Consider the following 112,979-nt stretch of genomic DNA (forward strand, 5'->3'; position numbering starts at 1 on the left):
GCACCGCCCGGACGTCGCCGTGGTCGACGTCCGCATGCCCCCGACGCACACCGACGAGGGGCTGCGCGCCGCCGTCGCGGCCCGCCAGGAGGTGCCGGGGACGGCGGTGCTCGTGCTGTCGCAGTACGTGGAGGTCGCCTACGCCGACGAACTGCTCGCCGACGGCGCCGGCGGGGTCGGCTACCTGCTCAAGGACCGGGTGGCCGACGTCGACACGTTCCTCGAGGCCCTCCAGGACGTCGTCGCCGGCGGCACGGTGCTCGACCCGCAGGTCGTGGCCCAGCTGTTCGCCCGCCGCCGCGCCGACGACCCGGTGCGCCGCCTCACGCCCCGCGAGCGGGAGGTGCTGGGCTTGATCGCGGAGGGGCACTCCAACACCGCGATCGCCCGCATCCTGGTGGTCACCCCGGGCGCGGTGGAGAAGCACACTCAGCACATCTTCGCCAAGCTCGACCTCGCCCCCGACGAGGACCAGCACCGCCGGGTGCTGGCGACCCTGGCCTACCTACGCGGCTGATCCGGGCCGTCGCGGCCGAGCGCCCGCTCGATGTTGGCCACCATCCGGCTGAGCACGAGGATCGTCCGCTCGTACTCGTTGCGCGACAGCCCGTCGGCCGCGTGCCGGCGCACCCGCTCCACGGCGCGGGCGACGCGGTCGTGCGCGACGGCGCCGTCGGGGGCCAGCCCCACCCGGCCCGTGCCGAGCCGGACGACCCACCCGCGGCCGACGAGGTCGGAGACGACGACGTCGACGTCGCCGGGGAAATCGGCGAGCGCCGCCGCGACGTCGGCCTCGTGCCCGGTGCCGGTCGCCAGGGAGTGCAGCACCTGCCAGTGCCGGCGCGTCAGGCCCTCCGTCTCGACGACCGAGTCGACGGCTTCCTCCAGCAGCGAGTCGAGCCGCCTGACCCACCAGCCGATGGGGCGCTCCTCCGCCATGCGGGGCATCCTGACAGCGCATCGGCCTGCGGGAAGTCGTTGGCGTCGCGCATCACCCGACCGGTAGACACATCTCGTGTCCGATGTCGCTGAACAGCTCCGCCCCGTCACCGCCGAGGAGTGGCCCCGTTTCTCGCGGGCCATGAGCGCCGTGTTCGGCGACGAACCCACCGGGCCGTTCTTCGACCGGGTCCCGCCGGTCGCCGAGCTGGACCGCTCGCTGGGGTTGTTCGAGGGCGACCGGGTCGCCGCGACCTCGGGCATCTACAGCCTCGACATGACCGTCCCCGGCGGTGCCGCGGTGCCGACGGCGGGCATCACGTGGATCACCGTGTCCCCCACGCACCGCCGCCGCGGCGTGCTGACGGCGATCATGCGGCGGCAGCTCGACGAGGTGCAGGCCGCCGGCCGCGAGCCGCTGGCCGCGCTGTGGGCCGCGGAGTCGTCCATCTACGGCCGCTTCGGCTACGCGCCGGCGTCGTGGCGCGGCGGGTGGTCCGGCAGGACCGAGCGGCTGCGGCTGCGGCGCGACGTCGACACCGGGTCGGGACGCGTGCGGCTGGTCGAGCTCGACGAGTTCCGCGCGGCCGCCCTCGACGTCTTCCGGCAGGTCCACCGGTCGGTGCCGGGCAACATGGGCCGCGACGACCGCTGGTGGGACCGCCTCCTGCGCGACGACCCCGACCAGCGGCACGGCTACACCGCGCGCCGGCACGTGCTGCACGAGGAGCCCGACGGCACCGTGACCGGGTACGCCTTCTACCGGCTCAAGGCGTCGTGGACCGAGGGGAGCGAGCCCGACGGCACGCTGCGGGTCGGCGAGGTGCGGTCGACGACGCCGGCCGCCCACGCCGCGCTCTGGCAGTACCTGCTCTCGCACGACCTGGTCCGCAAGGTCCAGGCGCCCATGGCGTCGTCGGACGAGGCCCTCCGCCATCTGCTGGCCGACCCCCGCGCGCTGCACGCCCAGCCGGTCGACGCGCTGTGGGTGCGGGTGGTCGACGTCGGCACGGCGCTCTCGGCCCGCCGGTACCCGGCCCCGATCGACCTGGTGCTCGAGGTGCGCGACGAGTTCTGCCCGTGGAACGCCGGACGGTGGCGGCTGTCGGGCCACCCGGCGGGCGCGCACTGCGGCCCGACCGATCGCGACCCCGACATCGTGCTGGGCATCGAGGAGCTCTCGTCGGTCTACCTGGGCGGGGGCTCGCTGGCCGGCCTGCAGGCAGCCGGCCGGGTGCGCGAGGTCAGCCCCGGTGCGGTGACGCTCGCCTCGACGGCGTTCGGCTGGCCGGTCGCCCCGTGGTGCCCCGACGAGTTCTGATCAGCGCCCGCCGGCCGGGTGGTGCCGGTCGCGCTCGTAGTCGCTGACCAGGCCGATCCGGCGGGCGTGCCGCTCGTCGCCGCTGAACGGCGTCTTCAGGAACTCGAGCACGAGCGCGGAGGCCTCCTCGTCGGAGTGCTGGCGCGCCCCGATCGACACCACGTTCGCGTCGTTGTGCTGCCGCGCGAGCTGCGCCGTGCTCGTGTTCCAGACCAGCGCCGCGCGGACACCTGGCACCTTGTTGGCCGCGATCTGCTCGCCGTTGCCCGAGCCGCCGATGACGACGCCGAGGCTGCCGGGCTCGGCGACGGTCCGCTCCCCCACCTCGAAGCAGAACGGCGGGTAGTCGTCCTGCGCGTCGTACTCGAACGCCCCGCAGTCGACCGGCTCGTAGCCCGCCTCGGCGAGCACCGCCTTCAGGTGCTCCTTGAAGTCGAGGCCGGCGTGATCGGTCCCGATGAAAACGCGCATGGCGGCGAGTCTGTCAGGCTGCCGCGGTGGCGGTGCTCGGGGTCGACGGCTGGCGCGGGGCCTGGGTGGGGGCGCTGCTGGACGGCCGTGCGGTCAGGGTCTTGGCGCTGGCCGACGTCGCCGCCGTCCTCGCCGTCGAGCACGTCGAGGTGATCGCGATCGACATGCCGATCGGGCTCTCCGACGACGGCGCGCGGGCGTGCGACGTCGGGGCGCGCCGCCTGCTGGGCTCCGCCGGCAGCTCCGTCTTCCCGACGCCGGTCCGCGCGGTGCTCGCCACCGACGACTACGCCGAGGCCCGGGCCCTGTCCCGTGCCGCGACCGACCCGCCGCGGGCGCCGTCGGCCCAGGCCTTCCAGCTGGTGAAGGCGATCCGGGCGCTCGACGACGCCCTCGGCGACCCGCCGCTGGACCACGTCGTCGAGGTCCACCCCGAGCTCGCGTTCCGTGCCCTCGATCCCGCCGTCCGCGACCGCAAGGGCACCGCCCGCGGCACCGTCCAGCGGCTGCGCGCGCTCCGTGCGGTCATGGACGTCGAGGAGGCGCTGGCCGACGCGCCAATCGGCGTCCCGGTGATCGACGCGCTGGACGCCTGCGCCGCCGCATGGTCGGCCGCGCGGATCGCCGCGGGGTCGGGTGAGTGCGTCGGCGACGGGCGCACCGACTCCCGCGGCCGGCCGATGCGGATCTGCTGGTGAGCGCGCCCGACCGCTCTTGCGCGGTTGCGTCCGCTTTCCTGGCAGTGCACCGGCGCGAGAGCAGCAGCAACCGCGCAAGAGCCACGACGTCCCCGGCGGCCGACCGGTGACCGGCTGGGTGGAGGTCGGCGACGGCGTGCTCGTCCGCCGTCACCAGGCCCTCGACCTCAACTGCGGGCTGATCCTCGGCGACGACGCCTGCCTGGTGGTCGACACCCGCTCGCACCTCGTCGAGGCGGCCGACCTGATCGAGGCGGTCCGCGCGGTGACCCCGCACCCGTGGACCGTCGTCAACACCCACGCCCACTACGACCACTGCTTCGGCAACGCGGCGTTCCGCCCGGCGCCGATCTGGGGCTCCCGCGGCTGCGCGGCCGATCTGCGCGCCACCGGGGAGCAGCAACGCTCCGCCGTCGTCGCCGGGCTGCGGGCGGCGGGGCGGCCGGAGGAGGCGGACCTGGTCCAGGCCGCCCCGGTCGACCCGCCCGACCACCTGGTCGACGACGTCGCGGTGCTCGACGTCGGCGGTCGCGAGGTGGTGCTGCGCTTCCTCGGCCGCGGTCACACCGACCACGACCTCGTCGTCGAGGTGGAGGACGGCGACGGGACGGTCGTCTTCGCCGGCGACCTCGTCGAGGAGGGTGCTCCCCCGGCGTTCGACGACGCGTTCCCGGCCGACTGGCCGGCGACGCTCGGCCGGGTGCACGCCCTGGCCCGCGGGCCGGTCGTGCCCGGGCACGGCGCCGTCGTCGACGCGGCCTACGTCGGCGCGCAGCGGGAGGAGCTGCTCGCCGTCCTCACCGCACTGCGGGCCGGCCGACCGCAGGACGGTCCCTACGACGCCGAGACGATGGCGACCGCCGCCGCCCGCCCCCTCTGACGCGGACTTTCTGTACAGAAAGTCCGCGGCCCCGCAGGGACTTTCTGTACAGAAAGTCCGTCAGGTGGCGCGGCGGATGGCGCGCAGCGGGAGGACCTTCAGCAGCTTCGCGATCGGCCGCCAGGGCCACTCGGGGACGTAGCCGCGCGCCGGCTCGCGCTCGATGACGTCGACCAGCGAGCGCACGCCCTTGTCCAGCTCGACGGTGAACGGGCCGCGGCGGCCGACGTTGATGTCGGTGGCGATGAAGCCCGGCAGGATCGTGGAGACGACGATCTGCGAGCCGTAGACGTCCGAGCGGATGCCCTCGGCCAGCGAGTTCAGCGCGGCCTTGCTCGCGCCGTACGCCGTCCGGGTCTGCCGCATGCCGCGGATGCCGGCGACCGACGAGATGACCACGAGGTGCCCGGCGCCCTGGGCGCGGAACAGCTCCATCGCCGCCTCGCAGGTGGCATGGGTTCCGAGCACGTTGGTGAGCAGGACGGCGCGGTTGACCTTCGCCTTGCCGGTGCCGACCGAGGCGCCCTTGCCGATCCCGGCGTTGGCGATGACCCGGTCGACGCCGCCCAGCCGGTCGGCCAGCTCGGGCACCACGCGGGCGACGTCGTCGGGGTCGTCGACGTCGAGCGCCGAGGTCACCACCCGGATGCCGGGGTGCGCGGCGAGCAGCTCCTCCCGGAGGGCGTCGAGCCGCTCGGTGCGGCGGGCGGCGAGGGCGAGGTCGCGGCCCATGGCGGCGAACCGGCGGGCCATGCCCTCGCCGAGCCCGGAGCTCGCGCCGGTGATCAGAATGCGCTGGCGAACGGGGTGCGGCACCGGGCCAGCATGCCAAAGCGCGCCGATGAGTCGCCGCCGGTTCCGGAGTCCACCGTGTGGGACGAAACCGACACGAGGAGGACCGGGATGACGCAGGACTCAGCGGGTTCGGGCGAGGTGGCGGTCACGCGGGACGTCGACGCACCACCGGACGTCGCGTGGCGGGCGTGGTCCGACCCCGACCGGATCCGGCAGTGGTGGGGACCCGCCGGCTTCAGCTGCCCCCGTGCCGACGTCGACTTCCGCGTCGGCGGGACGACGTTGGTCGCGATGCAGGCGCCGACCGAGTACGGCGGGTTCCTGATGCACAACCGCTGGACCTACGGCGCCCTCAGCGTGCCGACCCGGATCGAGTTCGTCAGCGAGTTCGCCGACGCCGACGGGCGGGCGATCGAGCCCGCCGCGGCCGGGATCCCGCCCGGCGTCCCCGCACGGGTGCCGCACGTGGTCGTCCTGGAGCCGCTGCCCGACGGCCGCACCCGCGTGACGGTGACCGAGACCGGCTACACCAGCGAGCAGGCGCGGCTGCAGTCCCAGCTGGGCCAGGAGCAGTGCATGGACAAGATGCAGGCGATGCTCGCCCGACGGTGATCCGACCGCTCGGCCTCGCTGCAGGGACCAGCGAGGTCCTCCGTCAGCGGCGGCCGGTGATCTCGAGGGTCGAGGCGGGGACGGAGTCCATGTCGGGGCCGGCGGTGCGGGTGCGCTTGAGCTCCCAGAAGTCGGGCAGGTTGGCCAGCAGGACGGCGCCGTCGAACGCCTTGCCGGCGTCCTCACCGGTCGGCACCTTGCTGATCACCGGGCCGAAGAACGCCACGCCGTCGATGTGCATGACCGGGGTGCCGACGTCCTCACCGACCGGGTCCATGCCCTCGTGGTGGCTCTTCTCCAGGGCGTCGTCGTACTCGGTGGAGGTCGTGGCCTCGGCGAGCGACGCCGGCAGCCCGACCATCTGCAGGGCAGGGACGACGAGCTCGTCGAGCTCACGACCGTCGTGGTGCCGCAGCGTGCCCATCGCGGTGTAGAGGTCGCCGAGCACCTCGTCGCCGTGCTGCTGGGCGGCGGCGATCGCCACCCGCACCGGGCCGATCGCCTGCTCCATCATCGCCTGGTAGTCCTCGGGCAGGTCGCGGCCGCGGTTGAGCACGGTCAGCGACATCACGTGCCAGTGCAGGTCGATCTCGCGCACCTTCGCGGCCTCCAGCACCCACCGGCTGGTGAGCCAGGCCCAGGGGCACAGCGGGTCGAACCAGAAGTCCACGCGGGCGCGGGTGGGGGCGCTCTGGACGGCCTCGGTCATGCGGGCTCCTCACGAGGTACGGGGCCGCGCGTGCGCGCCGGCCCTCCTGTCCCTGCCAATCCGGATCGGGGTCGGCTTTGTTCCCCCGGGGCGGAGCCGCGGAAAACGGGGTGCGTCCCCATGGGAAACTGGACCGTGTGGCCGCCCCCAATCTGACTCGCACCGACGCCGCCGCACGCGCCGACCTTCTCGCCGTGCAGGGCTACGACCTCTCCCTCGACGTCACCGACGGCGCCGGACACGCGGGTGACCGCACGTTCCGCTCGACGACCACCGTCGAGTTCACCTGCCGGCAGCCCGGCGCCGCGACGTTCATCGACCTGGTCGCCGAGACGGTGCACTCGGCGACGCTGAACGGCACCGAGCTGGACGTGAGCGGCTACACCGAGGACGGCGGACTGCCGGTGCCCGGCCTCGCCGAGCAGAACACCCTCGTGGTGACGGCGGACTGCCGGTACTCGAACACCGGAGAGGGCCTGCACCGCTTCGAGGACCCCGAGGACGGGCAGGTCTACCTCTACACCCAGTTCGAGCCGGCCGACGCCAAGCGGATGTTCGCCTGCTTCGACCAACCCGACCTCAAGGCGACGTTCACGATGCACGTGACCGCGCCCTTCGACTGGCAGGTCGTCTCCAACACCGGCGGCCGCACCATCGAGGCCGGCGACGGCGGGTCGCAGCTGGTGCACTTCGAGCCGACCAAGCGGATCTCCACCTACCTGGTCGCGCTGATCGCCGGCCCCTATGCCAAGGTCACCGACTCCCACGAGGGCATCCCGCTGGGCCTCTACTGCCGGGCGTCGCTGGCCCAGCACCTCGACCCCGACGAGCTGTTCCGGGTGACCAAGCAGGGCTTCGACTTCTTCCACCGGGTGTTCGACTACCCCTACCCGTTCGACAAGTACGACCAGCTGTTCGTGCCCGAGTTCAACGCCGGGGCGATGGAGAACGCCGGGGCGGTCACCTTCCTGGAGGACTACGTCTTCCGGTCGAAGGTCAGCCGCGCCCGCTACGAGCGTCGCGCGGAGACCGTGCTGCACGAGCTCGCCCACATGTGGTTCGGCGACCTGGTGACCATGCGCTGGTGGGACGACCTGTGGCTCAACGAGTCCTTCGCGACCTACATCAGCACGCTGTGCCAGGCCGAGGCCACCGAGTACGAGACCGCCTGGACGACGTTCGCCAACACCGAGAAGGCCTGGGCCTACGCCCAGGACCAGTTGCCCTCGACCCACCCGATCGCCGCCGACATCCCCGACGTCGCCGCGGTCGAGGTCAACTTCGACGGCATCACCTACGCCAAGGGCGCCTCGGTGCTCAAGCAGCTGGTCGCCTACGTCGGGCGCGAGGAGTTCCTCGCCGGGGTCCGCCGCTACTTCCGCAAGCACGAGTACGGCAACACGACGCTGGCCGACCTGCTAGCCCCGCTGTCGGAGAGCTCGGGCCGCGACCTGTCCGAGTGGGTCGAGCAGTGGCTGAAGAGCAGCCAGGTGAACACCCTGCGCCCGGTGTTCGAGCTCACCGACGACGGCCGCTACGCGAGCTTCACCATCGAGCAGACGGCCGTCGCCGAGCACCCGGTGCTGCGCAACCACCGGCTGGCCGTCGGGCTCTACAGCGAGGGCCCCGAGGGGCTGACCCGCACCCACCGCGTCGAGCTCGACGTCGCCGGGGCCGCCACCGAGGTCACCGAGCTCGTCGGCCACCCGGCCGCCGACCTCGTGCTGGTCAACGACGACGACCTCACCTACGCGAAGCTGCGGCTCGACGAGCGGTCGCTGGCCACGCTGCGCACCCGGATCGGCAACATGCCCGACCCGCTGGCCCGCGCCCTGTGCTGGTCGGCGGCCTGGGACATGACCCGCGACGCCGAGCTGCCCGCCCGCGAGTGGGTGCAGCTGGTGCTGTCCGGGGTCGACTCGGAGAGCGAGATCAGCGTCGTCCAGTCGCTGCTGGCCCGGGTGCAGAGCGCGCTGAACTCCTACGCCGACCCCACGTGGGCCCCCGAGGGCTGGACGCAGCTCGCCGACCACGCGCTGGCCGCGCTCGAGGCCGCGCCCGCGGGCAGCGACATGCAGCTGCAGTGGTCGCGCACCTTCGCCAGCGCCGCCCGCACCGAGGAACACGCCGACGTCCTGCGCGCGCTGCTCGACGGCTCGCGCACCGTCGAGGGCCTGGCCGTCGACGCCGACGCCCGGTGGGCGCTGCTCATGGGGCTGGTCGCCATCGGCGCCGCCGGCCCCGAGCAGATCGACGCCGAGGCCGAGCGGGACGCCACCGCGACCGGTGCCCGGCGCGCCGCCACCGCGCGGGCGCTGCTGCCGACGAAGGAGTCGAAGGCGGAGACCTGGCGGCTGGCGTTCCACGACGACGACGTCCCGAATGCCGTGCACGAGGCGCTGCTGCTGGGCTTCTGGCACCCGGCCCAGCGGGAGCTCACCGCGGACTACGTCGACCGCTACTTCGAGGACATCCGGCCGCTCTGGGACCGGCGTCCCGGCGAGATCGCGAAGAACGCCGTCCAGTACCTGTTCCCGCCGGTCGTCGAGCCGCGCACCATCGCGGCCGCGGACACCTGGCTCGCCGACGCCGAGCAGCCCTCGCCGCTGCGCCGGCTGGTGTTCGAGGGCCGGGACGGGATCGCCCGAGCGCTGCGCGCCCGCGAGTGCGACGCCGAGGCCGGGCTGGACCGCTGACCCCGAAGGGCGCCTCACCAGCCGGTGAGGCGCCCTTCGGGGTACTCGTGCGCGCCTGATCCCACCGCGTCCATGCGCACGAACGCGGTTATCCGCGCGCCAGAACCGCAACGATGCGCATGAGCGCGAATCCTCGCGGCCAGCGCGACCGCGAGAGGTCGGAGCAGGGGGTCCGCCGGCTCAGTGGGTGCGCAGCCCCGCGGGGTGGCCGGCCTGGTCGGAGAGCTGACGGAGGCCGCCGACGATGCCGCCGACGAGGTCACCGTTGGCGAACGTCGTCGTCATCGACAGGACGGCGAGGGCGCAGGCGCGGTCGGGCAGCCGCCGGGCCGCGGACGCGCCGGTGACGACCTCGACGACCTTCTGGCCGGGCGAGACGGCGATCAGCACCGACTCGGTCGGGCGGGCGCCGGACAGCGAGTGCAGCTCCTCGGCGCGCAGCCGGGTCTTGGGCCCGAGGTCGCCGATGTAGAGCGTGAACCGCAGCCCCGTCTCGCGGGAGCTCATGGTCAGCGCCTCGTCGAGGCGGGCCAGCTCCTGGTAGCTGAAGATCTGGTCGTGATCGACCTCGGTCCGCGGCGGCGGCGCGGGGTCGTGCATGTCCGTGCCGTGGGACTCGGCTTCGAGCGCGCGGGTCATCGCGGGTCTCCGGTGGGGTCGGTCGTGGATGCGGTGCGGGTGGTCACGGGGTCACCAGGTCCCGCGGGCGCCGCCGAGCGGGCCGCCGGAGACGGGACGCGGCGCGGCGGCGATGGCCTCGCGGCCGTGCCCGTCGCCGTGGCCGACCGCCGGCGTGTGCTCGGGGTGCGGCTCGTACCAGAGAGGCGTGTGCTCCCATGGCTGGCCGGGCTTGTAGCGCAGGCGCTTCTGGCCCTTGGCAGGCCGCAGCGTCAGGGCCGCGAGGACGGCGATGACGGCCAGCGGGGCTCCCGCGAAGACGAGGATGGTCTCGGCGACACTCACGCGCGACAACTTACCGGGAAGGACCCGGCCCTCACCCGTCGTCCCTCCCACGGAGTGGCGCGACCTCCGCGTCGTGCCACCCCGCGGGGTGACGGTGCGCCCACGGGCGGGCCTGCTCGAGCTCGGCGGACAGCGCGATCAGCGTCGCCTCGTCGGTCGGGCGCCCCACGAGCATGGTGCCGACGGGCAGCCCCTCGGGGGTCCAGTGCAGCGGCACGCTGACCGCCGGCTGGCCGGTGACGTTGTAGAGGGCCGTGAACGCGGCGTAGCGCTTCTGCCGCTCGAAGTCCTCGGCGCCGTCGGCGTCGAACCAGTCCAGCGGGCGAGCGGTCATCGTCGTCACGGGTGTCAGCAGGACGTCGTAACCCGCCGTCGCCTGGACGAACCGGCGGGCGAAGACCCGCAGCGCGAACAGCGACTCCATCGCCGTCTGCGCCGACATGGCCAGGCCGCGGGCGCGCAGCTCCCGGGTGAGCGGCCGCAGGTCGCCGACCCGCTCCGGCGGCACGGGCAGCGTCGTGCCGGACAGCGACCAGACGCGCTCGAAGTTGGCTAGCACGTCGGGCCCGAGCATCGTCCCGGGCACGTCCTCGACCGTGTGGCCGAGGCTCTCCAGCAGCGCCGCGGCGTCGTCCAGCGCCGCGGCGATCTCCGGGGCGAGCGAGACGCCGGGCATGGCCGACTCCAGGTAGCGACCGATCCGGAGCCGGGCCGCGGGCCGGTCGGCCGCGCCGAGGAAGGTCTCGCCCTCGGGCAGCGGCGGCGCCCACGCCGGGTCGCCCGTGACGGGGCCGGCCATCGCGTCGAGCATCGCCGCCGCGTCGCGCACGGTGCGGGCGAGCGGACCGTTGGTGCCCAGGCCGGTCACGTCGCCCCCGAACGGCGCGTTGCTGACCCGGCCCCGGCTGGGCTTGATCCCGAACAGGCCGTTGACGCTCGCCGGGATGCGGATCGAACCCCCGCCGTCGCTGCCCTGCGCGAACGGCAGCATGCCCGCCGCGACCGCGACCGCCGCGCCGCCGCTGGACCCGCCCGCCAGCCGCGAGGTGTCCCAGGGGCAGCGCGCGGGGCCGGCCAGCTCGTTGTCGGTGTAGCAGGGGAACCCGAACTCGGGGGTGTTGGTCTTGCCGAGGCTGATGGTTCCGGCCGCGGCCAGCTTCTCGACGACGGCGTCGTCGACGGTCGGCACGAAGTCGGCCATGACCACCGAGCCGAACGTCGTCCGGACGCCGGCGGTGTTGTTCAGGTCCTTGATCGCGGTCGGGACGCCCAGCAGCGGCGGCAGGTCGCCGCCCCGGCGCAGCCGCCGCTCGGCCGCGGCCGCCGCGCGCAGCGCCCGCTCGGGCGTGAGGGTCAGGAACGCGCCGAGGGCGGCGCGCCCCTCGATCCGGGCCAGGTAGTGCTCGACCAGCTCGACCGGGCGCACCTCCCCCGTCCGGACGGCGGCGGCCTGTTCGAGCGCGGTGAGGTCGTGCAGCTGCGTCACGGATGCGGACGCTAGCCCGGCCGTGCGACACCTCCCGGGGCCGGTGACGTAGACAGACGCCGTGGACCTGACCCGTGCCGCCGCCGAGGCGCTCGACGCCGCCGATCCCCTGGCCGGATTCCGGAGCCGGGTGACCGGCACCGACGAGGACTCCCCGGGCCGCCTCCTCTACCTCGACGGCAACTCGCTGGGCCGGCTCCCGCGGGACACCCCGGCCGCCATCGCCCGCGTGGTGGAGGAGCAGTGGGGGCAGGGGTTGGTCGGGTCGTGGTCGTCGTGGATCGGCGAGGCGACCCGCGTCGGCGACGTGCTGGCCGAGGGCGTCCTCGGCGCGCGGCCCGGCGAGGTGCTGGTCGGCGACTCGACGACGGTGAACCTCTACAAGCTGCTGGTGGCGGGGGCCGCCGCCCGGCCGGGGCGCGACGTGCTGGTGTGCACCGCCGACGACTTCCCCACCGACCGCTACGTCGTGGCCGGCGTGGCCGAGGCCCGCGGCATGACCGTGCGCGAGCTGCCCGCCGACATCGACGAGGGGCTCGATCCGGCGGTGCTCGCCGACGCCCTGGACGACCGCGTGGCCGTCGTCGTCCTCTCCCACGTCGCCTACCGGTCGGGCGCGCTGGCCGACCTGGCCGCCGTCACCCGGCAGGTGCACGACGCCGGCGCGCTCGTGCTGTGGGACCTGTCCCACGCGGCGGGCGCCGTGCCGGCCGGGCTCTCGGCGGCCGGCGCCGACCTCGCCGTCGGCTGCACGTACAAGTACCTCAACGCCGGGCCCGGGGCGCCCGCGTTCCTCTACGTCCGCCGCGACCTGCAGGAGCGTCTGCGCTCGCCGATCCAGGGCTGGTTCGGCCAGCGCGACCAGTTCGCGATGGGTCCTGCCTACGACCCGGTCCCGGGTATCGAGCGATTCGGGGCCGGCACACCGCCGGTGCTCGCGACGGCCGCGGTCGAGGTGGGGGCGCGGCTGGTCGCCGAGGCGGGGATCGACCGGCTGGCCGCCAAGGGTCGGGCGCTCACCGACCTGGCGATCGGCCTGGCCGACGAGTGGCTCGCCCCGCACGGGGTCGCGCTCGCCTCGCCGCGCGACGCCGGGCGCCGGGGGTCGCACGTGACCTTCGCCCACCCGCAGGCGTGGCAGCTCACCCAGGCGCTGATCGACCGCGCCGTCGTCCCTGACTACCGCGAGCCCGACCGGGTGCGGCTCGGGCCGGCGCCGCTTTACACCCGCTTCGTCGACGTGTGGGACGCGATGGACCGCTTCCGCAGGGTGCTGGACGACGGCGCCCACGAGAACTACCCCGCCGACCGCGCCCGGGTGACCTGAGGGCGTCCCCTGATGATCGCGGGGGTCAGGACTGCGCGAAGACCACGAAGTTCTCGGTCGTCGCCCGGCCGTCGGCGCGCTGGAAGCAGGTGATCAGCACGAGTCGGCCGGGGTGGGCCTCCCAGACCTCGGCCGCGCTCGCCAGCTGGTTCTTGCCGTACCGCTGCGTGCGTTCGACGGTGTAGGTGACCGTGCCGTGCGGAGTCTCGACCTCGATGACGTCGCCGGCACCGACGGCGCCGCGGCTGTGGTCGGGGCTCAGCAGCGGGTCGAAGCCGTGCTCGCCGCTGCCGTCGGAGTGCGCGGCGATGAAGAGGGTGTTGTCCGCCTGGTCGGCCGAGGCGACCGGATCGCCGTAGGGCTCGATCCAGTAGGCAGCGGTGAGGGTCGGCGGGTCGATGACGTCGCGCCGCGGGGTGAGCGGCAGCAACGGCAGGTCGATGCCCACCGCGCCGATCCGGATGTGCTTGTCCGACGACGGCGTGCGCAGCGGCGTGGGGGTGGGGGACGTCGCCGCCGGCGCGCCGGGCGAGGCACTGGTGTGGCCCGCCGACGTCGTGGACGCCGTGGCCCCGGGGGCCGGCTCGGCCCGGACGTCGTCCCCGGCGCCGAGCCCGACGCCCAGGACGAGCACGCCGCTGACACCGAGCGCGGCGGCCCCCGAGAGGGCCGCCGCGCGTCGGGTCGGACGGGTCAGGCGCACGTCAGTCCAGCGCGGCGGTCCGGCGGCGGAGCAGCAGCGCGGTGCCGACGCCGGCCACCAGGATCATCCCGGCGCCGATCGGGACGAGCGGCGACGTGCCGGCCGACGCCGTCTCCTCGTTCTCGCCCCACCCGGTGTTCGACCGGAGACCGGCGTTGCCGACCTGCAGATCGATCCGGACGACGGCGGCCCGGTACTGCGGGAAGAGGCCGCCGTCGACCTGACCGAGGTCGACGACCGTGAGGCGGTAGGCACCCGGACGCACGCCCGCGCCCAGGATGACCCGGGCGAGGTCGCCGCTGACCCCGTCCACCTGGAAGTCGGGAGCGGCGACCGGTGCCCCGGTCGGAGCCCCGTTCGCGTCGAGCGCCTGCAGGGAGTACGACGAGGAGTCCATGCCCCCGAGGCTCAGGGTGCGCAGCCGCGACGACGGCGAGACGGTCAGCGAGAACGAGCTGCCCGCGGCGACCGAGCACCGGCCCCCCGCGCTGGCGGCGCACAGGTTGTCGACGACGCCGATCAGCTCAGGGGTGTGGTACTGGATGATGCTGCCGCTGCCCGTGAACAGGAGCTGGTAGGCGAGCGGGTCGACATACGTGAACCCGGCACCGGCGGTCGACGCCAGACCCGCGAAGACGAGCCGTCCGTAGGTGCCGTTCGACACGTCGAACGCCGGCATCACGACCTCGTACACCCCGCCGCCGAGATCGTTCACCGTGAGCTGATCGGCGGGCACGGCGCTGTCGCTCGCGTACGTGCGGGTGGGCGCGGCGCCGTCGGTCAGCGAGAGCTCGAGGGAGACGACCATCGCGGCGGCGGAGATCTCGGTCGGCAGCACCAGGCGTGAGGTGGCGCCCCACTCGTGGTGCATCCGCGTGACGGCGGGGTCGGCGGGCGGCGGGTTCTCCAGCGTCGTCCGGCCGATGTTCTCGTGCGGCCGGAGGGTGAGCGCCACCGCGGCCGGGTCCATCGGGATCGTGACACCGGGGGCGGCCTGGGCCGCCGGGGCCCAGACGGCCAGCGCCGTCAGGGCGGCGAGCGAGACCGCGGCGGTGCGCGCCAGGACCTGCCGACCGGGAGCTGTGACGTTCATGCGCAGGGGAGCGCCTTCCGCGAGGGGCGCCACAACGCGCCGATGCGCGGGAACGTAAGGGTTTCGGAACGGGCGTCCATGCCCGGCACGCCGCATTCCCTCCCCGGAGTGATGTCGGCCGGCATCACCCGCCCCTGACGGCCGCGAGCACGGCGTTGCGCGGCACAACACCTGCCGAGCCGCCCGCTCGCTCCCTGTCACCTCTGGTCGCGCCGACCGCGCTCAGCTGGGGTCGGGGGCGCCGATCGGGTTGTTCTCGGGCCAGTGCCCCGCCCCGACGACGGCGCGGCGCAGGGGCGTGAGCAGGGCGGCCAGCCGGTCGCAGCCCGCGTCGCCCAGCGCCCGCCACGGGCCCAGCGCCAGGCGGTCGGTGTCGGCCTCGATGACCGCGGCCATCGCCGTCCCCTCGACCGTCAGCTCCCCGCCGGCGAGCCACCCGCGCTCGGTCAGCCGGTGCGCGGCCGCCTCCCAGTCCTCGTGCTCCCAGCCCCGGGCCCGCATCAGCCACTCCCGGGTGCTGCGACCGGCCGCGGCCGCCACGACGTGGGCCCCGACCCCGTCGACCTCCCGCTCCAGCAGTGCCGCGTTGTGGCCGTCGCCACGGTGCTCCCGCAGCGTCGTCACCGCCTGCCAGAGCGCCAGGTGCGGCTGCTCGGGGACCGGCAGGCCGGCGTTGGCGGCGGCCATGGCCCGGCCCGCGGGGCGCACCGCGGCGGCGGCCCGCACGGCGAGGTCGGCGGCCTCGGCGGCGTCGGGCGAGGCGATCCACTCCTCCCCCAGCACCCGCCGCACGGCGGCGTCGACCCCGGCCAGCCGGGCCTCCAGCGCCGCCGCGGGCGGCACGGCGGCCCACACGGCCGGCACCCGGCGGGCGACGAACGCCGGCGAGAAGTTGTAGAAGAGCGCCGTCACCACCTCCGGCCCGACCGGGCCCAGGGGTGCCGCGCGCAACGCGAAGTAGCTCTGCCAGAAGCCGCGGCAGCCCGCGGCCTCGGCGGCGGCCGTGCACTCCGCGGCGAAGTAGGTCAGCGCGTGGAAGGGCTCGGCCAGCGCCCACAGCAGCCGCGCCATGCCGGGAGACGTCATGCCGGGTCGGTCTTCACGCGCTCACGCTCTCGGGCATGCCGAGCCACTCCCGCCACCGCGGGTCGACCGACCGCGTGCCCAGCAGCCGCCAGGCGGCGCCGCTGGGCGTGCGTGGTGGGTGCGGCAGCGCCCAGCCCAGCTCCGCCAGCGACCGGTCGGCCTTCGTGTGGTTGCACCGGCGGCAGGCGGCGACGACGTTGTCCCAGGTGTGGGTGCCCCCGCGGCTGCGGGGCACGACGTGGTCGATGCTCGTGGCCGAACCGCCGCAGTAGACGCAGGTCTGCCCGTCGCGGGTGAACACCGCGCGGCGAGACAGCGGCACCGAGGCCGGGTAGGGCACCCGGACGAACCGGGTCAGCCGGACGACGACGGGCACCGCCAGGCTGACGGTCTCGGCGTGCACGACCTCCGGGGCGGAGTCGACCGACTCCGCCTTCTCGGCCAGGACCAGGACGATCGCCCGACGACTGGAGACCACGCACAGCGGCTCGTAGGTGGCGTTGAGCAGCAGGGTGGCCCCCGTGGTGCCCGCCGAGGGCACGGGCAGGAGCGACGGGACGGGGTCGCGGCGCGGACCTGGGTGGCCCGCGGACGACGACCCGGGCGCGGAACGCGGCACGGATCACCTCCGGTCGCCCCGGACCGCCGGGTGCTGCACGACCCGCGGGCTGCCCCATTCTGACCTGCGAATCGCGGAAAGGTCCTGCCGGGGGCTCCGGCGGTGCCGGTGGCGGCATCTACCGTGGCCCGATGCGCTACCCCGAGGCCCCCCGGCTCGACCTCGTCGAGGACCTGCACGGCCACTCCGTCCCCGACCCCTATCGCTGGCTCGAGGACCCGACCGACCCGCGCACCGCCACCTGGACCGAGCAGCAGGACGCGCTCACCGCCGAGGTCCTGGGCGCGCTGCCGCTGCGCGAGCGGTTCGCGCGCCGGCTGGAGCAGTTGGTGCACGCCGGCGCCGTCGGCGTGCCGGTGTGGCGCGGGGAGCGGGCCTTCTCCACCCGCCGCGACCCCGGGCAGGAGCACGCCGTCCTGCGGGTCCGGGAGGCCGACGGGACCCAGCGGGTGCTGGTCGACCCCATGGCGCTCGACCCGGCGGGGACGACGACGCTCGACGCCTGGTCCCCCTCGTGGGAGGGCGACCGGCTGACCTACCAGGTCTCCACGGGTGGCGACGAGGAGTCGCGCCTGTTCGTCCTCGACGTCGCGACCGGCGAGGTGGTCGACGGCCCGATCGACCGGTGCCGCTACTCCCCCGTCGCGTGGCTGCCCGGCGGCGAGGAGCTGTTCTACGTCCGGCGGCTCGCGCCCGACCGGGTGCCGACCGGCGAGGAGCAGTTCCACCGCCGGGTCTGGCGTCACCGGGTCGGCGCCTCGCCCGACGGTGACGTGCTCGTCCACGGCGAGGGCAGCGACCCGACGACGTACTTCGGCGTGCACACCAGCCGCGACGGGCGCTGGCTGGTCGTCTCCGGCTCGGCGGGCACCGCGCCGCGCGACGACGTCTGGATCGCCGACCTCGGTGGTGACGGCGCGCTGCGCGACTTCCAGGTGGACGTCGACGCGCAGACCGCCGCCTGGGTCGCCCGCGACGGTCGGCTGTGGCTCATGTCCGACCGCGGCACCCCGCGGTGGCGGCTCGCCGTCGCCGACCCGGCCGAGCCGGCCACCTGGGCGCCCGAGGCCTGGCAGGACGTCGTCCCGCAGCAGGACGACGGCGTCCTGTCCGACGTCGCCCTCGTCGACGGCCCCGACGGCGGGCTCCAGGTGCTGGCCGTGCACGAGGTCGACGCCACGTCCCGGCTCTCGGTGTGGGCCGGCGACGGCTCGGGGCGCCGGGCCGACGTCGAGGGCCTGGGCGTCGGCAGCGTCTCCGGGGTGAGCGCCCCGCCCGAGGGCGGAACGACGGCGTGGGTCGGGTACACCGACTACGCGACGCCGCCGTCGGTGCTGCGCTGGGACGCGGGTGCCCCGACCGCGCTCGAGAGCTGGGAGGCGGCCGCCGTCGCGGGCGACGTCCCGGCGCTGACCGTCGTCGAGACGCACGCCACCTCACCCGACGGCACGCCCGTGCACCTGTTCGTGCTCTCCGGCGACGGATCGCCGGGCACCCCGCGCCCCGCGGTGCTCTACGGCTACGGCGGCTTCAACGTCTCGCTGACCCCCGCCTACACCGCCCAGGCCCTCGCCTGGGTGGCCGCAGGCGGGGTGTGGGCCGTGGCCAACCTGCGCGGCGGGTCCGAGCACGGCGAGGAGTGGCACCGCTCCGGCATGCGCGAGCGCAAGCAGAACGTGTTCGACGACTTCGCCGCCGCGGGCGAGCACCTGGTGGCCCAGGGCTGGACGACGCACGAGCAGCTGGCGATCATGGGCGGCTCGAACGGCGGCCTGCTGGTCGGCGCGACCCTCACCCAGCGCCCCGACCTCGCCGCGGCCGTCGTCTGCAGCGCGCCGTTGCTGGACATGGTCCGGTACGAGCACTTCGGCCTCGGCCGCACCTGGAACGACGAGTACGGCACCGCGGCGGACCCGACCGAGCTCGGGTGGCTGCTCGGCTACTCGCCGTACCACGCGGTGCGCGAGGGGACGGCCTACCCGGCGGTCCTGTTCACGACCTTCGAGTCCGACACCCGGGTGGACCCCCTGCACGGCCGCAAGCTCGCGGCGGCGTTGCAGCACGCGACGTCGTCGCAGGCCCCGGTCGTCCTCCGCCGCGAGACCTCGGTGGGCCACGGCGCGCGGGCGGTCAGCCGGACCGTCGGCCTGGCCGCCGACCAGCTCGCGTTCCTCGCGGCCCACACGGGTCTGGGGATGTCACAGAAGGAGATGCGGCAGCACGCTGACAGGACGCGCCGCATTTGAGAGTATTTCAGTGATGACAAGATCACAGTCCGTATCGGCCCTGGCCGATGGGACGGCCGGTGGGGTGCCCGACTACTGCGGGGACCCCACTTCGCTGTGCGCCAAGGTCTACGACTGGTTCGGCCTCGACTGGCTGGCCGCGAACGCCGACGCGCTGATCAAGACCCCGGCCAAGATCCTGCTCATCGTCGCGCTGGCCGTCGGCCTCCGGCTGCTGGCGCACCGGGCCATCCGCCGGCTGACCGACCGCACCGCCACCGGCGCGATGCCGACCATCCTGCGGCAGCGGCGCACCCGCCCCGCTCCGCAGGCCGACGCGGTCGAGCACGTGACTGCCCGCCGCACCCAGCGGGCCGAGGCGATCGGCTCGGTCCTGCGCAGCTTCTCCTCGCTGGTGATCCTCGGCATCGGCGTCGTCCTCGTGCTCGGCGAGATCGGCGTCAACCTGGCCCCGATCCTGGCCAGCGCCGGCGTCGTGGGCGTGGCACTGGGCTTCGGGGCGCAGAACCTGGTCAAGGACTTCATCGCCGGGATCGGGATCATCCTCGAGGACCAGTACGGCGTGGGCGACGTCGTCGACCTCGGCGAGGCCAGCGGCACGGTGGAGGCCGTCGGCCTGCGGATCACCCGGCTGCGCGACGTCAACGGCGTGGTCTGGTACGTGCGCAACGGCGAGGTCCTGCGCGTGGGCAACAAGAGCCAGGGCTTCGCGCAGGTCGTCATCGACATGCCGGTCGCCCACGACACCGACCTCGAGCGCTGCCGGGCAGTCATGCAGGAAGTGGCCGACGAGATGTACGCCGAGGACGAGTGGGGCGCGGTGCTGCTCGCCGAGCCCGAGTCGCTGGGCGTCGAGCAGATCACCGCCGAGGGCGTGTTCCTGCGACTGGTCGTCCGGTCGACCAACGCCGACCAGTGGCGCATCGGCCGCGAACTGCGGATGCGGCTGAAGGAGCGGTTCGTGGCCGAGGGCTTCCGCACGCCGGTGCCGCTGCTCGGCACCGCCACCGGCGCCGGGGTGGGGTCACGCTGAGCGCCGACGCGGCCGAGGACGTGGAGCCCCAGGCGGTCCCCTCCCGCCCGGCGACGTACCGGGAGGTCTTCGCCGTCCGGGAGTTCCGGCCGCTGTTCGGCTCGTTCCTGCTGTCCACGGCCGGCGACGAGCTGGCCCGGGTTGCCCTCACGGTGCTGGTCTACCAGCGGACCGAGTCCCCCCTGCTCGCGGCGCTGACCTTCGCCATCGGGCACCTGCCCTGGCTGCTGGGCGGCCCGCTGCTGTCGGCGTTCGCCGACCGGCTCCCCCGCCACCGGGTGCTGATCTCGACCGACGCCGCCCGCGCCGTGCTGCTGGCCGTCATGGCCATCCCCGGCACCCCGCTGCCCGTGCTGCTCGGCCTGCTCCTGCTGGTGTCGGTGTGCTCGCCGCCCTTCGAGTCGGCCCGGTCGGCGCTGATGGCCGACGTCCTCGAGGGCGAGCGCTACATCGTCGCGTCGTCGCTGACCAACCTGACGCTGCAGCTGGCCCAGGTGGTCGGCTTCCTGGCGGCGGGGGCGCTCGTGGCGGCGCTCGATCCGTCGGCGGCGCTGCTCATCGACGCGGTCACCTTCGCCGTCTCGGCGATCTGGCTGTCGATCGGGTTGCAGCGACGGCCCGCGCCCGTGGTGGCCGCCGGCGAGAGCCCCAGGTCGCTGTGGCAGGACACCAGGGAGGGCCTGCGCTTCATCGGGCGCAGCCCCCGCCTGCTGGCGATCGTCCTGCTGCTGTGGGTCGGCACCCTGTTCGGCTACGCGTGGGAGGGCATCGCCACGCCCCTCACCGACGAGCTCGGCCGGGGCGCGACGGCGCTCGGCGTGCTCCTGGCGGCCAACCCGCTCGGGGTGACGATCGGCGGTGTGCTGCTCGTGCGGCTGATCCGCCCCGACGTGCGCGAACGGCTGATGGCGCCGCTGATTGTCCTCTCCCTGCTCCCGCTGCTGGTCGGCGGTCTCGTCGTCGCCACCGCGGGCCCGGGCGAGGTCTCCTTCGGTGTGCTGGTCGGCCTGCTGTTCCTGTCCGGGCTCGGAGCCTCCTGGGTACTGCCGCTGAACTACTCGTTCGTCCAGGCGGTGCCGAGCGCCTACCGCGGTCGTGCGTTCGGGGTGGCGGTCAGCGGCCTCTACGGCGTGCAGGGCCTCGGCGCGCTCGCGGCGGGGTTCGCGGCCGAGGGCGTCTCGCCCAGCCTCGTCGTGGCGCTCTGCGGCGGCGTCGGCCTGCTCGCCGTCCTCCCGCCGCTGCTCGGCTACCGACGTACGCAGGGTCACATGGCCGCGCCCACCGCGGCTGAGGGACCATCGACGGCATGAGTGAGTCGAGACGGTCCCTGCCCTCGGCGCGGACCTTCTTCGACGAGGTCGGGGGGCACGACACCTTCACCCGCCTGGTCGCCCGCTTCTACGCCGGGGTGCGCACCGACCCGATCCTCGCCCCGCTGTACCCGCAGGACGACTGGGACGGCGCCGAGGCGCGGTTGCGCGGCTTCCTCGAGCAGTACTGGGGTGGCCCGACCACGTACTCGGAGGAGCGCGGCCACCCGCGCCTGCGGATGCGGCACGCCCCGTTCGCGATCGGCCCGGCCGAGCGCGACGCGTGGCTGGCGCACATGCGCGACGCCGTCGACTCGCTGGAGCTGGCCCCCGAGCAGGACGCCATGCTGTGGGGCTACCTGGAGATGGCCGCGCACAGCATGCAGAACCGATGAAGGACCGTCCTGCCCCCACCGCTCGCACGCTCGCTGCCGGGCCCCCTGCAGGAAGGCCGTTCCATGCCGTCACCTGACTGGTGGCGCGAGGCGGTCTTCTACCAGGTCTACATCCGCAGCTTCGCCGACGGGAACGGCGACGGCGTCGGCGACCTCGCGGGCATCCGCAGCCGGCTGCCCTACCTCGCCGACCTGGGCGTGCAGGCGCTCTGGATCACGCCGTTCTACCCCTCGCCCATGGCCGACCACGGCTACGACGTCGCCCATCCGCGCGACGTCGAACCCCTGTTCGGCGACCTCGCCGAGTTCGACCGGCTGCTCGCCGAGGCCCACGCCCTCGGCATCCGGGTGACGATCGACCTGGTGCCCAACCACAGCTCGCACGACCGCGAGTGGTTCCAGGAGGCGCTCGCCGCCGGCCCGGGTTCGGACGCCCGGGCCCGCTACGTCTTCCGCGACGGCCGGGGGCCCGACGGCAGCGAGCCGCCGAACAACTGGCCCTCGGTGTTCGGCGGCCCCGCCTGGACGCGCGTGCCCGACGGCCAGTGGTACCTGCACCTGTTCGCGCCCGAGCAGCCGGACCTGGACTTCACCCACCCCGACGTGATCGCCGACCTCGAGGAGACGCTGCGGTTCTGGCTCGACCGCGGTGTCGACGGCTTCCGCATCGACGTGGCCCACGGGCTGGCCAAGCCCGACGGGCTGCCCGACATGGTCCCGATGGAGGACACCGGCCTGCTGGCCGACCACGGCCCCGGCGACCTGCGGTTCGACCAGGACGGCGTGCACGTCCTGCACCGCCGGATCCGGGCCGTCCTCGACGAGTACCCCGGGGCGATGGCCGTCGGCGAGGTGTGGGTGTCCGACGACGAGCGGCTCGCGCAGTACCTCCGCGACGGCGAGCTGCACCTGACGTTCAACTTCAAGCTGCTCACCGCGCCGTGGGCCGCTCAGGACCTGCGCGAGGCGATCGTCGACTCGCTGGCCACGGTGGCGCAGACGCCGGCCCCGGCCTGCTGGGTGCTGTCCAACCACGACGTCCGCCGGCATGCCAGCCGGTACGGGGAGGGCGCGGTCGGTGTGCGCCGGGCCCGGGCCGCCGCCCTGCTCCAGCTGGCGCTGCCGGGTGCGGTCTACCTGTACAACGGCGACGAGCTGGGCCTGCCCAACGTCGACGACCTGCCCGACGAGGTGCTGCAGGACCCCGTGTGGGAGCGCTCCGGGCGCACCCGGCGCGGTCGGGACGGCTGCCGGGTGCCGATGCCGTGGTCGGGCAGCGAGCCGCCGTTCGGGTTCTCGACGACGGCCAGCACCTGGCTGCCCATGCCCGGCGACTGGGCCCCGCTCACGGTGGCCGCCCAGGAGTCCGACGCCGGTTCGATGCTGTCGCTGTACCGAACCGCGCTCGAGCTGCGGTCCTCCTCGCCCGCGTTCGGGGCAGCGGAGCTGGACTGGCTGCCGGCGCCCGGCGGATGCCTGGCGTTCCGCCGTCCTGGTGGGCTGGTCTGCCTGCTCAACCTCTCCGGCGCGCCCGTCCCGCTGCCGGAGGGACAGGTCCTGCTGGCGTCGGCCGACACGGCCGGGGGCACGCTGCCCGACGACGCAGGGGTCTGGTTGCAGGCCTGAGCGGTCCGAAACGGTCGGCCGTCGGGCACCCCGCGCCCGCCCGGTAGCGTTCCGCGCCGGGTGACCGCCCGCGCCGCTCCCCGAGGAGTACGACCGTGAAGACCAAGGACCTCGCCTACGTCGCGCTGTTCGCCGCCATCACCGCCGTGCTGGGGCTCGTCCCGGCCGTGCAGATCGGCCCGGTGCCGATCACCGCGCAGACCCTCGGCGTGATGCTGGCCGGATCGATCCTCGGCGCGCGGCGCGGGTTCCTCGCGCTGCTGCTGTTCCTCGTGCTGGTCGCCATCGGGCTGCCGGTCCTGCCCGGCGGCGGTGGAGGGCTGGCCGTGTTCGCCGGCGCGACGGCGGGCTACCTGATCAGCTGGCCGATCGGGGCGTTCGTCGTCGGCCTGATCACCGAGCGGGTCTGGGCCCGGTACAACCTGGCCTGGGGCGTGCTCGCCAACGCCGTCGGCGGGATCGTCGTGGTGTACGCGATCGGCGTGCCCGTGCTCAAGGCCGTCACCGCCCTGCCGTGGACCGAGGCCCTGTGGTTCGGCGCCGCCGTCTTCATCCCCGGCGACCTGCTCAAGGCCGTGATCGCCGCGACCATCGCCGTCCAGGTGCGGCGCAGCTACCCGGTCATCGAGCGACCGCAGCGGGCCGTCGCCGCCCGGTGAGGTTCCGCCGGGAGGCGGCGTCCCCGGCCGCCGGCGACGCCGCGGGGGGCACCGACGCCGCCCGCGGCATCGAACTGCGCGGCGTCGGGCACGTCTACGGGGAGCGCCCGGTCCTCGCCGACCTCGACCTGCACCTGACCGAGAACCGGATCGGGGTCGTCGGCGCCAACGGCTCCGGGAAGAGCACGTTCGCGCGGCTGCTCAACGGGCTGGTGCTGCCCACGACCGGCCAGGTGCTGGTCGACGGCCTGGACACCCGCCGCCAGGTGCGGGAGGTCCGCCGGCGGGTGGGGTTCGTGTTCCAGGACCCGGACGCCCAGATCGTGCACCCCACCGTGGCCGAGGACGTGGCCTTCGGGCTGGAGAACCAGGGCGTGCCCCCGGCCGAGCGCGCCGAGCGGGTCGCCGAGGTGCTGGACCGGTACGGGCTGGCCGGGCACGCCGACCACCCGGCCCACCTGCTCTCGGGCGGGCAGAAGCAGCTGCTGGCCATCGCCGGGGTCCTCGTGATGCGGCCGGCCCGGATCGTGTTCGACGAGCCGACGACGCTGCTGGACCTGGTCAACGCGCGCCGGGTCGCCCGGGTCATCGGCGAGCTCCCCCAGCACGTCGTCGTCGTCACCCACGACCTGGACCTGCTCGAGGGGTTCGACCGGGTGCTGGTCATCGACGAGGGCCGGCTGGTGGAGGACGGCGCGCCCGAGGTCGCGGTGCGGGCCTACCGGAAGCTGATGGCCGACCGGTGACCCTCGCCCTGTACGTGCCCCGCGCGAGCCCCGTGCACCGGACACCGGCCGGCTGGAAGCTGCTCGTGCTCGCCGGCCTGGCCGTGCTGCTGTTCGTCGTCCCGACCCTGCCCGTGGTGGCGGGCGCGCTGGGCGGGGTGCTGCTGCTCGGGCTGGGCCTGGCCCGGCTGCCGGCCGGGGTGCTGGGCCGCCAGGCGCGGGCCGTGCTGTGGTGGCTGGTGGCGCTGTTCGCCGTCCACGCGCTGGTCACCGACCCGCTCACCGGCGCGGTGACCGTCACCCGCCTGCTCACCCTGGTGCTCGCCGCCGCCGTCGTCACGGCCACGACCCGGGTGACGGCGATGGTCGCGGTGGTGGAGCGGGTGTGCGCGCCGCTGCGCTGGGTCGGCGTCCGGCCGGCGCGGATCGGCCTGGTCCTCGCGATGGCGCTGCGGTTCATCCCGCTGGTGGCCGAGCGGGCCGACCGCATCCGGGAGGCCCAGGCCGCGCGGGGCGGCTCGACCCGCGGGCTGCGCGGCCTGCGGACGACGGTCGTGCCGCTGCTCGTGCAGGTCCTGCAACTGGCGCACACGGTGAGCGAGGCGCTCGACGCCCGCGGCGCCGACGACGAGCCGCCCGCGCGGCGGCGCACCGCCCTCCGGGAGGCCACGTGACCGGCTCGCTGACCGAGATCTGGCTGACCGGCGACACCGCCGCCCCGATGCGGCGGGTGACCTCGGCCCGGCTGCTGGCCGGCCGGGGGCTCGAGGGCGACCGGTACGCGCTCGGGGGCGGCACCTGGGCCGACTACCCGGCGCTGGAGAAGCAGCTCACGCTGATCGACCGGGACGACGTCGCGGCCGTCGCGCGGGAGACCGGCACCGACCTCGGGCCGGGTGACACGCGGCGGAACCTGGTGACCACGGGGATCGAGCTGCCCGGGCTGGTCGGCGGCTGGTTCGCCGTCGGCGAGGCGCTGCTGTTCGGGATGAAGCGCTGCCCGCCGTGCACCCACCTCGAGCGGTTGACCGGCGCGCGGCTGGTCAAGGCGATGGCCTACCGGGGCGGGGTCAACGCGGCGGTGTTCGTGGGCTCGGAGATCCGGGACGGCGACGTCGTCCGCCCGGTGACCGACGCCGAGGCCGCCGAGCGCGGGGCCCCGACCGGGCCCGACCGCCCGGTCCCCCGGGCGGTGTGACCGCGGGGGTGGCTGCCTGCGTCTCGGAGGCAGAGGGGGTTCGGCTGATGCTCGTGCTCTGCCCACCCTGGTGGGCAGAGCACGAGCGTCCGGGACCCACGTTCCCCTGACGGCCGAGTCAGCCGGCCGGTTCGTCGGTCCAGCGCTGCAGCCAGGCCTTCTCCTCCGGGGTCATCCGACGCGGGCGGTTGATCGCGAAGTCGAACGGCACGAGCACGGTGCTGCCGGTGACGGCGAGCTGGCCGTGGTCGAAGACCTCGTAGTGGCAGGTGAACGCGGCCGCGCGGATGCCCGACACCCAGATGTCGATGTCGAGCGGGTCGGCGTCGTAGACGACCGAGCGCTTGTAGGTGATCTCGTGCGAGTGCACGACCAGGCCGCGGCGCATGCCGGTCTTCTCGTCGTGGGTGGGGTGCTCGAAGAACAGGCTGACACGGGCCATCTCGAAATAGCCCAGGAAGGCCACGTTGTTGACGTGCTGGTACACGTCCATGTCCGACCAGCGCATCGGGACCTGCACGGTGTGCCTCACACCGGTCACCCTGCCGTACCGCCGGGGGCCCGCGCACGCAGGCCCCGGCCCTACCGTGGGCCGATGTCCGACGGATGGGACGACGCGACGCCCGGCGTGCTGACGCTGCCGTCGGGACGTCGGGTGCGCGGGCGCGCGTGGCGACACGTCCCGCCCGGACCGCTGCCCGACCTCGGGGTGTACCTGCTCACGCACCAACCGCGGGCCCCGGCGTGGGACAGCCGGTGGGTGCGCTGGCGGGACTTCTCGCTGCCCGCCCGGCCGGCTCTGTTGCGCGCCGTCCTGGTCGAGGTGTGGGCACGCGCGGCGGACGAGCGGGTGGAGGTCGCCTGCCGCGGAGGGATCGGCCGCACCGGCACCGCCCTGGCGTGCCTGGCGATCCTCGACGGCGTCCGGCCCGCGCAGGCCGTGGCGTTCGTGCGCGCCGGCTACCGGGCCCGGGCCGTCGAGACCCGGGTGCAGGCGGCGTTCGTCGCCGCCTTCCGCTGAACGACCGACGGCCGGCCGGGAGCAACGCCCCGGCCGGCCGCGGCCCCGTCCTTCTTCAGTCGCGCGTGAGCTTGCGGTAGGTGGCGCGGTGCGGGCGGGCCGCCTCCGGGCCGAGCCGCTCGACCTTGTTCTTCTCGTAGTCCTGGAAGTTGCCCTCGAACCAGAACCACTTCGAGTCGCCCTCGTAGGCGAGGATGTGCGTCGCGACGCGGTCGAGGAACCACCGGTCGTGGCTGACGACGACGGCACAGCCGGGGAACTCGAGCAGCGCGCCCTCGAGGCTGGTCAGGGTCTCGACGTCGAGGTCGTTGGTGGGCTCGTCGAGCAGCAGCAGGTTGCCGCCCTGCTTGAGGGTCAACGCGAGGTTGAGCCGGTTCCGCTCGCCACCGGACAGGACGCCGGCCGGCTTCTGCTGGTCCGGGCCCTTGAACCCGAACGCGGCGACGTAGGCGCGCGAGGGCATCTCGACGTTGCCGACCTTGATGTGGTCCAGCCCGTCGGAGACCACGTCCCACAGCGTCTTCTTCGGGTCGATGCCGCTGCGGTTCTGCTCGACGTAGGACAGCTTGACCGTCTCGCCGACCTTGATCTCGCCGTCGTCGGGCTTCTCCTCGCCGACGAGCATCTTGAACAGCGTGGTCTTGCCGGCCCCGTTCGGGCCGACGACGCCGACGATGCCGTTGCGCGGCAGTGTGAACGACAGCTCGTCGATCAGCACGCGGTCGCCGAAGCCCTTGGTGAGGTTCTTCGTCTCGACGACGACGTTGCCCAGCCGCGGGCCCGGCGGGATCTGGATCTCCTCGAAGTCGAGCTTCCGGGTCTTCTCGGCCTCGGCGGCCATCTCCTCGTAGCGGGCCAGCCGCGCCTTGCTCTTGGCCTGGCGGGCCTTGGCGCCGGAGCGCACCCACTCGAGCTCGTCCTTGAGCCGCTTGGCCCGCTTGACGTCCTTGGCGCCTTCGACCTTGAGGCGGGTCGCCTTGGTCTCGAGGTAGGTGGAGTAGTTGCCCTCGTACGGGTAGGCGCGACCTCGGTCGAGCTCGAGGATCCACTGGGCGACGTTGTCGAGGAAGTACCGGTCGTGGGTGACCGCGACGACGGTGCCGGCGTACTTCTCCAGGTGCTGCTCGAGCCAGGCGACGCTCTCGGCGTCGAGGTGGTTGGTGGGCTCGTCGAGCAGGAGCAGGTCGGGCGCCTCCAGCAGCAGCTTGCACAGCGCCACCCGGCGGCGCTCGCCCCCGGACAGGACGGTGACGTCGGCGTCACCCGGCGGGCAGCGCAGCGCGTCCATCGCCTGCTCGATGCGGGCGTCGAGCTCCCAGCCGTCGTGCTGCTCGATGGTCTCCATGAGCTCGCCCTGCTCGGCCATCAGCGCATCGAAGTCGGCGTCGGGCTCCCCCATCGCCGCGCTGACCTCCTCGAAGCGGGTCAGCGCGTCGCGCAGGGGCTTGACGGCCTCCTCGACGTTGCCGCGCACGTCGAGCTCCTCGTTGAGCGGCGGCTCCTGCTGGAGCATGCCGACCGAGTAACCGGGCGAGAGGACGGCCTCGCCGTTGGAGGCCTGCTCCATGCCGGCCATGATCTTGAGGACCGTCGACTTGCCGGCACCGTTCGGGCCGACGACGCCGATCTTGGCGCCGGGCAGGAACGCCAGGGTGACGTCGTCCAGGATCACCTTGTCGCCGTGCGCCTTGCGGGCACGGACCATGGAGTAGATGTACTGAGCCACTGGGCTTCGAAGCCTTCCGTCGTCTCGCGAACGGGGGCCGGGCCGGCCGACTGCCGGCCCGGCCCCCTGCGTCTGCCTCCGATCCTCCCAGCCCGGGGCAACTAGGCGTGCGCCGGCTCTCGCTGGAGGTCGGTGTCCGTCTGGTCGAACGCCTCCTCCTCGCTGATGTAGTCCCGGCCGGCCTGGAGGTCCTCGACCGACGGGAAGTCCTCCTCCGCGCCGTCCCGCGGCACCGCGGACTCGGCGGCCTCGGCCGCCGCCGGGTCGGCGGTGCGCGCGAACCGGTCACGGGTGAACATCGACCGGCCCTTCTTCAGGTTGGGGCCGACCGCGGCCGCCTTGATCCGCGGCTTGCTGCGGGTGCCGTTCTCCGACTCCCACTCGTGGGTGGTGAGCGTGCCGTGCACGATCACCGGGTCGCCCTTGCTGACGCTGGCGGCCACGTTCCCGGCGAGCTCGCTCCAGCACTCGACGTCGACCCAGAAGGTGCCGGAGTCGACGAACTGCTCGGTGCGGCTGTCGTAGCGGCGCGCGGTGGAGGCCATGCGGAAGTTGGTGACCGTTCCGGTGGCCAGGCTGGCGCGGCGGGGTGAGTCGACGACGTTGCCGACGACGGTGACGATGGTGTCGTTCACGGTGCTCCTCTGGGTGGGGGTGGCGCCGTGGTGGCGCCGCTGTGCCCTCACCGTGCTGCGATCACGCACCGACCGGGAGTCGTTCCGGAGAAACTGTGGACGGCGACGACGCCTGTGGACACGCCGATCGCTCGCCCCCGCGCGGGTGACACGACCGGGCACGCTCTGCCCGCCGAGCCCGCCACCGATGCGATCATCGACAACCGAGCGCCCGTAGCTCAGCGGATAGAGCAGGTGCCTTCTAAGCACTTGGTCGCAGGTTCGATCCCTGCCGGGCGCGCTCCGGTCTCAGTCATCAGCGGCGATGTCGAGCAGCCGCGCGACCGCCCGCCTCAGTTGGGGCAGGTCGTGGGAGACGGTGCTCGCGACGATCGCGTGGGTCGTGTCGAAGTAGCGGTGGGCCAATTGGTCGCGCATCCGGGCGATCTCCGTCCAGGGCAGGCCCGGCTCGCTGTCCAGCAGCTCCCGCGGCAGCGACTTGACCGCCTCCCCGATCTCGATCAGCCGGACCCGCACCGCGTCGAAGACCAGGCCGTCACTGAGTTCCCCTCGGTCGACGTGGGCGTCGATCGCGTCGAGGGCGGCTTGCACGTCCAGCAAGCGCTGCCGCTCGTGACGGCTCACAACCGCACCAGGTCGGCCTCGACCTCTGTGCGAACCTCGGGCTTGAGCCCGCTGGCCGGGATCACGTCGACCCGAGCGTTCAAGAGGCTCTCCAGGTCTCGGCGCAGCCGCCCCAGGTCGAACAGGCCCATGTCCTCGGGCAGGTCCATCAGCAGATCGACGTCACTGTCGGCGGTTTCGACACCGCGGGCGACGCTGCCGAAGACCCGCACGTCAGCGGCGCCGTACGAGGAAGCGATCTCCTCGATCCTCTGCCGGTGACGACGCACCCGCCGCCCCAGCGGACCCGCGAGGGAGGCGGGCCGCCCCGGATCGGCCGCGACCAGCGTTCCCTCGAGACGATGTCCGCTGGCGGCGATGAGGTCGAGCATCACGGGTAGAGAAGGCTGCCGGCGTCCCGACTCGTAGGCGCTGATCACGCTCTGGGTGATGCCGGCCCGCTCGGCGAGCTGGGCCTGCGTCATCCCGGCGCGCTGCCGCGCTTCCCGCACCAGACTGCCTGCGGACTCGATGACCGCCATCCCTGCACTATAGCGAATCGTCACTATCGATCCAGGGTGCCGGCAGCGGCTTCACCCGTCGGGGCGGGGGTTCGTGCCGGGGCGCGCCGACGGTTCGCCACCTCGCATGATCAACAGTGACGCGGGGTAGTGCCACGGCATGAGACTCGTGTCGCTGCTGGTCCTGATCTGGCTCGTCATCGGCGCGATCGCCGCCGGCCAGCGCGGCTACTACAGCGGCGACGACGCCAACTGCGCGACCATCGGCACCATCGCCGTGACGATCGTGGCCGGGCCGCTCAACTACCTGGGCGTCAACCCGAAGGTCGAGGACTGCGAACTGCCGCAGCCCAGCCAGTGACGGCGTCGGCGAGAACGCCGCACGACTCCGAGAACCGCCTATCCGGAACTTTCTCGCCCGCATCGAGGTGATTGACAACACCCGTCACGGGTAGATCTCGCTCGCCGGTAGCGGGGGGATCTCAAGGCCACCAGGCGACTCGTCGGGGGAGTGACACGTGCGGCGTTCGACGTCCAACGCGTTCGATCAGGATCAGCCATCGCAGGGAGCCCTCGAGGGGCCGCCGAGGACAGGGCGGCACGCGGCGCGCGCCACCCGGCCACCGCGGTCCCGGCCCTTCGGCCGGCGTCGCTGGCTGGTGGTCGCGGCAGCTGCGGCCGCGTTCACGGGGATGGTGTCCCCACCCCCGCACTCCGGCGCGCTCGACACCGACGTCGAGGACGCGTCGTCCGAGCAGAACCTCGTCCCCGGCCTGCCCCAGCTCTCCGCGGGCGCCCCCGAGGGCGCGATCGTGCTGGCCAGCGCCCCGGTGGAGGATCCCGACCCCTCGCCGGCCACGCCCACGGTGATCTCCGGGCTGGCCGCCAACGGCATCCCCAACGTCGCGCTCAACGCCTACCGCCTGTCCGCGGCGCGCATGGCCTCGGCGAAGCCGTCGTGCGGCATCGACTGGTCGCTGCTGGCCGGCATCGGCCGCGTCGAGTCCAACCACGGCCGCTACGGCGGCGCCGTCCTGCACTCCGACGGCACGGCGACCCCGCGCATCCTCGGGCCTGCCCTGGACGGCGTGCAGTTCGCGTACATCGCCGACAGCGACGGCGGAAAGTGGGACGACGACACCCGCTACGACCGGGCGATGGGTCCGATGCAGTTCATCCCCACGACCTGGCGGGCCTACGCGATCGACGCCGACGGCAACGGCGAGACCGACCCCTTCAACATCAACGACGCGGCACTCGCGGCCGCCAACTACCTGTGCACGGCGGGCGGCAACCTGCGGACGGTCGCCGGCCAGCGCGCCGCGGTGTTCGCCTACAACCACTCCGACAGCTACGTGAACCAGGTGCTGGCCCTGGCCAACGCCTACGCCTCCGGCATCCCGGTCGCCGACCTGCCGATCGTCGGACCCACCACCGGCGCTGTCCCGGCACCGGACTGGAGCGGCATCCCGGCCGCGCCCGGCCCGGCCATCGGCCTCGGCGACCGGACGACGTCGCCGCCCGACCAGACCGTCGGCGCCCAGCAGCAGCCGGCCGCCCAGCCCGGCGGCCAGCCGGCGGGCTCGGGCGCACCGGCCGGCGGGAACGCACCGACCGGTGGCACGCCGACCGGCGGCCAGCCGTCGAGCGGTGACGATGGCGGTTCCGGTCCGGCGCCGGCACCCGCGCCGGACCCGGCCCCCGCCCCGGCACCGGCGCAGCCGGCCCCCGCCCCCGCGCCGTCCAACCCCCTGCCCGTCCCGGCCCCGGTCCCGGCGCCCGCACCGGCCCCGGCTCCCGTTCCGGCACCCGCACCGGCTCCGGCCCCGCAGCCGCTGGTGGAGGGCGTGACCTGCAACGTGGTGGGCAACCTCGTCCCCGACCTGCCCGGCCTGCCCGCCTGCCCCTGAGGCGACGGCAGACGCGGGGGCGCCCCGCACGATGTCCCTGAGCCGGCCATTCCACACACGAGAATGGCCGGCTCGGGGCCATTGATCGGCCTGCGAGCGAGGGCAACGCAGCCGGGCGGCTCTCAGTCGTGGGCGGCCCGCGCCGACGGTGGCCGGAACACCGCGAACGGGTCGGTGACCTGGAGCGTCGGTGACGCGAAGCGGTACAGCGCCGCCGGCCGCCCACCTGCCCGGCCGGGCGGGGCCTGCTCCCCCGTCGCCTCGAGGACGCCCCGCCGCAGCAACACCCGCTGCAGGTTGGTCGCCGTCACGTCGTAGCCGAGCGCGGCCACGTAGATCTCGCGCAACTCGGCGACGGTGAAGGTCGGCGGGGCGAGCGCGAAGCCGACGTTGGTGTAGGACAACTTGGCCCGCAGCCGGGCCAGCGCCGAACCCACGATCGAGCCGTGGTCGAACGCCGTCACCGGCAGCGCCCCGACGGCGTGCCAGGCGGTGTCGTCGGGCAGCACCGGGTCCAGGTGCGCGGGGATGAGCCCGAGGTACGCCGTCGCGACGGTCCGCCCGCGGGGGTCCCGGGCCGGGTCGCTGCGGGTCTCGAGCTGCTCGAGGTGGGCGAGCTGCGCGACCTCGACCTTCGACGCCAGCTGGCGGGCGACCGAGGCGCCCAGCGTCTCGTCGGGCAGCAGTGGCCCGCCGGGCAGTGCCCACGCACCGGCGAAGGGCTCCGTGCCCCGCCGCCACAGCATCACGTCCAGCCGCCCGCCCCGGACCTGGAGGACGACGGCGAGCGCCTGGTGCGGATAGGCCGGTCGTTCGGGCGAGGACCACACGGAGGGCACGACGGGAATGCTAGGGTCACCTCCGTAGGTTTTCGACTGTGGATACAAAACCACGCTCCATGGAGGCCCCGGTGACCGCCACCCTTCCCGTCCCGGCCGCGACCGCTCCCAGCGAGCGGTGGACCGGCGAGCAGTGGGCCGACTGGCGCGCCGAGGTGCGCCGGCTCGCCGCCGAGCGCGACGCGGTCCTGCTCGCGCACAACTACCAGGCGGCGCAGATCCAGGACGTCGCCGACCACGTCGGCGACTCGCTGGCCCTCTCCCGCATCGCCGCCGCCAGCGACGCCTCGACGATCGTCTTCGCCGGCGTGCACTTCATGGCCGAGACGGCGAAGATCCTGGCCCCGGAGAAGACGGTGCTCGTGCCCGACGCGGCCGCGGGCTGCTCGCTGGCCGACACGATCACCGCCGACCAGCTGCGCGCCTGGAAGGCCGAGCACCCCGGTGCCGCGGTCGTCTCCTACGTGAACACCACCGCCGAGGTGAAGGCCGAGACCGACGTCTGCTGCACCAGCTCCAACGCCGTCGAGGTCGTCGAGTCGATCCCGGCCGACCGAGAGGTGCTCTTCCTCCCCGACCAGTTCCTCGGCGCCCACGTCCAGCGCGTCACCGGCCGGCAGAACATGCGCATCTGGATGGGCGAGTGCCACGTGCACGCCGGCATCTCCCCCACCGACCTGCGGGCCAGCGTCGAGGCCACCCCTGACGCCGAGCTGCTGATCCACCCCGAGTGCGGCTGCGCCACGAGCGCACTCTGGATGGTCTCCGACGGGCAGCTGCCCTCCGAGCGGGTGCACGTGCTGTCCACCGGCGGCATGCTCGACGAGGCCCGCCGGACGACGGCCAGGCAGGTACTGGTGGCCACCGAGATCGGCATGCTCCACCAGCTGCGACAGGCCAACCCGGTCACCGACTTCCAGCCGGTCAACCCCCGCGCCGCCTGCCCCTACATGAAGATGTCGACGCCGGAGAAGCTGCTGCGCGCCCTGCGCGAGGGCCGCGACGAGGTCACCGTCGACCCCGAGATCGCCGCCCGTGCGCGCTCCGCCGTCGAGGCGATGATCGCCCTCGGCACGCCGTCACCGGTCGGCGAGTGAGCACCGTCGTGGCGGCCGTGCCGCTCCCCGCGGCCGGCTGGGTGCGCCGCACCGACGTCGTCGTCGTGGGCAGCGGCGCCGCCGGGCTGATGACCGCCGTCGCGCTCGCCGACGCCGGACGCCGGGTCACCCTCGTCACCAAGGGCGCGCTCGGCGCCGGCAGCACGGCGTGGGCGCAGGGCGGGCTGGCCGCCGTCCTCGGTTCCGACGACGACGCCGACCTGCACGTCGCCGACACGCTGGTCGCCGGTGCCGGGCTGTGCGACGAGGACGCCGTCCGGACCCTCGTCGAGGAGGCGCCCGCCGCCGTCGCCCTGCTCCAGGAACTCGGCGCGCGTCTCGATCCCGGCCCCGACGGCCGCCCGGCGCTGACCCGCGAGGGCGGGCACAGCCGCGACCGCATCGTGCACGCCGGCGGCGACGCCAGCGGCGCGGAGGTCACCCGCACGCTCAGCGGCGCGCTGCGCACCCGCGGCGTCGAGGTGCTCGAGCACACCGCCGCGCTGGAGGCGCTGCGCACGGCCGACGGCGCGGTGGCCGGCCTGCGGGTCGCCCGGGTGGACGGCGGCGGTGCGCTGGTCGACGCCGGTGACCTGCTCGCGCGCGCCGTCGTCCTGGCCACCGGCGGGTACGGCCACGTCTACGCCGCCACCTCCGCGCCCGCCGGTGCGACCGGCGACGGGCTCGCCCTGGCGCTGCGGGCCGGCGTCGAGGTCGCCGACGTGGAGATGGTGCAGTTCCACCCGACCGTGCTCTGGACGGGTCCGGGTGCGACCGGCCAGCAGGTGCTGGTCTCCGAGGCGGTGCGCGGCGAGGGCGCCGTGCTCGTCGACGGGTCCGGACGACGGATCATGCCCGGCGCGCACCCGCTGGCCGACCTCGCGCCGCGGGACGTCGTCTCGGCCACCATCGCCGCCCACCTGCGCGCGACCGGGGCCGAGCACGTCTGGCTGGACGCGACCACCCTCGGCGCCGACTTCGTCGCCCGGCGGTTCCCCGGCATCGTCCGCGCCTGCCGCGCCGCGGGCTTCGACCTGACGCGCGAGCCGGTCCCGGTCGCCCCGGCGGCGCACTACACGTGCGGCGGCGTGCTGGCCGACCTCGACGGGCGCACGTCGGTCGAGGGTCTGTTCGCCGTCGGCGAGGTGGCGTGCACCGGGGTGCACGGAGCCAACCGGCTGGCGTCGAACTCGATCACCGAGGGGCTCGTGGCCGCGCGCCGCTGCGCCGCGCTCCTGGCGGCCGACCTGCCCGGCGGCGGGGAGCCGGTCGAGGCCGGCCCCGTGGCCGCGATCGAACCCACCAGGCGCGCCGCGATCGCCGCCGCGACCAGCCGGAACGCCGGCGTCGTCCGGGACGCCGACGGGCTGACGCGGCTGGCCGCCGGGCTCGCCGTCGTCCCCTGGTGCCCGGCCGACCGGCCGCTGGACCTCGCCGCCCTCGAGACGACCGCGCTGCACACCGTGGCCACCCTGCTGGCCACCGCGGCGCTGGCCCGCACCGAGAGCCGCGGAGCCCACCGCCGCTCGGACGCCCCCGGCACCCGGCCCGAGTGGGAGGTCCGGCTCGTGCACCGGATCGACCGCACCGGGCACGTGCACACGCGCCGGCAGCCGGTGCGGTCGCTCGTCGCCGCCGGGAGTGTGGCGTGACCGGCCCCGCGTTCGGTGCCGTGCACCGCGAGCATGCCGCCGCGCTGTCGGCGGCCGGGCTGGACCCCGCCGAGGTCGAGGGGGTGGTCCGCCGGGCGCTGGAGGAGGACCTCGCCCTCGGCCCGGACGTCACCACCGAGTCCACCGTCTCCCCCCGGGCGCAGGCGACCGGTGACATCGTGCCGCGCTCGCCGGGCATGCTCGCCGGGATCCCGGTCGCCGCGGCGGTCTTCGACCTCGTGGGCCGGGGCGAGGTCGACGTCGAACTGCTCGCCGTCGACGGCACCGCCGCGCGCCCCGGCGAACCCGTGCTCACCGTCGCGGGCCCCGCCCGCGCCCTGCTCACCGCCGAGCGGACCGCGCTGAACCTGATCGGCCACCTCTCCGGCATCGCGACGCTGACCCGGCACTGGGTGGACGCCGGCGTCGGCAGCAAGGCCGCGATCCGCGACACCCGCAAGACGCTTCCCGGCCTCCGCGCCCTGGAGAAGTACGCGGTGCGGTGCGGGGGCGGCGTCAACCACCGGATGGCGCTCGGTGACGCGGCCCTGATCAAGGACAACCACGTCGCCGCCGCGGGCGGGATCCGCCAGGCCGTCGACGCGGTGCGGGCGCACGCGCCCACGATCCCGCTGGAGGTCGAGTGCGACACGCTCGACCAGGTCCGCGAGGCGCTGGCCGCCGGGGTCCAGTTGATCCTGCTGGACAACTTCGGGCTCGACGACACCGTCGCCGCGGTTGACCTGGCGCGCGGCACCGGCTGCCGGCTCGAGGCCAGCGGCGGGCTGACGCTGGACCGCGCCGGCGAGGTCGCCGCCACCGGCGTGGACTACCTGGCCGTCGGCGCCCTGACCCACAGCGCCCCGGTGCTCGACCTGGGCTTCGATCTCCGCGGCTGATCCGACGCGCTCCGGGGGTCCCGCTCGTGCTCCCGGGGTGCCGCAGGAGCCCCGGAGCGCGAGGAACACCCCCGGAGCCGCGGGGCCGGGGGCCGCGGGGCGGGGGTGTCCCCTGAGGCAACTGGTCCCTCTGATCACTGGGTGTGACGAGACGACCACGACTCTCCGTGCGCGGGTTCCCCGGATTCGCGGCTCCGATGCCTGACCCTGTTCAGGTGAGCCTTCCCGCCTCCGAGACGCCGCGTTGCGACGCGGGCACGCCCGGGGCCGCCGGGCAGCGCATGAGGGCCATCGACACGCTGCTCGCCGATCGCGGCCAGCTCTTCCAGGCTCTGTTCCTCTCCGCCCCGATCGCCAAGGCGCTGGTCGACCTGGACGGCCACGTGCTGGTCGCCAATCCCATGATGTGCGCCCTCACCGGGCGGACGGCCGAGAACATCGCCGGGCGGCACGTCGACCTGCTCGCGCACCCCGACGACCCGCCGGTCGGCGACCTCGGCCTGGCCCCGCGGGCCGGTGAGCCGGTGCTCGACCCGAACCTGCTCCTCGACGGGGAGCGGCGGCTGCGGCGGTCCGACGGCACCGAGCTCTGGGTGGTGCAGTCGCACGAGGTGGTGCGGCACAACAACGGCGACCCGCAGTTCGTCGTCCTCTCGCTGGTCGACGTCACCGACCGGCGCCGGGCCGAGGACGACCTGGTCCGGCGAGCCTTCGTCGACCCGCTGACCGGCCTGCCCAACCGACGCGCGCTGACCGACCGGCTGCGGCACGCCGTCGCGCTGTCCCGGCGCCGCGGGTTGCAGGTCGGGCTGGTCCACCTCAACATCGACCGGTTCAAGGCCGTCAACGAGACCCTCGGCCACGAGGCCGGCGACCTGCTGCTCAGCCAGATCGCCGACCGGCTGCGCTGGAGCACGCGAGTCGAGGACACCGCCGTCCGGCTCGGCGCCGACGAGTTCCTCGTCGTGGCCGAGGACGTGGAGGACCTCGACGGCCTGCGCGCCCTGGCCGACCGGCTGCTCAGCGTCCTGGACGAGCCGTTCGTGGTGCACGGCCGCGAGATCAACCTGTCGGCCAGCGTGGGGCTCACCCTGGGCGCCGACATGTCCCCCGACGACCTGCTGCGCCAGGCGCAGAGCGCCCTCACCAAGGCGAAGGCCGACGGCAGCCGCGCCCGCATCGAGGTGCACGAGGGCGTGCTCAGCCACGACGACGTCGACGCGCTGCAGCTGGAGACCGACCTCCGGCACGCCATCGACAACGAGGAGCTGCGGCTCTTCTACCAGCCGATCGTGCACCTCGGCGACGAGTCGCTGCTCGGCTACGAGGCGCTGATCCGCTGGCAGCACCCCACGCGCGGGCTGCTCCCCCCGGCGGCCTTCCTCGACGCCGCGGAGAACAACCGGCTCACCTCCAAGCTCGGCGCGTGGGTGCTCCGGCGGGCCTGCAACGACGCCGCCACCTGGCCCGAGGACCTCCGGGTGCACGTCAACATCTCCGCGCGGCACCTCGCCGAGGAGGGGTTCAGCGACCTGGTGGCCGACGCGCTGGCGGAGTCCGGCCTGGAGCCGGGCCGCCTCGAGCTGGAGATCACCGAGTCGACGGCGCTGTTCGCCGCCGAGGCCACCCTGCACTCGGTCGCCGTCGTCACCGACGCCGGCGTCACGCTGGCCCTCGACGACTTCGGCACCGGGTACTCGGCCATCACCGCCCTGCACCGGCTGCCGATCCACACCGTCAAGATCGACCGCTCGTTCGTCGCCGACGTGGTCACCGAGCCGGCCACGGCCGCGCTCGTCCAGGGCCTGCTGCAGCTCGGCCGCGGCATGGGCCTGCAGGTGATCGCGGAGGGCATCGAGGACCTCGACCAGGCCGACTGGCTGCTGCGGCACGGCTGCGCGATGGCCCAGGGTTACGCGTTCGGCCGGCCGGCACCGCTGCCCAGCCCGGCCGCCGTGTTCATCGGCGAGATGACCGACGCCCCCGCCGAGGAGACCGCCGGCGAGCTGCTGCCCCCCGAGCTCGAGACCCCGGTCGTCCCGCAGCCGCGGGACGAGCCGGCGCCGCGGCTGACCCGGGAGACCGACGACACCGGCCGGTTCGTCACCACGGGCACGCTGTTCGACGAGCTCGCCGACCCCGACGAAGACTGAGGACCCCCTTCAGGGTCCCGCCCGCGCGGCTGACCAGCGGAGACGCGACGATGCCCGCATGCGCATCGACGTCGCCGCCTCCCTGACCCTCTCCTCCCCCGCCCCGGCGACCGCGCTGCTGCAGATCGCCGTCGGCGATCCGGTCGAGGAACGGCTCACCGTCCTCTCCGGCGGCGAGCCCGCCGAGGTGGCGGAGTTCGACGTCGACGGCGCCCGGGTACACCGGTTCGTGGTCGCCGAGGGCGACACGACGGTCGCCTACACCGCCGCCATCGAGACCGGCGGCGCGCCCCGGCGGGTCACCCCGGCCGAGTGGGCGACGGCGTTGCGCCCGAGCCGCTACTGCCCCTCGGACCAGCTCGAGGGATTCGCGAACGCGGAGTTCGACCGCACCGCCCCGCGCGCCGCGCTCGTGCCGGCCGTCGCCGACTGGGTGCACCGGCGCCTGGTCTACACCTCGGGCGCCAGCCGGCCGGTGGACACCGCCGTCGACACCCTGCTGCTCGGCCAGGGCGTCTGCCGCGACTACGCGCACCTGACGATCACGCTGCTGCGCGCGCTGGAGATCCCGGCCCGCCTGGTCGCCGTCTACGCCCCCGGCCTGTCGCCGATGGACTTCCACGCCGTCGTCGAGGCCGACATCGACGGCACGTGGTGCGTGGTCGACGCGACCCGGCTCGCGCCGACGAGCTCGCTGGTGCGGATCTGCTCGGGCCGCGACGCCGCCGACACGGCGTTCCTCACCACCCTCGGCGGCGTCGCCCGGTTCGAGTCGATGACCGTCACAGCGACCACGGCCGGAGCCCTGCCGGTGCCCGACGCGGCACCGTTCCCGCTGCCCTGACCGGCGGCGTCCGGAGTCCTTGCGCTCCGCACCCGTCCGGTTCAGCCTGGGGGTTCCAGGGTGCGGGCCGCGCTCGGGAGGGGGACGTCATGTCAGGGGAAGGCTCCACGACGGCGAACGGCGGCGGCGCGAAGGACCTCTCCGGGCAGTTCGCGCGCGTGGTCGGCGTCGTCCACTCGTTCCCCTACGCGGTGATCCTGACCGCCGGGATCTTCGCCGTGCTCGCCGCGTTCGTGCGCAGGGTGGGCAGCTGGGAGCTGGTCACCGAGGGGTCGCAGTTCCTGGTGCTCACGGTCGGCGCGGTGCTGATGGCCATCGGGCTGGGCGGCCCGCTGGTCGAGTCGCGCCGGATGAGCCGCTCGCTGGCCGGGTACCGGCTCGACGGCAAGCCGCTGCCGCCCGAGGCCAGCGACGTCGAGTTCCTCTTCCAGGTGTTCTACCTGTGCATGCCCCCGGCGTTCGTGAAGCGGTTCGGCCCTCCCCGGCCCGACGGCACCCGCGAGGCCGTCGACATCATCTACAGCCGGGAGCTCGACCGGTTCCAGCGCTCGGGACTGACCGCCGAGGTGGGCGACGACGCCCGGCACCGGGCGATCATGGCCGACCACGTCCGGGGCGACCAGGAGGCGCTCGCCCGCGGGTTCTCGCTGATCGTCGAGTTCCCCACGTCCTACGTCGACGGGCGTCTCTCGCCGATCCTGACCTACAAGACCCCGTTCACGTACAAGAACCAGACCTACGTCGCCGGCTGGTACCTGCCGATCGAGCTGCCCGCCGACCAGCGCGCCGCCGAGGTGCTCACGATGCGCGACGAGGTCGGCCAGCCGGTGCTGCGGCCCACCCTGGTGCGGGAGGGGCAGGGCATCCGGGTGCCCGTCGGCGCCGCGGTCCGCGCCGACGCGCTCGTGGAGGCGTCCCGCACGATGCCCTACGCCGGCCCGCTGCCGCTGCCCCGCCCGGGTCCCTGACCGCGGGTCCCTGGCCTCGAGCCCTGGACCTCGAGCCCGCCCGCCCTCACGGCTGGATCGGTTCCTCCTCGTGCTTCTGCCGGATCTCGTCGGGCAGCAGTTCGAGCAGCTCCCCCGGCAGGAACGGCAGGTCGAGCAGCGACAGCTTCACCCGGCTGCGCGCCGCCGCCCGCGAGCCCTCGATCCGGACCAGCTGGCCGGCGTCGGGCCGGTAGGAGACCTCGATCTCGTCGCCAGGGCCGACCCGGCCGCCCAGGATGCCGTCGAACTCCATCGCCGGCTGCCCGCCGGTGAGGGACAGCCGCAGGGACTCGGTCGGGGCCAGCATGATGGTGCGGTTGATGCCCGACATCGGCGCGGCCGGGGTGACCAGGATCCCCTCGACGCCGGGGCTGACCACCGGCCCGCCGGCGGCGTAGTTGTAGGCCGTGGATCCCATCGCCGTCGCCAGGATCACCGCGTCGCAGCGGAAGTGCCCGTAGGGCCGGCCCCCCACCGACAACGTCGCCCGCACCATGCCCTCCCCCGGCACCCGGGCCAGGACGGCGTCGTTGAAGGCCAGCCACTCCCAGTCGCCCTTGCGGACCACCAGGCAGCCGCGCATCTCGGTGGTCACCCGTTCCTCGGCCATCGCGGTCAGGGCCTCGTCGAGCTCGCGGCCCTCGACCTCGGCGAGGAAACCCAGGTGCCCGAGGTTCACCCCGAGCACCGGCACCGGCCGGGCGCTGACCAGGCGCATCGCGCCGAGGATCGTGCCGTCGCCGCCGAGGGCGATGATGCCGTCGCAGGTGCCGGCCAGCTCCTCGGCCGGCACCGCGACCACGCCGGTCAGGCCGAGCCGGGCGACGTCGGCCCGGTCGGCGACGAGCTCGACGGCGCGGCCACCGGTCCAGGCGGCGACCTGGGCGACCGCGGCCGAGGAGTCGCGATACGGGTGGAGGACCAGCCCCATGCGCACCACCGGGCGGTCAGCCCCGGTAGTTCTCGAGCAGGCGCAACCAGACCTCGCTGATGGTCGGGTAGGCGGGCACCGCGTGCCACAGGCGGGCGATCGGCACCTCACCGACGACGGCGATCGTCGCGGACTGCAGCATCTCGCCCACGTCCGGCCCGACGAAGGTGACGCCGAGCAGCACCTCGCGTTCGGTGTCCACGACCATGATCGCCGTCCCGGTGTAGCCGTCGGCGTGCAGCGACGACCCGGCGACGGCGATCGGGATGTCGACGACCCGGTGCGGCAGGCCCTTCTCGGCGGCCTCCATGGTCGTGAGCCCGACGGAGGCGACCTGCGGGTCGGTGAACACGACCGACGGCGTCGCGGCCCGGTCGGCGGTGGCCACGAACGGTGACCAGTCGGCGAGGGAGACCTGCTCGCCGGTGGCCCGGGCGACGATCGCGGCGCCCGCCTGCCGCGCCTGGTACTTGCCCATGTGCGTGAGCAGCCGGCGGCCGTTGACGTCGCCGACCCCGTAGAGCCACGGCACCCCGCGGACCTGCAGGGAGTCGTCGACATCGAGGTACTTGCCGGGTTCGAGCCCGACGGTGTCCACGCCGATCGCGGCGGTGCCCGGCCGGCGGCCGACCGCGACGAGCACCTCGTCGCCGCGCACCTCGCCGTCCCCGGTCACGAGGACGACGTCGTCGCCCTCGCGGCGGGCGGCGGTCACGCCGACGCCGAGCCGGACGTCGACGCCGGCCTCCCTCAGCGCCGCCGCGACGGCCTCGCCGGCCTTCGGCTCGAGGGCCGGCAGCAGCCGCTCGCCGAGTTCGATCAGGGTCACCTGCGACCCGAGGGCGCTCCACGCGGTCGCCATCTCGCAGCCCACGACGCCGCCACCGACCACGAGCAGGCGGCCGGGCACCTGCTTGGCGCTGGTGGCCTCGCGCGGCGTCCACGGGGAGATCTCGCGCAGCCCGTCGATCGGCGGGACGGCGGCGGTCGAGCCCGTGCAGACCGCCACCGCGTGCCGCGCGGTCAGCCGGGTCTCGCTGCCGTCGGCCGCCGTCACGACGACGGTGCGCTCGCCGTCGAGGCGGCCGGTGCCACGCAGGAGCCCGATGCCGGAGTCTTCGACCCATTTGACCTGCCAGACGTCGTCCCAGTTGGACGTGAACGAGTTGCGCCTCTCCAGGGTCGCGGCGACGTCCTGCTCCCCGGTCACCGCCTGCTTGGCGCCGTCGACGGCGCGGGCGGCGGCCAGCGCCTCGGTGCCGCGCAGCAGCGCCTTGCTGGGCATGCAGGCCCAGTAGGAGCACTCACCGCCGACGAGCTCGGACTCCACGAGGACGGCGGACAGACCACCCTTGACGACGATGTCGGCGACGTTCTCCCCCGTGGATCCCGCCCCGAGGACGACGACGTCGTAGGTGTTGTCCGCTTCGCTGGTCACGCGCCCCATCCTGGCGGTGTGGTCGACTCAGTGCCATGCCCGTGGACGCCGATCAGTTCGCCACCGCCTTCCGGCAGTACGCCGCCGGTGTGTGCCTGCTGACCGTCCAGGACGACATCGACGACGTCGGCGTCACCGTCAGCTCGGTCATGAGCGTGTCGGCGGAGCCGCCGCTGCTCGCGGTCGGGCTCACCGCCGGCCACTACCCGGCGGAGGTGCTCGGCGACGTGGGGCGCTGCGGGCTGACCGTGCTGGGCGTGCAGCACGCGATCGTCGCCAGCCGGTTCGCCTCGGCGGGGCGGCCCAGCGCGCGGCACCTGCTGGAGTCGGTGCCCTGGTCGCGGGCGCGCAGCGGCGCGATCGTGCTGGACGAGGGGGTGGCCGCCCTGGACTGCCGGCTCCAGCAGCTGCTGCCCGTCGGCGACCACGTGCTCGCGCTGCTGGAGGTCGAGGACGTGCCGGTGCTCAACCCGTCGACCCGGCCGCTGATCCGGCTGCGCGGCCGCTTCGTCGACGAGGAGGGGCACCCCGCCGGCCGCCCGTGACCCACGGGATCGGGTGGACATCCCTTGTCACATCCGGCGTCCCGGCGGTGCTCTGTCAGTGTGGACCTCGTACGGCACGGCGGACCGATGACCGCGACCGCTCCGGTCGGGCGCGGGCTGCGGACGACACGGGAGGACGGCGTCGTGGCGGTTTCGACGGCCCGGGACGCCGTCCGGGACGATCTCGGCGAGGTGTTCCGCCGCGACTACCGGCGGGTCGTCGCCGTCGCCGGCCGGGTGCTCGGCTCCCGCGACGAGTGCGAGGACGTCGCCCAGGAGGTCTTCCTCGCCTTCGGCCGGTCGGCGGTGCCCGCCGACGAGGCGAGCGGCTGGCTGACCGTCGCCGCCGTCCACACCGCCCTGAACCACATCCGGTCGGGGCGTCGCCGCGCGTCGCGCGAGGAGTCCGCGGCCGTCTCCGACGCCGCCGTCCGGCCCACGATCTCCCCCGACGTCGCCGACGTCGTGGTCACCGCCGAGGAGCGGAGCCGCGTCCGCGCGGCCCTCGGTGCCCTGCCGCACAAGCAGGCCGCCGCCCTGGTCCTCCGTCACAGCGGGCTGTCCTACGCCGAGGTCGCGACAGCCCTCTCCATGTCCCCCGGCAGCGTCGGCACGACCGTCCGACGCGCCGAGTCCGCACTGCGCAAGGAGTTGACCCGTCATGCGTCATCCGACTGACGGCGTGCTGCGCCGGCTCGTCGACGAGCCGGTCGGCGTCGCCGACGCCGACCGCGAGCACGTCGCGGCCTGCCCCGTCTGCCTCACGAGCCTGGCGAGCGCCCGTGCCGACGCGGCCGCCGTCGGCGCCGCGCTCCGGTCCGACTCCCTCGCCGACCCCGTGACCGACATCGACGTCGACGCCGCCTGGGCCCGGCTCACGGCGGCCCAGTCGCGGAGCACCGCCGTCCGCGCTCCCGCCCGGCGCCGTCGCTGGGGGGCCGCGCTGCGCCGACCGGCGGTGGCCGCGCTGGGCTTCGCCGTCGTCGTCACGGGCGCCGGCGTCGCGGCCGCGAACGACTGGCTGCCGATCTTCGCCACCGAGGAGATCGAGCCGATCGCCATCAGCACCGACCTGGACCTCAGCGCGGTACCCGACCTGACCGACTACGGGACGCTCGAGGTGACCGGCGCCGAGGAGCCGGCGCCGGTCGCGGACGAGGCGGCGGCCGAGGAACTGACCGGCCTGGACGCTCCCGAGGTGGCCACCCTGCCCGACGGCGTGAGCGGGCAGCCCCAGTACATGGCCATCGGCGAGGTGGCGGCCACGTTCACGTTCTCGGCCGAGCGCGCCGAGCAGGCCGCGGCGGAGGCCGGCGAGGAGCTGCCGCCCGTGCCGCCGGGGCTCGACGGCGCGCAGGTCCGGCTGACCGCCGGACCCGGGCTGGCCGCGGTCTGGGCCGGCGACAGCGGCGTCCCGGCGCTCGTCGTCGCCCGCGCGGTCGCTCCGGCGGCCTTCGCGTCGGGCGCCGACTTCGAGCAGCTGCGCGACTACCTGCTCTCCCTGCCCGGTCTGCCGGAGGAGGTCGCGGCGCAGCTGCGCAGCTTCTCCCCGGACGCCTCGACGCTCCCGCTGCCGGTGCCGGCCGAGTACGCGACCAGCACCCCGACCGAGGTGGACGGCGAGGACGCCACCCTGCTCGCGTCCCGCGACGGATTCCTCGCGGCAGTCGTCTGGGTGGAGGACGGCGTCGTCACCGCGGTCGCCGGATCGCTGTCGGAGGGCGAGGTCCTCTCCATCGCCTCCGGCCTGCGGTGACCAGGGCTCCGGAGGCGAGGGCACCCGAGACGGCGGCGGCGGAGCTCCTGGCGGGGCTGCCGCCGTCGCCGGCCGTCTGGTGCACCGGGCTGCGCAAGCGGTACGGACGTCGCCCCGCGGTCGAGGGCGTCGGTCTGACCGTGGGCCGCGGCGAGGTGGTCGGCCTGCTCGGCCCCAACGGCGCCGGGAAGACCACCGTCATCAAGATGCTGCTCGGCCTGGTGCGTCCCGATGCGGGCGAGGTGCTGCTGCTCGGCCGGCCCGCCACCGATCCGGCGTCGCGGGCGCGCGTGGGCTACCTGCCCGAGCTGTTCCGCTACCAGCCGTGGCTGACCGCGGCCGAGGTCGTCGACCTGCACGTCCGGCTGTCCGGCGCCGACGTGTCCGCGGCCGACCGCCGCGCGGTGCTGACCCAGGTCGGGCTGGGCGCCCGCACCGGCGACCGGGCGGGCACGTTCTCCAAGGGCATGCAGCAGCGGCTCGGGCTGGCCGTGGCGCTGGTCGCCCGCCCGGACCTGGTGATCCTCGACGAGCCGACCAGCGCGCTGGACCCGGTGGGCCGCGTCGAGGTGCGCGACCTCGTTCTGTCGCTCAAGGCCCGTGGCGTCGCCGTGCTGCTGAACTCGCACCTGATCGGCGAGGTGGAGCGCGTCTGCGACCGCGTCGTCATCCTCGACAAGGGCCGGGTGGCTGCCGCGGGCACGCTGCTCGAGCTGCTGGGCCAGCACGAGGTGCGGCTGCACCTCACCGACGTGCCGGCCGGCGTGGAGGCCCGGCTGGCCGCCACGGGAACGGTCACCCGCGAGGGCAACTGGTTCACCGTGGCCCTGCGCGACGACGACGAGGGGGCCGTGCCCGACCTCGTCCGCGACCTGGTCGGCCTCGGCGTCCGCGTGCACGCGGTCGAGCCCGGGCGGATCAGCCTCGAGGAGCGCCTGCTCGGCATCCTGCGCCACGACCCCGAGGAGGCCACGCCATGACCGCGCGCACGGTCCTGACGATCGCCGGGCTCACCCTCCGCGAGGCCTCCCGCCGGAAGGTGCTCCGCTCGATCGGCGTGCTGACGGTCGCCCTGCTCGCGCTCAGCGCCTGGGGCTTCTCCCGGCTGGCGGCCGAGGCCGAGTTCGGAACGCTCACCAGCGGCGAGTCCCGGTTGGTCGCATCGCAGCTGCTCAACCTGGTCATGTTCGGGATGAGCCTGATCACGGCCCTCGGCACGGCATTCCTGGCCGGTCCGACGGTCTCGGGCGAGATCGAGTCCGGCATCGCCCTCTCGGTGCTCGCCCGGCCGGTCCGCCGATGGGCCGTGCTGCTCGGCAAGTGGCTCGGGCTGGTCGCCTTCGGCAGCGGCTTCGTCGCCGTGGCGGGGCTGGCGCAGTGCGTCGTCGTCCAGCTGACCGTCGGCTACTGGCCGCCGGAGCCGGTCGTCGCCCTGCTGTTCCTGGCCGCGCAGACCGTCGTGCTGCTCACGCTCGCGCTGCTGCTCTCCAGCGCCCTCTCCCCGATGGCGTCGGGGGTGGTGGCGGTCGGCCTGTTCGGGGCGACCTGGATCGCCGGCGTCGTCGGGGGCATCGGCCAGGCGCTCGGGAACGACGGCGTGGCCCAGGTCGGCGTGATCTCGCGGATCATCCTGCCCACCGACGGGTTGTGGCGCGGTGCGATGCACGCGCTACAGGACCCGGCCGCGCTCGCCCAGTTCGGCTTCGAGATGGAGGGCTTCCCGTTCCTCAGCGAGGCGCCGCTGACGCCGGTCTACCTGGCCTGGGTGGTCGTGTGGGTGGCGATGGTGTGGGGCCTCACGGCGCTCGCCTTCTCCCGCCGCGACGTCTGAGCGGCTCCGACGACTAGCGTTCTTCCCGATGAACGCTCTCCCCCCACCGTCGGAGTCCGCGCTGCGCCGTGCGCTCGTGCGCGCCGAGCGGGGCGTGACTCTCGACGCGACCGAGGCCGAGACGCTCCTGCACGCCCGCGGCCTGGGCGAGGGCGAGCCGCTGGACCGACTGCTGACCGCGGCCGGGCGGATCAGGGACGCGGGCCTGGCCTCGGCCGGGCGGCCCGGCGTCGTGACCTACAGCAAGAAGGTCTTCATCCCCCTGACGCACCTGTGCCGCGACCGCTGCCACTACTGCACGTTCGTGACGACGCCCGGCCAGTTGCGCGCCGCCGGCAAGGCCCCGTTCCTCTCCCCCGACGAGGTGCTCGACATCGCGCGGTCCGGGGCGGCGATGGGCTGCAAGGAGGCGCTGTTCACCCTCGGCGACCGGCCGGAGGACCGCTGGCCGGTCGCGGCGTCGTGGCTGGAGGCGCACGGGTTCGACTCGACGCTGGGCTACCTGCGGGCGATGGCGATCCGCGTGCTCGAGGAGACCGGGCTGCTGCCCCACCTCAACCCCGGCGTCCTGACCTGGGAGGAGATCCAGCGGCTCAAGCCGGTGTCGGCGTCGATGGGGATGATGCTCGAGACGACGGCCACCCGGCTGTGGTCCGAGCCCGGCGGACCGCACTTCGGTTCGCCCGACAAGGAGCCGGCACTGCGGCTGCGCGTGCTGGAGGACGCCGGGCGCTCCGCCGTCCCGTTCACCACCGGCGTGCTGCTCGGCATCGGCGAGGACTACGCCGAGCGGGTCGAGGCGATCGGCGCGATCCGGGCGTCCGCGCAGCGCCACGGGCACGTGCAGGAGGTCATCGTCCAGAACTTCCGGGCCAAGCCGCGCACGGCGATGGCCGCGCACGACGACCTGGACCTGCAGGAGTACGTGGCGGCGGTCGCGGTGACCCGGCTGCTGCTCGGCCCGAAGGCACGCGTGCAGGCCCCGCCGAACCTGTCCGACTCCACTGAGCTCGGGCTGCTGCTGCGGGCCGGAGTCGACGACTGGGGCGGGGTCTCGCCGCTGACGCCCGACCACGTCAACCCGGAACGGCCGTGGCCCAACCTCGAGGAACTGGCCAAGCTGACCGATTACGCCGGGTTCGAGCTGCGCGAGCGGCTGGCCGCCCAGCCGCCGTACGTGCTGGCCCCCGAGCCGTGGCTGGACCCGCGGGTGCGCCCGCACGTCGGCGCGCTCGCCGGGCCGGACGGCCTCGCTGTCGAGGAGCGGATCCCGGTCGGGCTGCCCTGGCAGGAGCCCGACGAGGCCTGGACGTCGTCCGGGCGCACCGACCTGCACGTCGAGGTCGACACCGTGGGCCGCACCACCGACCGGCGGTCGGACTTCGACGCCGTGTACGGCGACTGGTCGGAACTGCGGTCGCGCACCGAGAGCGCCCGCGACGGGCACTCCACCGCGCTGGCCGCCGGCGACCGCGACGTGCTCGCCGCCCTGCTGCACGCCGAGGTCGATCCCGCCGGGCTCTCCGACGCCGAGTACCTGGCGCTGCTGGGCGCCGACGGCACCGACCTCGAGAACCTGTGCGCCCTGGCCGACGCGGTGCGCGCCGACGTCAACGGCGACTCAGTCACCTACGTCGTGAACAGGAACATCAACTTCACCAATGTCTGCTACACCGGCTGCCGGTTCTGCGCCTTCGCCCAGCGGCGCACCGACGCCGACGCCTACACCCTGTCGATGGAACAGGTCGGCGACCGGGTCGACGAGGCGTGGGCGGCCGGCGCCACCGAGATCTGCATGCAGGGCGGCATCCACCCCGACCTGCCCGGCACCGCCTACTTCGACCTGGCTCGCGAGGTGAAGCGCCGGCAGCCCGGCATCCACCTGCACGCGTTCTCACCCATGGAGATCGTCAACGGCGCCGCCCGCACCGGGCTGTCGTTCGAGGACTTCCTGACCGCTGCCAGGGAGGCCGGGCTCGACAGCGTCCCTGGCACCGCGGCGGAGATCCTCGACGACGACGTCCGCTGGGTGCTGACCAAGGGCAAGCTGCCGAGCGCGACCTGGCTGGAGATCATCGGCACCGCGCACCGCATCGGCCTGCCGACGACGTCGACGATGATGTACGGCCACGTCGACACCCCGGCCCACTGGGTCGCGCACCTGCGCACGCTCGCCGCGCTGCAGGACGAGACCGGCGGCTTCACCGAGTTCGTGCTGCTGCCGTTCGTGCACCACAACTCCCCGATCTACCTGGCCGGGGTGGCCCGGCCCGGCCCGACGGTGCGGGAGAACCGGGCGGTGCACGCCGTCGCCCGGCTGCTGCTGCACGGTCGCATCCCCAACATCCAGACCTCGTGGGTGAAGCTCGCTGACGCCGGCACGAAGGCGGTGCTGCAGGGCGGGGCCAACGACCTCGGCGGCACGCTGATGGAGGAGACCATCAGCCGCATGGCCGGCAGCGAGAACGGCTCGCTGAAGACGATCGCCGAGCTCGAGGCGATGGCCGCCGCGATCGGCCGGCCCGCCCGGCAACGGACGACGGAGTACGGGACGCCGTCGGCCGAGCGCCTGGCCACCGCCCGCTCCGACGAGGGCCGCCGCCGGCTCACTCTTTCGATCACGCCCGCGTGAGGACGACGCGGCGCCTGCTCTCCTGCGCGGCCGTCGCACTGCTGGCCGCCTGCGGCTCGGTGCTGCAGCCCTCCGGCGACCTCGCGGAGGCGCTCGTGGTCGAGCTGCCCGGCTACGTGGCGGCCGCGCCGGGTCAGATTCCTCTGACGCTGTGCGACCCGCTCCCCTCGGGCACGGGGCCCACGCCGCCGCCGCTCTCCGGGGAGCTCGGCGAGCCGGCGGCCGCGTTCTACCAGACGGCCCCGGCGACCCTCGAGGCCTACGCCTGGCGTGCCTCCGCGGAGGCGGCGCGAGCAGCCGACCCGGATGCGGCCCCGGACTCCGACGAGGAGGCGGCCCGGCTGTTCGTCGAGGACGCGCGGTCGGCGGCCGCCGGATGCGAGTTCGAGCTGTTCACCGACGCGGACACCGACGGCGACGGCATGCTCGACACCGGGACGAGCGACGTCCAGTCGGTCGAGCCGTGGTCCGGGTCGGGCTGGGAGGGCGTGCGCATCCACCGGGTGGTCTCCGGCCAGGAGCAGACCGACCGCCGGCTCGTGTACGCCGGGGACGTCGTCCTGCTGGTCGTCATGCGCGCCGATCGCGACGATCCGGAGATCCTCGCGCCTGCGGACGACTTCCTGGAGGCGGTCGCCGAGCGACTGGGGTGACGGGGGATGAGTCTGGCGGCGCCGAGAGGTCTACCTCTCGACCGGGTCGGCCAACCCATCGGGAGCACGGCATGGGCCTCATCCACATCGAGTTGTTCGCCACCCTCGACCTCGTCGGGCAGGCGCCCGGCGGCCCCGACGAGGACACCGAGGGAGGGTTCCCGTTCGGCGGCTGGCAGGCGCCCCTGATGGACGACGTCGCCGGCGCGCAGGTCGGTGCCGCGTACGAGGGCACCGACGCCCTCCTGCTCGGCCGGCGGACGTACGACATCTTCGCCGCCTACTGGCCACACCAGGAGGGCGGCGAGGACGACGGGATCGCCACCCTGTTCAACAGCGTCCCGAAGTACGTGGCCTCCCGCGGCAGACCCGACCTCTCGTGGGCCGGGTCCACGCAGCTCGGCCCTGATCTGGCCGGCGCGGTGCGCGAGATCCGGGACCGGCACGAGCACGTGAAGGTCGTCGGGAGCCTGAACCTGGTGCAGACCCTCCTGCGCGAGAAGCTCTTCGACCGGCTCGACCTCTGGGTGCACCCGATCATGCTCGGCGTGGGGAAGAAGGTCTTCGACGGCGGCGCGGTGCCCACGAACGTCACGCTCCTCGAACCGCCGGCGGCGGGTCCGAAGGGCACCGTGTACCTGCGCTACGGGCTCGCAGATGGCACACCGGCGACGGGCGACATGACCGGGCCCGATCGCGGGGCCGGGCGCGAGGTCTGAAGCCACCCGCGCCTTCCGATCAGAAGATCGTCGCGTCCAGGCGGGCGGCCAGCCGGGCTGCCTTCTCCGCTCGCCGGGCTGCTCGTCGAGCGGCGGTGAGGCGGTGGGCGCGCGAGGCGGCCGCGGCGCGGGCCTGCAGCTCCGCCATGCGCCCGGCGACGAACTCGTACTCGGGGCCGATCACGGGACTCTCCTCTGGATGGTGACGGGGTGCCGGACGGGGACGGCAGGTGCAGGCCGGCGCGGCCGGCGGCGTGTGGACCGATCGCGGCCGGTCACGGGCGGGCGGGGATGCCGTAGGTGAAGAACAGGACCGGCTCGCGGCGCTCGGTGGCGTCGGACTGCTCCCGGTCGTTCCAGCGGGCGAGCAGGTCGGCGACCTCGCGGGACAGCTCGCCGAGCTCGTCCGGGGTCAGGTGCAGCCACTTCTCCATGGCGAACGCGGTCGACCGCCACGGCTCGCGCTCCTCGTCAGCGGCCGCGAACCAAGCGCGCACGTGCCCGCTGTGCCGGTCGATGGTCAGCGACTGGACGGCCTGTGCGATGGCCTCCTCGGCCGGGTCGTCGGAGAGCGCCGCGCCGGACCAGCGCAGCGAGCGGGCCACCAGGCGCCACCAGCGCTCGCGCCGGTCCTTGGCCAGCTCCGGGGCCTCCTCGACCAGGCCGACCTCCGCCAGCGCCCGGATGTGGTGGCTGACGTTGCCGACGTGCTGGTCGGTGCGCTCGGCCAGCACGCTGGCCGTGGCCGGGCCGTGCACCCGGAGCACGTCCATCAGCCGGCGGCGCAGCGGGTGAGCCAGCGCGGCGAGCACCCGCGCGTCGGTGACCTCGCGGACGTCCCGTCGATCGCTCATGGCACCACTATGACCGCACAAGTGACATTGCACAAGACTTCTTGCACAATGATTCCTGCGGATGCCTCCCGGCCCGGCGCCGCCCGGATGGCTAGCCTGCGGGCGTGGGGTACTTCGGGAAGCTCGCGTTCAGCGCCGGCCGGTGGACCGCAGGGGCCCCGACCGCCGTCCCGTTCCTGCTGCTCGACGTGCACGACAGCGACATCGCCACGCTCGACTACCGCGCCGCGGACGCCTCGGGCGGCCGCTTCTTCCTCGGCCACGAGCCGCGCATCTACTTCGACGAGCCCGACGCGGCCGCCCCGGTCGACGTCGCTGCCGAGGCCCAGGGGTTCGCTCGCTGGGTGCACGAGACCACCGGGGCCGAGGTCGACCCGGCCGCGGTGGCCGACCTGATGGCCGCACCGGACGGTGCGCCGCCCCGCGACGAGGTCGTCGAGGAGACCGTCGAGCGGCTCCTCGCCCTGGCCGGGCTCCCCCTGCCCGACTGGCCGAGCGACGACGACGCGCCGGCCGGGTGAGTCAGGCCCCTGCCGGCACCGCCACCGCCGGCCGCGCGCCCCGCGCCACCCGGTAGACGATTGCCGCCTGCATCGCGTACGCGACCGCCATGCCGACGAAGAGCGGAACCAGCAGCGCCCACTGCCCGGTGGTGAACGGCCCGACGGACTCCAGATCGGTCGTCGCGATGCCCGCCGCCTGCACCGGGATGGCGAGCGCTCCGGCCCCGAGGACGAACCGCGTCCAGCGGGCCCGGCTCCAGGCCACGGCGATCGCGCCCGGCAGGAGGAAGACGACGTAGAACAGCGCGATGAAGGCCGTGCCGGTCCAGGTGAACTGCGGGGACCCGCCGGCGACGAGGATGACCAGGCGCATCAACCCCCGCGTGAGCGCCGTCCCGACCAGGCCGCCGAGCACCGCCGCCGCGACCCCCTGCGCGCCGGCGCGCACCAACCGGTGCCAGTCCATCCCTGCCTCCGTCCGCCCGGGTCGCTCGACCCGGCCGAGGGAGACTAGAGCCCCCGGGGCGCCCGGTGGCGCAGCGGACTCATCTGGCGGGAGCCGGGGCAGAAGTCTGTGACCGTGATCACGCCAACTCCTTGTCCGGTCACGTGCGCACCGTTAGCGTCCGGCCATCTGGCCGCGCTCCCGCGCCCCCAGCCCGGTTCGAACTCCTCGAGGAGCGCCCGTGGCAGTCCAGGCCCCCGACATCGACACCCTCACCCGCAACCCCCTCGAGCCCTTGAGCCCGGACGAGATCCGGCGGGCCTCGGAGCTCCTGCGGGAGCAACGCGACCTCGGACCGCAGGTCCGCTTCGTGACCATCGGGCTGCACGAGCCGCCGAAGCAGGCGGTCCTCGAGCACGACCGCGACGGCGGCCCGGCACCGGACCGGGAAGCCTTCGCGATCCTCTACGACCGCGAGCACCAGCAGACCATCGAGGCCGTCGTCTCGCTGTCCGGCGGCTCGGTCACGTCCTGGCAGGTCATCGCGGACGTGCAGCCCAGCGTGATGCTGGAGGAGTTCTTCAGCAGCGAGGAGATCACCCGGGCCGACCCGCGGTGGCAGGAGGCCATGCGCAAGCGCGGCGTCACCGACTTCTCCCTCACGATGATCGACCCGTGGGCCGCCGGCTACGACATCGACGACCCCAAGGGCCGTCGCCTGGTCCGCCCGCTGACCTTCGTGCGGTCCCGGGAGGACGACAACGGCTACGCGCGCCCGGTCGAGGGCCTGATCGTCCTGGTCGACCTCGACCTCATGGAGGTCATCGACGTCCGCGACCACGGCGTCGTCCCGCTGCCGGAGAAGGCCGGCAACTACATGCCGGAGCTGATGTTCGACGGCGACAACCGCCCCGCGCACACCCACCTGCGCGACGACGTCCGGCCGCTCGAGATCACCCAGCCCGAGGGCCCGAGCTTCACCGTCGACGGCCACGCGGTCAGCTGGCAGAAGTGGCGGCTCCGGGTCGGCTACAGCCCCCGGGAGGGGCTGGTGCTGCACCAGATCGGCTACGACGACCGGGGCACCCTGCGCCCGGTTATCTACCGGGCATCCCTGTCGGAGATGTACATCCCCTACGGCGACCCGGCACCCACCCACCGGATCAAGAACGTCTTCGACGAGGGCGAGTACGGGGTCGGGCTGCTGCTCAACCCGCTCGAGCTCGGCTGCGACTGCCTCGGCGAGATCCACTACTTCGACGTGACGGCCAACGACCAGGACGGCCAGCCGGTCACCATCCCGAACGCGATCTGCATGCACGAGGAGGACTACGGGGTCGGCTGGAAGCACACCGACTTCCGCACCGAGAAGGTCGAGGTCCGCCGCTCCCGGCGGCTCGTGGTGTCCTGCTTCGCCACCGTCGGCAACTACGAGTACGGCTTCTTCTGGTACCTCTACACCGACGGCACCATCCAGTACGAGGTCAAGCTCAGCGGCATCATCTCGACCGGGGCACTGGCCGACGGCGAGCAGCCGCGGCACGGCGTCGTCGTCGCGCCCGGCCTCTACGGCCCGCACCACCAGCACTTCTTCAACGTCCGGCTGGACATGCAGGTCGACGGCGAACGCAACTCCGTCTACGAGGTCGACGCCGCGGCACTGCCCCCGGGCCCCGACAACCCGTACGGCAACGCATGGGAGACGAAGAAGACGCTGCTGGCCCGCGAGAGCCAGGCGCAGCGGCTGATCGACCCGTTCGTCGCCCGCAACTGGTACATCGTCAACCCGAACCGGATCAACGAGCTGGGCCAGCCCACCTGCTTCAAGCTCATGCCGGGCGACAACGTGCTGCCCCTGCAGCAGGAGGGCTCGCAGGCCTTCTCCCGGGCGCAGTTCGCCTACAAGCACCTGTGGGTGACGGCCTACGAGCCGCGCGAGATGTTCGCCGCGGGCGACTACCCGAACCAGCACGGCTCCCCCGGCGGGCTGGTGGAGTACCAGAAGGCCGACCGACCGCTGGAGAACGAGGACCTCGTCGTCTGGTACTCCTTCGGCGCCCATCACGTGGTCCGCCCGGAGGACTGGCCGGTCATGCCCGTCACCTACGCCGGGTTCATGCTCAAGCCAGTCGGGTTCTTCGACGGCAACCCCGCCCTCGACATGCCCCGCTCGACCCCCGCCTGCCACACCGGCAACGGCCACGACAGTCATGACCATGCCGCGCACGGGGACGGGCACGGCAACGGGTCGGTGACCCGGTGAGCGCGGAGGCGGTCCAGCCGCACGCCGTCCAGTCCGACACCGGGCTGGCCCACGGATCGATGAGCCAGCTCGACGTGATGGCCCAGTCGGTGGCCGCCATCGCACCGAGCGCGGCCGCGGCCACCACCCCGGCCCTGATCGCGATCTACGCCGGGCACGGCACGTGGATCTCCTACGTGGCCGCGACCGTCGTCGTCCTCCTGGTCGGGCTGGTCGCCACCAAGTTCGGCCGGCGGTTCGCCTCCTCGGGGTCGCTGTACAGCTACGTCGCCCGTGGGCTGGGCTCCGGCGGCGCGTTCGCCGCGGGGTGGGGCCTGGTCATCGGCTACACGTGCATCTCGATGATCGGCGTCGTCGGCACCAGCATCTACTTCTGGAGCTTCCTCGGCACCATCGGGCTGACCGTGACCGGCACGTTCGCCATCTGCGTGATGCTGGCGATCGCCGGGATCGCCGCGGCGGCGTTCGCCATCATCGGCATCAAGATCTCCACCCGGGTGGGGCTGGTGCTGGAGATCATCTCGGTGGCGGCCGTGGGGATCGTGCTGATCACCGTCCTGGTCAAGAACGGTTTCACCGGGGACACGTCGCAGTTCACCCTGGAGGGCCTGTCCTTCGACGGCGTCACGTTCGGCATCGTGCTGGGCGTGCTCGGCTTCGTCGGCTTCGAGAGCGCGGCGAGCCTGGGCGCCGAAGCCCGGGACCCGCACCGCGCCATCCCCCGCGCCGTCCTCGGCAGCGCGGCGCTGGTCGGCGTCCTCTACGTCGTGGCGGCGTACACGATGGTCGTCGGCTTCGGCACGCCGGAGGCGCTGACCGAGAGCGGCGCACCGATCAGCGACCTGGCCGAGCGCAACGGGCTGGGCAGCATCGCCTGGATCGTCGACCTGGGGGTCATGGCCTCGTTCTTCGCGGTCACGATCGCCTGCATCAACGCCTCGTCCCGGATCCTGTACACCATGGGCGAGGAAGACATCCTGCCCACGGCTCTCGGCCGGGCGCACCGCTCGTACCGGACGCCGCACGTCGCGATCGCGGTCGTCGCCCCGGTCATGATCATCGTGCCGATCGTCATGGTGGCGAGCGGGGTCGAGCTGCTGAACGTGATCGGCTACACCGGCACGATCGGCACCTTCGGCTACATGCTGGGCTACCTGCTCATGGCGACCGCCCTGCCGTCCTTCCTGCGCAAGCGCGGCGAGGCCAGTCCTCTCTCCACCGTGCTCGCCGTCGTCGTCGTGGCCGTTCTGCTCTACGTCTTCTGGAAGAACGTGTACCCGGTGCCCGACTACCCGTTCAACCTGATGCCGTGGATCTTCCTCGGCCTCGTCGTCCTGGGGATGGCCTGGTACACCGTGATCCGCCTGCGGAAGCCCGAGATCGTCGAGGAGGTCGGCTCGTTCGAGGAGGAGCCGGTCCCCCCGGGCGAGCTCCGGTCATGACGGCCGGCTGACCGGTGCCGGGCATCGCGCGGCCGCTGCTCGCGGAGGCGGGCGCGGCCGTCGGCGCCCTGTGCGTCGCGCTGCACGTGGTCACCGCCGTGGCCCCCGGTCACGGCGGCCCGCTGGCGCGCGGCGTGCTGCTGGCCATGGCCGCCGGGTGCCTGCCGTGCATCCGGGGGCTCTGGCTGGCCCCCACCTCGCGGGTCTGGGCCATGACCGGCGTGATGTACGCGGCCATGCTCGTCGCCCACCTGGTGCTGCTGTCCCCCTGGGCCGCCGCGACCGGCCTGCACCACGGCGCGAGCGGGCTGACATGGGCCGACCTGGGGATGTGGGGCGGTCTCGCGCTGGCCGCCGTGCAACTGGTGCTGGTCTCCGTCGTCCTGGTGGCCCGGCTGGGCACGGTCGCCGCGCCCGGCCCGGCCCGTCGCTAGCCCGGGAACCCGAAGCAGGGATAGAAGCCCTCGACGCCGGGCCTCGGGTTCTCCACGCAGCGGGACTTCGTCCGCTCGAGCACCGCCTCGGCGGCCGGCACGGATCGCAGGTCGACCCCGGTGCCGACCTGCAGCGTCACGACGGCGTCGGCCGTCCGGCGGAGGTCGTTCGCCGACGAGCTGATGACGCCCTCGCCGGGGAAGCGGTCGTGGATGTGCGTCGTCGTGTGGTCCAGCGGCCCGGAACCGGTCCAGCGGACGACGACGGTGATCGGCACGGCGGGGTCGTCGACGTCCTGCATCCGTGCGGTGACCGACGCCTGCCGCAGCCGGGGGTCGCTCTGCAGCGGCACCGCGGCGCGGCCCGAGTACTCGGCGACCACCACACCTCCGCCGGGGGCCGCCGCCGGCGCCGCGCACACGTCGCGCACGATCACCTGCACGTCGGTGAACCCCTGCTTGGTCACCGGACCGGGCTGCGCGGCGGACCGGCGCTCGCCGGCCCGGCCGTCACGAGGGGGGCGACGAGCGCGAGCACCACACCGCCTGTCGTGCGCCGCACCGCCGCCCCCTCTGCCTCACTCGTGACTCAGAACGGCGCGCCGGCGAACCACTCGTCGCGCAGCTGGTCCTGCGAGTGGCCCTCCCATTCGGTGTAGATGGAGAACAGTTCGCGGCCGCTCTCGTAGAAGGTGATGAACCGCCACGCGATGGCCGCGTCAGCGGCACTCACCCACAGGTCGCCCTGGGCGGCACCCGAGCCGTAGGACCAGGTGCCGGTCTGCACGCCGGCCTGGCCGGTGACCTCGGCCACCCGCGCATCGCGCTGACCGGTGTCGGCGTACTGGACGACCACCATGAGGATGCCGTTCGGGTAGTCGCAGGAGATCGCCGCCTGGCCGGGGTCGGGCGTGGCCGTCGCGCAGGACGCACCGTTCCAGGCGTCACCGCCGGGTGAATCGCCCACCAGCTCCGGGAAGGCCGTGGCGATCTCGTTGGCCTCCACCCACGGGCCCGGCGCGGAGACCTGCACCGAGCCGCTCGCCGAGCTGCCCTCGCCGTCGGCGTCCACGGCGGTCACCTCGTACGCGTGGTCACCGAAGGACGGTTCCGGGTCGAGGTAGGTGGTCTCGGTGAGGTCGCCGGCCAGGGACTCGCCGTCACGTGTCACCGCATAGGTCTCGGCGCCGGTCACCGGCTCCCAGGTGAGCTGCACCGCGGCACCGTCGACGGTCGCCACCGGTGTCGGGGCGTCGACGGTCGTGATCACGGCAGGTCCGGCGGCGGAGGCCTCGGAGCGGTCACCGTCCTGGTTGGCGGCGACGACCGTGTACCGCACCTCGGTCCCTCCGGGTGCCTCGGTGTCGAGGAACGTCGTCTGGTCGGTGGTGCCCACCGACGTGTCGCCACGGAAGACCTCGTAGCTGCTCGCGCCCTCGACGGCCGTCCAGGTCACGGAGACGCCGTCCGGCTGCACGGTCGCGTTCACGCCGGTCGGTGGTTCGACGCCCCCCATGAGCACGAAGAACAGCACGCCACCGGCGACCAGGAGCGCGACGACGGCCGCACCGATGGACCACCACAGGCCCTTGCGGGATCTCGCGGCGGAGGGGGGCGGGGCGAACGGACCGCCCGGGGGCGGACCGGCCGGCGGACCGGGGCGCTGCTCCCATGCCGGGGCGCCGGGCTGGGGCGGCACCAGCGGTGCCCCGGGTGGCTGCCAGGCCTGCGGCCCGGGCGGCGCCCCGACCGGCGGACCCACCGGCATACCGGGCCGGCCCCACGGTGACGGCTGGACGGGTGGCTGGGTCATGGCGATCCCCCGATCGGACGGCGTTGTCCCCGAGTCTTGGGGCCGAGCCGTGGCGCACGTTAGAGCCGCAAGGCCCTCGTGGGAACGGCCGTACGCACCGTCACGGATCCGCAATACGGAACGCCCGGCTCCCGCACCGACGGATCAGTCGCGCGCAGACCTCAGCAGCCGGGCGAGGACGCCCACGTCGGGCAGATCCAGGTGCGGTCGCAGCTCCACCGGCAGGTCCGAGAACGACTCCGCGGAGCCGATCCCGGTGTGCACGGCGACGGCGGTCGCTCCCCCCGCGTGGGCCATCGGCACCTCGAGCTCGGGGTCGTCGCCGACCACGGCCAGGTCCGCGGGTGACAGGCCCAGCCGGCGGGCCGCGGTCTGCAGGGCGCGGAGCGAGGGCTTGCCGACGACGGTCACCTCGCACCCGGTGATGTCACGGACGACGGCGCTGATCGCCCGCGAGGTGCCCAGCGACCTCCCCTCCGCCGTCGCGAAGAACAGCGACTGCGAGGCGCTGTACATGGCCGCCCCGTCGAACACCGCGAAGACCGCTGCCTCCAGCGCGTCGAAGGTCAGCTCCTGGCGGTACCAGCCGGCCATCACGGCGTCACACTGCGTGCCGCGCAGCGGGGGCAGCGTCTCGATGCCGGCGGCCTCCAGCGGCTCGGTGATGCCCTTGCCGCCCAGCACCATGACCCGGCGGTACCCGAGCTCGAGGAAGAGGTCCAGCGCCGCCGACGTCGGCGTCAGCATCCGCTCGGGGGTCACCGGCAGCCCGGCAGCCTGCAGGGTGTCCGCGTACTGCTCCGGCGTCCGGGTGGTGCCGTTGGTGAACAGGCAGAACGGGATCGCGAGGTCCTCGAGCGTCGTCAGCAGCTCGGCGGCGCCGGGCAGCGGCGCCAGGCCCTTGTTGTTGCGGTCGCCCAGCACGAGCGTGCCGTCCATGTCGAGGACGACGCCGCGCACCTCGCGCAGGCGGTCCGGGGCAGCGGGGTCAGGCAACGGGTGTCCCTTCGGCGGAGCGACGCACCGACAGCCGGAGGCCCGGCTTGGCGATCGCGAGATCGTGGACGGCCGGTCGCGAGCCGAGCTCACCGAGCAGCGCGAGGACCGGGGCGAGGGCGGGGTTGTAGTGCCGGGGCGCCGGTCCGGCCGCCAGCATGGCGTCGACCTGCTCGGCAGGCATGTGCGCCCGCAGCAGCAGTTCCTCGTCGCTGATCCCCTTCGGGAAGCGCTTCCGCAGTTCGGCCGGTGACGCCGGGGGCGGTTCGGAGGCCAGCTCGCGGGCCCGCGGCCGGTCGAGGATGCGGTCCAGCACCTGCGCGTCGATCGGGGCGGTGGGCCGGCCGAAGCTGCCCATCGCGTACCGGATCACCTGGTCGGGCACGGTCGCGTACCGCTCGCCCATGACGTTGAACAGGGCCTGCGACACGACCATCTGCGGGAACGGCGTCACCATGATCGGGTAGCCCAGCTCGGCCCGGACCCGACCCACCTCCTCGACCAGGGTCTCGAAGCGGTCCTCCATGCCGATCTCGCGCAGCTGCCGCCGGGTCGTGGTCATGACCCCGCCGGCGATCTGGTGGTGCAGGAACCCGGCGTCGAAGTCCTGCGGCCGCCCGACGGGCAGCTCGTCGGCGGCGGCCAGCCCGTCGAAGAAGTCGCACACCAGCCCCAGGGCGCGGTCGTCGACGTCGACCGTGTGCCCCATCTCCCGCAGGTTGGCCACCGTCCGCCGTGCCTCGGGCAGCGACGACCCGTTGCCCAGCGCCCCGCTGCCGACCTGCACGACCTCGACGCCGAGGTCCGGCGCGATCGAGTAGGTCAGCGGGGACAGGCCGATCGTGGCGTGCGAGTGCAGTTCCAGCGGTGTCGTCCCCAGGGCGGCCTTGATCGCCGGCAACAGCGTGCGGGCGCGCTCGGCCGAGAGGATGCCGGCCGGGTCCTTGACGTAGACCCGGTCGAAGTGCGGGTCGGCCGCGTACTGCCCGGCCAGGCCCACGTAGAAGGCGTCGTCGTGGACCGCGCTGATCGTGAAGGTCAGCGCACCGACGACCTCGTCGACCCCGGCCTGCTTCAGGCGGCGGGCGGTCTCCCGGGCGGCGTCCATGTCGTGCATCGGGTCCAGGACGACGACCCGGTCGATCCCGTTGGCGACCAGCCGGTCGTAGACCAGCTGCATCGTCTCCGGGTGCGAGGTCTCCCACGAGATGAACCGGAACCCGGTGCCGATGAACTGCAGCTTCGTCGTGGGCATCGCCGCGCGGGTCAGGCGCAGCCGCTCCCACGGGTCCTCGCGGTGGTTGCGGACCGCGACCCCCATGGCCGTGCTCGAGCTGTAGTCCAGCGCCCGGAACCCGACCCGCTCCATCAGCGGCGCCACCTGCAGCACGTGGCCGGTCCGCAGGCCGGTGGCCCCCCACAGGCTCTGGTTGCCGTCGCGCAGCGAGACGTCGACGAGCTGCACGTCGCTCATCGGTCCGCCCCCACCAGGCGGCCTGCGAGGAAGCGCTCGAAGAACGTGGTGTCCACTCCCCCGGCGGCGAACTCGGCGTCGGCCAGCAGCGCCCGGTGCACCGGGGCGGTCGTCGTCACGCCCTCGATCCGCAGCAGGTCCAGCGCCGCCCGCGCCCGGGCCAGGGCGTCGGCGCGGTCGGCGCCGTGCACGATCAGCTTGGCCAGCAGCGAGTCGTAGAACGGGGGGACGACGCTGCCGCCCTGCACGTGCGTGTCGACGCGGATACCGTCGCCGGCCGGCAGCACGACGCGGGCGATCCGGCCGGGCGACGGGCGGAAACCGTGCTCGACGTCCTCGGCGTTGATCCGGCACTCGACGGCGTGGCCGGTGACGACGACGTCCTCCTGCCGGATCCGCAGGGGCTGCCCCTCGGCGACGGCGAGCTGCTCGGCGACCAGGTCGAGGCCGGTGACCAGCTCGGTGACCGGGTGCTCGACCTGGATGCGGGCGTTCATCTCGAGGAAGTAGAAGGTGTCCCGCTCGCGGTCGACGAGCATCTCCACCGTGCCCAGCCCGCGGTAGCCCAGGTGCGCGGCCAGGCGCAGGGCGGCGTCGGCCATCTCGGCGCGGAGCCGGTCGGACAGGAGCGGGGCGGGCGCCTCCTCGAACAGCTTCTGGTAGCGGCGCTGCACCGAGCAGTCGCGGTCGCCCAGCGCCACGGCACGGGCGCCGTCGCCGAGTACCTGCACCTCGACGTGCCGGCCGGAGGCGACGAAGCGCTCCAGGTACACCCGCGGGTCGCCGAAGGCGGCGGCCGCCTCGGAGACGGCGAGGTCGAGGGTGTGCGCCAGGTCGGCCGGGTCGCGGACCAGCTTCATCCCACGGCCACCGCCACCACCGACCGCCTTGACCAGCAGCGGGTAGCCGACCTCGGCGGCCACCGCCCGGGCCCCCGCCACGTCGGCGGCCTCCCCTCCCGGCACCACCGGCAGGCCGGCAGCGACGGCGTGCGAGCGGGCGGTCAGCTTGTCGCCGACGGCGTGCAGCGACTCGACCGACGGGCCGACGAAGACGATCCCGGCCGCCTCGCAGGCCCGCGCCAGGGCCGGGTTCTCGGACAGGAAGCCGTACCCCGGGTGGATGGCGTCGGCGCGCACCGCCCGCGCGGCCCGCACGACCGCGTCGGGGTCCAGGTAGCTCTGCGCGGCGGGAGCCGGCCCGAGCCGCACGACCCGGTCGGCCAGCCGCGCGGGCAGCGAGTCGAGGTCGGCGTCGGAGGCGGCGAGCACCGACTCGATGCCCAGCCGGGCGCAGGTGCGGATCACCCGGGCCGCGATCTCGCCGCGGTTGGCGATCAGCAGCCGGCGGATCCTGCTCACGGTGCTAGCCACCCGCCCCGCCGCCCCCGACCGGATCCACCACCAGCAGGACCGCGTCGGCGTCGGCGAACTCGCCGTTGCCGGTCCGGAACTCGACGACGGTCCCCCGGACGCCGGCGTGCACCGGCGTCATCATCTTCATGGTCTCGACGATGCCGACCACGGTCTCCTCGTCGACGGCGTCACCGACGTCGACGAACGGGGCGGCGCCGGGCTGCGGGGCCCGGTAGAAGGTGCCCAGCAACGGCGGGTGCACCGCGACGAGGCCCTCCCCCACCTCCGCGCCAGAATGGCCAGTCTGGCCCGTTCCCGGCTCCTCCTCGGCGCCAGAATCGCCATCGTGGCCCGACTCGAGCACCGGCTCGCGGGTGACCTGCTGCTCCGCCGTCCAGCCGGCCGCCCCCTCCCGGCGGACGGTCAACGTCAGGTCGGCCAGCTCCAGGTGCAGCTCGGAAAGGCCGCTGGAGTCCAGCACCCGGAGGACGTCGCGGACGTCGTCGGGAGTGAGCTCCACGCGGCTCAACTCCCGGCGGGGCGCTTGCCCCCGAGCAGGTTGAGCACGTGGTCGAACGGCCGGGCGGCCGGGGCGGCGACCTTGGCGCGGTCCTTCTCCGCCCAGACGGTCTCCGGCCGGCTCTGCAGGAGGAACACGTTCTCGCCGGCCGGAGCGTCCGAGACCGCCCACTCGATGTCCTGCGGGCAGCCGTAGTGCGCCTCGACCCGGCGGGCGGTGGCCACGAGCTCGGCGATCTCCTCGTCGGAGATCGACGGTCGGTCGCGCAGCTCCGCCGGGACGTCGTCCTCGACCACCCCGTAGCCCGACGGGTCGGGCCGGTGCCACCGGGTCTTGGTGGCCACGGTCCGCTTGACGTCGCCGGTCACCTTGCTGACGACGAACGAGTCGGGCGTGACGTCGCCGCTGACCACCGCCGAGCCCAGACCCCAGCTGGCGTCGATGGCGACCACCGACTTGTCCCCGGTCAGCGGGCTCCGGGTGAACATGACCCCGGAGCTGCGGGCGCCGACCATCCGCTGGACGACGACGGCCATGCCGAGGTCGGTCTCCGGGATGCCGCGGCGCAGCCGGTAGGTCACCGACTCGACGCTGTAGAGGCTGGCCCAGCACCGGCGGACGTGCTCGAGCACCGAGTCGGCCCCGCGCACCCACAGGTAGGTGTCCTGCAGCCCGGCGAAGCTGGCCTCGGCGCTGTCCTCGCTGGTGGCGCTGGAGCGCACGGCAACCGGGAGGGACGGATCCCCGCACTCCTCGCAGAGCGCGGCGTAGGCGGTGCTGACCGCTGCGGCCACCTCGTCGGGCAGGGGGGCGGACTCGACGGCCTCCCGCAGCCGCGCGGTGGCCACGGCCAGCCCGTCGGCGTCGGCCGGGTCGAGGCCGGCGACGACGTCCGGGATGCTGCGTCCGCCGTCGGTGAGGTGCGCGACGGACTGCCGGAAGGCCGCCGTCGTGACGGCGAAGCCCGTGGGCACGCGGATGCCGGCGCGCAGCAGCTCGCCGAGGCTGGCGCCCTTGCCACCGACGGTCGCGACGTCACCGAGCCCGACATCGTGGAAGTGCAGCGTCGGGCGCGTGGTCATGCGGGTTCCCATCAGCTCAGGACGGTGACGATGCCGCGGTCGCCGTCGACGCGGACGCGGTCGCCGGTCTTGATCCGGGTGGTGGCCATGCCGGTGCCGACGACGGCCGGCATGCCGTACTCGCGGGCCACGATCGCCGCGTGCGACATGGTGCCGCCGATGTCGGAGACCGCCGCGGCGATCTTGCCGAACACCGGCCCCCAGCTGGGGGCGGTGACCGGGCAGACGAGCACCTCGCCCTCGCGGATCTGGCCGATGTCGTTGACGTTGAGCAGCACCCGGGCCACGCCCTCGACCACGCCCGGCGAGGCCGCGTAGCCGCGGACGGTCGACTCGTCGTCGTCCTCACCGCCGAGCCACGTCTCGACGGTCTCCTGGGTGATGCCCCAGAGCATCTTCACCGCGGGATCGTTGAGTGCCTCGGGGACGGCGCCCAGCGCGGGCGGCGGCGACCAGCCCGACAGCGCCTCCACGATCTGCTTGCGCCGGGCGACGATCGGCTGCCAGTGGCGGGCGCCGAGCTCGGTGCCGCCCGAGGCCCAGGCCAGCATGACGTCGGCGAGTGCGTCCTCCACCTCGACGTGCCGCAGGTGGAAGACGTCGTCGGCCTCGCGCAGCACCCCGCGGTCGGCGAGCAGCGTGCCGAAGGCGCGGATCTTCTGGAAGAAGCGGGTGGTGAACCAGTGCTCGCAGTAGAACTTGTGGCTCTCGATGTAGGGGAACACCTGCCGGCAGAGGCCGAGCATCTGGTCGAAGGCCCCCTTCTCCTCGTCGGAGTCGAGCAGCGCCCGGTACTCGTCGGCGATGCGGTCGCGTTCCTCGGCCAGCCGTTCGGTCGGGCGGGTGAGGTCCTCCCCCGCGGCGATCTGCTCGACGTAGCGGGGCAGCGCCGCGAACGGCACGGTGAGGTCGTCGGCCCAGGACAGGTGGTGGTGGTAGAAGCCGTCACCGACCGAGACGTTGAACCACGGGTCCTTCGCCGCCTCGAGCGCCGCCAGCCAGCGCGCACCCGCGTCGCCGCGCTCGCCGAGCGCCGCCAGCACCTTCGCCGGATCGCTGCCCTCGACGAACAGGTCGGAGAGGTCGAGGTCCACGGCGAGGGCGGCGAGCTTCTTCAGCTCGTCGTCGGGTCGGTACATGGTCACGTCCATGCCGGCGACCATGCGGGCCACCATCTGGTCGCCCATCTCCGGGAAGGCCTGCTTGCAGAACTCGAAGAAGACGACGTAGGCGCCGTAGCCGAGCATCAGGAACTCGGTGTGGTGGTGCCACATCTTCGAGTAGAGGTCGATGCAGCGGTGGAAGTTCTCCCGCAGGAAGTGGTTGGAGGCGAACCCGCGGCCGCTGGTGACGACCTCGATCGGGTCCAGGTCGCCCAGCTCCGGCACCTCCACGGCCTCGATCTCGGCGATCAGCGCCTCGATGCGCTGCTGCCACTCGCCGTAGAGCCGGTCCCAGTTGTCGTAGTAGTGGCCTGCCCGCTCCTGGAAGTCGGCGAAGCGCTTGCCCTGCTCGGCCTCGTCGAGCACCGGGTTGGCGGTGATGTAGACCCGCCCGTTCACGATGCGGTACTCGATGCCCATGGTGGTCGGGAAGCTGAACAGCCGGGCGGTGTTCGCGCCGATCGCGGTGTAGGGGATCTCCGAGGTGAGGCCGTCGAACGCCGGCACGACCTCGGGGAAGTGCATCGAGTTGTAGAACCAGAAGCGCTGGTCGTCCTCGGGCTGGAAGCGCGTGAAGTAGGGGTACATCGCCTCCCAGCCCTCGGCTCCGTCGACGGCCTCGATCTGCGACGGCAGGGGGAACGAGCGCTCGGTCATGGGATCTCCTGTCGGCTGAGCGAGTAGTCGGTCTGGGTGCGGGCGTAGGTGACGATGTCGGCGAAGGAGGCCGGGTCGGCCATCGCGTTGGGGTCGGCGACCTGGGCCGGGTCCGCGCCGAGCAGGACGCGGCGAACCGGGATCTCCATCTTCTTGCCGCTGCGGGTGAGCGGGATGGCCCCGACCGCGATGATCCGGTCGGGCACGTGGCGGGGTGTGTACTCCTCGCGGAGCGCGCGGCGCAGCCGGGCGACGGTCGCGTCGTCGAGCTCGGCCCCGGGCTGCAGCACCACGAACAGGGGCATGAAGAAGCCGCCGCCGGGCAGGTCGAGATTCACCACGAGCGACGTCCGCACCGCCGGGTCGTCCTCGACCACGCGGTAGATCTCCGCCGTCCCGATCCGCACGCCCTGCCGGTTGAGGACGGCGTCGGAGCGTCCGCGGACGAAGCAGCCGCCGCGCTCGTCGAGCTCGAAGAAGTCCCCGTGCCGCCAGACGCCGGGGAAGGTCTCGAAGTAGCTCGCCCGGTAGCGGGCGCCGTCCTCGTCGCCCCAGAAGCACACCGGCATCGACGGCATCGGCGCGGTGATCACCAGCTCGCCGACCTGGCCGACGACGGGGTGCCCGGTGTCGTCCCACGACGCGGCCGCCACGCCGAGGGAGCGGGCCTGGATCTCCCCGGCGCGGACCGGCAGGGTCGGCACCCCGCCGACCAGACCGGTGCAGATGTCGGTGCCGCCGCTGCCGGTCGCCACCCACAGGTCGCGCTTGACGTTCTCGTAGAACCAGGCGGTGATGGCCGGGGAGACCGGCGAGCCCGCCGGCATGATCGTCTCGATCGCGCCGAGGTCGAACCGCTCGCGGGGCACCACGCCGGCCTTCTGCATGAGCTCGACGAAGGTCGGGCTGGCCCCGAACAGCGTGGCCCGGCTGTCCTGCGCGATCCGCCACAGCGCATCGACGTCGGGGTGGCTGGGGTTGCCGTCGTAGAGCACCGGCGTGACCCCGAGCAGCAGCATGCTGACCAGGAAGTTCCACATCATCCAGCCGGTGGTGGTGTAGAAGAACGCGCGGTCGCCCTGCTGAAGCCCCTGGTGGAAGCTCAGCCCCTTGAGCTGCTCGAGCAGGATCCCGCCGTGCCCGTGCACGATCGCCTTGGGCAGCCCGGTGGTCCCCGAGGAGAAGAGCACCCACAGGGGGTGGTCGAAGGGCACCTGCTCGCAGACGAAGTCCTCGGCGGGCACGGTCGGCCCGGAGACGACGTCGGCCCAGGCGACGCCGTCGACGTCGAGACCGAGCACCGGCACGTGCACGACCTCGCGCAGGCTCGGCAGCCCGGCGACCAGTTCGGCCACCTCGCCCCGCCGGTCGAACTCCTTGCCGCCGTAGCGGTAGCCGTCGCAGGCGAACAGGACCTGCGGCTCGAGCTGGCCCAGCCGGTCCAGGGCACCGCGAGGGCCGAAGTCGGGTGACACGGCGGCCCACACGGCCCCGAGGCTCGCCGTCGCCACCATCGCGACCATGGCCTCCGGCACGTTCGGCAGGAAGGCGACCACCCGGTCCCCCGGACCGATGCCCCGCTCCCGCAGGTGGGTGGCCACGGCGCGCACCTGGCGCGCGAACTCGTCCCAGCCGAGCTCCTGCAGGTCGGTCCGCTCGCCGGCGTACAGGAGAGCCGGTGCGTCCGGGCGCTCGTTGCGCAGGACGTGCTCGGCGAAGTTGAGCCGGGCGCCGGGGAACCAGCGGGCGCCGGGCATGGTGCGCTCGGCAAGCACGGCGGTGTGCGGGGCCGAGGACCGGACGTCGAAGAAGTCCCAGACCGCCTGCCAGAAGCCGTCGAGGTCGGTGGTCGACCACTCCCAGAGCGCGGCGTAGTCGGGGAACCGACGGCCGCTGCGCTCCTCGGCGAACCGGGTGAACGCGGTCAGCCGCGTGCTGGCGACCCGCTCGGGCGACGGCGTCCAGAGCAGGTCGCCCTCCCGCACCGGAGCGGGCGGCACCTCGGTCTGCGCTGCGGACACCGGCATGAGCTGACAGTGGCGCAGACCACGTGTGATGGGCAACACTCGAGAGCCTGCTTTTCACGGTGCGAAAAGCAGCAGGCGAGAGGGGTGCGGGTGCGCGAGTACCGGGTCAAGCCGATCGAATCCCTCGGCCGCGGGCTGCAGGTGCTGCACGTCCTCCAGGAGGTCCGGTCGGCCAGCCTGCACGACCTGCACCTGGCCACCGGCATCCCCAAGCCCACCCTGACCCGGATCCTGTACACCGCTCACCAGCACGGGCTGGTCTGGCAGCGCATGGTCGACGGCGCCTTCCTGCCCAGCCACACCCAGCGCCGGCTCGAGCCCGACGACGACGCCTGGCTGGTCGAGATCGCCTCCCCCGTGCTCGACGACCTCTCCCGCCGGCTGCAGTGGCCCTCGGTCCTCGCCGTGCCCCGCCTGGACTACATGGAGACGCTGGAGACCAACAGCTCCCGCACCTACTTCGACGCCCTGCCACCGCGGCCCCGCGGATTCCGGGTGAACATGCTCGGGTCGGCATCCGGCCGGGCCTACCTCGCGTTCTGCAGCCGGCAGGAGTTCGACGCCGTCATCGCCCGGTTGCGGCACAAGGAAGGCGCGGCGCACGGCCTGGCGTCCGACGACGAGGCCCTCCGCCGGCTCGTGCAGAGCACCCGGGAACGCGGCTACGGCATCCGAGCGCCCGACTTCGGCGGCGACTACTCCCGGCCCCGCTCCGAGGTGGACGACGGCCGGGAGTCCATCGCGATGCCGGTGCGTCCCCAGGAGCGGGTGGTGGCCACGATCAACCTGACCTGGCGCCGGCAGGTGATGTCGACGACCGGCATGGTCCAGCGACACCTCGGCGACCTGCGCGCCGCGGTCGCGGCGGTCGAGGAACGCGCCCGCGCCGCCGGCCTGGGCGGCTGACGCGCCGCAGAGGTTTCCCACGGCCCCGCTCTCCGGTATGACCCGGGCATGCGCGCGATCGTCTACGACCGGCCCGGTGCCCCCGACGTCCTGCGGTTGACCGACCGGCCCGTCCCCGAGCCGGGTGACGGCGAGGTGCGGGTCCGCCTCGCCCTGGCCGGGGTGAACCCGACCGACTGGAAGTCGCGCAGCAAGGCGCAGCCCGGCCCCGAGGGCCAGGTCCCGGGGCAGGACGGCGCCGGCACGGTCGAGGCGGTCGGCGCCGGGGTGGATCCGGCCCGGGTCGGCGAGCGGGTCTGGGTGTGGGAGGCGGCGTACGGCCGCCCCCACGGCACCGCGGCCGAATGCACCGTCGTCCCGACGGCCCAGGCCGTCCGCCTGCCCGACGCTGCCCCGTTCGACCTGGGGGCGGCGCTCGGCATCCCGTTCCTCACGGCGCACCGCTGCCTCACGGTCGCCGAGACCGGACCCGACCGCCTGGTCCCCGGTGCGCTGGCCGGCCGCGCCGTCCTGGTCCAGGGCGGCGCGGGAGCAGTGGGCAACGCGGCGATCCAGCTGGCCCGCTGGGCCGGCGCGACGGTGATCACCACGGTCAGCAGCCCCGAGAAGGCCGCGCTCGCGACGGCCGCCGGCGCCCACCACGTCGTCGACTACCGGCACCAGGACGTCGTCGCCGAGGTGCGGCGGATCGCGCCGGACGGCGTCGACGCGGTCGTGGAGGTCGCCGCCGCCGCGAACGCCGCCGCCACGGCGCAGGTGCTCGCCCCCTTCGGCGCGGTCGCGATCTACGCCGACGACGGCGGGCCCGAGGTGACGGTCCCGGTCCGCCCGCAGATGGTGCTGAACGCACGCTGGCAGTTCGTGCTGGTCTACACGGTGCCGCCGCGGGCGAAGGAGCTCGCCGTCGAGGCGGTCGCGGCCGCGGTGGCCGACGGCGCGGTGCGGGTCGGCGAGGAGGCCGGGCTCCCGCTGCACGTGTTCCCGCTGGACCGGGCCGCCGCCGCGCACCAGGCGGTCCAGGACGGCGTCGTCGGCAAGGTGCTCGTCGACGTGACCGCATGAGCGGCACCGTCGTCTTCGACCTCGACAAGGTCCTGCTCGGCGGGGACGCCTCGACGCTGTTCCTGCACGGCCGGTTCCGGCAGGCGCCCGGGCGGACCCTGGCGATGGTGCTCGCCGCCCCCCTGCTGCTGCCCGGCTCCGCCGTGCCGCACCTGCGCCCCCTGGCCGCCCGCGTGATGACCCGCCTGGCCGTGGGCGGCTCCCCGGACACGGACGTGGACGACGTGGCCGCGGCCTACCGCTGCGCGCTGCAGCTGAAGCCCGAGGCGGCGATCGCCGACGCCATCGCCTGCGTCCGCCGGCACGAGGCCGCGGGTGAGCGCGTCGTCGTCGCGACCGGCTGCGAGGAGACCCTCGCCCGCGGCTTCCTGAGCGCGATCGGGCTCGGGCACCTCGACGTCGTCGGCTCGACCGGTTCCTACCGGCCGCCGCGGATCCGCCGGGCCATGGGCGAGGGCAAGGTCGAGATGCTCACCGACCGCGGGTACCCGCCCCCGTGGACGGCGGTCTACAGCGACGCCCCGTCGGACCTCCCGCTGTTCGCCGGCACCGACCGGCCGGTGCTGGTGAACGCCGACGAGAAGGCCACGGAGAAGGTCGCCCGCAGTCTCGGTCGCCGGCCGGAGACCGTCACCTGGCGCTGAGTCCCGGCGGCCGCGGTCTGGCTGCGGTCTTGCGCCGTTTCCCGCAGTCTTGCGGTGCTGCAACGGGGCAAGAACGCGCACAACCGCGCAAGAGCAGTTCTCACGGGGCGACCCGCGCCGCCGACGCTCGGGTCACCTGGCGCTGAGCGGGCCTGCGGATCCGGCACGGGCCTGCTCCCAGCTGTCCATCGCGTCCCAGTCCGCGCCGTCGAGGGTGGCCAGCGCGGCGGGGAACAGCCCGAAGTCCTCCTTGAACATGTGCGCGTCCAGGTCGTGCAGGACCCGGGCCACCCCGTCCCGCCAGGCCTGCACTCCCGCGTCGTCGAGGTCGTCGACGTCGTCGTAGAGCCCGGCGTGCTCGCCCTCGAGCACCGCCACGTGCCCGGCGAGCTCCTCGTGCCGGCGCAGCATCGGGAACAGGGTGCTCTCCTCCTCGGCCACGTGCGGGCCGAGCACGACCAGCAACTCCTGGAAGTGGTCCCGCGCGGCCGCGTCGTCGCCGGCGGTCAGGTGGCGGCGGATGTGCTCGCTGAGCTCCCGCAGCCGGTCGTGCTCACCCATCAGGCGGGCGACGGGGGTCAGGTCGCGGCAGCCGCAGTGGTCGCACATCTCAGCGCGCTGCCGTGCGGCCGACCGACCGCATGCCCCAGAACGTGTAGACCGCGGCCACCAGCGCCGTCGCGGCCAGCAGCCACAGGCCGGGCTTGTAGTTGCCCTGCCAGCCGTAGATCGCGCCCATCACCAGCGGCGGGACGAAGCCGCCGAGGCCGCCGGCTGCCCCGACGATGCCGGTGACCGACCCGACCTTGCCCGCGGGTGCAGCGATGGCGACCAGCGCGAACACCGCGCCGGAGGCGGCCCCCAGCGCGGCTGCCATGGCGAGGAAGGCGACGGTGCCGATCCACTCCAGCGGGCGCTCCAGGGCCGACACCGCCGCGAACACGGTCACGACGGCGAAGCAGCCGACGAGCACGGGCACCGGGTGGAACCGGTCGGAGAGGATGCCGCCGATCGGCCGCATGATGACCGCGAGGACGACGAAGCCTGCGGTGCGCAGCGCCGCGTCGCCGGGGGTCAGGTCGAAGGTGTCCTTCAGGTACGTGGGCAGGTAGACGCTGAACGCCACGAAGCCGCCGAAGCCGACGGCGTAGAGGAACGACATCTGCAGCGTGACCGGCAGCGTGAAGGTGTCCCACGTCCGGCGGACCACGCCACCGGTCGCCACGGTCCGCCCGGGCGCATCACGGAGCAGCAGGTAGGAGCCGACCGCGTAGGCGGCGAGCAGGACGGCGACCACCGTGAACGGGAACTGCAGGCCGAACGTGTCCTTCAGCCAGACCGTCGTGAACGCCGAGATCGCGGTGCCGCCCATGCCGGCCCCGAAGATGCCCAGCGCCGTGCCCCGCTTGGCCGGTGGGAACCACGCGTTGACCAGCGGCACACCGATGGCGAACGTCGTGCCGCCGAGGCCGAGGACGAAGCCGCCGAGCAGCATCATCGGGTAGGAGTCGTTGCCGACGAAGCCGATGAACAGGACCGGCAGGATCGTCAGCGCGCTGATCAGCGGGAACATGACCCGCGCCCCGAACCGGTCGGTGAGGGCACCCACCGGGATGCGTCCCAGCGAGCCGACCACGACCGGGACGGCGACGAGCAGCGACTTCTCGACCGCACTGAGCCCCAGCTCGTCGGTGAAGAAGGCGCCGAGCGGGCTGATCAGCGCCCAGGCCCAGAAGTTGACCGCGAACCCCGTGGTCGCGAGGGCCAGCATCACCCACGCCTGGCGGGGGATCTGCACCTCCGCTCCGACCGACACGGGGGTGGTTGCTGCCGTCCTACCGCTGCTCATGGGCCGTGCTCATCTCCTCCGGGCGCTCCCCGCGCCTCCGCTCTCTGTGCGTCATCCCGTTCCTACGGGCGGTGACCGAGCCTGTCCGGAGCCGGACGTCACCTACCCCGGGGCCAAGGTCCCGATCGGCGGCAGACACATCACCGACGACATCAGCACCACCCTCACCGCTTGCCGCCGCCGACCCGGTCCCACCCGCGGGCCGTCGGCCGGGTGCCCAGCTGGGTGTCGCGGCTGCGGTAGACGATGTAGGGACGGGTGAAGTAGCCGATCGGCGCGCTGAACACGTGCACCAGCCGGGTGAACGGCCAGATGGCGAAGAGCAGGAGCGCCGAGAGCGCGTGCAGCTTGAATCCCAGCGCCGCCTCGGCCATCAGCTCGGGCTCGGGCTGGAACAGGAAGATGCTGCGGAACCAGGGCGAGACGGTCTCGCGGTAGCTCCCGCCCACTCCGGCCGCGCCGAGCACGGTGTTGCTCAGCCCGAACAGGATCGTGGCGGTGAGCACGACGTACATGAACTTGTCGTTCTTCGTGGTCGCCGAGAACACCGGGCCCACCGTGCGCCGCCGGTAGATGAGGATCGCCAGGCCGGTGAGCGTGCAGGCACCCGCGATCGCGCCGATGCCGACCGCCACGGCGTGGTAGGCCGTCTCGCCGATGCCCACGGCCTCGGTCCACGACTCGGGGATGCCCAGCCCGATCACGTGACCGCCGAGGGCGAAGAGGATGCCGAAGTGGAACAGCGGGCTCCCCCACCGCAGCAGCCGCCGCTCGTAGAGCTGGGTGGACCGCGTGGTCCAGCCGAACTTGTCGTACCGGTACCGCCAGTAGTGGCCGACGACGAAGATCGCCAGGCTGATGTAGGGCACGACCACCCACAGCAGGATGTCGAGGGTCTTCATGGGGACGCTCCGGACGCGGGCTGGGGGATGAACTCGGGCGGGGCGAACGGGAGGGCTCCGTAGGGGTCCAGACCGACGTCCTCGGCCGGCGGGCCCTGCTGCGCCAGCCGCAGCACGGCCTCGCGGTCGGCGGCGTCGACCGGGGGCAGCGTCGCGCTGACCGCGTGCAGCACCGAGGCCCACGGTGAGGCCCGCTCCTCCAGCGCCACCCGGACCAGCTCGAGACCCGGGCGGTACTCCTGCAGGAGCCGTTCCCCACGGACTGCGTCCCCGAGCGCGGCGAACTCCAGGACGACGGCCAGGTGGTCGGGCAGCTCGCCGTCGGCGAGCGTCATGCCGGCCCGGGAGTACAGGTGCTTGAACTGCAGCAGTGCCATCCCCCGCTTGCGGGTGTCCCCGTGGGTGAAGTACGTCAGGTAGAGGCAGCAGCGCCGGCGCAGGTCGAAGGTGTCGACGTAGTCGGTCTGCAGCTGCGCGAGCGGCGTCGTCTCCAGGTGGTCGAGGAACCGGCCCAGCGGCCCCGCGAGCGCCGGCGGCAGAGGTGCGACGGCGGCCCGCAGGAGCGGCAGCCGCGCGAGCAGCTCCTCGTCGGGGTAGCCGAGCAGCAGCGACGCCGCCTGCCGGGCGGTGGCCAGCTCGGCCGGCGTGGCGGAGGGAGCGGCGAACGGACGGCGCCTCACGGCCGTGGCTCCACGCTGCCCGCGTCGCCGGGCGGCACGCCGCCGGCGTCCTCCGTGCGCGGCGGGAACATCCCCTCGGGAGCGCTCTTGCCGTCCCAGTTGAGGAGATTGACCCGCTGGGCCTTGTCCCCCGGCGCCGCCATGGTGTCGCTGGTCTGCCGTGCCGCCAGCATGTGGAAGTTCTCGACCGCGATCGGGGTCGACCCGCCCGAGGTCTCCCCGAACGGACCCCATCCACCCATACCGGGGCCCTCGTCGTAGTCCAGCGAGCAGCCGGTGTCGAGCTCCTCCTGACCGGGCCCCTGCTCGGCGTGCGCGAGCGGGATCACGTACCGCTCGTCGTACTTCGCGATCGCCAGCAGCCGGTGCATGTCCTGGATGTCCCGGCCGGTCATGCCCACCGCGGCCGCGATCGACTCGTCGGCCGGCCGGCCCAGGTTCAGGTCGCGCATGTAGGAGCGCATCGCGCCGAGCTTCTTGAGCACGCCGGTGACCCGGTCGGTGTCGCCGGCGGTGAACAGTTCCGCCAGGTACTCCACCGGGATCCGCAGCGACTCGATGGCGCCGAAGATGTTGCCGACGTCCTCGCCGTCGTGCCCGGTGTCGGTGAGGGCGTCGACCACCGGCGACAGCGGCGGGATGTACCAGACCATCGGCATGGTGCGGTACTCCGGATGCAGCGGGAGGGCGACCTCGAAGCGGTTGATCAGCGCGTAGATCGGGGAGCGCTGGGCCGCGTCGATCCAGTCCCGGGAGATGCCGGCCTGCTCGGCGGCGTGGACGACCTGCGGATCGTGGGGGTCCAACAGGATCGAGCGCTGGGCCGCGTAGAGGTCCCTGTCATCGGGGGTGGACGCCGCCTCCAGCACCTTGTCGGCGTCGTACAGGACGATGCCGATGTAGCGCAGCCGCCCGACGCAGGTCTCCGAGCAGACGGTCGGGATGCCCACCTCCACGCGCGGGAAGCAGAACGTGCACTTCTCCGCCTTGCCGGTGCGGTGGTTGAAGTAGATCTTCTTGTACGGGCAGCCGGTGACGCACATCCGCCAGCCCCGGCACCGGTCCTGGTCGACCAGGACGATGCCGTCCTCAGCCCGCTTGTAGATGGCCCCCGACGGACAGGAGGCCGCGCACGACGGATTGATGCAGTGCTCGCAGATCCGCGGCAGGTAGAACATGTAGGTCTGTTCGAACTTCTCCTTGATCTCCGCGGAGATCTTCTTCAGGACCGGGTCGTCCTGGGTGAGCTCCGGAGCACCGCCGAGGTTGTCGTCCCAGTTGGCGCTCCACTCGATGCTCATCGGCTTGTTGGTCAGCAGCGAGCGCGGCCGGGCGACCGGGGTGTGCTCCTGGACCGGAGCGTTGGTCAGCGTCTCGTAGTCGTAGGTCCAGGGCTCGTAGTAGTCGTTGATCGAGGGCTGAACCGGGTTGGAGAAGATGGTGAGCAGACGCTTGAGCCGGCTGCCGGTGCGCAGCTGCAGCTTGCCGTTGCGGCCGACCGTCCAGCCGCCCTTCCACTTCCCCTGGTCCTCGTAGGTGCGTGGGTAGCCCTGTCCGGGACGGGTCTCGACGTTGTTGAACCAGACGTACTCGACGCCGCTGCGGTTGGTCCACGCCTGCTTGCAGGTGACCGAGCAAGTGTGGCACCCGATGCACTTGTCGAGGTTCATCACCATGCCCATCTGAGCCATGACGCGCATCAGACCGACACCTCCACGTGGCTGGGGCGCATGGCACTGCCCATTTGCGCCATGACGCGCATCAGTACTGCACCTCCTGGCTGCGGCGGCGGATCACGGTCACTTCGTCGCGCTGGTTACCGGTCGGCCCGAGGTAGTTGAAGGCGAACGACAATTGCGCGTAACCGCCGATCAGGTGGGTGGGCTTGAGGAACAGTCGGGTCAGCGAGTTGTGGATGCCGCCGCGCCTGCCGTTGGTCTCGGTGAGCGGGACGTCGATCAGCCGGTCCTGCGCGTGGTGCATGTAGACCGTCCCCTCCGGCATGCGCTGGGAGACGATCGCGCGGGCGACGACGACCCCGTTGCGGTTGACCGCCTCGATCCAGTCGTTGTCGCGCACCCCGATCTTGGCGGCGTCCTGGGTGCTCATCCAGATCGTCTGGCCGCCCCGGGACAACGACAGCATGAACAGGTTGTCCTGGTACTCGGAGTGGATCGACCACTTGTTGTGCGGCGTCAGGTATCGGACGGTGATGCCCAGCTCCCCCTGCTCGCCGACCTGCGGCTCACCGAACAGGGTGTGCATGTCCAGCGGTGGTCGGAACACCGGCAGGTTCTCCCCGGCCTCGGTCATCCAGTCGTGATCGAGGAAGAAGTGCATCCGGCCGGTGAGGGTGTGCCACGGCTTCAGCCGCTCCACGTTGATGGTGAACGGCGAGTAGCGCCGCCCGCCGGTCTCGCTTCCGGACCACTCCGGTGAGGTGATCACGGGCGTCGGCCGCGACTGGGTGTCGGCGAACGTGATCAGCTTGCCCTCGTGCTCGGCGGCCAGGTCGGCCATCTGCATGCCGGTGCGTTCCTCGGCCCGGTGGAACCCCTGGGTCGCCAGCCGCCCGTTCGTCGTCCCGGACAGCGCCAGGATGGCCTCGCACCAGTGCACGTCGCGGGCCAGCGCAGGTCGATCAGCCGCGACGCCGTCGCGGATGACGCCGTTCTTGTGCTTGAGGTACTCGACCTCCTTGTCCGGCATGGTGGTGACGCCCTTGGTCGTCAGGCCGAGCTTCTCCACCAGCGGCCCGAGTGCGGCCCACTTCTGCGCGACCGCCGCGTAGTCCCGCTCCTGGACGACGAACTTCGGCATCGTCGTGCCAGGGACCGGGTCGCACTCGCCGGCCTTCCAGTCGCGCACCACCCCGCGCGGGTTGGCCAGCTCGTCGGGCGTGTCGTGCATCAGCGGCAGCGCCATCAGGTCCTTGCGGACGCCGAGGTGCGTGGCGGCCAGCCGGCTGAACTGGCGGGCGATGGTGCCGAAGGCGTCGAAGTCGGTCCGGGTCTCCCACGGCGGCGCGATCGCCGGGTTGAACGAGTGCACGTACGGGTGCATGTCGGTGGTGTTGAGGTCGTGCTTCTCGTACCAGGTGGCGGCCGGCAGCGTGATGTCGGAGTAGATCGTCGTGCTCGTCATCCGGAAGTCCAGCGCGAGCAGCAGGTCCAACTTCCCGGTGGGGGCCTCCTCCCGCCAGACGAGGTCCTGGGGGCGGGACTCCGGTGGCGCCTCCTCCGCCCGGACGGCGTTGTCGGCACCGAGCAGGTGCTTGAGGAAGTACTCGTTCCCCTTCGCCGACGAGCCCAGCAGGTTGGCCCGCCAGATCGTCAGCACCCGCGGGAAGTTCTCCGGGGCGTCGGGGTCCTCGGCGGCGAACCGGAGGCTGCCGTCCCGGAGCCCGTCGATCACGTGCTCGTCCGGTGCCTTCCCGGCGGCGGCCGCCTCGTCGGCCAGGTCGAGCGGGTTGCGGTTGAACGTCGGGTGCGACGGCATCCACCCCATGCGCGCGGACTGCGCAAGGACGTCGGCCGGTGTCTTCCCGTCGAAGCGGCCCTCACCCAGCGGCGAGGCGAACCCGTCGAGCGTCGTCCGGTCGTAGCGCCACTGATCGGTGTGCAGGTACCAGTAGGCGGTCTGGATCATCTGCCGCGGAGGGCGGGCCCAGTCCAGGGCCGAGGCCAGCGTCGTCCAGCCGGTCACGGGCCGGCACTTCTCCTGGCCGACGTAGTGCGCCCAGCCGCCGCCGTTCACGCCCTGGCAGCCGGTCAGCGTCGTGAGGGTGAGGAACGCGCGGTAGATCGTGTCGGAGTGGAACCAGTGGTTCGTTCCCGCACCCATGATGATCATGGAGCGCCCCTTGGACTCGTCCGCGTTCTGCGCGAACTCCCGTCCGATCCGCGCCGCAGCCGCGGCGCTCACGCCGGTGAACTGCTCCTGCCAGGCCGGCGTGTAGGGCTGCGAGGCGTCGTCCAGGCCGGCCGGCCACTCGCCCGGCAGACCCGGGCGTCCGACGCCGAACTGGGCGAGCAGCACGTCGTACACCGTCGTCACCAGGTGCTTGCCGACCTGGCGGACCGGGACGCCGCGGCGCATGGTGGCGCCCTCTCCGCGGGCCGTGTCGAAGCGGGCGAGGTCCACGGTCACCGTCTGCGCATCAGCGCCGTGGAGGCTCAGCAGCGGATCGATGTCGCCGAGGTCGAGGTTCCACTTGCCCTTGCCGGCCTCGCCGAAGCGGAAGCCCAGCGACCCGTTCGGGACGTGCGGCTCCCCCGTGGCCGAGTCGACGAGCACGGTCTTGAACTCCGCGCCCTCGTCGAGGTCGCCGAGGTCGGCCGCGGTGAGGAACTTGCCCGGGACGTAGCTGTCGCCGCGCGGGGTCAGGGTGAGCAGGAAGGGCAGGTCGGAGTACCGCTTCACGTACTCCTGGAAGCGGGGCACCTGCCGGTCGACGAAGAACTCCTTGAGCACGACGTGCCCCATCGCCATCGCCAGGGCGCCGTCGGTGCCCGGGTGCGGCGCGAGCCAGTCGTCGGCGAACTTCGTCGCGTCGGAGTAGTCGGGGCTCATGACGACGACCTTCTGGCCGCGGTAGCGGGCCTCGGTCATCCAGTGCGCATCGGGCGTCCTGGTCACCGGGACGTTCGAGCCCCAGAGGATCAGGTAGGCCGCGTCCCACCAGTCGCCGGACTCCGGCACGTCGGTCTGGTCGCCGAACACCTGCGGGGACGCGACCGGGAGGTCGGCGTACCAGTCGTAGAACGACAGCATGGGCGCGCCGATCAGCGACATGAACCGGGCGCCGGCCGCGTGCGACACCATCGACATGGCCGGGATCGGGGAGAACCCGGCGATCCGGTCGGGGCCGTACTTCTTGATCGTGTGCACGTGCGCGGCGGCGATCATCTCGGTCGCCTCGTCCCAGGTGGCGCGGACCAGGCCGCCCTTGCCGCGCTGCGACTTGTAGGTGCGGGCCTTCTCGGGGTCGTCGACGACGTCGGCCCAGGCGAGCACCGGGTCGCCCAGCCGGCCCTTCGCCTCGCGGTACATCTGCAGCAGCGAGCCACGCACGTACGGGTAGCGGACCCGCGTGGGCGAGTACGTGTACCAGGAGAAGGCGGCGCCCCGCGGGCAGCCGCGGGGCTCGTACTCGGGGCGGTCGGGGCCGGTGGTCGGGTAGTCGGTCTGCTGGGCCTCCCAGGTGATGATCCCGTCCTTGACGTAGACCTTCCAGGAGCACGACCCGGTGCAGTTCACCCCGTGCGTCGAGCGGACGACCTTGTCGTGCGCCCAGCGGTCCCGGTAGAAGCTGTCCGCGTCGCGGCCGCCGATCTGGTGCAGCGAGCGCAGGTCGGCGCTCACCTCACCCTTGCGGAAGAAGCGGGAGGTGCGGACCAGCGCCTCCGAGATCCCGCTGTCGAACCCGGCGTGCCCGCCGGTCGTCCCGTCCTGACGCGTGGCGGTCACAGCCCTGCCCCTCCGGGGAGGCGCCGCCGGGCGAACCGACGCCGACGTCCCCCTCGTCGCTTGGTCCGTGCCAATATGGCACAGGTCACGTGCACGTGATCATGGGGGTCGCGGACCGCCCCCGGAGCAGAGGAGCCCCGCGTTGACGACCCCCGGAGACGTCACCGACCTGCAGGAACTCGCCGATCAGCTGCTGCAGGCCCCGGGCGATCGCGCCGCCCGCACCCTCCCGCACCCGGTCGACGGGCTGCGGCAGACCGTGCTCGCACTCAAGGCCGGCGCGGCGCTGCACGAGCACGAGAGCCCGGGGTCGGCCAGCCTGCTCGTGCTGCGCGGCCGGGCCCGCCTCGTCGCCGGAGACGACACCGTCACCCTGGCCGCGAACCAGGTCGCCCCGATCCCCGACCGGCGGCACAGCCTCGAGGCCGACGAGGACACCGTCGTCCTGCTCAGCGTCGCCGTCGACCGGACCCCCGTGGCCGACTGACTCCCGGCTGCGCCGCTCAGTCCGGCCGGCCCCAGACGCCCCACGTGAGCTGCACCTGACCGGTCGGACACTCGTCGACCCAGATCCGGACGGCCATGCGGCGCCCCGGCACCGGCAGCGTCGTCCGCATCTCCTGGTACGACGTCTCGGCGACGTTCTCCTCGAGCACGATCGGCGTCGCGGCGTCCTCCACGTCGACGACCTTGATCATCAGCCCGCCGCTCTCGGTGTAGGCGGTGACCGCCACCCGGACGGCCGCGAAGCCGGAGACGTCGCCCTCGAAGAGGGTGATGTCGCCGCTGGTCCAGGGGACGGTCTGCACCCCGCGGGCCAGCTGGACCGTCGTCGTCTTCGCGGCCGCCGGTTTCGCGCGCCCCGGCCCGGTGACGACTGCAGTTCCTGGCACGGTGCCTCCTCCTCGCCCGCCGCCCTGTCCGGTGCGGGACGGTCTGCACCCGATGCTGCTGGGCGGTTGCGGACCGTCACAGGGACCAAGGTCAGGCGCGGCGGGCCGGTCGGCCCCTAGGGTTCTAGCCGACGCCGAGGTCGCGGGCGATGAGCATGCGCTGCACCTCGCTGGTGCCTTCGCCGATCTCCAGGATCTTCGCGTCGCGGTAGAACCGGGCGACCGGGAACTCGTTCATGAACCCGTACCCGCCGTGCACCTGGGTGGCGTAGCGCGCGTTGTCCATGGCGACCTCGGAGCTGTACAGCTTGGCGATCGAGGCCTCGCGCTTGAACGGCTCGCCGCGGAGCATCTTCTCGGCCGCTCGGTAGTAGGCCAGCCGCGCGGTGGAGGCCCGCACCTCCATGTCGGCGATCATGAACGCGATCGCCTGGTTCTTGCCGATCGGCTGACCGAAGGCCTCGCGTTCCCCCGCGTACTTCACCGACTCGTCGACGCAGCCCTGGGCCAGGCCGACCGACAGCGCCGAGATCGCGATCCGGCCCTCGTCGAGGATGGACAGGAACTGGGCGTAGCCGCGCCCCCGCTCCCCCACCAGGTTCTCCTCGGGCACGCGCACGTCGCTGAACGACAGTTCGCGGGTGTCCGACGCGTTCCAGCCGACCTTCGAGTACCGCTGGCCGACGGCAAAGCCCTCGGTGCCCGACGGGACGATGATCGAGCTGATCTCCTTGCCGCCGTCGGGACGGGTGCCGGTGACCGCGGTGACGGTGACCAGCTGCGTCAGCTCGGTGCCGGCGTTGGTGATGAACGCCTTCGAGCCGTTGATGACCCAGTGCCCGTCCTCCAGGCGCGCGGTCGTCCGCGTCGCGCCGGCGTCCGAGCCGCCGCCGGGCTCGGTCAGGCCGAACGCGCCCAGCGCCTCGCCGGAGCACAGCCGGGGCAGCCACTCCTGCTTCTGCTCCGGCGTGCCGAACCGGTAGATCGGCATCGCGCCGAGCGAGACCCCGGCCTCCACGGTGATCGCCATCGAGGAGTCGACCCGGGCCAGCTCCTCGAGTGCCACGCACAGGTCGAAGTAGGTGCCACCGGCGCCGCCGTACTCCTCCGGGAAGGGGAGCCCGAACAGGCCCAGCTCCCCCATCTGGCGCACGATCTGCACCGGGAACTCGTCGCGCTCGTAGAACTCCCCGATCTGCGGGGCGATGACCTCCTGGGCGAACTCCCGCACGGTCTTGCGCAGCGTCTCGGTCTCGTCGTCGAGCCGGTAGTCCAACATCAGTTCTCCTGCTGCTCTCCGGCGGTGGCCGATGGGGTCACCACGGCCACCCGCTCGTCCAGCGCGACCGTCTGGCCCGCCGTCACTCCGAGCTCGGTGACCGTCCCCGCGACGGGGGCGGTCAGCACGTGCTCCATCTTCATCGCCTCGACGACGAGCAGCGGAGTCCCCGCCTCGACCTCGTCGCCGACGGCGGCCTGCACCAGCGTCACCGTGCCCGGCATGGGCGCGGTGACGGCGCCGTCGCCGCCGGTGCCCTCGGCCTTGACGCCGGCCCGTTCGTGCTCCCGCAGCGCGGCGACGTGCCCGTCGGCGGCCAGCCAGACCGTGCCGCCCTCGTGCTGCAGGAAGTAGGAGGTGGTCAGCCCGTCGAGGGTCGCCGTCAGCCGGTCGCCGTCGCGCACCGCCCGGGCGGGCACCGGCTCGCCGTCGCCGACGGCCACCTCGGCGGCGCCCGACCGGCCGCGCACCCGCACGACCACCGGCTCGCCGCCGGATGCCTGCAGCTTGCGCACCGTCCAGGCCGGCTCGCCCAGCCGCCACCCGTCGGGCACGTCCCACCGGTCGACGACGGGACCCGCCGGCTCGGTCTCGAGCAGCAGCGCCAGGGCGGCCGCGGCGTACACGTGCGGGGGCGGCGGCTCGGGCAGCGTGAGGTCGTCGCCGCGCCGCTCGATCAGCCCGGTGTCCAGCTTCCCGGCGACGACGTCGGCGTCGGACAGCAGCGCCCGCAGGAACGGGGTGTTGGTGGCGACCCCGAGGACGGCGGTACGCCCGAGGGCCCCGACCAGCCGCGCCCGCGCGGTCTCCCGGTCCGGCGCCCAGGCGATGACCTTGGCCAGCATCGGGTCGTAGTCGGTGCCGACGACGGTGCCCACCCGCAGCGAGCTGTCCACCCGGATGCCGGGGCCGCTCGGCTCGACCAGCCCGAGCACGGTGCCCGCCTGCGGGAGGAAGCCCCGCGCCGGGTCCTCCGCGTAGACGCGGGCCTCGATCGCGTGCCCGTCGAGCGAGACGTCGCTCTGGTCGACCGGCAGCCGCTCCCCCGCCGCGATCCGCACCTGCTGCTCGACGAGGTCCATGCCGGTGATCGCCTCGGTGACCGGGTGCTCGACCTGCAGCCGGGTGTTCATCTCGAGGAAGAAGAAGTCGCGCGGCCGGTCGGCGTCCACGATGAACTCCACGGTGCCCGCCCCGGTGTAGCCGACCGCCTTCGCCGCATCGACCGCGGCCCGGCCCATCGACGCGCGGGACGCGGTGTCGAGCAGGGGCGAGGGCGCCTCCTCGATGACCTTCTGGTGCCGCCGCTGCAGGCTGCACTCGCGCTCGCCGAGGTGGATGACGTTCCCGTGGGAGTCACCGAGCACCTGCACCTCGATGTGCCGGGAGTTGCCGACGTAGCGCTCCACCAGCAGGGTGTCGTCGCCGAAGGAGTTGCGCGCCTCGCGGCGGGCCGAGGCGATCGCGTCGGGGAGCTCGGCCTTCGACCGCACGACGCGCATGCCCTTGCCCCCACCGCCGGCGCTGGGCTTGAGCAGGACGGGGAAGCCGACGGCGACCGCGGCGTCGGCGACCTGGTCGTCGGTCATGCCGGGCTCGGTCCGCCCGGGGACGACGGGGACTCCCGCGGCCATCACCGTCTGCTTGGCGCGGATCTTGTCGCCCATCGCCTCGATGGCGGCGACCGGCGGGCCGATGAAGACGATGCCGGCCTTCTCGCAGGCGCGGGCGAACTCGACGTTCTCCGACAGGAAGCCGTAGCCCGGGTGGATCGCCTGGGCGCCGGTGCGGGCGGCCGCCTCGAGCACGCGATCGATGGACAGGTAGCTCTCGGTCGCCGCGGCGGGCCCGATGGGCACGGCGACGTCGGCCAGCACGGTGTGCAGCGCCCCGGCGTCGGCCTCGCTGTGCACGGCGACCGAGCGGATGCCCATCGTGCGCAGCGTGCGGATGACCCGGACGGCGATCTCGCCCCGGTTGGCGACGAGCACGGTCTCGAACACCTACGCCACCGCCCCTGCGCAGCTTTCGGTACAGAAAGCTGAGGCGCAGCCGCCAGCTTTCTGTACCGAAAGCTGGACGTCACATGCGGAAGACGCCATAGCCGACCTCCTCGAGGGGCGCGTTGGCGCAGGCGGACAGGGCGAGGCCGAGCACGGTGCGGGTCTGAGCCGGGTCGATCACGCCGTCGTCCCAGAGCCGGGCGGTGGCGTAGTAGGGGTGGCCCTGCGACTCGTACTGCTCCCGGATCGGCGCCTTGAAGGCTTCTTCCTCCTCGGCCGGCCACTCCTGCCCGCGGGCCTCGAGGCCATCGCGGCGGACCTGGGCCAGCACGCTGGCCGCCTGCTCGCCGCCCATCACCGAGATGCGCGCGTTGGGCCAGGTGAACAGGAACCGCGGCGAGTACGCCCGGCCGCACATCGAGTAGTTGCCCGCGCCGAACGAGCCGCCGATGACCACGGTCAGCTTCGGTACCCGGGCACAGGCCACGGCAGTGACCATCTTCGCGCCGTGCTTGGCGATGCCGCCGGCCTCGTAGTCGCGCCCGACCATGAACCCGGAGATGTTCTGCAGGAACAGCAAGGGGATCTTCCGGCGGTCGCACAGCTCGATGAAGTGCGCGCCCTTGAGCGCCGACTCGGCGAACAGCACCCCGTTGTTGGCGATGATCCCGACCGGGTGCCCGTGCAGCCGGGCGAAACCGGTGACCAGGGTGTGCCCGTACAACGGCTTGAACTCGGCGAAGCGGCTGCCGTCGACCAGCCGGGCGATGACGTCGCGGACGTCGTAGGGCGTGCGCGAGTCCGGCGGCACGACCTCGTAGAGCGACTCCGGCGGATAGAGCGGGTCCTCGACCGGGTCGACGTCCCACGGCCGCGGGCTGCGCGGCCCCAGCGTGCCCACGATCTGCCGGACGATCTGCAGGGCGTGCGCGTCGTCGTCGGCCAGGTGGTCGGTGACCCCGCTGACCCGGCTGTGCAGGTCGCCACCGCCGAGCTCCTCGGCCGTGACGACCTCACCGGTCGCCGCCTTCACCAGCGGCGGCCCGCCCAGGAAGATCGTGCCCTGTTCGCGGACGATCACCGCCTCGTCGCTCATCGCCGGCACGTAGGCGCCGCCGGCGGTGCAGGACCCGAGGACGGCGGCGATCTGGGCGATCCCGGCCTTGGAGAGGTTCGCCTGGTTGTAGAAGATCCGGCCGAAGTGCTCGCGGTCGGGGAACACCTTGTCCTGCATGGGCAGGAACGCGCCACCGGAGTCGACCAGGTAGATGCAGGGCAGCCGGTTGTGCAGCGCCACCTCCTGCGCGCGCAGGTGCTTCTTCACCGTCATCGGGTAGTAGGTGCCGCCCTTGACGGTGGCGTCATTGGCCACGACGACGCACTCCCGGCCGGCCACCCGGCCGACGCCGGTGATGATGCCGGCGGCCGGCGCGTCGCCGTCGTAGAGACCGTGCGCAGCCAGCGGCGACAGCTCGAGGAACGGGCTGCCCGGGTCGAGCAGGGCGTCGACCCGCTCCCGGGGCAGCAGCTTGCCGCGCTCGACGTGCCGCTGCCGCGCGCGCTCACCCCCGCCCAGGGCCACGCGGCGGAGCTGGTCGGCGAGGTCGGCGGAGAGCGCGGCGTGCGCCGCGGCATTGCGGGCGGCGGCCTCGGGATCTGCCGAGACGGCTCGCGGGAGCACCGGTGCGTCCACGGAGCAGAGGTTAACCGCCGTTCACTCCGATGGTCCACATCTCGCCCGGATTGGTTAACGGCGGTTCACACCCGGGGCTAGCATCCTCGGCATGACCTCTGCGCGGGCCGGGCAGGACGCGGCGCTGCACGCCGACGCCGAGCGCCCCTCGCGGCGGGAGCAGATCCTCCAGGCTGCCGCCCAGCTGTTCGCCGAGCGGGGCTCGCGGGCGGTCGGCGTCGACGACGTCGGCGCGGCCGTCGGCGTGACCGGCCCGGCCATCTACCGGCACTTCGCGAGCAAGGACGCGATGCTCGCCGAGATGCTGCTGCGGATCAGCGAGCGGCTGCTCGAGGGCGGCAGCGAGCGCGTGGCCGACGCCGGGGACGACCCCGCGGCCCAGTTGCGGGCCCTGGTCGCCTTCCAGGTCGACTTCGCCCTCGACAACCCGGCGCTGATCACCGTCCAGGACCGCGACCTCGGCTCGCTGACCGAGGCGGACGCCGCGCAGGTGCGCCGGTTGCAGCGCCGCTACGTCGAGGTGTGGGTGGGCGTGCTGGCCCGGCTGCACCCCGGGGCGGACGCCGCGACCTGCCGGGCGCGGGCCCACGCGATCTTCGGGTTGATCAACTCCACGCCGCACAGCGCCGGCCGGCTGAACCGCCCCGCGATGGCCCGACTGCTCGCCGACATGGCGCAGGCCGCCGCGACCGCCTGAACGGTCAGCCTCCCGGGAACGGGGGGACCTGCAGCACCAGGCCGTTGGCCGCCATCCGGTCGATGTCGGCGGCGCTGCCTGCCGCGGCGGGATCGACCCAGGCGCTCTCGACGATCGTCACCGTCGGCCCGGACACCGCGCTGGCGTACTCGGCCCCGGACAGCTCCTCGGGGCCGCCGGGGTAGCCGACGCCCTCGCGGAGCAGGTCGTTGACGTTGCCGCTGCCGTTCCGGTCGGTCAGCGCCCGCAGGTCGCGGGCCGACGCCGTGTCGGGCATGGCGACGCGCGCCACCGACACCACGACCGCGCCACCGTCGAGCTGCGCCGAGTACAGGGCCCGGGACAGCCCGCTGCAGTTCGTGGTCTCGAAGAACGCGGCCGTCTCGCCGTAGGCGTGCCCGACGCAGGTGTCGTCGACCTGCACGGCCTGCACCGTGTACTCGACCCCCTCGACGTCCTGGGTGTCGCCGACGGCCGGTCCGGCCGCGGGTGTCTCGGGGGCCGCGGATGCGGTGCCACCGCCTCCGGGGCCGCCGCTGTCCGGGTCGCGCAGCACGAGCCAGCCACCCACCGCCAGCGCGGCCACCAAGGCCAGCGCCAGGGCGACCAGCAGGCCGGTGCGCCGCCCGGTTTCCTCGTCGTCCTCGTCGTCATCGGGCTTCGCCGACGGGACGACCGGGGCGTGCGGCTGGGCGAACACCGCCGTCCGCGGCCTCGCCGACGCCGACTCGGGCACCGGCTCGGACGCGCCGAACAGCCCCCCGATGCCGCCGGTCTCGTCGTCCGACGCCGCGTCCGCGGGCACCGTCGGCGGCGCGGTCACCGGGGTGGGGGGCGGGTCGATGGCCACGGTGTCCCGCCGGACCGGCTGGGCCGGGGGCGCTGCGGGGGGCGCCGCCTCCGCGGCCTGGGCCGCCTGCCCGGCCGCGGCGGACGCCGCGACGGCCTGGGCGATCGCGGCCGGGCTCGGCTGCTCGCGCGGGGGCGCGGCGTCGGGGGCGACGGCGGGCGGAGGCACGGTGGCCGTGGGCGGCGGCGTGTACGGGGGCGTGGCCGGGACCGGATCGGCCGGCATCGCCGCCATGGCCGCCGGCGCGAGCAGCTCGGGGCGACGGAGGACGTACGGCGAGTACGGGAACCCCTCGCCGTTGAGCTCCTCGACCGTCGGCCCGCGGCCCTGCAGGCCCAGCGCCTCGAGCGCGGCCCGGATGTCGGCCGTCGTCCAGAGCCGTGGGTTGTCGACCTGCGAGTACCGGCTGCAGCGGGCGATGCCGAGCAGCAGCGACCGGGGGTCGAGCAGTGCCACCTGGTCGCCCTCGCCGAGGTCGCCGTCGGCCGGGACGAGGCCGGTGATGTCGCCGACGAGGACCGTCAGCCGGGCGATCCGCCCGGGCTCGAGACCGGCGCGGCGGAGCCGCATCGCGGTCTCCATCCCCGCGCGCATCAGCCCGTCCAGGGGGGTCGAGCCACCACCGCCGAGCTGGAGGACGTCGCCCGGTCCGGCCTGGGGGGCGATGGTCCAGGCGCCCTCCGGCGTCGCGGTGACGACGCCGGATTGCCGCGACACCTCGGCCACGCGGACGACGGCGATCCCCTCGGGCACGAACAGGACGGCGTCGGAGATGCGCCGGTCGAGCTGCCCGTCGGAGAACGGGATGGAGGCCACGACCGCCGCTCGGACCGCCCCGCCGGTGTCCCAGCGGCTCAGCTCGGCGAAGAAGGCGCGCTCCCCCGCCGTCTGCAGCGGCGTGGGGGTCAGGGCCAGCAAGGAATGTCCTCCGCGCGGTCGTGGTCGGGTTCCGGCGGCGCCGGCCGCAGGCTGCGATCTGCGCTGCGGCACGGAGCGGGCACGGCCATGGGTGGCGCCCGGCCCGGCGACGTCGTCTCGACGCTACGTCATGGACCGGGGGCGCAGCCGAAGTCCGCGCCGTAGCGTAGCGATCAGGCTGCGGTCGGTGACACCGATGCCGGCTCGTCCGCCGTCCGCCAGTGGGCGAGCCATGCGCTGCGCTCCAGCAGGTCGACCGCCGCCCACAGCAGGGCGAAGCCGACGGCCGCCGGCAGGGCCGACCACCAGTTCCAGGGCGGCAGCAGGCCGACGGACTCCTGGGCGAAGCCCACCCCGTACACGACGCCGGTGGTCAGCAGGCCGGCGAGCCAGCCGGGCACCCGGTAGGTCACGCACAGGTCGACGACGACGGCGCCGGCGAGGAGCACGAACGGCAGCACCGAGGGCGGGAAGCCCATGCCGACCAGGATCAGCCACATGACCGCCCGGTAGGCCAGGTAGACCGCGACGATCGTGGTCGCCGTCCAGCGCAGCCGGACCATCTTGCGGGCCACCACCAGGGAGAGCAGGCCGGCGCAGATCAGCCAGGTCGGGTGCACCCAGGAGGGCACCGGGAGCATGAACATCGCCGGTGACTGGCCCTGGGCCGCGGCGAAGTCGAGCAGCTGCGGCTCCGCCGTCGTCTGCCCGGCGTTGTAGGCCCGCAGCGACAGGACGCCGTACTCCTGGTGCTGGTTGGGGAACAGCGCGTTCTCGACGAAGAACAGCCACAGGCCCAGCGCGACCAGGTCGCGGACCCGGCCGGGCGCCGCGTACAGCCACCAGCCGCGGATCGCCCCGGCCAGCATGATCGCCGTGCCGAGGTAGAGCAGTGCGTGGCTGGGGCTCCAGCTGGTGATGTCGAGGCCGTTGATCCGGTGGTTGAGGATGTCGATCGGCACGGCGATCAGGAACGCCCCGATCCCCCACTGCATGAGCCGCAGGGCCTTCTTGTCGACGCCGTAGCCGGTGTAGCTGTGGAAGACCACCAGGCCGATGACGATCGCGGTGCCCGCCGAGTTGAGCAGGTGCGGCGGGGCGAGGTCGTCGCGCAGCCAGCGGAAGTGCCAGCTGACGTCCCAGCTCGAGCCGAGCATCTTGAGCAGGAAGGCGCCGAGCCACGCGAGGTAGATCCAGTTCAGTTCGGTCTGTGCGGTCGCCCGCCCCGGGCGGCCCGGCGTCATGTAGGCCAGCCAGAACCACTTCACCAGGGCGATCGGGTGGGTGATCCCGCGCCACAGCGACCCGGGCGCCGACGGCGTGGCCGGGCGGGTGCGGGCGGGCGGTGCTGAAGTGGACACGACGGAACTTCCTCGGCTCGTTGGACTGCCGCCAGCGACCCTAGCGGCGGCGACGCCGGATTCCGACCTTTCGAATGGCGCCGTCGCCCGGTTCGCGGTAGGCGGGCGGGGCGGGCGGGGCGGGCGGTACGGACGGTGCGTACTGTCGGGCGACGTGGCGGAGAGCGCGGGGCACCTGGTCTGGATCGACTGCGAGATGACCGGGTTGGATCTGACCCGGGACAAGCTGATCGAGGTCGCGGTGCTGATCACCGATTCCGAGCTGAACGTCCTCGACCCGGGCATGGACCTGGTGATCTCGGCGGACGACGCCGACCTCGACGGCATGAACGACGTCGTCGTCGAGATGCACGCCAAGTCCGGCCTCACCGACCTGGTCCGCGCGTCGACGCTCACCATGGCCGAGGCAGAGCAGCAGCTGCTCGCCTACATCAAGCAGTTCGTGCCCGACCGCCGGACCGCGCCCCTGTGCGGCAACTCGATCGGCACCGACCGCGGCTTCCTGGCGCGCGACATGCCCGAGCTCGACGACCACCTGCACTACCGGATGGTCGACGTCTCCTCGATCAAGGAGCTGGCCCGCCGCTGGTTCCCCCGGGTCTACTTCGCCCAGCCGCCCAAGGGCCTGGCCCACCGGGCGCTGGCCGACATCATCGAGTCGGTCCGCGAGCTGGCCTACTACCGGCGCACCCTGTTCGTGCCGGCCCCGGGCCCGAACGGCGAGCAGTCCAAGGCCGCCGCCGACGAGGTGATCGACGGGTTCGCGGGGCTCCTGGCAGCCGACGACAGCAACGGGGACAGCGCCGCTCCCCCGGCCGCGTCGGGAGCCTGACCCCCTCCGGTATCGTTGCTCCGGTTCCCCTCCGGTGGTTCTCATCGGCCGGGACATGGTGGGTGTAGCTCAGCTGGTAGAGCACCAGGTTGTGATCCTGGGTGTCGCGGGTTCGAGCCCCGTCACTCACCCCACGCAGAGAGGCCCTGGTCAGTTCGCTGACCAGGGCCTCTCTGCTGTTCAGGGGGCCCGCTGCCGGGCACGCCTCCGGCGTGGCGCGACCGGGCGGCTCGCAGGCGGAGCCCGGGGTGGGCCCGCTACGGTCCGAATGCGAGAATGATTCTCATGACGACTTTCGTGACGGGTTCGCGCAGCACCGCTGTGCTCGCCGCGCTGTCCGCCGGTGCCGTGGTCCTGGCCGGCTGCGGCGGTGCCAGCGACTCAGAGGGGCGAGAAGGCGGGCAGGCCGGCGTGACGGTGGTCGCCGGGTTCTACCCGCTGGAGTGGGCAGCGGCGCGCGTCGGCGGCGACCGGGTCGACGTCTCGTCGCTGACCCCTCCCGGCGCCGAGGCGCACGACCTGGAGCTGGCGCCGCAGGACGTGGCCGCCGTCGCCGAGGCCGATCTGATGGTCTACCTGGACGGCTTCCAACCCGCGCTGGACGAGGCCGCCGCGTCCGAGGCCGGAGATTCGGCCTGGGACGCCGGCCTGGCCGCGGACCTGACGCGGGCCGCCGCGCCGCACGAGGGCGAGGACGAGGACGAGGCGCACTCCGACGAGGACGCGGTCGACCCGCATTTCTGGCTCGACCCCGTCCGGCTCGCGGCCGTCGGTGACGCGCTGGCCGAGCGGCTGACCGAGCTCGATCCCGACGGCGCGACCGCCTACGAGGAGAACGCCGCCGCCCTGCGCGCCGACCTCGAAGACCTCGACAGCGAGATGCAGGAAGGGCTGGCGACCTGCGCCACCGACACCCTGGTCACCGCGCACGACGCCTTCGGCTACCTGGCCGACCGTTACGGTTTCGAGGTGGTGGGAATCAGCGGGCTGAGCCCGTCGCAGGAGCCGGAGCCCGCCCAGCTCGCCGAGATCGCCGAACTGGTGAGCGAGCGAGGGGTGACGACGGTCTACACCGAGACGCTCGTCGATCCCGCGGTGGCCGAGACGGTGGCCGCGGAGGCCGGGGTGCAGACCGCCGTCCTCGACCCGCTCGAGGGGCTGACCGACGAATCGGCCGGAGACGACTACCTCGCGGTGATGCGGGCCAACCTGGCGACGCTGCAGGAGGGCCAGACCTGCTCATGACCGGATCAGAGGTCAGCGGCGACGCGATCCGACTGCGCGGAGCCAGCATCGGCTACGGGGACGTCCCCGTCGTCCAGCGAGTCGACCTGACCGTCCGGCGCGGGGAAGCGGTCGCCGTGCTGGGCTCCAACGGGTCGGGCAAGACCACGCTCGCACGCGGCCTGCTGGGGCTCGCCACCGTCCTCGGCGGGGACGTCGAACTGCTCGGCACCCCGGTCGGGCGGCTGCGCGAGCGCGGCCGGGTGGGCTACGTCCCGCAGCGGCACACGGTCAGCGGTGCCGTTCCGGCCACGGTCCGGGAGGTCGTCGGCGTCGGTCGACTCGCCCGGCTCGGTCTTTTCCGGAGGCTCGGCGCGGCTGATCGGGCAGCGGTCGCCGCTGCCGTCGCGGCCGTCGGGCTGAGTGACCGGCTGAACGACCCGGTGGGATCCCTGTCCGGCGGACAGCAGCGCCGGGTGCTGGTCGCGCGGGCACTCGCGGCCGAACCGGAACTGCTGATCATGGACGAGCCGACCGCTGGGGTGGACGCCGCCAGCCAGGAGACGCTCGCCGCCCTGCTCACCGAGGTCTCCGCTGCCGGCACGACCCTGGTCGTGGTGACCCACGAGGCGGGCCCCCTCGCGGGCGTGCTGCACCGGGCGATCGTGGTGGACCACGGGCGGATCAGCTACGACGGGCCCCTGGCCGGCGTGGATGCGCACGACCAGACGGGCGGGCACCACCATGCCGACGACACCGAGGACCGGCCGGGCCCGGGGTACCGGCTCGACCAGCCCCGGGTGACGGCGGACGGGCCCTCGCGCCGCAGCGGAGGTCAGTGACATGGAGATCCTGCAGTACGGCTTCATGCAGCGGGCGCTGCTGGCCTCGCTGATGGTGGGCCTGGCGGCCCCCGCGGTCGGGGTGTTCCTCGTCCAGCGGCGGTTGTCGCTGCTGGGCGACGGCCTCGGCCACGTCGCCCTGACAGGGGTGGCCATCGGGGTCCTCACCTCCACCGTCCCGGTCGGGACCGCACTGGTCGCCGCCGTCCTCGGCGCTGTGCTGATCGAGCTGATCAGGGCCAGGGGACGCACCAGCGGGGATGTGGCGCTCGCCGTCCTCTTCTACGGCGGCATCGCGGGCGGCGTCGTCCTGCTCAGCCTCGCGCCCCGCGGCCAGGCGACCAACCTCGACGCGTACCTGTTCGGGGCGATCACCACGACGAGCACCTCCGACGTCGTGGTCTTCGGAGTCATCACGCTCGTCGTGCTCGCCGTCGTCTGGTTCCTCGGTCAGCGGCTGTACGCGGTCAGCGATGACGAGGAGTACGCGCGCGCCGTCGGGCTCCCGGTGCTCGCGCTGAACGTCGTGCTGGCGGTCCTGGTGGCCTCCACCGTCGTGCTGTCGATGCGCGTCGTCGGTCTGCTGCTGATCAGCGCCTTGATGATCGTCCCCAGCGCGGTGGCGCAGGCGGTGGCCCGCAGCTTCCGGCAGACGGTGTACCTGGCCTGCGGCGTCGGCCTCGTGGTCAGCGTCTCCGGCACCGCGGCGTCGTATTACACCGGGACCCCCTCGGGGGGAACGATCGTGCTGCTGGCCATCGCCGTGTTCCTGGTCGTCACCACGGTGGTGGCCATCCGGGAGGCGACGGCGCGCCGACGTCACCAGCGCCGCGCCGATGTCCACGCGGCGCATCCGCACGAGCACGGCCCCGGGTGCGGCCACCCGCCGGTGCCGCACGGCGACCACGTCGACTACGACCACGACGGCCACCTGCACGCACCACACCGCACGGGCGGCGGGGTCCACTACGACGAGCACGGCGAGCACGCGGCCCCCCGCCCGGCCGCCGGCAAGGCGGGGCGACCGTGACCGCGCCCGTGCCGGCCCGCCGCCCCACGCGGCAGCGCAGCGCGGTCCTGGCCCTGCTCGAGGAGCTCGACGATTTCCGGAGCGCCCAGGACCTGCACGCAGAGCTCCGTCGGCGCGGTGACTCGGTGGGACTGGCCACGGTCTACCGGACGCTCCAGGCGCTGGTCGACGACGGGCAGGTCGACGTCCTGCGCAACGCCGACGGCGAGGCGGCGTACCGGCGCTGCTCCGCCGTCCACCACCATCACCTGGTCTGCCGTGCGTGCGGCCGCACCGTGGAGGTCAACGATCCCCCGGTCCAGCGCTGGGCGGCCCGAATCGCCGCCGAGCACGGCTTCGCCGATGTCCAGCACCAGCTCGAGGTCCGCGGTACCTGCGCCACGTGCCGCGGCCCCGGCTCATGACCTCCTGCACCTCGGCGCACCTCGACCGGCGGGCGTCCGCCGAACGTGTCAGGTCGGCCCGACGTGCCCGGCGTCGGCCGCGGCTCGACCGGCAGCGGGTCGCCCGTCGTCGATGACGGTCGCGCCGGCCTCGATCTTTCTGTCGTCCTTCCCGCTGCGTGCCCACCGGAGCTCCCCGAGGTGGGGAAGGCCGAGGTCGGCTGGGTCGGGAAGGAGCCGGGCAGCGAGAACGGCGACGTCGTCGTCGGCGACGCCGTCGAGCATGTCGGCCAGCACGCCGTCGACGAGCGCGGTCAGCGACGCCGTCCGCCCCGCCGCGACGGCGGCGGAGAGCCGCTCGAGCCCGACGTCGAGGGGGGCATCGCGTCGCTCGACCAGGCCATCGGTGAACAGCAGCAACGACGCCTCGGCCGGCAGGGTGATGGCTGCTTCCGTCCGCTGCCCGACGCGGGGCACGCCGAGCGCCGGGCCGTGCCCGCCGTCGAGGTAGGTCACGGGCCCGCCGGGAGTGACCAGCAGCGGCGGGGGGTGGCCGGCGAGGCTGTAGGTCAGCCGGCCGGTGGCGGGGTCGAGCAGCAGGCAGGCGACCGTGGCCAGGCCGGCCCCGTCGATCTGCCCGGCGAGCCGGTCGAGCAGCTCCAGGGCCTGCGCCGGGCGGTGCCCGGCGAGCAGCAGCGCGGACAGCGCGCTGGACAGCCGTCCCATGACCGCGGCGGCGGTCGCGCCGTGGCCGACCACGTCGCCGACGACCAACGTCACGCAGTCGCCGTCGACGGTGCGCACGTCGTACCAGTCACCGCCGGCGGCGGTGCCGACCACGGCGGGCAGGTAGCGGGCGGTGACCGTCAGGCGCGCGTGGTCGGGCAGCCGGTCCGGGAGCAGGCTGCGCTGCAGGGTGTCGGCCATCTCCCGGCGCACGTCGGCCAGTGCGGCCCGCTCGAGCGCGGCGGCGACCTGCCCGGCGACGGTGAGCAGGAACGTGCGCTCGGCTGCCTCGAAGCGCCGTGGCCGGTCGAACACCACGGCCAGGGCGCCGATCAGGCGAGGGCCGACCAACAGCGGTAGTGACGCGGTCGCCTGGGTCTCTGGCTGCAGGAACGGCGCCACATGCGGATGGCGGTCGAGCAGGGTCGCCCGGTCCGGTAGCCACACGGGTTGGCGGGTGCGGGCGGCCTCGGCCAGCGGCACCGGCGCCGACAGTCGGATGGCGGCGAATCGGGCTTCCCACCCGGGCGAGTGGCCGTGCACGTCGACGGTGTGCAGTTGGCCGTCGTCACCGAGCGTGCACACCGCCACCACCGACGCGGCCAGGGCCTCGTGCAGGCTGGCGGTGAGCGCTGCGGCGGCCTCGGCGGCCGTGCCGGCCGCGGCCAGCGCGGCTGTGAGCCGGTGCAGCTGCTGCTGCTGCGCACTCACGCGTTCGGCGGCGACCATGGCCGCGATATGCCGACCGAGCTCGCCGCCGAGCGCGACATCCTCGTCGTCGTAGCGATGGGCGGGGTCGACGGCGGCCAGGGTCAGCAGGCCGACCCGCTCCCCGCCGCTGATCAGCGGCACCACCAGTCGGGCCCCGCCGGCCCAGACCGTGGGCAGCCGCTCCGGGGCGATGTCGGTGGCATCTCGCCGCAGCTGCTCGGTGAGCTCGTCGATGGCGAACGGCTGGCCGGCCTCCACGCGTGGCGCCAGCTCCTCGGGAATGCGCAGCAGGGGCACGCCGATGACGTCGGCGGCGTCGTCGGCCGGGGCGGCGGCGACGATGCGGTACCGGTCGTCGTCACCGCGGAGCCACACCAGGGCCCGGTCGGTCCACTGCGCGACCACGTGTGCGGCCACCGCCGCCAGCCGCTCCACCATCGCGCCCGGGGCGGCCAGCGCCTGGCCCGCGGCGGCCAGCAGCGCCGCGGAGTGCTCGCGGCGCTTGGCGTCGGTGACGTCGAACAGCACCGCGTGCAGGGTGTGGGCGACACCGTCGTCGTCCCGCGCGACGTGGCCGAGGTGCTGCAGCCACACCCAGCGGCCGTCGGCGGCGCGCACCCGGTAGGTGAGGGTGAAGTCGACCGCGTCGGAGTCGATCGCGGCCCGCACCCGGGCCAGCGCCTCGACCCGGTCGTCGGGGTGCAGGATCGACTCCCACAGCCCGTCCTCGGTCCGCCACCGGGAGGCCGGGTAGCCGAGCAGCTCCTCGGCCCGCTCGTTGACGAACGTCAGCCGCAGCGTGGCCGGGTGCCGTTCCCAGACGATGGCGTTCAGGCCGGCGACGGTCGCCTGCAGTCGGGCCACGCTGTCCTCGGCGCTGCGCCGGGCCGCCTGCTCGGCGGCCCGGCGTGCGGCCTGCTCGGCGAGGGCGGCTTCAGCGGCCCGCCGGTCGGTGATGTCCAGGATGCTGCCGCGCACCAGCCGCCGGTCGGCCGAGGGCAGCCGCAGCAAGGTGACCTCGCACGGCACGTCCATCCCGTCGGCCCGGCGGTGCTCCCACTCGAACCGGGGGCGCTCTCCGGCCAGCGCCCGGTCGAGGTACGCCACCGCCGCAGCCGGCGACGGTCGCCCGTCCGGCTGCACAGGCGGGCTGACCTCGACCGGGCCGACCCTCAGCAGCTCGGCGCGGGACATGCCGAACAGCGCCTCGGCCGCGGCGTTCACCGTCTCGAAGTGCCCCGCGTCGACGTCGAGGATGACGATCGCGTCGGGCGCGTACTCGACCAGTGCCCGGTACCGCTGCAGCTCCCCGGGCTGCGCCGCGTCGTCCTCGGCGGGCCCGGCGCGCGTCCCGGGGCCCGGCGCCTCCGGTTGGTGCCGGTGCGCCGCGGACTCGTTCACCACGTCTCCCCTGCAGGGCGGTGGCATACCCCACGCTGGAGCCCGCCGAGCGCAGTATCCAGCCATCAAGGTCACCGAGGCAGGTCCCGAGCGCCGTATCTCTCTCTCGGTCCGAGTCGTCGGTGCCCGGCTGCCCCCGGTGCCGGCGGGCGGCTACCGCCCCTGCGGTGTCCGATCACGGGGACTGCCGCCGGACCGGGGCGGAGGAACCGACGGGTCCGTGGCGGCGGCGGTGAACCGGATTCGAGCCCACACCTGCTTGCGCGACCCGCGCACGGTCCAGCCGTGCTCCGAGGCGACCCGGGCCACCAGGTGCAGACCGAGCCCCCCGCCGGCGGGGTCCCGGCCGATGGCCGCCGCGGGCGGCTGGTCCGGCGCGGCGTCGGTGACCTCCAGCAGCCAGCCGTCAGCGCCGGTGCGCAGCGTCACCTGGACCGGTGGCCGCCCGTGTCGGAGGGCGTTGCTGGCCAGCTCCTCGAAGGCCAGCAGCAACCACTCCACCTCCTCGTCGGTCGCCGCAGCGGGACGGCCGCCGTCGCGCAGCGTCTCGCGCAGGCGCACGCGCAGCGCGGTCAGTTCAGCGGCGGTGGCCGGTCGCACCGTCCACGTCGGCGGCAGCCCCGCCTCCGTTCCCGGCCGCAGCCGGTCCGCCCACAGTGCCTCGCTCATCTGCCTCGATCCCGCCGGCCGGCGCTGCTCCACCGCTCAGCATGCCCTGTCGCCGGCCCCGGCGCCGGGCAGGCGGCATGCCGGGTGATAACCGTCCTCACCCGGCCCCCACATGACAGATCTGTGACGTCGGGTCAGGACGGCAGTCGCCGGGGTAGGCGGTCTGCATAGCGGACGCCTTCCGGACGTCCGGTGCCAACCCGAAGGAGGACACGATGAGCGTGGCCGCTCAGATGCTCGACACCTACCCGAAGGACCTGGGAGGGGTGGACCGCGACAAGCTGGCCGCCTGCATCGAAGCGTGCATCGAGTGCGCCCAGGCCTGTACCGCCTGTGCCGACGCCTGCCTGGCCGAGGACATGGTCGCCGAGCTGACCACGTGCATCCGTACCTGCGCCGACTGTGCTGATGTCTGCGATGGCACCGGCCGGGTGCTGTCCCGGCACACCGGGTACGACGCCAACCTCACGCGCGCGGTGCTCGAGGCGTGCGCGGCAGCGTGCAAGGCGTGCGGCGACGAGTGCGCCACACACGCGGAGATGCACGAGCACTGTCGGGTCTGCGCCGAGTCGTGCCGGCGGTGCGAATCCGCCTGCCGGGACCTGATCGCCGCTCTCGGCTGACGCGCTGACCTGCCGCCGGCCGTGCGGGCGGTTGCCTTCGGCGCCGGCGGGACGGGCACGGCAGCCCGCCCCGCCGGTGCCGGCTCAGCCGCCGAGCTCGGTGAGCAGCTGCTCCATCTCGGCGATCTCGGCGGTCTGGCTGTCGCGGATCGACTCGGCCAGCGCGATCGCGTCGGGGTTCTGCCCGTCGGCGATCTCGGCCTCGGCCATCTGCACGGCACCCTTGTGATGGGTGATCATCTGCTCCAGGAACAGCCGGTCGAACTCCGCGCCGGTGGCGTTCATGAGCGCGTGCATGTCCTGCTCGGACATCATCCCGCCCATCCCGCCCATGCCGCCCATCCCGTCGTCGTCCATGTGACCGGTGTCGGCGTCCCAGTCCTGCAGCCAGCCGGACAGCGTGTCGATCTCCGGCTGCTGCGCTGCCTCGATGCGGCCGGCGAGGTCGAGGACGCGCGGGTCCTCGGCCTGGCCGTCCGCCAGCCGGGCCATCTGGATGGCCTGCTGGTGGTGCGGGATCATGTCGCGGGCGAACGCGACGTCGGTGTCGTCGAAGCTGCCCTCGGCGTCGCCGGAGGAGCTGTCCGAGCTGTTACTGCTGCCCATCATCGGGCCGTTGTGCGTGGTGTCGGAGCCGTCGTCGGCGCAGCCGGCCAGCAGCAGCGTGCCGGCGACGAGGGCGCCGGCGAGGCCGGTGAAGCGTGCGGTGGTGCGGGTCATGTCGTTCTTCTCCTGACTGGGTGGGATCGAAGGCGTGCCGGAGACCGCGCCGGGCCAGCGGGTGCTGGGGCGGGGCGGTCGGGCGGTCGCCCTAGATCCGCAGCAGGCAGAGAGCGGAGAGATCCGGTGGTCGCGGGGGCGCCAGCGATCGGAGCCGGGCCCGCGCGTACCCGAGGGCGGGTGCGCTCAGGTGCCTCGCGCGGGGCACGAGCCACGCGAGCAGGACGGCGAGGGCGGCGGCCAGCACCGCCAGGCACAGCGTCCACAGGTGCGCGGCCGTGTCGTGCGGCGTGCCGCCGCCATGGCCCGGCATCGGCTCGTCGGGGATGCCGGCGACGGACATCTCGCCGACGTGCGCCGGGCCCGGTGCGGTCGCGACGACCGCGCCGAGGTGCGCCGGGCTGATGACGTGCGCCGATGCCGCGGCGGAACCGTCCCCGTCGCCTGCCGCGCACTGCAGCCCGTGCATGGCGAAGACTGCGGCCAGCACGAGCAGCGCCGTCCACAGTCGTGCCCCCATGAGCCCCCCTTCGCCCTTCGAGCCTACGAATGTCGAACCCTCAGCGTGAGACGGGTTCCGGCTCGGGCGCCGTGGCAGCCCGGGGCGCGGGCGCCTCGGGGACGGCGGGCAGCCGCAGCCGCTTGAGCAGCAGGGCGTTGACGGCGACCAGGAAGCTCGAGCCCGACATCGACAGGGCGGCGATCTCCGGCCGGAGCACCAGCCCGAAGGCCGGTTCGAACACGCCGGCCGCGATCGGCAGGGCGATCGCGTTGTAGCCGATCGCCCAGCCGAGGTTCTGCCGCATCTTGCGCAACGTCCCGCGCCCGATGGTCAGGGCGATGGGGACGTCGAGCGGGTCGGACCGCATGAGGACGACGTCGGCGGTCTCGATCGCGACGTCCGTGCCGGCGCCGATCGCGATGCCCAGGTCGGCGGCGGCGAGCGCCGGTGCGTCGTTGACGCCGTCGCCGACCATCGCGACCCGCTTGCCCGACCGCTGCAGCTCGGTGATCGTGGCGGCCTTGTCGCCGGGCAGGACCTCGGCGATGACGGTGTCGATGCCCAGCTGGCCGGCGATGCGCCGGGCGGTGGCCTCGTTGTCGCCGCTGAGCATCACCACCTCGACGCCCGCCTCGTGCAGGGCAGCCACCGCCGCCGCGGACGTCTCGCGGACCGCGTCGGCCAGGCCGATCACCCCGACGGCACGGCCGTCGACGGCGACCAGCACCGCGGTCCGTCCCCCGCCGGCCAGCTCATCGCGCCGCGCGGCCAGCGCCCCCAGCTCGACACCCTCGTCGGCCATCAGTCTGGCATTGCCCACCAGCACCCGGCGCCCGCCGACGGTGGCGCCGGCACCGTGGCCGGGTACGTTGCGGAAGCCCTCGGCGCGGAGCGCCGGAGCCCCCTGCTCGGTCGCGTGACGGGCGACCGCGGCGGCCAGCGGGTGCTCGGACTCCCGCTCCACCGCGGCGGCCAGCGCCAGGACGTCGTCGGCGGCCATGCCCTCGACGAGGACGTCGGTGACCTCCGGCTCGCCCTTCGTCAGGGTGCCGGTCTTGTCCATCACCACGGTGTCGATGCGAGCCGACGTCTCCAGAGCCGTGGCGTTCTTGAACAGCACGCCGCGCTGCGCGCCGAGACCGGTGCCGACCATGATCGCCGTCGGTGTGGCCAGGCCGAGCGCGTCGGGGCAGGTGACCACGACCACGGTGATGGCGAAGAGCATGGCGGTCGCGAAGGTGGCGCCCGACAGGAACCAGACGGCGAAGGTCAGGCCGCCGCCGAGGAGGGCGACGAACACCAGCCAGAAGGCGGCCCGGTCGGCCAGTCGCTGCCCCGGGGCCTTGGACGCCTGCGCCTCCTGCACCAGCTTGACGATCTGGGCCAGCGCGGTGTCGGCGCCCACCTTCGTCGCCCGCACCCGCAGCGCGCCGGTGGTGTTCACCGAGGCGCCGATGACCTCGGCGCCGGCGGCCTTGTGCACCGGCAGGCTCTCACCGGTCACCATCGACTCGTCGACCTCGGACTCGCCGTCGTCGACCAGCCCGTCGACCGGGATCTTGGCGCCGGGCCGGATCAGCAGCAGATCGCCGACCACGACCTCGGCCGTGGGCACCTCGACCGGCTCGCCGTCGCGCAGCACGAGTGCCCGGGGCGGGGCGAGCTCCAGGAGGGTGCGGATGGCGTCGTTGGCGCCGCCGCGGGCCCGCATCTCGAACCAGTGCCCGAGCAGCACGAACGCGGTGAGCACGGTGGCGGCCTCGTAGAAGACCTCGCCGCCACCGGTCAGGGTGATGACCAGGCTGTACAGCCAGCCCGCGCCGACCGCGACCGCGACCAGCACCATCATGTCCAGCGTCCGCGCGCGCAAGGCGCGGTAGGCGCCGTCGAAGAAGATCCAGGCGCTGTAGAAGACGACCGGCAGCGACAGGACCAGCGAGAAGACGTCGTCGCGCAGCCCGAAGGGCGCCGCGACGGTGAACCCGAGCACCTCCCGGCCGATCGGCGACCACAACAGGATCGGGATCGACAGCAGCGCCGCGACCAGGAACCGGTTGCGCATGTCGCGGGCCATGTCGGCCATCGACATGCCGGCGTGGTGGCCACCGTGACCCATGGCGTCCTGGGCGGTCATCCCGGCGTGCTCGTCCGGTCCGGCGCCGGCGTGCTCTCGGGGCTCGGCTGCGGGGTCGCACACGTGCTGCGGCACCGACTGGCCGGCGCAGTGGTACCCGCAGTCTCGGACCCACCCGCTCAGCTGCGCCACCGAGGTCTGCGCCGGATCGTAGGTGACCGTCGCCGTCTGGCCCACCGGGTTCGCCTCGACGTGCAGCACGCCCGGGCGTCGACCGAGCACCGCCTCGGTGACCGCCTTCTCCGACGCCCAGTGCACCCCGGCGACCTCCAGCACGACGGTCTGCTGCTGAACCGACATGACCACTCCTCGTCCGAGCCGACATCCTGTGTCGCCGCGAACGCTATACCCCCCAGGGGTATTTCGTCCAGGGAGCGAAAGCAGGCGCAGGCGATGGACTCAGCCGGATGCCCCGCCTCCTGGCGGCACCGGGGTCATGGCACGCGCGCGGTCCGGTCGGCGCCGGTCAGCGTGGCCAGCCGCCGTCGGTACTCGTCCTCGTCGATCTCGCCGCGGGCGAACCGTTCGGCGAGCAACTGCTCGGGCGTGGGACGCAGCCCGTGGCCCTGGTCGCTCGGACGGTTCAGTCCGCGCACCAGCACCACGGCCAGGGTGACCAGCAGCCCCCAGAAGACGAGCATGCCGACGGTCATCACGACCCAGCCCCAGCCGCTCGGGTCGTAGTCGCTCCAGTACATCATCGGAACCCCATCCCTCTGCCCGTCGGCGAGACACCGCTGTCGGTCCCCCACCACCACGACCGTCGCGCACGCGCCCACCCGCCGGATAATTGCCGAAGTCCCGAGAACAGGAGCACTTCCGCCCGACGTGCACCGACGGGGCCGCGGTCAGGCGGACGCGCGGACGACCGGCAGGCCTGCGGCAGCCCACTCGGGTAGCCCGTCGACGAGCCGGAGCGCCGGGCGTCCTTGCCCGGTGAGCGCTCGCACGGCCGTGTCGGCGTAGGCGCACAGCGGGCCGCGACAGTAGGCGACGACCGGCTGACCGGCGGGCAGGTCGGCGAGCCGCGCCGCCAGCTCGTCGGGCGGCACGTTGACCGCGTCGGGCAGGTGGCCGGCGGCGTACTCGGCCCGCGGCCGCACGTCGAGCACGACGACCTCCCCGGCGCGCATCCGCTCCAGGAGCTCCTCGCGGCTGATCGTGGCGAGCCGGGAGCGGTCGCCCAGGTAGGCGGTGGCCAGCTCGTCGATCCTGGCGACGTGCGCGCCGGCGACCTCGCGCATCGCCCGCCACAGCGCACCGACGGCATCGCTGGCCAGCGAGTAGAACACCCGCGCCCCGTCGCGACGGGTGCGCACGAGCCCCGCGCGCAGCAGGAACTGCAGGTGCTGGCTGGTGTTGGCCATCGACTGCCCGATCTCGCCGGCCAGCTCCTCGACGCTGCGCTCACCCTGGGCCAGGACGTCGACCAGCTCGGCACGCCGGCCGTTGCCCAGCGCCTTCGCCACCGACGCCAGCGCGTCGTAGAGCTCGTCCTTAGCCTGCCGGTTTCCCATGCCTACTCCCATTCAAGCGATCGCTTGACAGCCTACGTGAACCGAGGCATCGTTCAAGCATTGTCTTGAACGAGGGGGGCGCATGACCGCGGGTACCTCGCGGCCGGTCCGGCTCGGCCTGCGCGCCAACGCCGCGCAGTTCACGCTGCTGGTCGCGGTCAACGCCCTCGTCGGCGGCATGGTCGGCCAGCAGCAGACGGTGCTGCCGCTGCTCGCCGAGAGCGAGTTCGGGCTGACCGGCTACACCTTCATCTTCACGTACGTGGCGGCGTTCGGTATCACCAAGGCGATCGCCAACTGGTTCGCCGGCACCTTTTCCGACCGCTACGGCCGCAAGCCCGTGCTCCTGGCGGGGTGGCTGTTCGCCGTCCCCGTGCCGCTCATGCTGATCGCCGCCCCCAACTGGGGCTGGGTCGTGGCGGCAAACGTGCTGCTCGGCATCAACCAGGGGCTGACCTGGTCCACCACCGTGGTGATGAAGATCGACCTGGTCGGCCCGCGCCAGCGCGGCCTGGCGATGGGCCTGAACGAGGCGGCCGGCTACGGCGCGGTCGCGGTGACCTCACTGCTCGCGGGCTACCTGGCCGAACAGTTCGCACTCCGGCCCGCGCCGTTCCTGCTCGGGATCGCCTACACCGCCCTCGCACTGCTGCTGTCCGGTGCGTTCGTGAAGGAGACCCGCGGCCACGCCCACCTCGAGGCCGGCCAGCACACCCCCCGCGCCGACGGCCGCCACGACCACCTGCACGCCGGCCTCACCGACCGGCAGATCTGGGCGCAGACCAGCCTGAAGGAGCCCGCGCTGTCCTCGGCCAGCCAGGCCGGGCTGGTCAACAACCTCAACTTCGGCCTGTCCTGGGGTCTGTTCCCGCTGCTGTTCGCCACCGCCGACCTGCCGGTGGGCCAGATCGGGCTGCTGTTCGCTCTCTACCCGGGCGTGTGGGGCGCCGGTCAGCTGATCACCGGCGCCCTGTCCGACCGGGTCGGGCGCAAGCACCTGATCACCGCGGGCATGACCGCCCAGGCCGCCGCCCTCGCGCTCATCGCCGCCTCCGACGGATTCGCCGGATGGGCCACGGGCACCGTCCTGCTCGGGGCGGGCACCGCGATGGTCTACCCCACCCTGCTGGCGGTGATCGGCGACGTGGCGCACCCCGCCTGGCGCGGCCGGGCCGTGGGTGTCTACCGAGTCTGGCGCGACCTCGGCTACGCCGTCGGGGCGGTCCTGGGCGGGATCGTGGCCGACCTCCTGGGCCTGCACGCCGCCGTCTGGGCCGCCGCGGCCATCAGCGCGGGCTCCGCCCTCGTGGTCGCGGGACGCATGTACGAGACCCACCGCCCCAGGAAGGTCTCCGCATGACCCGCGTCCTGCTCGTCGTCAACGGCCCCGCGTACGGCTCCGACGAGACGTACAACGCCCTGCGCCTGGCCATCGCGCTGGCCGAGCGCGACGACGTCGACCCCACGGTCTTCCTCATGGGCGACGCCGTCACCTGCGCGGTCTCCGGGCAGCACACCCCTGACGGGTACTACCAGCTCGACCGCATGCTGCGGACGTTCAGCCGCAAGGGCGGCACGGTGGCCTGCTGCGGCACCTGCCTGGACGCCCGCGGCCTGACGGCCGACCGGCTGATCGAGGAGGCCGCCCGGTCCACGATGGCCGAACTCGCCGCGTGGACCGTCGAGGCCGATCGGGTGCTCACCTTCTGATCACCGCCCGCGGCGCCGGCCGGAGGTCAGCAACCACGTCACGGCGACGGCGGCGACGAGGCCGATCGTCCGGTTGAGGTCGAACGCCGGCCGCCAGCGGACCTCGCCGTCCTTGACGACGTAGGCGCCGGCCGGCCGGGCGATCACGCCGAAGCCGCCGCCCTCCCCCTGCTGGCCGTTCTCGTCCGATCCCGCGCCGCCGCCCGCGCCGCCGCGGAGGACCGCTGCCGGGATCACCGTCACCCCGTCGCGCTCGTAGGCCTCGCCGAACACCCGGCGGACGGTCAGCGCGTCGCGCGTGGCCGCCACCAGCTGACCCACCCTCGTTCCCTCGTCCTCGGCCATCTGCACTGCCTTCCTGTCCGGCCGCGAAGTGCGGGGAGTCCGCACGGGCGACTACGTGGTCCCACCTAACGCCGGAGACGCGGGGCGGCCCAGAGTCGGTGGACCGGCGGAGGACCGCCGGACACCGATGGGACGGAAGGACGGGGCGACATGCCGCTGTTCATGGATGTGCACCACAAGGTCGACGGCCTCACCGCCGAGGCGGTGGCCGGTGCCCACAAGCGGGACCTCGAGGTCGGCCCCCAGTACGGCGTCGACTACCGCCGGTACTGGTTCGACGAGGGCTCCGGCAAGGTGTTCTGCCTGGTCGACGCACCCGACGCCGAGACGGCCGTCCGCGTGCACCAGGAGGCACACGGGTTGCTGGCCGACGAGCTGACCCCGGTCCAGGAAGGAACCTGAGGCACGGGCGGGAACCGCTGTCGCGGCCGAGCGGAACGGCGGATAGTGGGGCGCCGTGGCGGTCCTGACCCGCGTCTCCAGCCCCGCCCTGATCGGGCGGGGCGAGGAGCTGACGGAGCTGCGACGGGTGCTCGGGGAGGTCCTCGCCGGCGGCAGCGCGTGCGCCGTCGTCGCCGGCGAGGCCGGCCTCGGCAAGACCCGGCTGGTCCGCGAGCTGCTCGGCGGAGCGGGCGACGTGGAGCTGCTCACCGGCGGCTGCGTCGAGGTCGGCTCCGACGTGCTCCCCTACGCCCCGTTCGTCGATGTGCTCTCCGACCTCGCCGCGAGGGAGGGCGCGGCGGCGGTCCGCGCGCTGGGTGGCGCCACCGGCAACGAGCTCGCCCGGCTGCTGCCCGACGTCGACGACGCGCCCGACGTCACCGCAGCGAGCACCAGCCGGCTCTACTCGGCCCTCCGTTCCCTGCTCAGCGGCCTGGCGGCACGACGCCCGCTCCTGCTGCTCGTGGAAGACCTGCACTGGTCGGACCGGGCCACCCGCGACCTCCTCGCGCTCCTGGCCCACCGACTCCCCCCGCGCACGCTGCTGCTGCTCACCGCCCGCACCGACGAGGCCGACGAGGAGCACGCCGTCCCCCGGTTCCTGGCCCAGCTGGCGGCGGCGGGCGCGCACCGCGTCGAGCTACGGCCGTTCACCCGCGCCGAGCAGGCGCTGCAGCTGAGCGGGATCGTCGGCGTCCCCCCGACGCCGGCCCGGCTGGACCAGGTCTACGCCCGGGCCGAGGGAAACCCGTTCTTCGCCGAGGAGCTGATCGCGCTCGGCGCTGCCGACGTCGTGCCGGTGACGGTCCGCGACCTGCTGGAGGCCCGCGTGCACGCGCTGCCGCCCGGGACGCGCCGGGTCGTGCGTGCGGCGGCCGCTGCGGGACGGCGGGTGGAGCACGCGCTGCTGGCACGGGCGGTGGACCTGGACGACGCGGCGCTGGACGACGCCCTGCGCCATGCGCTCGACCGGCACGTCCTCGTGACCGACGGCCGCGCGTACGTGTTCCGGCACGCGCTGCTGCACGAGACGGTCGCCGCGTCCCTGCTGCCCGGCGAGCGTGCCCGCGTGCACCGCCGGCTGGCCGAGGCGCTGGCCGCCACGCCGTCCCTCGCCGAGAGCCGGCACGGCCTCGCCGGGCGCATCGCCCACCACTGGCTCGCGGCCGGGGACGAGGCGCGCGGCCGCCGCGCGTCGTTCGCGGCCGCCCGAGAGGCCGCCCGGACCCTCGCGTTCGCCGAGGCGCTCACGCACTACGAGCGGGTGATCGCGCTGCCCGGCGACGACGAAGACCTGCCCGTGCCGCGGTACCGGCTGCTCTGGGACGCGGCGGAGGTGGCGCACCTGTTCGGGGCCGCCCGGCGGGCCGCCGACCTCGTCCAGCAGGCCATCGGCTGCGTCGACCCCGCCGAACGGCACCACCACGCCTACCTGCACGAGCGGCTCGGCCGCTACCTCTGGATGGCGGCCGAGGGCGAGCACGCGCTCACGGCCTACCGCCGCGCCGTCGACCTGGTGCCCGAGGACCCGGTGACCCACTGGCAGGCCGCGATCATCAGCGGCTACTCGCAGGTGCTCATGCTCTCCGGGCGGTTCGACGAGGCCCGCGCGCAGGCGGAGCTGGCCATCGACCTGGCCCGACAGGTACCCGACGGCCGGGCGACCGAGGGGCACGCCCGCAACAACCTCGGGGTGGCGCTGGCTCACCTCGGCGAGGTGGACCGCGGCATCGAGGAGCTACGCGCCGCGGCGCGGATCGCCCGCGAGGGCTCCGACGACGTGGACGACGTCGCGCGGGCGGTGGTGAACCTCGCTGCCGTGCTGTTCGACGCCGGCCGCTTCCCCGAGTCGCTCGCGGTCGCGCTCGGCGGCATCGCCACCGTCGAGCAGCTGGGGCTGCAGCGGCGCAAGGGCATCTGGTGCCGCTGCGACGCGGTGGACTCGCTCCTCGTGCTCGGCCGGTCCGACGAGGCCGAGTATCTGCTGCGCGAGGCCTTCGCCCTCCATCCGGAGGGCATCGACGCGGTGCGCGCGCACGGCATGCGGGGCGCCCTCGCGCTGCGGCGCGGGCGGCTCGACGAGGCGCGCAGCGAGTTGCTGAGCGCCCGCCGGCTGGGCCGGCACGTCGTCGACGGGCACCTCGTCCTGCCGGTGGTCCGGGCGCTGCTGGAGACCCTGCGCTGGCGCGGCGAGTGGCCCGCTGCGCTGGACCTGGCCGCGGAGGTGCGCCGGCGGACGTGGTCGGACGGCGACGCCGCCTACCTCGTCCCGGTCCTCGCGGCCGCCGCGGGAGCGGCCGCCGACGGCGCGGTCGCCGGCCAGCGGGCGCACCGGGCCGCCGAGGAACGCCGGTGGTGCGCGGTGGCCGGCGAGCTCGTCGCCGCCGCCGAAGGTGCCACGCAGCGACCGGAGTTCCTGCTGGCTCCTGCCACCGCCGCCCTCGCGGTCGCCCGCGCCGAACTGTCCCGCGCGACCGGCCAGGACGGCGCCCGGGCGTGGTCGGACGCGGCCGGCGCGTGGCAGGACCTGGGCGACGTCTACCAGGCCGGGTGCGCCCGGCTGCGCGAGGCCGAGTGCCTGCTGGCCGACCGCCGACGCGCAGCGGCGGCGGTCGCGCTGCGCGCCGCGCACGGGGCGGCCATCGCCGCCCGGGCCCGGCACCTGCTGCGCGCCGTGGAGGCGACGGCGGCACGGGCCCGCCTCCCGCTGGAGGACCGCCCGACCGACGGGGTCGCGCCGTTCGGGCTCAGCGCCCGGGAGTCCGACGTGCTGTGCCTGGTCGCGCGGGGCCGGACGGACCGGCAGATCGGTGCGGAGCTGTTCATCAGCCACCGGACGGTGGAGCGCCACGTCTCCAACATCCTGGCCAAGCTCGACGCGCACACGCGTGCCGAGATCGTCGCGATCGCGCACCGGCACGGGCTGGTCGCACCCGAGCCGCGGCGGCCGGTCCGGGGCGGTCAGACCCCCGCGACGATGCGCTGAAGATCGGCCGCCATGCGGGTCGCCTCCCGCGAGGCGCCGACGATGGCTTCCTGCGCCTGGGCGGTCGACGCGCTCTGCTCCTCGACGGCGGCGGCGATGGTGCCCTGCGCCTCGACCACGCCCTGGATGACCTCCTGCACGTGGGCGAGGGCGGTGCCCGCGGCGTCGACCTCGCCACGGACGGCGTCGACGACGGTGCGGATGCGCTCGGTGGCCTTGGCGGTCTCCGAGGCGAGGTCCTTGACCTCCCCCGCGACGACGGCGAAGCCCTTGCCCGCCTCCCCGGCGCGGGCCGACTCGATGGTCGCGTTGAGCGCCAGCAGGTTGGTCTGGTCGGCGATCGTGGAAATGCTGCCGGCGATCTGGTCGATCTCGGTCATGGTGGCGGCGAGGCGCTCCACGGTCGCGGCGCTCTCCCGCGAGCCGGCGCTGGCCTCGGTGGCCGTCGTCGACGCGTGGCTGGCGGCGCCGGAGATCTCGGTGATCGCCGCGCGCAGGCCGGTCATCACCTCGGTGGCGGTGCCGACGTTCGCGTCGAGCCGGCGGCCGGCCTCGACCAGCTCGGAGAGCTGCTGCTCGAGCAGGGCCGCCCGTTCCTCGCGCTGGGCGAGCGCAGCGGCGGAGTTCTCGGCGGTCCGTGCGCGCTCCTCGGCGAGCTCGGCCTGGGCCCGGGCCTGCGCGGCGGCCTGCTCCTCGGCCCGGGCCTGCTCCGCCCGGCGGGCGCGGTCGGCGGTCTCGGTGAACTTCCAGCCGTAGGCGAGGAAGAAGGCCTCGGCGAGCAGGAAGACCGCGTGCAGCAGGGCGAACAGGATCGGGTTGGCCTGCGCCTCGTGGGTGGAGAACACCGATTCGGGCATCAGCAGGCTCATCGTTGCGTGGTGCACCGCCACGAAGGCGACGGCCAGCAGGAACGGCGTCCATGCCTGGTAGAGCGCGACCAGCGCGAGCAGTGCGTAGAACCAGATGTGCAGGTCGGTCAGGCCACCACCCACGTGCACGAGGACGTCGGCGCCGATCATGAGCCCGAGGCTGACGGCACTGGCCCGCACGACCTGGGAGCGCGCGGCCTGGCCGACGACCAGCGCGAGGACGATCACCGCGAGCTGCCCCCACAGCAGCCAGCCGCCGACGCCGCGCACCACGCCGAGCGCGGCCAGCGCCGGCGGGTGCAGCAGGAGGACGGCGGAGATGATGCGGTGCCGCGTGACGAAGCTGCGCTCGTCGAGTCGCACGCCGCGCGGGACGGCGGCCCAGAAGCCGGTGGAGGGCTGCGGGGACTGCGTCGTCCCGATCGATGTCGTCACCCTGTGTTGATCGGCAGCCCGCGGGCGATGTTGACCACAACCTGGAGTCGGTCCACCTCCGATACGCACGGGTTCCCGAAGGCCCCGAGCGCTCGCAGGCCGCCCCGCAGTGACGGGCGGGGCGACTGGGGCGGGTGCGCCTGACACGCCTGCCGATGTGCTGGCGCCTCGGCCGGGACCCTCGGACCCTGACGAGCATGACCAGCGTCTACGCCTACGGCACGGCCCACGCGGTCGTGATGGTCGGCTCGTACGGCGCCGAGGGCCTCAAGCCTCGGCAGATCGGCCCCGCGCACGCCACGATCGGCCGGGTCAACGGGCAGAGCCGAAAGGCACTGTGCGGCGCCTACGTCTCCATCGACGAGCAGCTCCCCTGGCCGCCCGAGGGGTACGTGGACCAGCAGCTGTGCCCGCAGTGCGCCGAACTCGCCGCCCTCTGACCCCCGCTCACCCGCCGGCGACCGACGGCAGCACCTGCACGACGGCACCGTCGGGCACCGCCGTCGCCACCCCCCGGTCGAACCGCACGTCCTCCCCGTCGACGTAGACGTTCACGAACCGCCGCAGCTGGCCGGTCTCGTCGCGGATGCGCCGGTCGAGCAGCGGCCGCCCCACCGCCAGCCCGTCGAGCACGGTGGTCACGGTCGCCGACCCGTCGACGTCGACGTCGACGTGCCGGGTTCCGCCGGCCAGGTCGGCCAGCGAACCCGGCAGCACGACCTGGACCGTCACGGGATCCGCGCCGCGCGGACGGTGAGGACGTCGGGCAGGTGGGCGGCCACCAGCGTGAAGCTGTCGCCCTCGTCGGCGCTGGCGTAGACGCAGCCGTCGCGGGTGCCGAAGCAGATGCCGGTGGGGTCGCCCTCGTCGACGCAGAAGGCATCGCGCATGACCGCCGTCCAGGCGGCGTCGGGCAGGGCGCCGGCGCCCAGCTCGGTCCAGGTCTCCCCCGCGTCGCGGGTGCGGTGCACCCGCAGCCGGCCCTGCGGCGGCACCCGCTGCATGTCGGCCACCAGCGGGATCACCCACGCGGTACCGGGCGTGCGGGGCGAGGCGACGATCGGGAAGCCGAAATCGGCCGGCAGCCCGGCCGCGATCGACGACCAGCTGCCGCCGGCGTCGTCGGACCGGTACACCCCGCCGTGGTTCTGGGCGTAGAGCCGGTCGGGGCCCGACGCGTCGACGGCGACCTTGTGCACGCACTGCCCGTACTCGGGCTGAGGATCGGGCATGAACTCGGCGCCGATCCCCTTGTTGCGCGGCTCCCAGGAGGCGCCGCGGTCCTCGCTGACGTAGACCCCGCCGGTGCTCATCGCGATCGTCACCCGGTCCGAGGCCGGATCGGGCAGCACGGTGTGCACGGCAGCGCCGCCGCCGCCGGGCTGCCAGGTGGGGCGGTGCGGGTGGTCCCACAGGCCGCGGACCAGCTCGAAGCTGCTCCCGCCGTCGGTGCTCTGCCACAGCGAGTGCGGTTCGCAGCCGGCCCAGACCACGTCGGGGCGGTCCGCGGAGTCGGGGCGGAGCTGCCAGACCCGCGCGAGGGCGGCGCCGGCGTCCTCGGGGAAGCGGATGGCGCCGTGGTCGGTCTCCTGCCAGCTGCCGCCGAGGTCGTCGGACGACATCACCGACGGCCCCCAGTGGCCGTACTGGATGCCGGCCAGGATCCGCGGGGTGGGCCGCCGCGTGTCGATGGAGACGGCCGCGACCTCCTGGGCGAGCAGGTGCGGGCCGTCGACCGTCCAGGTGCGGCGGTCGTCGTCACTGCGGGCGAGCCACAGTCCCTTGCGCGTTCCGATGGCCAGCAGGTCGCTCATGGTGCCCCTCCGAGGTCGACGGCTCGACGTGGGGGCGACCGTAGGACCCGGGACCGACAGGATCGAGCCCCGGCGACGCCCCCACGTACTGGAGACCGTTCGGAGCGGCGGAACTCAGCGGCGCGTGGCACCCTCGCCGCCGGGTTGGTCGGGGTATTCGGTCTGATGACCGGTCCCGTCGAACCGGCGGGTGCCGTCGGCAGGGTGCTGCTGCTCGCGGGCAGCGAGGTCGGGCGCGAGCTTCTCGGCCTTGGCGCGCAACTCCGACGCGGCCGCCTGCTCCTCGTCGGCCCGGGCCGCGCGCTCGCGGGCATCCTGCTCCGCCAGAGCGGCCCGCTCCTCGACCTCGGCCCGCTCCCGCCGGGCGCGCGCGGCCTGCTCCTCGGCGAGGGCCTGCTCCTTCGCGGCCTGCGCGCCCCGGACCTGGGCCTCCTGCAGGTGCTCGCGCGCCTGCTCGCGCTTGCGAACCTGGGCGACGCGCGAGCGACGGGACAGGGCCAGCGCGACGAGCAGCAGCACGACGACGGCGATGACGACGATCAGGACGATGAGCCAGGTGTCCACGACGAACCCCTTTCACGACCCCGTGGACCACCGGTGCCCTCGACCCGCCGCACGGAAACTTTCCGGGACGCAGAGCGAGCGGCTCACTTCAGCGCGCTACCGGCCTGCCACTCGTCCCACGGGATCGCCCAGTCGTAGATGTCGCCGTCGGCGGCCGAGAGGGTGGGGCCGATCGAGTTGCGGATCTCGACGACGTCGCCCGGCTGCGAGAAGTTGAAGAACCATGCCGCCCGGTCGGTGGAGAGGTTGATGCAGCCGTGCGAGACGTTCTCGCGGCCCTGCTGCGCGACCGACCACGGGGCGGCGTGCACGAACTCGCCGTTGTTGGACAGCCGGACGGCGTACTCGACCGGGGTGCGGTACCCGTTGGGGCTGTCGACCGGCACCCCGTAGGTGCTCGAGTCCATGACCCGGTCGCGGTTGAGCTCGGTGACCACGTGCGGCCCGTTGCGGCTCGGGAAGTCCGGCCCGCCGGCGCTCATCGGGAAGGTCTGGACCAGCTGGTCGCCGTCGTAGACCTGCAGCGTGTGGTTGCCGGCGTCGGCGATCGAGACGTGCCGCTCGCCGATCGTGAAGGACACGCGGCGGTTCTTCTCGCCCCAGATGCCGTCGCCGAAGTCGACGCCGTACAGGTTGGCGTCGAGCGTGACGTCGGTGTTCTCCGGCCAGTACTCCGACGGGCGGAAGTGCACCTCGGAGTCCGACAGCCAGCTCCACACGCCGTCGGTGGGGTTCGAGGAGGTCACCAGGAGGTGGCTCTCGACCGCGGCCTTGTCGGTGACGGCTTCGTCGAAGTAGACGCGGATCGGGAGTCCGACCCCGACGACCATGCCGTCGAGCGGGCCGATCGACGGCGTGGACAGCGTGGCCGGCGTCACGGTCGTGAAGGTCGTCGACGCCGTCGCCTCCTCGTCGTCGGCGTTGGCGGCGACCGCGGTCAGGGTGTAGCTGGTGCCGTAGGCCAGCGGCGTCTCCGGCGTCCACACCTCGGTGCCCGGGGCGTCGGCCGACTCGGCGACCTCGCCGGCCACCGCGGCGCCCGAGCCGTCGACGACGGTCACCTCGGCGAGCTCGCCGTCGGTCACGGTGATCTCCAGCGGCTCGACCGGTGACACGTCCGCGGCCCCGTCGGCCGGTGCCACGGTGACGGTCGCCGGGTCCGCCGCCGCCGCCGTCGTCTGCTCCGCCGTCTGCCTCGGGTCGTCCCCGCTGCATCCCGCCAGGAACAGCAGCGCACCAGCAGCGATCACCGCCGTCGTCCGTCGCACTCCCACGACCCCCTC

The 112,979-nt window shown here is 73.7% G+C and carries 109 protein-coding genes and 2 tRNA genes (1 of these 111 running past the window's edge); 55 read left to right on the forward strand and 56 right to left on the reverse strand.

All coding sequences use genetic code 11. The features are described from left to right. On the forward strand, positions 1-517 hold the 3' portion of the coding sequence (locus ABD644_RS08760; protein ID WP_344688392.1) for a response regulator. It extends 128 nt beyond the left edge of the window; the window shows 517 of its 645 coding nt (coding positions 129-645); its start codon lies beyond the left edge, outside the window; it ends in the stop codon at positions 515-517. On the opposite strand, the gene ABD644_RS08765 is transcribed toward ABD644_RS08760, so the two are convergent. Continuing rightward, a complete protein-coding gene (locus ABD644_RS08765; protein WP_344688393.1) occupies positions 502-939 on the reverse strand; it encodes a hypothetical protein in 438 nt (145 codons plus the stop codon). The two genes, ABD644_RS08760 and ABD644_RS08765, sit on opposite strands and share 16 nt — an antisense overlap. A gap of 76 nt (positions 940-1,015) precedes the next feature. Between ABD644_RS08765 and ABD644_RS08770 the strand changes: the two genes are divergently transcribed. After that, a complete protein-coding gene (locus ABD644_RS08770; protein ID WP_344688395.1) occupies positions 1,016-2,260 on the forward strand; it encodes a GNAT family N-acetyltransferase in 1,245 nt (414 codons plus the stop codon). On the opposite strand, the gene ABD644_RS08775 is transcribed toward ABD644_RS08770, so the two are convergent. Next, positions 2,261-2,731: a ribose-5-phosphate isomerase gene (locus ABD644_RS08775; protein ID WP_344688396.1), complete on the reverse strand. Its 471-nt coding sequence runs from the start codon at positions 2,729-2,731 to the stop codon at positions 2,261-2,263. Between the two features lie 26 nt (positions 2,732-2,757). On the opposite strand from ABD644_RS08775, the gene ABD644_RS08780 reads away from it, so the two are divergent. Both ABD644_RS08780 and ABD644_RS08785 read left to right on the forward strand, forming a co-directional pair. Continuing rightward, complete coding sequence (locus tag ABD644_RS08780; RefSeq protein WP_344688397.1) at positions 2,758-3,429, forward strand: DUF429 domain-containing protein; 672 nt, start codon at positions 2,758-2,760, stop codon at positions 3,427-3,429. A gap of 106 nt (positions 3,430-3,535) precedes the next feature. Beyond that, positions 3,536-4,309, forward strand: a complete 774-nt coding sequence (locus tag ABD644_RS08785) for an MBL fold metallo-hydrolase (protein ID WP_344688399.1) — start codon at positions 3,536-3,538, stop codon at positions 4,307-4,309. Between the two features lie 60 nt (positions 4,310-4,369). Here ABD644_RS08785 and ABD644_RS08790 read toward each other — a convergent pair whose 3' ends face one another. Further along, entirely contained in the window at positions 4,370-5,125 is a 756-nt protein-coding gene (locus ABD644_RS08790) for an SDR family oxidoreductase (protein ID WP_344688400.1), read from the reverse strand. A gap of 87 nt (positions 5,126-5,212) precedes the next feature. Here ABD644_RS08790 and ABD644_RS08795 point away from each other — a divergent pair, with 87 nt between their 5' ends. After that, the gene (locus ABD644_RS08795; RefSeq protein WP_344688401.1) at positions 5,213-5,716 is read left to right on the forward strand and encodes an SRPBCC family protein; all 504 of its coding nucleotides are present in this window, start codon (positions 5,213-5,215) and stop codon (positions 5,714-5,716) included. 43 nt (positions 5,717-5,759) lie between these two features. On the opposite strand, the gene ABD644_RS08800 is transcribed toward ABD644_RS08795, so the two are convergent. Beyond that, positions 5,760-6,425: a mycothiol-dependent nitroreductase Rv2466c family protein gene (locus ABD644_RS08800; protein WP_344688403.1), complete on the reverse strand. Its 666-nt coding sequence runs from the start codon at positions 6,423-6,425 to the stop codon at positions 5,760-5,762. 137 nt (positions 6,426-6,562) lie between these two features. On the opposite strand from ABD644_RS08800, the gene pepN reads away from it, so the two are divergent. After that, a complete protein-coding gene (gene pepN, locus ABD644_RS08805) occupies positions 6,563-9,121 on the forward strand; it encodes an aminopeptidase N (RefSeq protein WP_344688405.1) in 2,559 nt (852 codons plus the stop codon). 180 nt (positions 9,122-9,301) lie between these two features. Here the strand turns inward: pepN and ABD644_RS08810 are convergent, their stop codons facing one another. Genes ABD644_RS08810 through ABD644_RS08820 form a run of 3 tightly spaced genes read right to left on the reverse strand, consistent with a single transcriptional unit; the run spans position 9,302 to position 11,570 of the window. Further along, the gene (locus ABD644_RS08810; RefSeq protein ID WP_344688407.1) at positions 9,302-9,760 is read right to left on the reverse strand and encodes a DUF5130 family protein; all 459 of its coding nucleotides are present in this window, start codon (positions 9,758-9,760) and stop codon (positions 9,302-9,304) included. Between the two features lie 51 nt (positions 9,761-9,811). Next, complete coding sequence (ctaJ, locus tag ABD644_RS08815) at positions 9,812-10,084, reverse strand: aa3-type cytochrome oxidase subunit CtaJ (RefSeq protein ID WP_344688408.1); 273 nt, start codon at positions 10,082-10,084, stop codon at positions 9,812-9,814. A gap of 31 nt (positions 10,085-10,115) precedes the next feature. After that, on the reverse strand, positions 10,116-11,570 hold the full coding sequence (locus ABD644_RS08820; protein ID WP_344688409.1) for an amidase: 1,455 nt from the start codon (positions 11,568-11,570) through the stop codon (positions 10,116-10,118). Positions 11,571-11,631: 61 nt separating this feature from the next. Between ABD644_RS08820 and kynU the strand changes: the two genes are divergently transcribed. Beyond that, positions 11,632-12,897, forward strand: a complete 1,266-nt coding sequence (kynU, locus tag ABD644_RS08825) for a kynureninase (RefSeq protein WP_344688410.1) — start codon at positions 11,632-11,634, stop codon at positions 12,895-12,897. A gap of 25 nt (positions 12,898-12,922) precedes the next feature. On the opposite strand, the gene ABD644_RS08830 is transcribed toward kynU, so the two are convergent. From ABD644_RS08830 to ABD644_RS08845, 4 genes are all read right to left on the reverse strand, one after another. Further along, the gene (locus tag ABD644_RS08830) at positions 12,923-13,600 is read right to left on the reverse strand and encodes a class F sortase (protein ID WP_344688412.1); all 678 of its coding nucleotides are present in this window, start codon (positions 13,598-13,600) and stop codon (positions 12,923-12,925) included. 1 nt (position 13,601) lies between these two features. Next, a complete protein-coding gene (locus tag ABD644_RS08835; RefSeq protein WP_344688413.1) occupies positions 13,602-14,693 on the reverse strand; it encodes a hypothetical protein in 1,092 nt (363 codons plus the stop codon). Between the two features lie 222 nt (positions 14,694-14,915). After that, positions 14,916-15,779 (reverse strand): SCO6745 family protein, encoded by an 864-nt coding sequence (locus ABD644_RS08840; RefSeq protein ID WP_344688415.1) that lies wholly within the window; start codon positions 15,777-15,779, stop codon positions 14,916-14,918. A 13-nt stretch (positions 15,780-15,792) separates the two neighbouring features. Then, complete coding sequence (locus ABD644_RS08845) at positions 15,793-16,398, reverse strand: HNH endonuclease (RefSeq protein ID WP_344688416.1); 606 nt, start codon at positions 16,396-16,398, stop codon at positions 15,793-15,795. A gap of 131 nt (positions 16,399-16,529) precedes the next feature. On the opposite strand from ABD644_RS08845, the gene ABD644_RS08850 reads away from it, so the two are divergent. From ABD644_RS08850 to ABD644_RS08890, 9 genes are all read left to right on the forward strand, one after another. Then, positions 16,530-18,644, forward strand: coding sequence for a prolyl oligopeptidase family serine peptidase (locus ABD644_RS08850; protein WP_344688417.1), 2,115 nt, complete (start codon positions 16,530-16,532; stop codon positions 18,642-18,644). Between the two features lie 13 nt (positions 18,645-18,657). Next, positions 18,658-19,677 (forward strand): mechanosensitive ion channel family protein, encoded by a 1,020-nt coding sequence (locus ABD644_RS08855; protein ID WP_344688419.1) that lies wholly within the window; start codon positions 18,658-18,660, stop codon positions 19,675-19,677. Positions 19,678-19,697: 20 nt separating this feature from the next. Beyond that, on the forward strand, positions 19,698-20,987 hold the full coding sequence (locus ABD644_RS08860; protein WP_344688421.1) for an MFS transporter: 1,290 nt from the start codon (positions 19,698-19,700) through the stop codon (positions 20,985-20,987). After that, complete coding sequence (locus ABD644_RS08865; protein WP_344688423.1) at positions 20,984-21,382, forward strand: globin; 399 nt, start codon at positions 20,984-20,986, stop codon at positions 21,380-21,382. Before ABD644_RS08860 ends, ABD644_RS08865 begins: the two co-directional genes overlap by 4 nt. A 63-nt stretch (positions 21,383-21,445) precedes the next feature. Then, positions 21,446-23,008, forward strand: a complete 1,563-nt coding sequence (locus tag ABD644_RS08870) for a glycoside hydrolase family 13 protein (protein ID WP_344688424.1) — start codon at positions 21,446-21,448, stop codon at positions 23,006-23,008. 95 nt (positions 23,009-23,103) lie between these two features. Continuing rightward, on the forward strand, positions 23,104-23,667 hold the full coding sequence (locus ABD644_RS08875; protein ID WP_344688425.1) for a biotin transporter BioY: 564 nt from the start codon (positions 23,104-23,106) through the stop codon (positions 23,665-23,667). Beyond that, positions 23,664-24,413, forward strand: a complete 750-nt coding sequence (locus ABD644_RS08880; protein WP_344688426.1) for an energy-coupling factor ABC transporter ATP-binding protein — start codon at positions 23,664-23,666, stop codon at positions 24,411-24,413. The genes ABD644_RS08875 and ABD644_RS08880 overlap by 4 nt, the downstream gene beginning before the upstream one ends. Further along, entirely contained in the window at positions 24,410-25,066 is a 657-nt protein-coding gene (locus tag ABD644_RS08885) for an energy-coupling factor transporter transmembrane component T family protein (RefSeq protein WP_344688428.1), read from the forward strand. The genes ABD644_RS08880 and ABD644_RS08885 overlap by 4 nt, the downstream gene beginning before the upstream one ends. Beyond that, positions 25,063-25,590: an MOSC domain-containing protein gene (locus tag ABD644_RS08890; RefSeq protein WP_344688429.1), complete on the forward strand. Its 528-nt coding sequence runs from the start codon at positions 25,063-25,065 to the stop codon at positions 25,588-25,590. The genes ABD644_RS08885 and ABD644_RS08890 overlap by 4 nt, the downstream gene beginning before the upstream one ends. Before the next feature lie 118 nt (positions 25,591-25,708). Here ABD644_RS08890 and ABD644_RS08895 read toward each other — a convergent pair whose 3' ends face one another. Beyond that, entirely contained in the window at positions 25,709-26,122 is a 414-nt protein-coding gene (locus ABD644_RS08895; RefSeq protein WP_344688431.1) for an acyl-CoA thioesterase, read from the reverse strand. 63 nt (positions 26,123-26,185) lie between these two features. Here ABD644_RS08895 and ABD644_RS08900 point away from each other — a divergent pair, with 63 nt between their 5' ends. After that, positions 26,186-26,611 carry a protein-tyrosine phosphatase family protein gene (locus ABD644_RS08900; RefSeq protein WP_344688432.1) on the forward strand — a complete coding sequence of 142 codons (426 nt, stop codon included), beginning with the start codon at positions 26,186-26,188 and terminating at the stop codon, positions 26,609-26,611. A 55-nt stretch (positions 26,612-26,666) separates the two neighbouring features. Here ABD644_RS08900 and ettA read toward each other — a convergent pair whose 3' ends face one another. Together ettA and ABD644_RS08910 are read right to left on the reverse strand one after the other, a co-directional pair. Next, positions 26,667-28,337, reverse strand: coding sequence for an energy-dependent translational throttle protein EttA (ettA, locus tag ABD644_RS08905; protein ID WP_344688433.1), 1,671 nt, complete (start codon positions 28,335-28,337; stop codon positions 26,667-26,669). Between the two features lie 101 nt (positions 28,338-28,438). Further along, entirely contained in the window at positions 28,439-28,972 is a 534-nt protein-coding gene (locus ABD644_RS08910) for a single-stranded DNA-binding protein (protein WP_344688435.1), read from the reverse strand. A 207-nt stretch (positions 28,973-29,179) separates the two neighbouring features. Between ABD644_RS08910 and ABD644_RS08915 the strand changes: the two genes are divergently transcribed. Continuing rightward, a tRNA-Arg gene (locus ABD644_RS08915) sits at positions 29,180-29,252 on the forward strand. An 8-nt stretch (positions 29,253-29,260) separates the two neighbouring features. Here ABD644_RS08915 and ABD644_RS08920 read toward each other — a convergent pair. Both ABD644_RS08920 and ABD644_RS08925 read right to left on the reverse strand, forming a co-directional pair. Next, a complete protein-coding gene (locus ABD644_RS08920; protein WP_344688436.1) occupies positions 29,261-29,596 on the reverse strand; it encodes a HepT-like ribonuclease domain-containing protein in 336 nt (111 codons plus the stop codon). Beyond that, complete coding sequence (locus tag ABD644_RS08925; RefSeq protein ID WP_344688437.1) at positions 29,593-30,117, reverse strand: helix-turn-helix domain-containing protein; 525 nt, start codon at positions 30,115-30,117, stop codon at positions 29,593-29,595. Before ABD644_RS08925 ends, ABD644_RS08920 begins: the two co-directional genes overlap by 4 nt. Positions 30,118-30,256: 139 nt before the next feature. Between ABD644_RS08925 and ABD644_RS08930 the strand changes: the two genes are divergently transcribed. Next, a complete protein-coding gene (locus ABD644_RS08930) occupies positions 30,257-30,457 on the forward strand; it encodes a hypothetical protein (RefSeq protein ID WP_344688438.1) in 201 nt (66 codons plus the stop codon). 298 nt (positions 30,458-30,755) lie between these two features. After that, positions 30,756-32,006: a lytic transglycosylase domain-containing protein gene (locus tag ABD644_RS08935; RefSeq protein WP_344688439.1), complete on the forward strand. Its 1,251-nt coding sequence runs from the start codon at positions 30,756-30,758 to the stop codon at positions 32,004-32,006. A gap of 122 nt (positions 32,007-32,128) precedes the next feature. Here the strand turns inward: ABD644_RS08935 and ABD644_RS08940 are convergent, their stop codons facing one another. Beyond that, on the reverse strand, positions 32,129-32,845 hold the full coding sequence (locus ABD644_RS08940) for an NUDIX hydrolase (RefSeq protein WP_344688441.1): 717 nt from the start codon (positions 32,843-32,845) through the stop codon (positions 32,129-32,131). Positions 32,846-32,916: 71 nt separating this feature from the next. On the opposite strand from ABD644_RS08940, the gene nadA reads away from it, so the two are divergent. The 6 genes from nadA (at position 32,917) to ABD644_RS08970 (ending at position 40,458) form a co-directional block, all read left to right on the forward strand. Then, positions 32,917-33,942, forward strand: a complete 1,026-nt coding sequence (nadA, locus tag ABD644_RS08945; protein ID WP_344688442.1) for a quinolinate synthase NadA — start codon at positions 32,917-32,919, stop codon at positions 33,940-33,942. Beyond that, positions 33,939-35,594 (forward strand): L-aspartate oxidase, encoded by a 1,656-nt coding sequence (locus ABD644_RS08950; RefSeq protein ID WP_344688444.1) that lies wholly within the window; start codon positions 33,939-33,941, stop codon positions 35,592-35,594. The genes nadA and ABD644_RS08950 overlap by 4 nt, the downstream gene beginning before the upstream one ends. Beyond that, positions 35,591-36,493, forward strand: a complete 903-nt coding sequence (gene nadC, locus ABD644_RS08955; RefSeq protein WP_344688445.1) for a carboxylating nicotinate-nucleotide diphosphorylase — start codon at positions 35,591-35,593, stop codon at positions 36,491-36,493. The genes ABD644_RS08950 and nadC overlap by 4 nt, the downstream gene beginning before the upstream one ends. A gap of 215 nt (positions 36,494-36,708) precedes the next feature. Further along, positions 36,709-38,646: a putative bifunctional diguanylate cyclase/phosphodiesterase gene (locus tag ABD644_RS08960; RefSeq protein WP_344688446.1), complete on the forward strand. Its 1,938-nt coding sequence runs from the start codon at positions 36,709-36,711 to the stop codon at positions 38,644-38,646. 58 nt (positions 38,647-38,704) lie between these two features. Then, complete coding sequence (locus tag ABD644_RS08965; protein WP_344688447.1) at positions 38,705-39,490, forward strand: transglutaminase-like domain-containing protein; 786 nt, start codon at positions 38,705-38,707, stop codon at positions 39,488-39,490. Between the two features lie 89 nt (positions 39,491-39,579). Continuing rightward, positions 39,580-40,458, forward strand: coding sequence for a hypothetical protein (locus ABD644_RS08970; protein WP_344688449.1), 879 nt, complete (start codon positions 39,580-39,582; stop codon positions 40,456-40,458). A 46-nt stretch (positions 40,459-40,504) separates the two neighbouring features. On the opposite strand, the gene ABD644_RS08975 is transcribed toward ABD644_RS08970, so the two are convergent. Both ABD644_RS08975 and ABD644_RS08980 read right to left on the reverse strand, forming a co-directional pair. Then, positions 40,505-41,410 carry an NAD(+)/NADH kinase gene (locus ABD644_RS08975; RefSeq protein ID WP_344688451.1) on the reverse strand — a complete coding sequence of 302 codons (906 nt, stop codon included), beginning with the start codon at positions 41,408-41,410 and terminating at the stop codon, positions 40,505-40,507. A gap of 16 nt (positions 41,411-41,426) precedes the next feature. After that, the gene (locus ABD644_RS08980) at positions 41,427-42,848 is read right to left on the reverse strand and encodes a dihydrolipoyl dehydrogenase family protein (protein WP_344688452.1); all 1,422 of its coding nucleotides are present in this window, start codon (positions 42,846-42,848) and stop codon (positions 41,427-41,429) included. A gap of 35 nt (positions 42,849-42,883) precedes the next feature. Here ABD644_RS08980 and ABD644_RS08985 point away from each other — a divergent pair, with 35 nt between their 5' ends. The 8 genes from ABD644_RS08985 to ABD644_RS09020 all read left to right on the forward strand — a co-directional run bounded on the left by ABD644_RS08985 (position 42,884) and on the right by ABD644_RS09020 (position 50,984). Continuing rightward, a complete protein-coding gene (locus tag ABD644_RS08985) occupies positions 42,884-43,393 on the forward strand; it encodes a flavin reductase family protein (RefSeq protein WP_344688453.1) in 510 nt (169 codons plus the stop codon). A 144-nt stretch (positions 43,394-43,537) separates the two neighbouring features. After that, complete coding sequence (locus ABD644_RS08990) at positions 43,538-44,071, forward strand: sigma-70 family RNA polymerase sigma factor (RefSeq protein WP_344688454.1); 534 nt, start codon at positions 43,538-43,540, stop codon at positions 44,069-44,071. Beyond that, positions 44,055-45,149 (forward strand): hypothetical protein, encoded by a 1,095-nt coding sequence (locus ABD644_RS08995; protein ID WP_344688456.1) that lies wholly within the window; start codon positions 44,055-44,057, stop codon positions 45,147-45,149. Before ABD644_RS08990 ends, ABD644_RS08995 begins: the two co-directional genes overlap by 17 nt. Beyond that, positions 45,146-46,129 (forward strand): ABC transporter ATP-binding protein, encoded by a 984-nt coding sequence (locus ABD644_RS09000; protein WP_344688459.1) that lies wholly within the window; start codon positions 45,146-45,148, stop codon positions 46,127-46,129. Before ABD644_RS08995 ends, ABD644_RS09000 begins: the two co-directional genes overlap by 4 nt. Continuing rightward, a complete protein-coding gene (locus tag ABD644_RS09005; protein ID WP_344688461.1) occupies positions 46,126-46,980 on the forward strand; it encodes an ABC transporter permease in 855 nt (284 codons plus the stop codon). Before ABD644_RS09000 ends, ABD644_RS09005 begins: the two co-directional genes overlap by 4 nt. 28 nt (positions 46,981-47,008) lie before the next feature. Further along, positions 47,009-49,612, forward strand: a complete 2,604-nt coding sequence (locus tag ABD644_RS09010) for a bifunctional FO biosynthesis protein CofGH (protein WP_344688462.1) — start codon at positions 47,009-47,011, stop codon at positions 49,610-49,612. Then, a complete protein-coding gene (locus ABD644_RS09015; protein ID WP_344688463.1) occupies positions 49,609-50,265 on the forward strand; it encodes a hypothetical protein in 657 nt (218 codons plus the stop codon). The genes ABD644_RS09010 and ABD644_RS09015 overlap by 4 nt, the downstream gene beginning before the upstream one ends. Positions 50,266-50,336: 71 nt before the next feature. Then, on the forward strand, positions 50,337-50,984 hold the full coding sequence (locus ABD644_RS09020; protein WP_344688464.1) for a dihydrofolate reductase family protein: 648 nt from the start codon (positions 50,337-50,339) through the stop codon (positions 50,982-50,984). Between the two features lie 19 nt (positions 50,985-51,003). On the opposite strand, the gene ABD644_RS09025 is transcribed toward ABD644_RS09020, so the two are convergent. Then, complete coding sequence (locus ABD644_RS09025) at positions 51,004-51,168, reverse strand: hypothetical protein (protein WP_344688465.1); 165 nt, start codon at positions 51,166-51,168, stop codon at positions 51,004-51,006. 91 nt (positions 51,169-51,259) lie between these two features. Then, entirely contained in the window at positions 51,260-51,838 is a 579-nt protein-coding gene (locus ABD644_RS09030) for an ArsR/SmtB family transcription factor (protein WP_344688466.1), read from the reverse strand. A gap of 104 nt (positions 51,839-51,942) precedes the next feature. Here ABD644_RS09030 and ABD644_RS09035 point away from each other — a divergent pair, with 104 nt between their 5' ends. After that, entirely contained in the window at positions 51,943-52,359 is a 417-nt protein-coding gene (locus ABD644_RS09035; RefSeq protein ID WP_344688467.1) for a hypothetical protein, read from the forward strand. A 1-nt stretch (position 52,360) separates the two neighbouring features. Here ABD644_RS09035 and ABD644_RS09040 read toward each other — a convergent pair whose 3' ends face one another. Then, positions 52,361-52,807, reverse strand: coding sequence for a hypothetical protein (locus tag ABD644_RS09040; protein ID WP_344688468.1), 447 nt, complete (start codon positions 52,805-52,807; stop codon positions 52,361-52,363). 220 nt (positions 52,808-53,027) lie between these two features. On the opposite strand from ABD644_RS09040, the gene ABD644_RS09045 reads away from it, so the two are divergent. From ABD644_RS09045 to ABD644_RS09055, 3 genes are read left to right on the forward strand one after another with little or no spacing between them, the layout of a single operon-like run. After that, positions 53,028-55,049, forward strand: a complete 2,022-nt coding sequence (locus ABD644_RS09045) for a primary-amine oxidase (protein ID WP_344688469.1) — start codon at positions 53,028-53,030, stop codon at positions 55,047-55,049. Next, positions 55,046-56,491, forward strand: a complete 1,446-nt coding sequence (locus ABD644_RS09050; protein ID WP_344688470.1) for an APC family permease — start codon at positions 55,046-55,048, stop codon at positions 56,489-56,491. Before ABD644_RS09045 ends, ABD644_RS09050 begins: the two co-directional genes overlap by 4 nt. Before the next feature lie 14 nt (positions 56,492-56,505). Continuing rightward, entirely contained in the window at positions 56,506-56,925 is a 420-nt protein-coding gene (locus ABD644_RS09055; RefSeq protein WP_344688471.1) for a hypothetical protein, read from the forward strand. On the opposite strand, the gene ABD644_RS09060 is transcribed toward ABD644_RS09055, so the two are convergent. The 9 genes from ABD644_RS09060 to ABD644_RS09100 all read right to left on the reverse strand — a co-directional run bounded on the left by ABD644_RS09060 (position 56,922) and on the right by ABD644_RS09100 (position 68,012). Next, positions 56,922-57,392 carry a hypothetical protein gene (locus ABD644_RS09060; RefSeq protein ID WP_344688472.1) on the reverse strand — a complete coding sequence of 157 codons (471 nt, stop codon included), beginning with the start codon at positions 57,390-57,392 and terminating at the stop codon, positions 56,922-56,924. The genes ABD644_RS09055 and ABD644_RS09060 overlap by 4 nt on opposite strands. 122 nt (positions 57,393-57,514) lie before the next feature. Continuing rightward, complete coding sequence (locus ABD644_RS09065; protein WP_344688473.1) at positions 57,515-58,738, reverse strand: fibronectin type III domain-containing protein; 1,224 nt, start codon at positions 58,736-58,738, stop codon at positions 57,515-57,517. Between the two features lie 144 nt (positions 58,739-58,882). Further along, positions 58,883-59,734, reverse strand: a complete 852-nt coding sequence (locus ABD644_RS09070; protein ID WP_344688474.1) for an HAD-IIA family hydrolase — start codon at positions 59,732-59,734, stop codon at positions 58,883-58,885. After that, positions 59,727-61,208: a biotin carboxyl carrier protein gene (locus ABD644_RS09075; protein WP_344688475.1), complete on the reverse strand. Its 1,482-nt coding sequence runs from the start codon at positions 61,206-61,208 to the stop codon at positions 59,727-59,729. The genes ABD644_RS09070 and ABD644_RS09075 overlap by 8 nt, the downstream gene beginning before the upstream one ends. Beyond that, a complete protein-coding gene (locus tag ABD644_RS09080; RefSeq protein WP_344688476.1) occupies positions 61,205-62,569 on the reverse strand; it encodes an acetyl-CoA carboxylase biotin carboxylase subunit in 1,365 nt (454 codons plus the stop codon). Before ABD644_RS09080 ends, ABD644_RS09075 begins: the two co-directional genes overlap by 4 nt. 4 nt (positions 62,570-62,573) lie before the next feature. Beyond that, positions 62,574-63,083: an acetyl-CoA carboxylase biotin carboxyl carrier protein gene (locus ABD644_RS09085; protein ID WP_344688477.1), complete on the reverse strand. Its 510-nt coding sequence runs from the start codon at positions 63,081-63,083 to the stop codon at positions 62,574-62,576. A gap of 5 nt (positions 63,084-63,088) precedes the next feature. Next, a complete protein-coding gene (locus tag ABD644_RS09090) occupies positions 63,089-64,165 on the reverse strand; it encodes a PEP/pyruvate-binding domain-containing protein (RefSeq protein WP_344688478.1) in 1,077 nt (358 codons plus the stop codon). A gap of 11 nt (positions 64,166-64,176) precedes the next feature. Beyond that, the gene (locus tag ABD644_RS09095; RefSeq protein ID WP_344688479.1) at positions 64,177-65,985 is read right to left on the reverse strand and encodes a PEP-utilizing enzyme; all 1,809 of its coding nucleotides are present in this window, start codon (positions 65,983-65,985) and stop codon (positions 64,177-64,179) included. Continuing rightward, a complete protein-coding gene (locus ABD644_RS09100) occupies positions 65,982-68,012 on the reverse strand; it encodes an acetoacetate--CoA ligase (protein ID WP_344688480.1) in 2,031 nt (676 codons plus the stop codon). Before ABD644_RS09100 ends, ABD644_RS09095 begins: the two co-directional genes overlap by 4 nt. 90 nt (positions 68,013-68,102) lie before the next feature. Here ABD644_RS09100 and ABD644_RS09105 point away from each other — a divergent pair, with 90 nt between their 5' ends. Genes ABD644_RS09105 through ABD644_RS09115 form a run of 3 tightly spaced genes read left to right on the forward strand, consistent with a single transcriptional unit; the run spans position 68,103 to position 70,624 of the window. Then, a complete protein-coding gene (locus ABD644_RS09105) occupies positions 68,103-68,918 on the forward strand; it encodes an IclR family transcriptional regulator domain-containing protein (RefSeq protein ID WP_344688481.1) in 816 nt (271 codons plus the stop codon). 48 nt (positions 68,919-68,966) lie between these two features. After that, entirely contained in the window at positions 68,967-69,980 is a 1,014-nt protein-coding gene (locus ABD644_RS09110) for an NADPH:quinone reductase (RefSeq protein ID WP_344688483.1), read from the forward strand. Continuing rightward, positions 69,977-70,624 carry an HAD family hydrolase gene (locus ABD644_RS09115; RefSeq protein ID WP_344688484.1) on the forward strand — a complete coding sequence of 216 codons (648 nt, stop codon included), beginning with the start codon at positions 69,977-69,979 and terminating at the stop codon, positions 70,622-70,624. The genes ABD644_RS09110 and ABD644_RS09115 overlap by 4 nt, the downstream gene beginning before the upstream one ends. 132 nt (positions 70,625-70,756) lie before the next feature. On the opposite strand, the gene ABD644_RS09120 is transcribed toward ABD644_RS09115, so the two are convergent. The 6 genes from ABD644_RS09120 to ABD644_RS09145 form a co-directional block, all read right to left on the reverse strand. Beyond that, positions 70,757-71,233, reverse strand: coding sequence for a hemerythrin domain-containing protein (locus ABD644_RS09120; RefSeq protein ID WP_344688485.1), 477 nt, complete (start codon positions 71,231-71,233; stop codon positions 70,757-70,759). A gap of 1 nt (position 71,234) precedes the next feature. Next, complete coding sequence (locus ABD644_RS09125; protein ID WP_344688486.1) at positions 71,235-72,473, reverse strand: MFS transporter; 1,239 nt, start codon at positions 72,471-72,473, stop codon at positions 71,235-71,237. 164 nt (positions 72,474-72,637) lie between these two features. Continuing rightward, on the reverse strand, positions 72,638-73,375 hold the full coding sequence (gene narI / locus ABD644_RS09130; RefSeq protein WP_344688487.1) for a respiratory nitrate reductase subunit gamma: 738 nt from the start codon (positions 73,373-73,375) through the stop codon (positions 72,638-72,640). Continuing rightward, complete coding sequence (gene narJ, locus ABD644_RS09135) at positions 73,372-74,055, reverse strand: nitrate reductase molybdenum cofactor assembly chaperone (protein ID WP_344688488.1); 684 nt, start codon at positions 74,053-74,055, stop codon at positions 73,372-73,374. The genes narI and narJ overlap by 4 nt, the downstream gene beginning before the upstream one ends. After that, positions 74,052-75,755 carry a nitrate reductase subunit beta gene (gene narH, locus ABD644_RS09140; RefSeq protein ID WP_344688490.1) on the reverse strand — a complete coding sequence of 568 codons (1,704 nt, stop codon included), beginning with the start codon at positions 75,753-75,755 and terminating at the stop codon, positions 74,052-74,054. The genes narJ and narH overlap by 4 nt, the downstream gene beginning before the upstream one ends. Before the next feature lie 61 nt (positions 75,756-75,816). Further along, positions 75,817-79,524: a nitrate reductase subunit alpha gene (locus ABD644_RS09145; protein ID WP_344688491.1), complete on the reverse strand. Its 3,708-nt coding sequence runs from the start codon at positions 79,522-79,524 to the stop codon at positions 75,817-75,819. A gap of 142 nt (positions 79,525-79,666) precedes the next feature. Between ABD644_RS09145 and ABD644_RS09150 the strand changes: the two genes are divergently transcribed. Then, positions 79,667-80,011, forward strand: a complete 345-nt coding sequence (locus ABD644_RS09150) for a cupin domain-containing protein (RefSeq protein WP_344688492.1) — start codon at positions 79,667-79,669, stop codon at positions 80,009-80,011. A 16-nt stretch (positions 80,012-80,027) separates the two neighbouring features. On the opposite strand, the gene ABD644_RS09155 is transcribed toward ABD644_RS09150, so the two are convergent. The 4 genes from ABD644_RS09155 to ABD644_RS09170 all read right to left on the reverse strand — a co-directional run bounded on the left by ABD644_RS09155 (position 80,028) and on the right by ABD644_RS09170 (position 85,392). Continuing rightward, positions 80,028-80,417, reverse strand: a complete 390-nt coding sequence (locus ABD644_RS09155) for a hypothetical protein (protein ID WP_344688493.1) — start codon at positions 80,415-80,417, stop codon at positions 80,028-80,030. A gap of 124 nt (positions 80,418-80,541) precedes the next feature. Beyond that, complete coding sequence (locus ABD644_RS09160; protein ID WP_344688495.1) at positions 80,542-81,696, reverse strand: acyl-CoA dehydrogenase family protein; 1,155 nt, start codon at positions 81,694-81,696, stop codon at positions 80,542-80,544. Beyond that, entirely contained in the window at positions 81,696-83,699 is a 2,004-nt protein-coding gene (locus ABD644_RS09165; protein ID WP_344688496.1) for an ATP-binding protein, read from the reverse strand. Before ABD644_RS09165 ends, ABD644_RS09160 begins: the two co-directional genes overlap by 1 nt. A gap of 79 nt (positions 83,700-83,778) precedes the next feature. After that, a complete protein-coding gene (locus tag ABD644_RS09170; RefSeq protein WP_344688497.1) occupies positions 83,779-85,392 on the reverse strand; it encodes a carboxyl transferase domain-containing protein in 1,614 nt (537 codons plus the stop codon). Between the two features lie 91 nt (positions 85,393-85,483). Here ABD644_RS09170 and ABD644_RS09175 point away from each other — a divergent pair, with 91 nt between their 5' ends. Beyond that, positions 85,484-86,089, forward strand: coding sequence for an SACE_7040 family transcriptional regulator (locus tag ABD644_RS09175; RefSeq protein ID WP_344688498.1), 606 nt, complete (start codon positions 85,484-85,486; stop codon positions 86,087-86,089). Positions 86,090-86,093: 4 nt separating this feature from the next. Here the strand turns inward: ABD644_RS09175 and ABD644_RS09180 are convergent, their stop codons facing one another. After that, entirely contained in the window at positions 86,094-87,857 is a 1,764-nt protein-coding gene (locus ABD644_RS09180; protein ID WP_344688499.1) for a hypothetical protein, read from the reverse strand. A 173-nt stretch (positions 87,858-88,030) separates the two neighbouring features. After that, positions 88,031-89,218, reverse strand: a complete 1,188-nt coding sequence (locus tag ABD644_RS09185) for a hypothetical protein (RefSeq protein ID WP_344688501.1) — start codon at positions 89,216-89,218, stop codon at positions 88,031-88,033. A 154-nt stretch (positions 89,219-89,372) separates the two neighbouring features. Here ABD644_RS09185 and orn point away from each other — a divergent pair, with 154 nt between their 5' ends. The 6 genes from orn to ABD644_RS09215 all read left to right on the forward strand — a co-directional run bounded on the left by orn (position 89,373) and on the right by ABD644_RS09215 (position 93,550). Then, entirely contained in the window at positions 89,373-90,050 is a 678-nt protein-coding gene (gene orn, locus ABD644_RS09190) for an oligoribonuclease (protein WP_344688503.1), read from the forward strand. Positions 90,051-90,108: 58 nt separating this feature from the next. Continuing rightward, positions 90,109-90,184 (forward strand) — tRNA-His (locus ABD644_RS09195). Between the two features lie 151 nt (positions 90,185-90,335). Next, the gene (locus ABD644_RS09200; protein WP_344688505.1) at positions 90,336-91,295 is read left to right on the forward strand and encodes a metal ABC transporter substrate-binding protein; all 960 of its coding nucleotides are present in this window, start codon (positions 90,336-90,338) and stop codon (positions 91,293-91,295) included. Beyond that, positions 91,292-92,116, forward strand: coding sequence for a metal ABC transporter ATP-binding protein (locus ABD644_RS09205; protein WP_344688506.1), 825 nt, complete (start codon positions 91,292-91,294; stop codon positions 92,114-92,116). Before ABD644_RS09200 ends, ABD644_RS09205 begins: the two co-directional genes overlap by 4 nt. A 1-nt stretch (position 92,117) precedes the next feature. After that, entirely contained in the window at positions 92,118-93,146 is a 1,029-nt protein-coding gene (locus ABD644_RS09210) for an iron chelate uptake ABC transporter family permease subunit (protein WP_344688507.1), read from the forward strand. Beyond that, positions 93,143-93,550, forward strand: coding sequence for a Fur family transcriptional regulator (locus ABD644_RS09215; RefSeq protein ID WP_344688508.1), 408 nt, complete (start codon positions 93,143-93,145; stop codon positions 93,548-93,550). The genes ABD644_RS09210 and ABD644_RS09215 overlap by 4 nt, the downstream gene beginning before the upstream one ends. A gap of 48 nt (positions 93,551-93,598) precedes the next feature. Here the strand turns inward: ABD644_RS09215 and ABD644_RS09220 are convergent, their stop codons facing one another. Continuing rightward, positions 93,599-96,367, reverse strand: a complete 2,769-nt coding sequence (locus tag ABD644_RS09220; protein WP_344688509.1) for a SpoIIE family protein phosphatase — start codon at positions 96,365-96,367, stop codon at positions 93,599-93,601. A gap of 153 nt (positions 96,368-96,520) precedes the next feature. Then, complete coding sequence (locus tag ABD644_RS09225; protein ID WP_344688510.1) at positions 96,521-97,036, reverse strand: ATP-binding protein; 516 nt, start codon at positions 97,034-97,036, stop codon at positions 96,521-96,523. A gap of 215 nt (positions 97,037-97,251) precedes the next feature. Here ABD644_RS09225 and ABD644_RS09230 point away from each other — a divergent pair, with 215 nt between their 5' ends. Further along, a complete protein-coding gene (locus tag ABD644_RS09230) occupies positions 97,252-97,659 on the forward strand; it encodes a four-helix bundle copper-binding protein (RefSeq protein ID WP_344688511.1) in 408 nt (135 codons plus the stop codon). A gap of 84 nt (positions 97,660-97,743) precedes the next feature. Here ABD644_RS09230 and ABD644_RS09235 read toward each other — a convergent pair whose 3' ends face one another. From ABD644_RS09235 to ABD644_RS09255, 5 genes are all read right to left on the reverse strand, one after another. After that, positions 97,744-98,379 carry a DUF305 domain-containing protein gene (locus ABD644_RS09235; RefSeq protein WP_344688512.1) on the reverse strand — a complete coding sequence of 212 codons (636 nt, stop codon included), beginning with the start codon at positions 98,377-98,379 and terminating at the stop codon, positions 97,744-97,746. Between the two features lie 91 nt (positions 98,380-98,470). Then, positions 98,471-98,899 (reverse strand): DUF6153 family protein, encoded by a 429-nt coding sequence (locus ABD644_RS09240; protein WP_344688513.1) that lies wholly within the window; start codon positions 98,897-98,899, stop codon positions 98,471-98,473. Positions 98,900-98,939: 40 nt separating this feature from the next. Next, on the reverse strand, positions 98,940-101,315 hold the full coding sequence (locus ABD644_RS09245) for a heavy metal translocating P-type ATPase (RefSeq protein ID WP_344688514.1): 2,376 nt from the start codon (positions 101,313-101,315) through the stop codon (positions 98,940-98,942). A 134-nt stretch (positions 101,316-101,449) separates the two neighbouring features. Beyond that, positions 101,450-101,716, reverse strand: a complete 267-nt coding sequence (locus ABD644_RS09250; RefSeq protein WP_344688515.1) for an SHOCT domain-containing protein — start codon at positions 101,714-101,716, stop codon at positions 101,450-101,452. Positions 101,717-101,863: 147 nt separating this feature from the next. Beyond that, entirely contained in the window at positions 101,864-102,532 is a 669-nt protein-coding gene (locus ABD644_RS09255) for an ArsR/SmtB family transcription factor (RefSeq protein WP_344688516.1), read from the reverse strand. Between the two features lie 82 nt (positions 102,533-102,614). Between ABD644_RS09255 and ABD644_RS09260 the strand changes: the two genes are divergently transcribed. Together ABD644_RS09260 and ABD644_RS09265 are read left to right on the forward strand one after the other, a co-directional pair. Continuing rightward, positions 102,615-103,892, forward strand: coding sequence for an MFS transporter (locus ABD644_RS09260; RefSeq protein ID WP_344688517.1), 1,278 nt, complete (start codon positions 102,615-102,617; stop codon positions 103,890-103,892). Next, positions 103,889-104,242: a DsrE/DsrF/TusD sulfur relay family protein gene (locus tag ABD644_RS09265; RefSeq protein ID WP_344688519.1), complete on the forward strand. Its 354-nt coding sequence runs from the start codon at positions 103,889-103,891 to the stop codon at positions 104,240-104,242. The genes ABD644_RS09260 and ABD644_RS09265 overlap by 4 nt, the downstream gene beginning before the upstream one ends. Here ABD644_RS09265 and ABD644_RS09270 read toward each other — a convergent pair whose 3' ends face one another. Then, positions 104,243-104,587: a spore germination protein GerW family protein gene (locus tag ABD644_RS09270; RefSeq protein ID WP_344688520.1), complete on the reverse strand. Its 345-nt coding sequence runs from the start codon at positions 104,585-104,587 to the stop codon at positions 104,243-104,245. A gap of 150 nt (positions 104,588-104,737) precedes the next feature. Between ABD644_RS09270 and ABD644_RS09275 the strand changes: the two genes are divergently transcribed. Both ABD644_RS09275 and ABD644_RS09280 read left to right on the forward strand, forming a co-directional pair. Next, positions 104,738-104,989 (forward strand): nickel-binding protein, encoded by a 252-nt coding sequence (locus ABD644_RS09275; protein WP_344688521.1) that lies wholly within the window; start codon positions 104,738-104,740, stop codon positions 104,987-104,989. Positions 104,990-105,044: 55 nt separating this feature from the next. After that, on the forward strand, positions 105,045-108,014 hold the full coding sequence (locus tag ABD644_RS09280; RefSeq protein WP_344688522.1) for a helix-turn-helix transcriptional regulator: 2,970 nt from the start codon (positions 105,045-105,047) through the stop codon (positions 108,012-108,014). Here ABD644_RS09280 and ABD644_RS09285 read toward each other — a convergent pair. Further along, positions 107,990-109,318, reverse strand: a complete 1,329-nt coding sequence (locus ABD644_RS09285) for a methyl-accepting chemotaxis protein (protein WP_344688523.1) — start codon at positions 109,316-109,318, stop codon at positions 107,990-107,992. The genes ABD644_RS09280 and ABD644_RS09285 overlap by 25 nt on opposite strands. Before the next feature lie 197 nt (positions 109,319-109,515). Between ABD644_RS09285 and ABD644_RS09290 the strand changes: the two genes are divergently transcribed. Then, a complete protein-coding gene (locus ABD644_RS09290) occupies positions 109,516-109,758 on the forward strand; it encodes a hypothetical protein (protein ID WP_344688525.1) in 243 nt (80 codons plus the stop codon). A gap of 7 nt (positions 109,759-109,765) precedes the next feature. Here the strand turns inward: ABD644_RS09290 and ABD644_RS09295 are convergent, their stop codons facing one another. The 4 genes from ABD644_RS09295 to ABD644_RS09310 all read right to left on the reverse strand — a co-directional run bounded on the left by ABD644_RS09295 (position 109,766) and on the right by ABD644_RS09310 (position 112,946). Next, on the reverse strand, positions 109,766-110,050 hold the full coding sequence (locus ABD644_RS09295; protein WP_344688526.1) for a ubiquitin-like small modifier protein 1: 285 nt from the start codon (positions 110,048-110,050) through the stop codon (positions 109,766-109,768). Further along, positions 110,047-111,132 carry a WD40/YVTN/BNR-like repeat-containing protein gene (locus ABD644_RS09300; RefSeq protein ID WP_344688527.1) on the reverse strand — a complete coding sequence of 362 codons (1,086 nt, stop codon included), beginning with the start codon at positions 111,130-111,132 and terminating at the stop codon, positions 110,047-110,049. Before ABD644_RS09300 ends, ABD644_RS09295 begins: the two co-directional genes overlap by 4 nt. 114 nt (positions 111,133-111,246) lie before the next feature. Next, a complete protein-coding gene (locus ABD644_RS09305; protein ID WP_344688529.1) occupies positions 111,247-111,696 on the reverse strand; it encodes a hypothetical protein in 450 nt (149 codons plus the stop codon). An 83-nt stretch (positions 111,697-111,779) separates the two neighbouring features. Beyond that, on the reverse strand, positions 111,780-112,946 hold the full coding sequence (locus tag ABD644_RS09310) for a L,D-transpeptidase (RefSeq protein WP_344688531.1): 1,167 nt from the start codon (positions 112,944-112,946) through the stop codon (positions 111,780-111,782). Positions 112,947-112,979: the final 33 nt, after the last annotated feature.

This window comes from Blastococcus jejuensis, from assembly GCF_039534705.1.
In the GTDB taxonomy this organism is placed as follows: domain Bacteria; phylum Actinomycetota; class Actinomycetes; order Mycobacteriales; family Geodermatophilaceae; genus Blastococcus_B; species Blastococcus_B jejuensis.

What these genes read in the sequence shown, in the direction of transcription:
- ABD644_RS09265 (WP_344688519.1), top strand. Translation starts at nt 103,889, where the DNA reads ATGACCCGCGTCCTGCTCGTCGTCAACGGCCCCGCGTACGGCTCCGAC.
- ABD644_RS09030 (WP_344688466.1), bottom strand. Translation starts at nt 51,838, where the DNA reads ATGAGCGATCGACGGGACGTCCGCGAGGTCACCGACGCGCGGGTGCTC.
- ABD644_RS09040 (WP_344688468.1), bottom strand. Translation starts at nt 52,807, where the DNA reads ATGGACTGGCACCGGTTGGTGCGCGCCGGCGCGCAGGGGGTCGCGGCG.
- ABD644_RS08775 (WP_344688396.1), bottom strand. Translation starts at nt 2,731, where the DNA reads ATGCGCGTTTTCATCGGGACCGATCACGCCGGCCTCGACTTCAAGGAG.
- ABD644_RS09115 (WP_344688484.1), top strand. Translation starts at nt 69,977, where the DNA reads ATGAGCGGCACCGTCGTCTTCGACCTCGACAAGGTCCTGCTCGGCGGG.
- ABD644_RS09160 (WP_344688495.1), bottom strand. Translation starts at nt 81,696, where the DNA reads ATGTTGGACTACCGGCTCGACGACGAGACCGAGACGCTGCGCAAGACC.
- ABD644_RS09250 (WP_344688515.1), bottom strand. Translation starts at nt 101,716, where the DNA reads ATGATGTACTGGAGCGACTACGACCCGAGCGGCTGGGGCTGGGTCGTG.
- ABD644_RS09075 (WP_344688475.1), bottom strand. Translation starts at nt 61,208, where the DNA reads ATGAGCGACGTGCAGCTCGTCGACGTCTCGCTGCGCGACGGCAACCAG.
- ABD644_RS09090 (WP_344688478.1), bottom strand. Translation starts at nt 64,165, where the DNA reads ATGACCACGCGCCCGACGCTGCACTTCCACGATGTCGGGCTCGGTGAC.
- narI (WP_344688487.1), bottom strand. Translation starts at nt 73,375, where the DNA reads ATGAAGACCCTCGACATCCTGCTGTGGGTGGTCGTGCCCTACATCAGC.
- ABD644_RS09290 (WP_344688525.1), top strand. Translation starts at nt 109,516, where the DNA reads ATGACCAGCGTCTACGCCTACGGCACGGCCCACGCGGTCGTGATGGTC.
- ABD644_RS08795 (WP_344688401.1), top strand. Translation starts at nt 5,213, where the DNA reads ATGACGCAGGACTCAGCGGGTTCGGGCGAGGTGGCGGTCACGCGGGAC.
- ABD644_RS08855 (WP_344688419.1), top strand. Translation starts at nt 18,658, where the DNA reads ATGACAAGATCACAGTCCGTATCGGCCCTGGCCGATGGGACGGCCGGT.
- ABD644_RS09020 (WP_344688464.1), top strand. Translation starts at nt 50,337, where the DNA reads ATGGGCCTCATCCACATCGAGTTGTTCGCCACCCTCGACCTCGTCGGG.
- ABD644_RS09065 (WP_344688473.1), bottom strand. Translation starts at nt 58,738, where the DNA reads ATGACCCAGCCACCCGTCCAGCCGTCACCGTGGGGCCGGCCCGGTATG.
- ABD644_RS09255 (WP_344688516.1), bottom strand. Translation starts at nt 102,532, where the DNA reads ATGGGAAACCGGCAGGCTAAGGACGAGCTCTACGACGCGCTGGCGTCG.
- ABD644_RS08840 (WP_344688415.1), bottom strand. Translation starts at nt 15,779, where the DNA reads ATGACGTCTCCCGGCATGGCGCGGCTGCTGTGGGCGCTGGCCGAGCCC.
- ABD644_RS09120 (WP_344688485.1), bottom strand. Translation starts at nt 71,233, where the DNA reads ATGTGCGACCACTGCGGCTGCCGCGACCTGACCCCCGTCGCCCGCCTG.
- ABD644_RS09205 (WP_344688506.1), top strand. Translation starts at nt 91,292, where the DNA reads ATGACCGGATCAGAGGTCAGCGGCGACGCGATCCGACTGCGCGGAGCC.
- ABD644_RS09245 (WP_344688514.1), bottom strand. Translation starts at nt 101,315, where the DNA reads ATGTCGGTTCAGCAGCAGACCGTCGTGCTGGAGGTCGCCGGGGTGCAC.
- ABD644_RS09100 (WP_344688480.1), bottom strand. Translation starts at nt 68,012, where the DNA reads ATGCCGGTGTCCGCAGCGCAGACCGAGGTGCCGCCCGCTCCGGTGCGG.
- ABD644_RS09275 (WP_344688521.1), top strand. Translation starts at nt 104,738, where the DNA reads ATGCCGCTGTTCATGGATGTGCACCACAAGGTCGACGGCCTCACCGCC.
- ABD644_RS08765 (WP_344688393.1), bottom strand. Translation starts at nt 939, where the DNA reads ATGGCGGAGGAGCGCCCCATCGGCTGGTGGGTCAGGCGGCTCGACTCG.
- ABD644_RS09200 (WP_344688505.1), top strand. Translation starts at nt 90,336, where the DNA reads ATGACGACTTTCGTGACGGGTTCGCGCAGCACCGCTGTGCTCGCCGCG.
- ABD644_RS09230 (WP_344688511.1), top strand. Translation starts at nt 97,252, where the DNA reads ATGAGCGTGGCCGCTCAGATGCTCGACACCTACCCGAAGGACCTGGGA.
- ABD644_RS08975 (WP_344688451.1), bottom strand. Translation starts at nt 41,410, where the DNA reads ATGGGGCTGGTCCTCCACCCGTATCGCGACTCCTCGGCCGCGGTCGCC.
- ABD644_RS08985 (WP_344688453.1), top strand. Translation starts at nt 42,884, where the DNA reads ATGCCCGTGGACGCCGATCAGTTCGCCACCGCCTTCCGGCAGTACGCC.
- ABD644_RS09095 (WP_344688479.1), bottom strand. Translation starts at nt 65,985, where the DNA reads ATGACCGAGCGCTCGTTCCCCCTGCCGTCGCAGATCGAGGCCGTCGAC.
- ABD644_RS08930 (WP_344688438.1), top strand. Translation starts at nt 30,257, where the DNA reads ATGAGACTCGTGTCGCTGCTGGTCCTGATCTGGCTCGTCATCGGCGCG.
- ABD644_RS08800 (WP_344688403.1), bottom strand. Translation starts at nt 6,425, where the DNA reads ATGACCGAGGCCGTCCAGAGCGCCCCCACCCGCGCCCGCGTGGACTTC.
- ABD644_RS08925 (WP_344688437.1), bottom strand. Translation starts at nt 30,117, where the DNA reads ATGGCGGTCATCGAGTCCGCAGGCAGTCTGGTGCGGGAAGCGCGGCAG.
- ABD644_RS09240 (WP_344688513.1), bottom strand. Translation starts at nt 98,899, where the DNA reads ATGGGGGCACGACTGTGGACGGCGCTGCTCGTGCTGGCCGCAGTCTTC.
- ABD644_RS09125 (WP_344688486.1), bottom strand. Translation starts at nt 72,473, where the DNA reads ATGAGCAGCGGTAGGACGGCAGCAACCACCCCCGTGTCGGTCGGAGCG.
- ABD644_RS08970 (WP_344688449.1), top strand. Translation starts at nt 39,580, where the DNA reads ATGTCAGGGGAAGGCTCCACGACGGCGAACGGCGGCGGCGCGAAGGAC.
- ABD644_RS08900 (WP_344688432.1), top strand. Translation starts at nt 26,186, where the DNA reads ATGTCCGACGGATGGGACGACGCGACGCCCGGCGTGCTGACGCTGCCG.
- ABD644_RS08965 (WP_344688447.1), top strand. Translation starts at nt 38,705, where the DNA reads ATGCGCATCGACGTCGCCGCCTCCCTGACCCTCTCCTCCCCCGCCCCG.
- ABD644_RS08995 (WP_344688456.1), top strand. Translation starts at nt 44,055, where the DNA reads ATGCGTCATCCGACTGACGGCGTGCTGCGCCGGCTCGTCGACGAGCCG.
- ABD644_RS09005 (WP_344688461.1), top strand. Translation starts at nt 46,126, where the DNA reads ATGACCGCGCGCACGGTCCTGACGATCGCCGGGCTCACCCTCCGCGAG.
- ABD644_RS08850 (WP_344688417.1), top strand. Translation starts at nt 16,530, where the DNA reads ATGCGCTACCCCGAGGCCCCCCGGCTCGACCTCGTCGAGGACCTGCAC.
- ABD644_RS08810 (WP_344688407.1), bottom strand. Translation starts at nt 9,760, where the DNA reads ATGACCCGCGCGCTCGAAGCCGAGTCCCACGGCACGGACATGCACGAC.
- ABD644_RS09110 (WP_344688483.1), top strand. Translation starts at nt 68,967, where the DNA reads ATGCGCGCGATCGTCTACGACCGGCCCGGTGCCCCCGACGTCCTGCGG.
- ABD644_RS09010 (WP_344688462.1), top strand. Translation starts at nt 47,009, where the DNA reads ATGAACGCTCTCCCCCCACCGTCGGAGTCCGCGCTGCGCCGTGCGCTC.
- ABD644_RS09260 (WP_344688517.1), top strand. Translation starts at nt 102,615, where the DNA reads ATGACCGCGGGTACCTCGCGGCCGGTCCGGCTCGGCCTGCGCGCCAAC.
- ABD644_RS08835 (WP_344688413.1), bottom strand. Translation starts at nt 14,693, where the DNA reads ATGAACGTCACAGCTCCCGGTCGGCAGGTCCTGGCGCGCACCGCCGCG.
- ABD644_RS09300 (WP_344688527.1), bottom strand. Translation starts at nt 111,132, where the DNA reads ATGAGCGACCTGCTGGCCATCGGAACGCGCAAGGGACTGTGGCTCGCC.
- narH (WP_344688490.1), bottom strand. Translation starts at nt 75,755, where the DNA reads ATGCGCGTCATGGCTCAGATGGGCATGGTGATGAACCTCGACAAGTGC.
- ABD644_RS09175 (WP_344688498.1), top strand. Translation starts at nt 85,484, where the DNA reads ATGACCTCTGCGCGGGCCGGGCAGGACGCGGCGCTGCACGCCGACGCC.
- ABD644_RS08865 (WP_344688423.1), top strand. Translation starts at nt 20,984, where the DNA reads ATGAGTGAGTCGAGACGGTCCCTGCCCTCGGCGCGGACCTTCTTCGAC.
- ABD644_RS09235 (WP_344688512.1), bottom strand. Translation starts at nt 98,379, where the DNA reads ATGACCCGCACCACCGCACGCTTCACCGGCCTCGCCGGCGCCCTCGTC.
- ABD644_RS09225 (WP_344688510.1), bottom strand. Translation starts at nt 97,036, where the DNA reads ATGAGCGAGGCACTGTGGGCGGACCGGCTGCGGCCGGGAACGGAGGCG.
- ABD644_RS09210 (WP_344688507.1), top strand. Translation starts at nt 92,118, where the DNA reads ATGGAGATCCTGCAGTACGGCTTCATGCAGCGGGCGCTGCTGGCCTCG.
- ABD644_RS08870 (WP_344688424.1), top strand. Translation starts at nt 21,446, where the DNA reads ATGCCGTCACCTGACTGGTGGCGCGAGGCGGTCTTCTACCAGGTCTAC.
- ABD644_RS09270 (WP_344688520.1), bottom strand. Translation starts at nt 104,587, where the DNA reads ATGGCCGAGGACGAGGGAACGAGGGTGGGTCAGCTGGTGGCGGCCACG.